The sequence below is a fragment of the Asanoa iriomotensis genome, from assembly GCF_016862515.1.
GTDB classification, from domain to species: Bacteria; Actinomycetota; Actinomycetes; order Mycobacteriales; family Micromonosporaceae; genus Asanoa; species Asanoa iriomotensis.
Map to the genome: position 1 here is coordinate 1 of NZ_BONC01000019.1, position 114,667 is coordinate 114,667.

The window sequence follows — 114,667 nt, forward strand, 5'->3', positions numbered from 1 at the left end:
CGCCAACGTGGACAACGGGACCCGCCCCTTCCCCTGGGTCCCCGCAGCTTGGCCGGGGTCCGGGGCAGAGCCCCCGAGACACGACCACCGAGCTGCCCCATCCCAGAGCCGCCCAGACGATCTTCGCCAGCAACGGACCGCGTGTGCCCGCCGATCGACACAGCGGGCCGAGCGCCCCCAAGCGCTCGACCCGCCTGTCTGCCGTTTCCGGTGTGCCCGCCGGCAACGGAAGCCGTTCGGTTACCGGTTGTTGTTGTTCCGGTTGTTGTTGCTGTTGCCGCTGTTGCCGCTGTTCCCGCTCCGGTTGCTCTTCCGGTTCTGGGCCCGGTCGCCACCGCTGCGCGCGGCGTTCTGGGCCTGGTCACCACCGTTGCGGGACGCGTTCTGCGCGCGGTCGCCGCCGTTGCGGGCGGCGTTCTGGGCCCGGTTCGCCTTGTCGGCGACCCGCCCGTCGGTCTTGGTGTCGATCGCGTCGCCGGCCTGTTCGATGCGCCGGTCGCGCTCGTCCTGGTCGTTGGCCGCGTCGGCGGCGTCGCCGAACCTGTCGCTGATAGCCATTACGAGCTCCCTCCGGGGAACGGCCGCCCCACGCGACCGCCCACACCCAACGAAGGTAGACGGGAGCCTCAGTTTTTGCGGCAATTGCCGGGTTTAGCGCTTGGATCAGCCGCCCATGTGTTAACGGTGTCCCCGTCCAGCGCTCGACGCAGCCCGGCCGCGTCCGACGCGGTGGCGCTGATCAAGGCGGCCGGGGCGTTCGCGAGCGGCATGGTCGCCCCGGTCGATGTCGCGGTCGGCCGCGTGGGTGCGTGCGGTCCCACGACGAGCAGGGTGCCGACGGCGCGGGCCCCACCGACGGTGGCCGGGCCAGCGTCGGCGCTCGGGCCGATGGCCAGGTCGTGGCGGAGGATCGTGCGCCCGCCGCAGCGCACGGTCGTGGCAGCGCGCAGGTCCCCCGACGGCTCGTCGTGGCGTCCGGCGATCAGCTCCTCGCGCCAGAGCAGCTCGGCGCCGTCGCACAGGTCCACGATGGACCGTGTCGTGTGGTCGCAGCCGGTTACGGCGACCGTGGGCTCGGGGAGCCAGGCGAGCGTGCCGTGCACGGTGGCCGTGATCGTGAGGGTGCTGTGCCTGGGCGGGTGGCTGGGTTGCGCCAGCGACGCGGCGACGGTCCTGACGACGAGGTGGGCGTCCGGGCCCACCTCGACGTGGATGCGGAGTTCGTCGCCGCCGAGCGGGCCGGCCGCGCCGCCGACAAGGTGGACCTCGGCGTGGCCGGCGTGGCGGTGGCCGGTGCGGCGGGGGAGCAGGGGCGGCTCCCCGTACACGGTGGAGAGACGGGTGCCGCCGCGTCCGTCCGCCTCGGCGACGACGCGGGCCTCAGCCCGCACCGGCGCCGTGGGGTTCGGCGTTCGCCGAATGCGTGTGCGGTGGCGCCGACTCCGCGTGGTCGGCGGCGGCCGGATCCACGCCGTGTGCGACGCGGTCGCGGACCCAGGCCGTGACCGGCTCCGCACCGGGGTCGCCGACCAGGGTGAGGAAGACGGTCGGCAGGTTCCCTCGGCGGGCGGCGGCGTCGCGGGCCATCACGCCGAGGTCGGCGCCGACCAGCGGCGCCAGGTCGGTCTTGTTGACGACCAGCAGATCCGCGGTGGTCACCCCGGGCCCACCCTTGCGCGGCACCTTGTCGCCGCCTGCGACGTCGACCACGAAGATCTGGTGGTCGACCAGCCCCTTGCTGAACGTAGCCGTGAGGTTGTCGCCGCCGCTCTCCACCAGGATCAGGTCGAGCTCGCCGAGGTCCTCCTCGAGCTCCTCGACGGCGTCGAGGTTGGCGCTGATGTCGTCGCGGATGGCGGTGTGCGGGCAGCAGCCCGTTTCCACGGCCCGGATCCGGTCGTCCGGCAGCACACCCGCCCGACGCAGGAAGTCCGCGTCCTCGGTGGTGTAGATGTCGTTGGTCACGACCGCGACCCGCAGCTCACCGGCCAACGCCCGACAGAGCGCGGCGACCAGGGCGGTCTTACCGGACCCGACGGGCCCGCCGATGCCGATCCGCACCGCGCGCGCGGGATGCTCAGGACGCAAAGAGACGCACCTCCCAGGTGGCGTGCTGCTCGGCGCCGATGTCGAGCAGGATGGCGGAGCCGGCGGGCAGGTCGTCCACCGGAAGGTCGGCGCGGTCGGCCGCACGTGCGGCCAGCCGGTCACACTCGGGCGCCAACTCGGCGACGAGCGCGTGCACGGCATAAGGATCCAGACCCAGCAGGCGTACGGCGGCCGAGGCGGAGCCGGTGATTCCACCGTAGACAGCGACCAGCGCCGCTTCACGCGGACGGAGCCCGGCCGCCGCGGCGGCGATCCCGACGGCGACCGGGTGATGCGGCTGTTTGCCGGCCGTAGTCGAGGGCGTGGTGGGCCAGATCCGGGCAGCCGCCCGGAGGAGCGCGCGTCCTTGCGCCCGCGACGCGGCCCGCAGCGCCGGCGATGCTGTGCGGGCATCGATCCCGTCGTCCAACTCACGAACGCGGTCCGAGTCGACGCCAGCGAACGCCCGTGGGCCGCCGGGCTCGTCCCCTCGGCGGTCCGGACTGCCGCCTAGAGCGTCTTGGAGTTGGGGCCCGGTCAGGGCACGGCAGGTCGCTGCGGCGAAGGCCGCGGCCACCTCGCCGGCGGTCGCCGTGCGGCCGACCAGGAACGACCGCAGCGTGGCCAGGTCGTGGACCCGGCCCGCGGCGACCGCGGCCTCGACCCCGCCCGAGTGCGCGTGGGCGCCGGCCGGCAGCCGGCCGTCGGCCAGCACCAGGAGCGTCGACAGCGACATCAGAACAGGAAGTAGCGCTGGGCCATCGGCAGCTCGACGGCCGGCTCGGGTGGGACGATCTCGCCGTCGATACGGACCGTGAACGTGTCCGGGTCGACCTCGATCCGTGGCAGCGCGTCGTTGAGTGGCAGGTCCGCTTTCGTCAGTGCGCGCGTGTCCGCGACCGGCAGCATCCGGCGGCCCAGCGGCAGGCGGTCGTCCAGCATTGCGTCGATCGCGGCCGGGGCGACGAAGGCGACGCTCGTGCGGGCCGGCACGACTCCGTACGCGCCGAACATCGGTCTTGGCAGCACCGGCTGTGGCGTCGGGATCGAGGCGTTCGCGTCGCCCATCTGCGCCCAGGCGATCATGCCGCCCTTGACGACCAGGTGCGGGCGCACGCCGAAGAAGGCCGGATCCCACAGCACCAGGTCGGCGAGCTTGCCGGGCTCGACCGAGCCGACCTCGCCGGCGATGCCGTGGGTCACCGCGGGGGCGATCGTGTACTTGGCGACGTAGCGGCGCGCCCGGAGATTGTCGGACAGGCCGCCGCGGCGCTCCTTCATCACGTGGGCGGTCTGCCACGTGCGCAGCACGACCTCGCCGGCCCGGCCCATCGCCTGCGAGTCGGAGCCGATGATCGAGATCGCGCCCATGTCGTGCAGGACGTCCTCCGCCGCCATCGTGCTCGGCCGGATGCGGCTCTCGGCGAACGCCAGGTCCTCGGGCACCGTCGGGTTGAGATGGTGGCAGACCATCAGCATGTCGAGGTGCTCGTCGAGCGTGTTCCGCGTGTACGGCCGCGTCGGGTTGGTCGAGCTGGGCAGCACGTTGGGCTGCCCGGCGACCGTGATGATGTCGGGCGCGTGGCCGCCGCCGGCACCTTCCGTGTGGTACGCGTGGATCGACCGCCCGCCGATCGCGCGCAGCGTGTCCTCGACGTACCCGGCCTCATTGAGGGTGTCGGTGTGGATCGCGACCTGCACCCCGCTGGCGTCCGCGACCCGCAGGCAGGCGTCGATCGCGGCGGGCGTCGTGCCCCAATCCTCGTGCAGCTTGAACCCGCCCGCGCCGCCGCGCAGCTGCTCCCACATCGCCTCCTGGCTCGTGGTGTTGCCCTTGCCGAGCAGCAGCACGTTGACCGGCCACGGGTCGACGGCCTCGAGCATCCGCGCGAGGTGCCAGGCGTTGGGCGTCACGGTGGTGGCCTTCGTGCCCTCGGCCGGGCCGGTGCCGCCACCGATCACCGTGGTCACGCCGCTCCCGAGCGCGGTCGACAGGATCTGCGGGCAGATGAGGTGTACGTGGCTGTCGATCGCGCCGGCCGTCAGGATCTTCCCGTTGCCCGCGATCACCTCGGTGCAGGGACCGATGACCAGATCAGGGTGTACGCCGTCCATCGTGTCCGGATTGCCGGCCTTGCCCAGCGCGACGATCCGCCCGTCCCGAATGCCGACGTCGGCCTTGACCACACCCCAGTGGTCGAGCACCACGGCCCCGGTGATCACCGTGTCGACGGTGCCGTTGCCCCGGCTGACCGCCGACTGGCCCATCGACTCGCGGATCACCTTGCCACCGCCGAAGACCGCTTCGTCACCGTACGAGCAGCGGTCCTCCTCGACCTCGATGAACAGGTTGGTGTCGGCGAGCCGGATGCGGTCGCCGGCGGTGGGCCCGTAGAGCGCGGCGTAGCGGCGGCGGTCGACCTGGCTCATGGGCGTTCCCCGTCGAGCGGGCCGGCGGCCTCGCCGCGCAGGCCGTGCACCACCCGGTTGCCGCCGATCGGCACGAGGTCGACGGAGCGGTCGATGCCGGGCTCGAAACGCACCGCGGTGCCGGCCGGGACCGCGAGGCGATGCCCCCAGGCGGCCTGGCGGTCGAAGTCGAGCGCCGGGTTGGCCTCGGCGAAGTGGTAGTGGGAGCCGACCTGGATCGGGCGGTCGCCGGTGTTGCGCACGGTGAGCATCAGCACCGGCTTGCCCGCGTTGATCTCGATCGGGTCCGCGCCGTGGATGATCTCTCCGGGGATCATGCGCGGCGCCGTCACGAGATCGGGTCGTGGACGGTGACGAGCTTCGTGCCGTCCGGGAAGGTGGCCTCGACCTGCACCTCGGCGAGCATCTCGGGGACGCCGTCCATCACGTCGGCACGGCCGAGGACCGCGCGCCCTTCGGACATGAGCTCGGCGACGGTACGCCCGTCGCGCGCGCCCTCCAGCAGGAACGCCGTGATGACGGCGGTGGCCTCCGGATAGTTGAGCCGCAGCCCGCGCTCCCGCCGCTTCCGCGCCACGTCGGCGGCGACGTGGATGAGCAGGCGTTCCTGCTCGTGCTGGCTGAGGAACAAGGCTCACCTCCAGGTCCGCAATGGGGCACGATCATGCCACCAGAACGTTACGCACCGATTACGCGCCTCGCGGGTAGGGCGCGCGGCGGTGGCCGTAGGCTTCCCGAAATGGACCGTCACCATCCGATCTGCCGCACGTGCGGTGTTCAGCGGGCCCGCGATGCCGACCGCACCGTGTGCCCGATCTGCGCCGACGAGCGGCAGTACGTCGGGTGGGGCGGCCAACGCTGGGTGTCCATCACGGAGTTGCGCGCGGAGGGCCACCGCGGCGCGGTCCGGGAGGAGGCGCCGGGCCTGTGGGGCGTCGGCGTGGAGCCGAGCGTCGGCATTGGACAGCGCGCCCTGATCGTCCCGGGCCCTGGCGGCAACGTGCTGTTCGACTGTGTGCCCTATGTGGACGATGCGGTCGTGGCGGCCGTCGAGGCGGTCGGCGGGCTGGCGGCGATCGCCCTTTCCCATCCGCACTTCTACGGCTCGATGGTGGAGTGGAGCCGGGCGTTCGGGGACATCCCGGTGTACGTCCACGCGTCCGACGCGGAATGGGTTCCGCGGGCGGGGAACATCGTGCTGTGGGAGGGCGAGCAGCGGGAGATCCTGCCCGCGCGGACGCTGGTGAACGCGGGCATCCACTTTCCCGGCGGCACCGTGCTGCACTGGCCGGGGCTCGACGGCGCGGGCGCGCTGTGCACCGGCGACATCTTCACGGTCGTGATGGACCGGCGATGGGTGAGCTTCATGTACAGCTACCCGAACCTGATCCCGGAGCACCCCGACACGATCGTCCGCGCGGTGTCCCTTGTGGATTCGCTGCCTTACGACACCGTGTACGGCGGCTGGTGGGGGCGGGTCGTGTCGGGCGGTGCCAAGGAGCGGGTCCGCCGCTCGGCGGACCGCTATCTCGCACACATCGGCCGGCGGACCTGACGCAGCGCGAGGTCTAGCGGTTGCGGCGGCGTTTGGGGGCGCGGCGCCACCAGGTGACGAAGAACGCCGTGCCCGCCGCGATGCCGACCACCGCGCTGATCAGGAGTGACCCGGAACCGCCGGCGCCGGCGGCGGTGCTGGCGATGAAGATGACCAGCAGCACCGCCATCGCGATGCTGAACGACGCCACGACCGCGGCCGGGGTGGGCATCCGCGAGCGGACGCGGCGGGCGGCCACCCGCTCGGGCTTGGGGTCATCGGTCGGGGTCAAGGCGGCGATCCAGTTCCTCGTCGGACATCTTCTCGTCGGCGCCGTCGAGGCCGCGCTTTATCTCGTTGGCGCCCGTGTTGGCGAGCTTGTCGGCCGGGCCCATCCAGGTGCGGAAGTCGGTCGCCGACTCGCGCAGTGCCCGGCCGCCGCCGACCCAGCCGCGCACGAACTGGCCCCGCGCGTTGCGGAGCTGGAACGACGCCTGGACCCGCTTCATGATCCGCGGGTGCATCTTGGTCAGCACCTGGCGGAGGCGGTTGAGGATCTGGGCGACCCGCTGGATGAAGGTCACGCCGCGGGTGGTGACGATCGCGCCCTGCGCCGTCGTGGCCGCGCCGGCCGCCGCGGTCGACGCGCCGGCGGTGGGCACGGCGGCGGCCATTGCGGTGGCCCAGGTGATGATCAGCCATTCGACGAACGTGGCGATCAGGCCGATCACGAACGCCTGGGCGACGTCCATCAGCAGCTTGGCGGTGTTGAGGATGAACACGAGCTGCTGCACGTCACCCTGGATGCCGGCGACGCCGCCGGCGAACTCCTCCATGCGGGCCCGGGCGGCGTCGGCCGCGACGCCGTGCCAGCCGACCAGGCCCTCGCGGGTGGCTTCGAGGATCTCCTTGGCCAGCGGCTCGAGCGCGTTGCCGACGCGCTCCCACTTGGCGATCTCGCCTTCCATCCGCTCCGGGTTGCCGGTCACCAGGCCGAGCAGGTCCTCCAGCGGCTGGACGACGTCGATGAGGAAGGTCAGCCCGGCGGAGAGCAGCGCGTTGAGCGGGTCGACCGCGTACATCGCGACGTTGATGCCGAGGTCGGCCACGCTGCCGCCGATGTTGAACAGCTCGCCCCAGTCGCTGTCGCCGCTGAGCATCTTCGCCGTGCCGGACACCGCCTGCGGCAGGCCCGCGACGCCGGCGAAGTCCTTGACCGGGTCGAGCCGCAGCACGTCGTAGCCGCCGACGCTGACCGACCCGGCACCGCCGTAGCCGTCCCAGTCGCCGGTGACGTCGACGCCGCCGTCCTTGGTGCCGTAGTCGGTGACGTCGTTGGTGACGTCGCTGTCCTTGAGCCGTTCGTCGGTCATGGCGCTGCGCCGCCCAGCAGCTCGCGGATGGACTGCAGCGCCTTGTCGATCTCCTGCTCGGTGTCGCGGTAGGCCTGCGCCGTGCAGTCGAGCGCGTCGACCCGGTCGGCCAGCGCCTCGCCCATCATCGACAGGTGCTCGTAGGTGTCGTCGGCGTACTGCCAGTACCAGGCCGCGAACGGCGCGCCGATCAGGCCCCAGATGTACCACTCCGGGTTGGCGTCCTCGGCCAGCGTGAGGATGTCGGCCGCCCGCTCGCGGATCTCGGCGAGCCGGGCACGGCACGTCATGATCTCGTCGACGTCGGTGCGGAAGCCTTCTCCCACGGCTCAGCTCCTGGACTCGTCGGGCGTTTGGTACGCCTCGATCAGCGAACGCACGTCCAGCCGCGGACCGGTCAGCCGCTGCACCCGGTCGGCCATCAGCATGGCGGCCTGCGCGGTCGCGGTCATCACCGCGGAGTGCACGAGGCCGGCGAGCGTGGCCGGGTCGTGCCGGAACTGGTCGGTGCCGATGTGGACGGCCATCAGCTCGCCGCCGGCCCGCACCTGGGCCGCGATGCCACCGTCGGCGGTGCGCGCGGTCGCGCTCAGCTCGGCCAGTTCGGCGCGCAGCTGTGCGTACCCCCGTAGCTGTTGTTGCGATTCTTCGCTGAGCCGGCGCAGCAGCTCGCCGGTGCGGCGGCCCTCGGCGTCGACCGCGCCGTCGTCGGGCAGGTCGTCCAGGTTGGGCGGGTCGGGCGCCGGCACCTCGGGCAGCGCGCCACCGAGCAGGCCGGGTAGCTCCGTGCGGCCGCGACCGATCGTGTCGACGGCCTCGGTCATCGTGCCGGTCGCCTCGGCGGTCGCTTGGCGGGCCGTGTCGACGACGAGCGTGCCGAGCCGCTCCGGGCTGTAGCGGTAGGCCGCCCGCCCGAAACCCAGCCCGACGATGGCGTTGCCGGGCCCGGCGGTGACCTCGACCGCACCGTCCGGTGTGGACACGGTGGCGGTTGCGGCGAGGACGGCCTGGCGAAGCGCGTCGACGGTCTGGTTGAGCTCCGCCTGTGGCATGGGCTTGGGTATCGCGGTTTTGCGTATCGCGTCGAAGGCGCTCATCAGACCCCCAATTCCGAGCGCGCCGGTCGGGCGGACAAGACCCTACACCGATCTCGATGCTTGTTCACGTTCCGTGCGCCCGTTGTGCGGCCTCTCTTTCCGCGAACGCCCGCAGGTCGTGCCGCTGGATCGCGGCGGCCATCAGCTCGGGGAAGACGTCGGGCGTGCACGCGAACGCGGGCACACCGAGCGCGGCCAGCGCGGCGGCGTTCTCGTGGTCGTAGCTCGGCGCGCCGTCGTCGGACAGCGCGAGCAGCACGACCACCTGCACGCCGGCGCCGACCAGATCCGCGACCCGGTGCAGCATCTCCTCGCGCACGCCGCCCTCGTAGAGGTCGCTGACCAGCACGAAGATGGTTTCGCGGGGCCGGGTGACGAGCCGCTGGCTGTAGGCGATGGCGCGGTTGATGTCGGTGCCGCCGCCGAGCTGGGTGCCGAAGAGCACCTCGACCGGGTCGCTGAGGTGGTCGGTCAGGTCCACGACGGAGGTGTCGAACACGACCAGTGAGGTGCGCAGGGTGCGCAGCGACGCCAGGACCGAGGCGAACACTCCGGAGTAGACGACCGACGACGCCATCGATCCGGACTGGTCGACACAGAGGATCACGTCCCGTTGTACGGCGTTGCCGCGTCGCCCGTACCCGATCAGGCGCTCCGGCACGATGGTGCGGTAGGCGGGTTGGTAGTGGCGCAGGTTGGCGCGGATGGTGCGGTTCCAGTCGATGTCGCCGTGTCGCGGGCGTTCGATCCTGGTGGCCCGGTTGAGCGCGCCGGTGACCGCGGCGCGCGCCTTTTGCGCGACCCGTTTCTCCAGGTCGTCGACCACCCGGCGGACGACTTGGCGGGCCAGGTCGCGGGTCTTGTCGGGCATCACGGAGTTGAGCGAGAGCAGGGTGCCGACCAGGTGCACGTCGGGTTCGACGGCGGAGAGCATCTCGGGCTCGAGGAGGAGGCGGGTGAGGTTGAGGCGCTCGATCGCGTCGGTCTGCATGACGCGGACGACGCTCTGTGGGAAGTACTCGCGGATGTCGCCGAGCCAGCGCGCCACCCGCGGTGCGGACGCGCCCAGGCCGCCGCTGCGGCGTTTGCCCTCGGCTTCGCCCTGGCCCTCGCCGTCCGGGGCACGGTCGTAGAGCGCGGCCATCGCGGCGTCCATGGCGGCGTCGCGGCCGGCGGGTTGACCGAGCGACTCGTCGGCGGGTTCACCGAGGGCGAGCCGCCAGCGGCGACGGCGTTCGTCGTCAGTGGTCATTCGATCCTCCGTCCGAGGAGGGCGCTCAGCGTGGGGAGGGCGAGCCGCGCGGTCTCGTGGTCGAGAACGGCCGTGGTCGTGCGGGTGGCGCCGCCGCCCGCGATGCGTTCGCCGATGCCGCGGCGTTCGCCGGTCGCGAAGGTGCCGAAGGTGCGGCGGAGCAGGGGGAGCACCTCGGTGAAGGCATCCGGCGGGATGGCGGCGAGCCAGTTGTCGACGAGTTGTAGCAGCGCCTCGTCGTGCATCAGCAACAGCCCGCCGCCGGCCAGGAAGCCCTCGACCCAGGCGGCGCCGGTCGCGGCGGGAACTCCCGCGGTCAGTGCGCGGCTGAGCCTGCGGCTCGCGTCGCCGGTGGACAGTCGGCCGGCGTCGTGGAGCAGCCGGGTCAGTCGACCCGCGAGCAGGCCGTGCAGGTCGTCGCGGGTGGTCAGCGCGACGAGGGTGTCGAGCCACCGCGTGCCTTCGGTCTCGTCGCCGAGCAGGGCGACCGCTCCGTGCACCGCGTCGATGTGGTCGCGCAGGTCGGCCGCGGCCTCGTCGGACAGCGCCGAGGCGGCTGGTGGCAATGCCGCGTAGATCCGGGCCAGCAGCCCACGCACCACCGCGGCCACGGCGGCGACGTCGGAGCGGCGGACGTCGCCGTAGCGGACCGTGCGCGCCAGGGCTGGGATCGCGGCCATCAGGTGCGTGACGTCGGCGTCCTCGGCGGCCCGGGCGTCGAGCGCGCGCAGCACCGCGGGCCGCGCCCCTGGGAGGTCGGCGAGCAGGCACGTCTCCAGCAACGCGGTGACCTCGGCCAGCGTCGTCGCCTTGGCCGCCGCGGTGCTGACCTGCGCGGTCGCCGCGCCGACCACGGTCGTGCCGTAGCCGCTCGCCTCCACCAGCCGGATCGAGAACTCCGGCTGCCAGCGCAGGGACCACTCCTCGCGGAACGTACCGGTGCTGCCTCGGCGTTCGGCCGGCTCACCCCACGGCACCTCCAGGCAGCGCAGTTGGTGCAGGAGGTGGCTGCGGGCGAGGTCGGTGTCCTTGCGGAGGTCGAGGTCGAGGTCACGGTCCAGCGCGGAGGGCTTGAGGCGCGCGGCGCGCTGGCGGGCCTCGAGGTCGCGGGCTAGTGGCACGGTCGGCACGCCGTCGGGCACCTCGCCGAGCCGCTCACCGACGACGAGCCGCCGGCCGATCAGCTGCAGGCGCAGGTCGTCGCCCTCACAGAGCACGGCACCCGCGGCATCGGTGACCTCGGCCAGGCCGGCGAGCGGACGCCCCCGCATCGCGGCGAGCGCCTCGGCCAGCCGGGTCGCCTCGATCACGTGCGCCGAGGAGGTGTCCACGCCCTCGGCACGCAGGACGCCGGCCGCACCGACGAGCCAGCGCGGCACCACCTCGTCCGTGGTGGTGAACAGGTGGTGGTACCAGCCGGGCGAGTCGACCCCCGCCCCGTAGCCCTGCCACGACGCCAGCCGCCCATAGGTCCACGGCACCCACGTGAACCGCACCTTGCCGCGTCGCTTGACCCCCTTGAGCAGCGCGGCATCGTGGGCGGCGGTGACCTTGGCGCTGAGTGCCGGCACGTGCCACGCACCACACACGACGGCGATCTCCTTGTGGTTGCGGCGCTCCTGGCGCAGAACGGTCCGCATGTGCGCCTCGCGCACCAGGTCGTAGGGATCCTCGAGCGCACCGGCCCGGACCTCGGTCATCGCCTCCTCGATCGCCTCGAAGGCAGGCGCCTGCCGGTGCTCGACGACGTCTTCCCACCAGCGCTCGGGGTCGTCATAGCCGGCCGCGGCCGCCAACTCACCGATCGGATCGACGGGCCGCAACTCCGGCGCGGGCGGCCCCGGCATGGGCCCGTCATCGTCCCCGGACTCACCGAACCCAGGCGCCTCGACACCTGGCGCGTCCGTTGTAGACCCGCTCGCGGGCGGCTCATCAGGGTCCGGGTCGATGCCGCCCGTGCCGGGTCGGCTGGTTTCAGGTCCGGGTGCGCTTTCGGGCTGGCCGGCCTCATCTGGGGCCGGTCCGCTGGCGCCTGGTCTTGTTCTGTCAGCGCCGCCAGGGCCGTCGGTTCCGTCAGTGCCGCCGGAGCGGTCTGCGGCGTCCGGGTCCGGGCTCTCGGGTTCAGCCTGGCGTTTGCGGCTTGTGGCGCGGTAGGCGAAGGGTAGGTCGAAGAAGCGGACCGGGACGCCGTTGGCGACCGCCCAGCGGATCGCCTGCCATTCCGGTGAGAAGACCGCGAACGGCCAGAACGCGGCGCGGCGGGGGTTGTCGGCGGCGTAGCCGAGGAGGGCTACCGGCGGCTGGAGGCGGTCGTCGGCCACCCACTCGATCAGCTCGTCCGCCTCCGGTGGGCCCTCGACGAGCAGGATGTCCGGGCGTTGCTCCTCGAGGGCGCGGAGCACCGCACGGGCGGATCCTGGCCCGTGGTGGCGGATGCCGTAGTAGCGCTCAGGCATCGCGGGCGGCTCGGTAGAAGTCGGCCCAGGCGGGGCGTTCGCGGACGACGGTCTCCAGGTATTCGCGCCACACCACGCGGTCGGAGACCGGGTCCTTGACGACCGCGCCGAGGATGCCGGAGGCGACGTCGCCGGCGCGCAGCACGCCGTCGCCGAAGTGCGCGGCCAGGGCCATGCCGTTGGTGACGACCGAGATGGCTTCGGCGGTCGACATCGTGCCCGTGGGCGACTTGAGCTTGGTGCGGCCGTCCTCGGTCTGGCCGTCGCGTAGCTCGCGGAACACGGTCACCACCCGCCGGATCTCGTCGAGCGCCGTGGTCGTCTCCGGCAGGTCCAGCGAACGACCCAACTGCGCGACCCGGCGCGTGACGATGTCGATCTCCTCGTCGACCGTGGCCGGCACCGGCAGGACCACCGTGTTGAACCGCCGCCGCAGCGCGCTCGACAGCTCGTTGACGCCGCGGTCCCGGTCGTTGGCGGTCGCGATCACGTTGAAGCCGCGCTGGGCCTGGACCTCGGTGTTCAGCTCGGGGACCGGCAGCGTCTTCTCGGACAGGATCGTGATCAGCGCGTCCTGCACGTCGGAGGGCACGCGGGTGAGCTCCTCGACGCGGGCGATCGTGCCGTGCTCCATCGCGCGCAGGACCGGGCTCGGCACCAGCGCGGCCGCCGACGGACCCTCGGAGAGTAGGCGCGCGTAGTTCCACCCGTATCGAATAGCCTCCTCGGGCGTGCCGGCCGTGCCCTGGACGAGCAACGTCGAGTCACCCGAGATCGCCGCAGCGAGGTGCTCGGACACCCAGGTCTTGGCCGTGCCGGGCACGCCGAGCAGGAGCAGCGCCCGGTCGGTGGCCAGGGTGGCGACGGCGACCTCCATGAGGCGGCGGGAGCCGACGTACTTCGGCGTGATCTTGCCGCCGTCGCCCAGCAGGTAGGTGACCACGGCCTGCGGGGACAACCGCCAGCCGGGCGGGCGCGGCAGCTCGTCCTCGGCGGCCAGCGCGGCCAGCTCCTCGGCGTAGAACTGTTCCGCGTGCGGGCGCAAGGCGGTCATGGGAACTCCTCGATCATGTCGTGGCGGAAGCCGAGCACGGCGGCGAGCTGTGCGAGGTAGCGGGCGGAACGGCGGCCCTCCGGCAAGCCCTCGAGCGAGCGGATGAGCGACTCGACGCGCCCGACGAACGACGTCGGCATGGCCGGCATCGCCAGCCGGCACAGCTCGGAGAGCTGCCAGGCGTTGTCGGGCGCGAGCACCGCCATCGCCCGGAGCGCGGCCGAGGCGAGCTCGTCGGACCAGTCGTCGGCGCAGAAGTGCAGCAACCGGATGCCGGCGCCGGTTTCCCGCCGCAGGGCCGCGGCGACCCGGCGCCCGCGCTCGGCGCCCGGCAGGACCTCCAGCAGCGGCCAGGTCAGTCGATCGCCGAGCCCGTCGCCGTTGGCCTCGGCCGGCGTGGCGTCGGCCAGGTCGAGCAGCACGGCCGCCCAGACCGAGTCACGCTGCGCGGCCGTGGCCCGGGCCAGCCCGCGCAGCAGGACCGGTTGCCAACCGTCGGCGACCGGCAGGGCCACCACGCCGGCCGGGTCGCGACCGGTCAATGTGGTCCAGAACGAGAGTGGCGTCGCCGAGACGACCTCTTCGAGCAACCAGGCGCCGAGCCCCACACCGCGCGGTGGCGACGGGTCGACGTCGTCGCGGAGCATCGCGGCGTCGATGCTCGCCGGCGGTGCGACCGCCAGGGCACCGTCGGCGAAATGGACGCTCGCGGCGGCGCGGGCCGCCATCCGTTCACCCAGTGCCGAGTGCGGCAGCTTGCGGAGCAGCTCCGCCGCGACCTGCCGGATCTCGCGGCGCCGGTCGTCGAGCGCGTGCTCGATCAACGCCTCGTCCCGCGCGTCGAGGCCGGTCTCCAGTGCGCCGAGCAACAGCACACGGTCGTGCGGCGACTCGCCGTCGAACGTCTCGGCGAGCAGGTCGAGCGCCCGCGCGGGATCGGCGGCCCGCAGCGCGACCAGGTAGGCCAACCGCTCGCCGGGCGTGCCGGTCAGCCAGTCCTGCGGATCGGCCGTGTCCGCCTCACCGCCCACGTCGCGGAAGTAGCGCCACTCGCTCTGCCGCTGGGCCAGCCACTGGCCGCGACGCCCGGCCACCACGCCCAGCGCCGGCCGGACCGCCGTGTCGCGCCGGCCGAGGTCGAGCAGCGTCGGCAGCGTCTCGGGCGGCACCAGTAGCTGGCGCTTGCCCGCCTCGACCAGCCACTGGCCGAGAACCGCCCGCTGCGCGGGCCCACCCCAACCGGTCGCACCCTCGGTCAGGAGGATGTCGAGCCGCTCGGCGGCGGGCGGCGGCACGAGCGGCCGCACCTCGTCGGGCGCCGGCGCGATCGTCGCCCGACCGGCCAGCGGCGTCTCCCCGGCCCGCCGATAGGTGAGCGCCACCGCCACGGCCTCCAGCAAAGCCCGAGCCGAACCACCGGACCCGACCCACTGCCCACTGTGGTCACTCTCGACGACCGGAGCGGCGCGATGGAGGTTGCCGGGGACGGCGATCGACAGGCGGTGGCCGTCACCGATGTCGAGACGGTCGGCCGACCAGGGGCGCCGGGCCGTGCCGACCAACGCCGCCGACAGCAGATCAGGGGGCAGCTCGGGCGGCCCGCCCGGCGCGACGCGGGGCTCGCCCGGCAGCGCCGGCACATGGCGGCCGTCGGGCCAGGCGGCGAGTGGCCGAAACCCGTTGTGGCCGTATTCGCCCGCGACCACGACCGGGCGGGCGCCCGCGGCCGCGAGCAGCCAGAACGGTCGATCGTCGTCGGGGTGCAGCGGCAGCGCGTCGCCGGCCGGGTCGACCAGGCGGCCGTCGTCGGTCGGGGTGACGTCGGCGAGCAGCATCGGGGTCGACTCACGCCATGGCTCGGCGGCGACCGTGCGGGCGTGCTCCGCCACCGCCGCGCGGACCGGGACCGCGCCGGAAGGGGCGGCACAGGCCGGCTCCGGCGAGCCGTAGCGGGCCTTGACCAGCGCCCGCCGCGGGAAAGCCGCGGGATAGAAGCAGTGGCCGGCGTCGACCACCGTGCCGGGCTCGAGGTCGGCGGGCAGCGTCTGCCCGACCGGCGCGAACGCCAGGACCAGCGCGAACCGGCCGGTCTGCTCGCCACGTAGCCAGGTGCGCCGGCTCGTCAACCGGTCGTCGGCCGTGTCGAAGCGGCCCAGCACCTCCCACCGGTCGCGGACCTCGGGCTCGGCCAGCACGTCGTCGGTCGCCACCGGGTAGCCGATCCGGGTGCGGACGGTCGCGGCCAGGCCGGGCGGCAGCTCCGGCAACCGGCCGTGGGCGACGATCAGCAGCCGGAGCAGCGCGAACTCGCTGAGCAGCCGGTCGGCCCAGTTGGCGCCGACGCCGACCACCCAGCCGAGCCGGCGGACCGCCCCCGCGATGCCCGGCGCCTGGGCGTCGACCAGCCGGGCGGCCATCGTCTGGAACGGCCGGTAGCCCGCCTGCTCGGTCGCCGCCAGACCCTGCTCGACCTGGTCGGCCAGCCAGCGGTCGAGCTCGACCAGACCCGTCTCGACCCGCCCGGCCCGCTGCTGGGCACGCCGCGCGGCGGCCTCCGGGTCGGCGAGGCCCTCGCCGGCCGCTCGGGGAGAGCGGGCCGCACGCTGGGCCCGGGCCGCCCGCTCGGCCTGCCACTCCGTCGCCCAGTCGGGTGGCGCGTCGCCGTCGGGAACGCCGCCGTTGGCCCAGCGGAGCATCAGCCCGACGGCGTGCTTGCAGGGGATCTTGCGGCTTGGGCAGCTGCACCGGTAGGCGGGACCGGTCAGATCGACACATACCTGATAAGGACGCGCACCGGAACCCCGGCACAAGCCCCAGAGCATGTCGTCGAAGCGGCCCTGGCCAGCCCAGTGGGCGGCGGTGATCAGGCCGCGGCCGCTCTTGGCCGCGCCCTGGTCGGGCGCGAGCGAGAGCACCTTGTCGGGAGACCAGCGTTCGACGGACACGCGCAAACCTTAGAACTCATGTACGACGAATTTTGGTGGCCTGTGGATAACCCCAAGACACCAAACCTTATCCACAGGCTGGGGGTGCGGACTTCCGCCGCCAGCCAGCCCTGCGAGAATCGACCGCGCAACGCCGTACCCCATCGTCGAGGAGAACGACAGCCGTGATCCGTACCCATGATGCCGGAAGCCTGCGTGCCACGGACGCCGGCAGCGCGGTGACCCTGGCCGGCTGGGTGGCCCGCCGCCGTGATCATGGTGGGGTCATCTTCGTCGACCTCCGCGACGGGTCAGGCGTGGTGCAGGTGGTCTTCCGTGAGGAAGACGCGCACCACCTCCGCAACGAGTTCTGCGTCCGCGTCGACGGCGAGGTCGCCCGGCGGCCGGCCGGCAACGAGAACCCCGAGCTGCCGACCGGCGAGGTCGAGGTCAACGCGACCGTGCTCGAGGTGCTCTCCGAGGCCGCGCCGCTGCCGCTGCCGGTCGACGACAACATCGACGCGGGTGACGACATCCGGCTCCGCCACCGCTACCTCGACCTGCGCCGCAGCGGGCCGGCCAACGCGCTCAAGCTGCGCAGCCGGGCCAACCAGATCGCCCGCCGCGTGCTGCACGACCGCGACTTCAACGAGATCGAGACGCCGACCCTGACCCGGTCGACGCCCGAGGGCGCCCGCGACTTCCTGGTCCCGGTGCGGTTGCAACCCGGCAGCTGGTACGCGCTGCCGCAGTCGCCCCAGCTCTTCAAGCAGCTGCTGATGGTGGCCGGGATGGAGCGCTACTACCAGATCGCGCGCTGCTACCGCGACGAGGACTTCCGCGCCGACCGGCAGCCCGAGTTCACCCAGCTCGACATCGAGATGTCGTTCATCACCCAGGACGACGTGATCGACCTCGGCGAGGCGATCGTCGGCGCGCTCTGGGAGGAGCTGGCCGGTCACCGCATCGACCGGCCGATCCCGCGGATCACCTGGCACGACGCGATGGCGCGCTACGGCTCCGACAAGCCCGACCTGCGCTACGGGGTCGAGCTGACCGAGCTGACCGACTACCTGCGCGGCACCGAGTTCCGGGTGTTCGCCGGCGCGATCGACGCCGGCGGCTACGTCGGCGCGGTGGTCATGCCGGGCGGCGCCGCGCAGAGCCGCAAGGAGCTCGACGGCTGGCAGGACTGGGCCAAGGCCCGCGGCGCCCGCGGCCTGGCCTACGTGGTGCTCGACGCGGAGACCGGCGAGGCCCGCGGCCCGGTCGCCAAGAACCTGAACGCCGGACACCTCGAGGGGCTCGGCGACGCCGTCGGTGCCAAGCCCGGTGACGCCATCTTCTTCGCGGCGGCCGCCGAGCGGCGCGAGGCGCAGGAGCTGCTGGGCGCCGCCCGCGTCGAGATCGCCAAGCGGGCCGGCCTGGCCGACCCCGACGCCTGGGCGTTCTGCTGGGTGACCGACGCGCCGATGTTCGAAAAGGACGACGAGGGCGGCTGGACGGCGGTCCACCACCCGTTCACATCGCCCAACGCGGAGTGGATGGACACCTTCGAGGAGGCGCCGGACCGCGCGCTGGCCTACGCCTACGACATCGTCTGCAACGGCAACGAGATCGGCGGCGGCTCCGTCCGTATCCACCGGGCCAGCGTGCAGCGCCGGGTGTTCACCCTGCTCGGCATCTCCGACGAGGAGGCGGCCGACAAGTTCGGCTTCCTGCTAGAGGCTTTCAAATACGGCCCGCCCCCGCACGGCGGCATCGCGTTCGGCTGGGACCGGGTCTGCATGCTGCTCGCCGGCGCCGACTCGATCCGCGAGGTCATCGCCTTCCCGAAGACGCGGGGCGGCTACGACCCGCTGACGACCGCACCGACGCCGATCACGGCGCAGCAGCGGCTCGAGGCCGGCATCGACGCCAAGCCGAAGGCGGCCCAGGCGGCGCACGCCGGCACCGCCGGTGTCGCGGTGCACGTCGAACACACGCCGTGAGCCGGCGGGTGGCCGGGTGACGGTGCTGGTCGTCGGCGGCAGCGGCTACCTCGGCGGTGAGGTGTGCCGGCTGGCCGTCGCGGCGGGCTCCGCGGTGATGGCGACCCATCAGCGGGCGCCCGGCGATGTGCCGGGCGTGCGCTGGGAGCCGCTCGACGTGCGGGACCGGGGCGCGGTGGGCCGGCTGGTCGAGGCCCTGCGGCCGCGAACGGTGGTCAACACCGTCGGGGTGTACGCCGATTGGGCGGTCACCGCGACCGGTGCCGGGCACGTGGCGGCGGCCGCCGCCCGGGTCGGCGCGCGGCTGGTGCACGTCTCCAGCGACGCTGTCCACGGTGGACGCACGGAGCCCTACCGGGAGGAGGACGAACCGACCCCGGTCTACGCGTACGGCGCGTCGAAGGCCGCCGCTGAGACGGCGGTGCGGGTGGTCGCGCCGGAGGCGGCGCTGGTGCGGTGCTCGGTGATCATCGGGCCGGACGCGCGGGCGAGGCAGGTGGCGTTCTGTCTCGACGCGCTGGCGCCGGGATCCGAGCTGCGGCTCTTCACCGACGAGGTCCGCACGCCGGTCGGCGTCGGCGACCTGGCCGCGGCGGTGCTGGAGCTGGCGGCGGGGGACTACGCGGGCGTGCTCAACGTCTCCGGTCCGGAGCCGCTGACCCGGCTTCAGCTCGGGCAGTTGGTCGCTCGTGCCCACGGTCGCGACCCGGCGGCCCTGCACGGGGCGACGCTCGCCGAGTTGGGTCTGCACCGCCCGGCCACGGTGGTCCTCGACACGACCCGCGCCCGCGACGTCCTGAAGACCCGCCTTCGCCCGCCGTCCGAGATCCTGACCGACGCACCGCGCTGAGCGCCGGGATCGCCTCGTCAGCTGACGAGCTGATCCGCGGAGTCATCGCCCCGCGAGCCGCCCGCATGCGGTCCGTCGGCCAGCAAGCCAACGGACGAAACGGGCCTCGGACAACCGCGAGCCGCCCGTATGGGGCGGGACCTCGGCGGCCGGCGGATGCATCCGGACCATCACCACCACACCTCGACAGCGAGTGAGCTGCAGGAGGCGGAGAAGCGCCGCTTCGTCGACGTGCCGGTCGCGACTGCGGCTGCACGCCTCGTCGAGACCCGGTGGGACGAAACCGGCCGACGTGCCCGGCCTCGAGCGAGACGCCCGCGTGCGGACCGGCTAGGCGAGGCCGACCGTGGTCCGGGGGATCGAGGACGTGTAGCCCAGCGACTCGTAGATCCGGTTCGCCACCGCGTTGTCGCTCATCACGCCCAGGGCGGCGGTCCCGTGCTCCGCGACGAGATGCCGGGTCAGCGCCGCAGTCAGCGCCGTGCCCAGCCCGCGGCCGCGGGCGTCCGGGTGCACCGCGATGCCGGCCAGGAACCCGACCCCGCCGCGGCTGCGGTCGGCCGCGCACGCGACGACCTGATCGCCGTCGCGGATCGCCCACCACGCGCGGATGCGCGGGTCGCCGGGGCGGGTCGTGGTCGCCGGGAAAGCTATGTCGAGCAACGACGAGATCCCGGCGTCGTCGTCGGTCGGGGCCGCGCGCTCCTCGCCGTCGCGGTGCGGCGGTGGCGACGTCGTCCAGCGGAAGTCCCATTCGTCGCGGACCCGGGTCGCTACCGGTGGCTCACCGGCCAAGCGGGGTAGGTGCCACCAGCGCGCCGCGTCCGGCCGCGCCTCGCCCGCGAGCCGGGCCGCCGTCGCGGCGGCGACCGCGCCGTCGCCGAGTGCGCACACCGTCGAGCCGCCGCGCGTGATCCAGACCACAGTGGACCCGTCACGGAAACCGGTGCCGGTGGGTTCGACGGTCAGGCGGGCGTACGGGTGGGCTCCCGTCGCCACCAGCACCGCGTCCCGGCCGGCGAGGGGTTCAACCAAGCCCGCAACGTACGCGATCGATCGTCGAGATTGCCCGCTGACCCAATTGGGTATTGAGCCCGCCACCTCGCTCGAACCCCTCGGGCGGAGCCCAAATCAGGAGGATAGAGATGCTCGCCATCGCCGCGGCCATCGTCTTCGGCTTTGCCCTGTTGCTCGACCTGTTCGACACCGACCTGGGCGCGCCGGACCTGTTCAACTGGAACACGCTCGTGCTGATCGGCCTCACCCTGCTCGCTCTCTACCTCGCGGGCATCGGCAGCGGCCCGCGCAACGGCACCGGCAGTGGCCGGCGCTTCTACGGCCGCCGCCCGGGCCGCGGCTGACGCCAGCCTGCGGCCAGGTCGTGTCTCGTGGGATCAGCGCGCCGGGCCGGACGCCGTCTGGACCTCGCCGGCGCACCACGCTGACCCACCAGACCCGACCTGACGCCGCGGGCCATGGGCGCCGGCCCAGGTCCAGGTGATCTCGCGAAGAACCCCGCGCCGCTCGTACCGGTGCAGGGTTCTTCGCATTTCCGGCACCTGTCACCCGGCCGGTAGTGTCTTCCTGATGGAGCCCGACGCCCTGTTCTCGGTCGCCGACGGCGGCGGGGTGCGCACCGCACCCGCGCACACCGCCGGCACTGACGGCTTCGCGACGCCGGGTGCCGACGCGCCGCTGCCGGTGCGGATGCGGCCCCGGACGATCGACGAACTGGTCGGGCAGGGACACCTGCTCGCGCCCGGTGCGCCGCTGCGACAACTGGTCAGCGGGTCGACGCCCCTCTCGGTGATCCTGTGGGGGCCGCCCGGCAGCGGGAAGACGACGATCGCGCACCTCGTCGCCCAGGCGAGTGACCGCAAGTTCGTGGCGATGTCGGCCCTCAACGCGGGCGTCAAGGACGTCCGTGCCGTGATCGACACCGCGCGGCGGCAACGGCGGGCGGGCGGGCCGCCGACCGTGCTGTTCATCGACGAGGTGCACCGCTTCTCCAAGACCCAGCAGGACTCGCTGCTCGCGGCCGTCGAGGACCGCACGGTGACGCTGCTGGCGGCGACGACCGAGAACCCGTACTTCTCGGTGATTTCGCCGCTTTTGTCCCGTTGTGTGTTGTTGACCCTTCAGCCGCTCGACGAGGCGGCGGTGCGCGGTCTCGTGCGGCGCGCAGTCACCGACGAGCGCGGCCTCGGCGGCGAGGTCACTCTCACCCAAGAAGCAGAAGATCATCTGGTACGCCTCGCGTCAGGCGACGTCCGCAAGGCCCTGACCGCGCTGGAGGCGGCCGCCGGCTCGGCGCTGGCCCGCGGCGCCACCGAGATCGACCTGGCGACCGCGGAGCAGGCGGTCGACGTCGCGGCGGTGCGGTACGACCGGGACGGCGACGAGCACTACGACGTGGTCAGCGCGTTCATCAAGAGCATGCGGGGCTCCGATGTGGACGCCGCACTGCACTACCTGGCGCGGATGCTGGTGGCCGGCGAGGACGCCCGGTTCATCGCCCGGCGCATCGTGATCTTCGCCAGCGAGGACGTCGGCATGGCCGACCCGACCGCGCTGGTGGTGGCGACGGCGGCGGCGCACGCGGTGGAGTACGTCGGGCTGCCCGAGGTCCAGCTCAACCTGGCCCAGGCCGTGATCCACATGGCTACGGCGCCCAAGTCCAACAGCGCGACGACGGCGATCGGCGCGGCGTTGGCCGATGTGCGGGCCGGCAAGGGCGGCGCGGTGCCGCGGCCGTTGCGGGACGCGCACTACCAGGGCGCGCGGGGGCTCGGGCACGGCAAGGGCTACCAATATCCCCACGACGACCCACGCGGCGTGCTCACCCAGCAGTACCCGCCGGACGGTCTGGTCGGCGTCGACTACTACCAGCCGGGCGACCACGGCGACGAGCGCGCGGTGGCGATGCGGCTGCCGACGATCCGGCGAATCGTCCGCGGCGAGCGCAACCGGCGAGCCACGACCCCGGACGAGGGTGTGGGGTCACGGCCGGGCGGCGCCGGCGGTCCTGCCGAGCGGCCGAGCGGCGGTCCCGGGGGCAGCGGTCCCGCGCCGCGGTCGGGCGGTTCTGCGGACAGCGATGGTCCCTCGGCGCGGTCCGTCAACGGTGCTGATAACGGTCTTGCGGCGCGGCCCACGGGTGGCGACGGTCCTGCGGCGCCGGTCAACGGTCTCGGGACGCGGCCTGTGGACGACGACGGTCCCGCGGCGCGGCCAGCGGGTCAGGACGGTCCGGCGGCGGGCGACGGTTCCGCGGTGGGCGACGATGGTTCCGCAACGCGGCCGGTAGCTGGCGGCCGTGCGGATGGTGCGGAAACGGTCGCCCCGCCGGAGGCGCGATCTGGCGATAGCGGGGTCGCGGAGGAGCGGTCGGTGGGTGACGCTGTTTCGGCGGAGCGCGGCGGCCGGCGGTCGGCCGGGGCGCGGCGTGACGACGAAGGCGAGGTTGGGTGAACCGGGGTTGCGGGCTGTGTCGCGATCTCGATCCCTGCACCAGCGCGCTGCCCGAACGGCGAGGCATCCGGCGGTGCGGTGACGCTACGAGCAGTGAGGTGAACGCGTGAGCGACGATCGGCGCGATCCGCCGGCGCGAGGCCGGCGATGGGGCCGGGGTCGCGACGACGGCGACGAGGTCGATGCGACCCGCGGTGAGGACCTCGGCTGGTTGGCCGACCTGCGCACAGCCAAGGAAGAACGCGCGGACATCGGTCCGGGCGGCGATGGCGCGGCGCCACCGCCTCCACCGCCAGCGGCTCCCGGGCCCGACGGGCCGGCGTTCGGTGGCGGTCCGGCCGCGGCCGCCGGCAACCAGCCGCCGGGGCGTGGTGCCGCACCAGGCGGGCCGGCACGATTCGGCGGCGAAGGATCCCGGCGCGGCGAGCCCGCCGGTGAGCCTCCACAACATGGACAGTTCGGTGGCGACGGTGCCGAGCCCGGCGCACCGGGACGGCCCGGGCGGGGACGTCCGGCCGACGGCGGGCGCGGCCCGGGCGGTGCACCCGGCGAGCCGCCGGCCCGCTTCGGTGGTCCGCCGGCGGGCGGGCCGCCCGTCACCCCCGGCGGCGTGCCCGCGAACGGACCACGCGGTGCGGCCGGACCTGTGCCACCCGGCGGCCCGCGTGGCGGTGCCGTGCCAGAGCCACCCGGCGGAGCCCGCGGTGGCGCCGCGGTGCCACCCGGTGGCCCGCGTGGCGGTGCCGCGCCAGAGCCACCCGCCGGAGCCCGCGGTGGCGCCGCGGTGCCACCCGGTGGCCCGCGCGGCGGTGCCGCGCCCGGCGACCCCGCCGGGCGACCACAGCGAGGTGGACCGGCCGGGCGGCCCCAGGACGCGACGGGCCAGTTCGGTCCGGCCGGCCCGGGCATGCCGCCCGGCGATCCGGCTGGGCGGCCGCCACGGCGCGGCGGCCCGGCAGACCGGGCCGAGGATGCGACCGGGCAGTTCGGCGCGGGCCGTCCGGGCATGCCGCCTGGCGACCCGGCCGGGCGACCACGGCGGGGTGGCCCGGCCGAGCGGCCCGAGGACGGGACGGGGCAGTTCGGTCCGGCCGGCCCGGGCATGCCGCCCGGCGATCCGGCTGGACGACCGCGGCGTGGCGGACCGGCTGACCGGGCCGAGGGCGCGACGGGACAGTTCGGTTCAGGCCCGGCTGTGCCGTCCGGCGATCCGGCGGGACGCCCGCCACGGCGGGGTGGCCCGGCAGGTCGGGCCCCGGATGCGACAGGGCAGTTCGGTGCGGGCCAGCCGGGTATGCCGCCTGGTGACCAGGCTGGGCGCTCACGGCGGGGTGCTCCGGGCGATCGGGCCGACGAGGGGACCGGGCAGTTCGCTGCGGGTCGTCGTCCCGCTGCGCCAGGTGGTCAGGAGACCACCGGGCAGTGGGCCACGCGCGACCAGCGTCCCGAAGCTACTGGCGGGCTGCCCGCCGCTCCTGTTTCCGGCCCGCGTGGCCGGGGAGGGTCGGCGCGCAGCCGGTTCTCGGCGCCGCCGGACCAACAGCCGACCAACGTGCCGCAGTCCGGCAACGCGCCGCAGGTGCCGTCCGCCGCGCCGGGTGAGCCCGGCCCGGGCTGGCGCGGTGGGCGCGGCCCGGGCGGGCCCGGTGGTGCGCCCGCTGCCGAACCACCGCAGAGCCGGCGTGACGCAGAGCCCGCCACCGGTGCGGTGACGCCGCCGAACGGCGGTGGCCGCCGACGGGCGCCCGAGCCTGATGCGGAGCCCGCGGGCACGCAGACGTCCGAGTGGGCACGCCGTGAGCAGGGCCGCCCACCCGTCGCCGGTGCGCCGACCTCGGGCGCCGGGCCGGCTCGCAACCGGTTCGCGGGCGGCGCCGGCACGCCGGCACCCGCGCAGCGGGAGGACACGTCGGGCTGGAGCACGACCGGAGCCGTGCCGCCCGTCCGCGGTGGCGGACCGACGGCGACCGGCGGGATGCCGCCCGTGATCGCGCCACCGGTGGTGCCCGGGCGCGATGCCGGGCCGCCACGCCAGGGTCGCCGGGCCGCACCCGAGGCGCCGGCGAACGGCCCCGAGAGCTTCGGCGACCGTCCGGGTCGCGGCAGTGCCGCGGCGCCGGGGCAGCCCGCCGAGGGCGCAGCCGGCCGACCGGGCCGCGGAGGCGTGCCGGGTCAGGAAGTCCCGCCGCGCGACGGTGCGCCCGGGCGTCCGGACGCGTTCGGCGGCCGCGGCCGACCCAATGGCGTCGCGGAGGGCGGCGCCGCCATTCCCGCGCAGGCTGAGGGCTACGGCGGGCGTCGCCGTGCCGGTGGCCCGGACGAGCCGGGCGATGGCGCTGCAGGCCAGATATCGGACGGTCGTGGACGGCGGGGCGCCCGCGGCGGTTTCCCGGCCACCGACGAGGCTGCGGCTATGCCTGGCCGGCCGGATGGCGGCCGTAGGCGGCCCGGTGGTCCAGATCCAGATCTGCCGCCCGGCGAGGGCCCTCCGGGGTCGGGCCAGGCGTTGGCCGGCCGGCCCGGTGGTCCGGCCGGTCGTGGTGTTCCAGGCGCTATGCCAGATGGTCGCGGGCCTGGCGGCCGGAGCGGACCTGACGGCCTTGGCGGACCTGGCGGCGGACCGGGCGGGCGCGGCGGCCCCGACGGACCTGGCGGCGGCGGACCGGGCGGGCGCGGCGGCCCCGACGGACCTGGCGGCGGCGCACCCGGCCGGCGCGGCGGACCCGGCGGCCCTGGCGGTAGCGGCGGGCCCGGCGACACCGGTGGCATTGGCGGACGGGGCAGTCGCGGCATACCCGACCAGGACGCGCCCGGCGACGGCACGGGCACCACGCGAGCGGCGGGCGCGCGTAGTCGCTTCCGCGGCGACGCGGCGGACGCGGACCTCGCGGGCCGCCGAGCCGCAGGCGGACCGGACACCGGCACTGCTCCGGGCGGGCGCCACGGCACCGCCGACGAGGTGACGGGGGCGGCGTCAGGTGGCGTGCCACGCCAAGGCGGAGGCGCGGACCGACCAGGTCGACACGGCGGTTCTGCCGGCGACCCGCTCAACAGCACCGGCGACGTGACGGGCAGCGGGCGCCGGAGACGGGCCTCGGACAGCGACACCGGTGGGCTCGGCGCCAGGGGTCGGTTCAGCGACGGCGACCGCGCCGGACGGGCGCCCGACGCGCCAGGCGGCAGGCGAGCCGCACCGGACGACCCGCAGGGCCCCGTCTCAGGACCACCGGACGCCACGGCCGGACCTTCGCGCTTGCGCGTACCCGGCGGTCTCGAACGACCCACCGCGGACGGACCCGCACCGGCCGGACCCGGCAGCCCGAATGGGCCAAGCACTCCGAGCGGCCGCGGCGGACCGGCCGGCAGCGCGGCGGTGCGCCCGCCGCGCGGACCCGACCAGCCCGGCCCCGGCGGTCCGGGCGGACCACCCGGACGCGGCGCGCGCCCACCCGGCCGCGGCGGCCCGGACGCGACCGGCACCGTCCGCCCGCCGGCCGCACCGCCGGCCGGCCCGGCCGGCATGCCCACCGGACCAGGAGCGGGACCAGGCCCTCAGCCACCAGCCGCACGCGGCGCGAGCCGCCCAGGCGGCCGCGCACCGGACGCCGCCACCGGCACCGCCCGCCCCCCGACGGGCCCCAACCAGCCGGGCCCCGGCGGCCTCGGCACACAAGGGGGCCCCGGACCGGGACCATCGGGACCGCCCGGGCAAGCCCCGGGCACCCGCGGCCGCGCCGGCGTGCCAGGACCAGGCGACCTGCCGGGCCCGGACGCGCCGCCCGCCAGCGGCACCGTCGTCATGCCCCCGGTCAGGGCAGCCGCGACCCCGGCCGCAGGCGTAGCCCGCCCGCCGGCCGCACCCCCGGACCAGCCGGGCCCGGTCGACGGCACAGGACCGGTCCGGCGCTCGGCCTCGGTCCCGGTCAACCCCGAGGCCAGCCAACCCATCGCCGGGGCGCCAGCCGCGCCGAATGCCGACACCGCGACGAAGCGGGGCATGGTCACCCCGGCCCAACTCCGCGAACAGATGCGTGAGCCGAGAAACGTCCGCCTGGGCGTGCTCGTACTCGGCATCCTGCTCGTTCTCGTCGCTCTTCCGATCTACTCCTGGTCCAAGGCCGAGTCGCGCGACCCCGTCTTCGTCTCGCTCGACAGCCTCGGCGTGCCCGACTGGGCCAACACCGAACCCCAGGACCAGACCGACGGCAACCGCTGGTGTCTCGAGGAGTGCCGCTTCCGGGAGCGCACCACCCACTCGAGCCAGGGGCCGGAGGAAACCGCTAAGGCGTACCACGATGCCTTGGTCGCGGATGGCTGGCAGAGTTGGAAGCCGGCCAAGTGCCCCGAGAGCAAGGTCGACGGCAGCTACACCTGCTGGACGCGGGACGAGCTGACCATGGATCTCTGGGTACGCGCCCCGGCCTGCGGCAACGTGCCCATCGGCGTCGAACCGGCGCCCGGCGCCACCGCGGCTCCGCCGGCCCTGGATCCGGAGGACTGCAAGGGTTCCGACGTGTCCATCAAGGTCCGCAACGCGATCGCCGACGAGCGCACCGGACCACAGCCCGCGACCGACCCGGGACAGGTCGGCGAGACACCTTTCGGGTTGCCGCCGACGGCCGCACCGTCCTGAGCCGAGCAGCGTTACGGACGGTAGGGTCTGCACGTTGGCGCACGGGGTACGTCGTGGAGGAGGTTCGGGTGGACGGTGGAGAAGTCGCGTGGCTCGTCGTGGCGGGCGCGTTCCTGATGCTGGTGCTGGTGCTCGCTGTGCCGATCCTGCGACTCCGTAAGACGATCGACGCGGCCACCAACGCGATCAACGATCTCAACGACCGCACAGCGCCGATCCTGGCCAACGCGAACACCACGATCGAGGGCGTCAACGTGGCGCTGAGCCAGGTGCACACCTCCCTCGACGGCGTCAACATCCAGCTCGCCAAGATCGACACGATGACCGGCCACGCCCAGAACGTGACCGCCAACGTCGCCAACCTCGCCACTGTGGTCTCGGCAGCCGCGGCCAACCCGCTGGTCAAGGTCGCCGCTTTCGGGTACGGCGTGCGCAAGGCCACCGCCGCCCGCCGCAACGCGGAGGAGGAGCGAGAGGTGCGCACCACCCTCAAGCAGCAGCGCCGCGCCGCGAAGCGGGCCACCACCCGCTGACCCGACCCGCGCGCGGCGAGGAAGGATAGGACCCATGAAGCGGTTGCTCTGGCTCGGCGTCGGCCTCGCGGTGGGCGCCCTGGTCGTGCGCAAGCTGACCCAGAAGGCCAACGAGTTCACCCCGGCCGGCATCGCCGGTTCGGTGAGCCAGTCCGCCGGCGGCCTCGTCGAGTCGGTCCGCGCCTTCGTCGACGACGTACGCGTCAACATGGCGGAGCGCGAACAGCAGATCCACGAGGCGTTCGCCAACGGCGAGACCTTCCACGACGAGTTCGAGGACCTGCGGGGTGACGACCTCGAGGTCGAGTTCGACGAGCCGATCAACGGCCCACGACAGCGCCACAACTCCTAAGCCACCACAAACCGGGGAAGGCACCTGATGAAGACGGCGGAGATCAAGCGGCGGTTCCTCGCGCACTTCGAGGCCAACGGCCATGCCGTGGTCCCGAGCGCCCCGCTGCCCGCCATCGACGACCCGAACCTGCTGTTCATCAACGCCGGCATGGTGCAGTTCGTGCCCTACTTCCTGGGCCAGCGCACCCCGCCGTGGGAGCGGGCGACGAGCGTCCAGAAGTGCATCCGCACGCCGGACATCGACGAGGTCGGCAAGACCAGCCGGCACGGCACGTTCTTCCAGATGAACGGCAACTTCTCGTTCGGCGACTACTTCAAGGCCGGCGCGATCCCGCTGGCCTGGGAGCTGGCCACCAAGCCGGTCGGTGAGGGCGGGTTCGGGCTCGACCCGGAGCGCATCTGGGCCACGGTCTACCTCGACGACGACGAGGCGATCGAGATCTGGAAGCAGACCGGCATCCCGGCCGAGCGGCTGGTCCGCCGGGGCAAGAAGGACAACTACTGGTCGATGGGCATCCCGGGCCCGGCCGGCCCGTGCTCGGAGCTCTACTACGACCGCGGTCCCGCCTACGGCCCCGACGGCGGCCCCGAGGTCGACGAGGACCGCTTCCTCGAGTTCTGGAATCTCGTGTTCATGCAGCACGAGATCACGAACGTGAAGAGCAAGGAGGTCTTCGACGTCGTCGGGGAGCTCCCGGCCAAGAACATCGACACCGGCATGGGCCTCGAGCGGATCGCGTCCCTGCTGCAGGGCGTCGACAACCTCTACGAGATCGACGAGGTCAAGCCGATCCTCGACCGGGCGGCCGAGCTGACCGGCAAGCGCTACGGCGCCGGCACCAGCCACGTCGCGGCCGAGTCGCACCCCGACGACGTGCGGCTGCGGGTGATCGCCGACCACGTGCGCACCTCGCTGATGCTGATCGGCGACGGCGTGACCCCGTCCAACGAGGGCCGCGGCTACGTGCTCCGGCGGATCATGCGCCGGGCGATCCGGTCGATGCGGCTGCTCGGCTGGCAGGAGCGCTCGCTGCCGGAGCTGCTGCCGATCGCCCGGGACTGCATGGCGCCCTCCTACCCGGAGCTGGCCGAGGACTTCGGCCGGATCGCCGACTACGCGTACGCGGAGGAGGAGGCGTTTCTGTCGACGCTGCGCGCCGGCACGACGATCCTGGACACGGCGGTCACGGAGACCAAGGAGGCCGGTGGCACGACGCTCTCCGGCGACAAGGCCTTCCAGCTCCACGACACGTACGGTTTCCCGATCGACCTGACTCTGGAGATCGCAGCCGAGCAGGGGCTGCAGGTCGACGCCGACGGCTTCCGCCGGCTGATGGCCGAGCAGCGCTCCCGCGCCAAGGCCGACGCCCAGGCGCGCAAGACCGGCCACGTCGACCTGTCCGCGTACCGCGCGGTGCTCGACGCGGGCGGCCCGGTCGAGTTCACCGGGTACGCCGAGGTCAACCGCGAGTCGCGGGTCCGCGCCCTGCTCGACGGGGGCGGCGGCGCGCTGGAGGTGGCCGGCGAGGGCGACACCATCGAGCTGGTCCTCGACGCGACCCCGTTCTACGCCGAGGGCGGTGGCCAGCAGCCCGACCTGGGTCTGATCACGGTCGGCGGCGGCCAGGTCGAGGTGTTCGACGTGCAGTCGCCCGTGCCAGGGCTGATCGTGCACCGCGCCAAGGTCGTCCGTGGCGAGCTGCGGGCCGGCGAGGCCGGCTTCGCGGAGATCGACGTCGCGCGGCGCAAGGCGATCTCGCGCTCGCACACCGCGACCCACCTGGTGCACCAGACGATGCGCAACTTCCTGGGCGAGTCGGCGACCCAGGCGGGCTCGCTCAACGCACCGGGCCGGCTGCGGTTCGACTTCAACACCCCGGCGGCCGTCCCGCCGAGCGTGCTCAACGACGTCGAGCAGCAGATCAACGAGGTGCTGCTCGGCGACCTCGAGGTGCACGCCTTCATCACCTCGCAGGCCGAAGCCCGCCGGCTCGGCGCCATGGCGCTGTTCGGCGAGAAGTACGGCGACGAGGTGCGGGTCGTCGAGGTCGGCGACTACGCCCGCGAGCTGTGCGGCGGCACCCACGTGGCCCGGTCCGGGCAGCTCGGCCTGGTCAAGATCCTGTCGGAGGCGTCGATCGGTTCCGGCGTACGCCGGGTCGAGGCGCTGGTCGGCATCGACGCGTTCCAGCACCTCGCCCGCGAGCACCTGCTGGTGGCCCGGCTCGCCGAGCTCTACCGGGTGCCGGGCGAGCAGGTCGCCGAGCGCGTCGCGCAGACGATCAGCCAGCTCCGCGACGCGGAGAAGGAGCTCGAGAAGCTCCGCGGCCAGCTCGTCCTGGGCGGCGCTGCGGCGCTGGCGGCCGGTGCGGTCGACATCCGCGGCGTCGCGTTCGTGGGCACCGAGGCGCCCGAGGGTGCCGGCGGCAACGATGTGCGTACCCTCGCGCAAGAGATCCGCGGCAAGATCGACCAGGCGCGGCCCGCGGTCGTCGCGGTGGCGGCGCGGTCGGGCGGCAAGGCTTCTCTGGTCGTGGCGACCAACGGTGCCGCCAAGTCGCGGGGCCTGTCGGCGGCAGATCTGGTCAAGGGCGCGCTCTCCGGGCGCGGCGGCGGCAACGCCGACCTGGCCCAGGGTGGCGGCGTGCCGGCTTCAGAGGCCGTTAACCTCCTGGCCGCCGTCGAGAAAGCTATTGACGGAGCGTGACGCGCTGAGCGCTTTTCGCCGGGGTGTACGACTCGGTGTCGATGTGGGTAACGTGCGTGTCGGGGTCGCCCAAAGCGACCCCGACGGCATTCTCGCCACGCCGCTGGTGACGTTGCGTCGTGACATGGATGCCGGAGAAGACGCTATTCCTGCAGATATCGCCGAACTTGCGCGACTTGTCGAGGAGCACGCGATCATCGAGGTGGTGGTCGGTCTGCCCGTCACGCTGGGTGGCAAGGACGGACCTGCGGCGACCGGTGCCAGGGCTTATGCTCACCGCCTGGCGACGGTCATCGATCCGGTCCCCGTGCGGCTGGCGGACGAGCGGCTGTCGACGGTCGTGGCGACCCGTAGGCTGGCCGAGCGTGGCGTGCGGGGAAAGCGGCAACGTGCGGTGGTCGACCAGGCGGCCGCGGTGGAGATACTGCAGGGCTGGCTGGACGCGCAGCGGAGGCGAACGTGACGATCGACGATCTTGACCTCGCGTTCGAGGACAGGGCCGACAAAGGCCGACATCGACGCGGCTACCGCAAGGCGGCGGCGAGCGGCAAGAAACCGAAGCGCAAGGGCAACGGCGGCAAGACCGCCATAGCGTTCTTCATGGCGCTGATCCTGCTGGGTGGCCTCGGCGCCGGAGCCTGGTACGGCTTCGACCGGATCCAGGGCTACTTCACCACCCCGGACTACGACGGCGCGGGCACCGCCGAGAAGGTCAACGTCGAGGTCAAGCAGGCACAGACCGCGACCGACATCGCGAACACCCTGGTCCAGGTCGATGTCGTGAAGAGCGCGAAGGCCTTCGTCGACGCGGCCGACGCGGACGTCCGCAGCAAGAACATCCAGCCCGGCGTCTACGGCCTCAACAAGCAGATGAGTGCCAAGTCCGCGCTCGCCATCCTCGTCGACCCGAAAAACAAGATCGTCAACGGCGTGACGATCCCCGAGGGCCTGACCATGCTCTCCACCTTCAAACGCCTGTCCGAGCAGACCAAGATTCCCGTCAAGGACTTCCAGGCCGCGGCGAAGAACGTCGACAGCTTCGACATCCCGCCTTACTGGTTCGAACGACGCGACGGCAAGAAGGTGACGAAGTCGCTCGAGGGCTTCCTCTTCCCGGACACGTACGAGATGCCGCCGAAGCCCACGGCCAAGCAGGTCCTCGACCTCATGGTCAACCGCTTCCTGACCGTGACCGGCGACCTCAAGTTCGCGGACGGCGTCCAGAAGAACCGCGGCGGGATCTCGCCCTACGAGGCCCTGATCGTCGCGTCCCTGGCCCAGGCCGAGGCAGGCAACAAGGACGACCTGGGCAAGATCGCGCGGGTCGCCTACAACCGGGTGTACGTCAAGGACATGCCGCTGCAGTTCGACGTCACGCTGAACTACGGCCTCGAGGTCGCCGGCAAGCGGACCAAGGCGTCCAAGGACATGACGCAGTCGGACTACGCGGACGAGACCAACAAATACAACACCCACCTCTTCAAGGGCCTGACACCGACGCCGATCGACAACCCGGGCAAGCAGGCGCTCGAGGGCGCGATGGACCCGCCGGCCGGCGGCTGGTTGTTCTTCGTGGCGATCGACGCACAGGGCCACTCGGCCTTCGCGGAGACGGACGCACAACACGAGGCCAACAAGGTCAAGGCACGCGAGGCCGGGATCATCAATTGACGCGTGCGGCAGTCCTGGGCAGGCCCATCGCCCACTCGTTGTCCCCGGTGATCCACAACGCGGGCTACGCGGCCCTGGGCCTGACAGACTGGTCGTACACCGCGATCGAATGCGACGAGGCCGGCCTGTCGGCCTTCGTCGCGGGCCTGGGCCCGGAGTGGGCGGGCCTGTCGCTGACGATGCCGCTGAAAGAGGTGGCGCTGTCGGTCGCGACGTCGGTGGCTCCGGTGGCAGCGACGGTCGGCGCGGCCAACACCCTCGTCCGCCGCCCGGACGGCTGGCACGCCACGAACACCGACGTCGAGGGCATGATCGCCCTGTTGTCTGGCGCGGGCGTGACCGCGGGCGCCCGCTTCACGGTCCTGGGCGCGGGCGGCACGGCCCGCGCGGCCGTGGCCGCCGCCGCACACCTGGCCGCAGACTCGCTGACGGTCGTCGCCCGCCGCCAGTTGGCGATAGAGGAACTGGCGGCCGCGGCCGCGGACTTCAACCTCCCACTGCGACCCACCCTGTGGCCGGACGCCTTGACCACCCTCGACGCCGACGTAGTCATCTCGACGGTCCCGAAGGGCATCGCGGACCCACTGGCGATCAACGCCGGCTGGCACCCGACGACGATCGTCTTCGACGCCCTCTACGACCCGTGGCCAACACCGCTAGCCGAGTCTGCTGCGCGCGCCGGCTGCCGCATCCTCTCGGGCCTGGATCTCCTGCTGGCCCAGGCCTTGGGCCAGTTCCGCCTCTTCACGGGCGCCGAACCCCCGGTCGAAGCCATGCGCGACGCCTTGTCCGCGGCCCGTTCCTGAAGATTCGGGCTCGGGTCCGCCTGGGTCCGGACCGGTGCTCCGCCAGACGCCCGCTTCGCGATGTGTTCCGGTCGATGCCACGACCGGTTACCCACCTTGGTCAGGGTCTGGCAGTCGCTTGCTCGCGCTTTAGGGCAGGAGCGGCCAGCGCTTCGGCGGTGATCGTGTGCAGTAGGTCAAGTCCGCGCCGGGGTGCTCGATGATCGAGTGCACTCGGTCGGTAGAGCTGCCGGTGTGTCGCGCAGACCGGCCGCACGTGATCATCGGCATGGGCCGGACACAAACTGATCAGGCGCACACGATCACGGCCAGCGGGTCGGGCTTGGTCGTGCCGGACGGCTGGCCGCCCGCACCGCGCGGCTGCGTGTAGGAGGCGCCGGCCCCGCGGAGTCCGGGTTTTGGGACCGGGTGCCCGGATGCTGGTGGTCGCCGGCCCGCGTGTCAGACTTGGGCCGTGTTGCGCTGGTTGACCGCAGGGGAATCGCATGGGCCGGCGTTGGTGGCGGTGCTCGAAGGGGTGCCGGCCGGCGTCGAGGTGACCAGTGCCGAGATTGGGCGGCAGCTCGGTCGGCGGCGGCTCGGGTATGGGCGTGGTGCGCGCATGTCCTTTGAGCAGGACGTTGTCGAGATTCTTGGTGGTGTGCGGCACGGCGTGACCCTGGGTAGCCCCGTTGCGGTCAAGGTGGGCAACTCCGAGTGGCCCAAATGGGAGACCGTCATGGCGGCCGATCCCGTTGATCCTGAGCTGTTGGCCAAGCAGGCCCGCAACGCCCCGTTGACCCGGCCGCGGCCGGGGCATGCCGACCTCGCGGGCATGCAGAAGTACGGCTACACCGACGCCCGGCCGATTCTCGAGCGGGCCAGTGCGCGGGAGACCGCGGCGCGGGTCGCCGTCGGCACTGTGGCGCGGGAGCTGGTGCGGCAGGCGCTCGGCATCGAGATCGTGTCGCATGTCGTCGAGCTCGGGAGCGTCGCCGCCAAACCCGGGCTTCATCCGCGGCCCGAGGATGCCGAGCGGATCGATGCCGATCCTCTCCGGTGTCTTGATCCTGACGCCAGTGCGCGGATGGTGGCCGAGGTCGACGCCGCCAAGAAGGACGCGGACACGTTGGGTGGCATCGTCGAGGTGCTCGCCTACGGCGTGCCGCCGGGGCTCGGCAGCCACGTCCAGTGGGACCGCAAGCTCGACGCCCGGCTGGCCACCGCGTTGATGTCGATCCAGGCCATCAAGGGTGTGGAGATCGGCGACGCCTGGAACCAGGCGCGGTCGCGTGGCTCCAGCGCGCACGACGAGATCATCCCGACCGCCAACGGGGTCAAGCGGGTCACCGACCGGGCCGGCGGCCTGGAGGGTGGGATCACGACCGGCGAGCCTTTGCGGGTACGCGCCGCGATGAAGCCGATCTCCTCGCTCAACCGGGCACTGTCCACGGTGGACGTGGCGACCGGCGAGCCCGCCACCGCCATCAACCAGCGGTCCGATGTGGCCGCGGTGCCGGCCGCCGCGATCGTGGCCGAGTCCATGGTCGCGTTGGTGCTCGCCGAAGCCGCCACCGAGAAGTTCGGCGGCGACTCCGTGGTGGAGATCCGCCGCAACCTCGCCGGCTACCTCGACAACCTGGTGATCCGGTGACCGGGCAGCCGCGGGCCATCCTGGTCGGCGCGCCCGGCGCCGGCAAGACCAGCACCGGGCAGGCGTTGGCCGCGCGGCTCGGCGTGCCCTTCCGCGACACCGACGCCGACATCGAGGCGACCGCCGGCAAGCCGATCCCCGAGATCTTCGTCGACGAGGGCGAGCAGCACTTCCGCGCCCTCGAACGTGCCGCCGTGGCGGCCGCGGTCGGTGACTTCGACGGTGTGCTCGCCCTCGGCGGTGGCGCGATCATGGCCGAGGAGAACCGCGCCGCGCTCGCCGGGCACCAGGTCGTGCATCTGGTGGTGAGCCTCGGCGAGGCGGTCAAGCGGGTCGGGCTCCACTCGGGGCGCCCGCTGCTGGAGATCAACCCGCGGGCGACCTTGAAGTTCCTCCTCGACCAGCGGATCCCGCTCTACGAGTCGGTCGCGACGCTCACGGTCGAGACCGACGGGCGCTCGCCGGACGAGGTGGCCGAGGAGATCGCCGCGCTGCTCAAGCCCTGAGCAGCTCGGCCAGCCCTGCCGGCTCCGACAGCATCGGCCAGTGGCCCGTGGGCAGCGACCGGATCACCATGTCGTCGTCGACCGCCGCGAAGAACGGGTGGCCGGCGGCGCGCATCGCCGCGATCTGCTCCAGCGAGAACGTGCAGGCGATCATCGAGGCCGGCGGTGTGAGGGTGCCCCCGCGGCGCAGCGGTTGGGCGACCGACCCGAACGGGTGAGTCGTCGCCCGCTTCCTCAGCAGCGCCAGATCCTCCTCGTCGAGGCCCGCCAGCAGCACCGGATCCGACGCCTGGTCCCAGGGGCGCGACGGCACCGGATCGGTCGACTCCGGCGGTGGGCCCATGTCGAGCTGGCGGGTGCCGTCGGGGAGCGGACCACTGTCCACATAGATCACGCGTGACACCGGGATGCGCGCGGCGGCCGCCGTCACCGGCAATCCGGCGTAGCTGTGTCCAACCAGGACGACGTTGTCGTGTCCGCGCGCCGCGGCGATGATGTCGGCGACGTGCTGCTCCAGGTCGGCGTCGCCCTCGCCGACCCGCTCGCCCACGCCGGCCAGCGTCACGGTGACGGCCTTGTCGCCGGCGGCGCGAAGCCGCTCGGCCACGCCGTCCCACACCCAACCGCCGAGCCACATGCCCGGCACCAGAACGAAGGTCTCTGTCATGGCTGGAGCGTAAAGTGGCATCCGGACACTATCGGTCCGGATAAGGAGAGTGACGGGTGTCACATCCGGCTTCCCGGGTGCTGGGCATGCTCGAGCTCCTGCAGACCCACCACCACCTGACCGGCGCCGACCTCGGCGCCCGGCTCGGCGTCGACGAGCGGACGGTCCGCCGCTATGCCACGACACTCGCGGACCTCGGGATCCCGGTGGCCGCCGCCCGGGGTCGCTACGGCGGCTACCGGCTGAGCCCCGGCTACAAGCTGCCGCCGCTGATGCTCACCGACGACGAGGCCGCCGCGGTCGTGCTGGGGCTGATCGCGGCCGAGCACCTCGGGCTGACCACCGAGGCCCCGGCGACCGGGCCGACGCTCGCGAAGATCCGTCGGGTCCTGCCGACGAACCTGGCCGAGCGCCTGGCGGGCGTACAAGAGAGCCTTGGTTTCACGATCGATCGGAGTGCGACCGCGGCGCGGCCGGCGACCACGACGCTGCTGGCGCTCGGCGCCGCCGCCCGGGCCACCCGGCGGGTGACCATCACCTACCGGTCCTGGCAGGGTGCCGTCTCGTTGCGCGAGGTCGACCCTTATGGACTGGTCTTCCACGCCGGACGGTGGTACCTGACCGGGTTCGACCACAAGCGCGCCGAGATCCGCACCTTCCGGCTCGACCGGATCGCCGCTGTCGACACCGGCGAGGAGACGTTCGTCGTGCCGGAGGGGTTCGACGCGGTCGGGCACGTCACCCGTTCGTTGGCCGGGGTGCCCTACACGTGGGAGGTCGAGGTGCTGTTCGAGGCCGAGGTCGGCCAGGTGCGTCGCCGGGTGCCCGCGACTGTCGCGGAAATCACCGAGACCGGTGACGGCGTCCTGATGCGTACGCGGGCGCAAAGCCTGCCTGGAGTGGCACAGATGTTGGCCGGATTCGGGTGGCCGTTCACGATCGTGTCCCCCGTGGAGCTGCGGGAGGCGGTGCGGGAGCACGCGGAGCGACTGATCCAGCACGCGGCGCGGTGAATCTCCACAGAGGACTACCTTGGCGGGCTTGGGATCGAGCAAACGGGCGATCGGCCGCTGCTAGGGCGGGTGTTAAAATCTTTTGAGATTGGCGTAAACCGGGTGTGTCCGACAAATCGGGCAATTCTCTGAGGATCGAGGCGCATGGGCAACCAGCGGTCCATCACTGTCAACGGTGACCTGGGAAGTGGCAAGAGCACCGTCTCGGTAGGGCTTTCGGAGCGCCTGCACCTGCGCCGGATCAGCGTCGGCGATCTCTACCGTGAGATGGCCCGCGAGCGGGGGATGACCGCCCTGCAGCTCAACCTGCACGCGGAGCTCGACGACGTGATCGACGGGACCGTCGACTCGATGCAGCGCGAGATCGCCGAATCGGGTCAGCGGGTCATCATGGACAGCCGCCTGGCCTGGTTCTTCTTCACCGAGGGCTTCAAGATTCACCTGATCACCGACCCGACCGTGGCGGCCCGCCGGGTGCTCGGGCGGCCGGCCAACGAGGTCGAGAACTACGCCACGCTGGAAGAGGCCAAGGACCAGCTGCGCAGCCGCAGCGAGAGCGAGCGCCAGCGGTTCCTCACCCGGTACCACGCCGACAAGCACGCGCTGCGCAACTACGACCTGGTGCTGGACACCACCCGGGCCCGGCCCGAGGAGGTCGTCGAGATGGCGGTCGCCGCGGTCGAGGGCCGACTGGGCGCCGAGATCCTCGCCGGCAGCCCGCCGCTGCTGCTGCTCGACCCCGCGCGCATCTACCCGACGGGTGACATCGGCGCGCTGCGCGGGATGTCCGACGACGACGCCGCCGGGCTCGCGGGGCCGGACGCTCTCGAGCCGATCTCCATCGGGTACGCGGACTCGCGGTTCTTCGTCGTCGACGGTCACCGCCGGCTGAGCGCGGCGCTGCGGGCGGGGTTCCGGCTGGTCGCGGGCACGCTGCTGGCACAGGACAACGACCCGGTGGTCGGCGGGCTGACGGCCCGCGAGTTCTTCGCCTCGACGGTGACGATGAGCAAGGTGTACGACTGGCAGGAAGCGCACGGCACCGAGCTGGAGATGCCGGCACACGCCCTGGGCGACCCGGCGCCGGCGCACAACTGATTCCTGTCGTACGCGACATCTAAGGTGCTTGGCATGACTGAGCGTGCCGACCTGCTGGCCTCCCTGCAGCGTCACCGTGGGTTCTTGCTGTTCACCGTGCGCGGGCTGAGCGACGAACAGGCGCGCCTGACCCCGACCGCGAGCGCGCTGTGCCTGGGCGGGCTGCTACGCCACGTCGCCACGACCGAGCGCAGCTGGTGCGCGTTCGCGGCCGGCGGCGCCGAGGGCATGTCGCAGGTCGAGGTCGACTGGGCGACCGGTTTCGCCATGCCCGCGGGCGCGACGCTGGCCGACATGATCGCCGACTTCGAGGCGGCCGGGGCCGACACAGACGCGCTGGTGGAGAAGCTCGACCTCGACGCGGCACACGAGCTACCCAAGGCGCCCTGGTTCGAGCCGGGCGCCTCCTGGTCGGTCCGCCGCGTGTTCCTGCACCTGATCGCCGAGATCTCCCAGCACGCGGGCCACGCCGACATCATCCGCGAGACCATCGACGGCCAGAAGACCATGGGCTGAGTGGAGCGCGAGGTCTTCGCGGCGCGGTTCGCGGCTGCCGCCGAGCGGGCCCGTGCGGTGGCTCGACCAATGGTCATCGAGGAGCTGCCTGAGCCGTTGACCTTCCGTCTGCGGCTCAACCAGTCCTATGACGTCGGTCCGCCACGGGTCGGCGAGGTGCGCTTTCCGGAGGACGGCTCTCCCGATCGTGCGGCGGCGCTGCACCGGTGTGACGCCGACACGGTCGTCGCCGAGCTGTGGCGGGCCGGCCGGGTGCCGGAGTGGGTCAACCTGGCCGTCGTCAGCGAAGACGGCGGGTCGACGGTGGTGGAGGTGCTGTCCTGCGGTCGGTTCAGGCCGGACGACGCCGTGCTGCACGTGCTCAGTCCGGTGTTGCCGCCGGAGCGTGACGGCCGGCCGTTCAGCATCCATCAACGCTTCGAGTGCTGGGACCAGGCCGACGTCGACCAGTTGGCCGACGTCGGCGATCAGGTGTGGTCGCTCGACGTCGTGGGCGGCTCGCTGCCAGGCCTGCCCGACCTGCCCAACCTCGAGATCCTCGCGCACCATGCGGGCGTGCGTTCCCTGGCCGGCTTCGGCCGGTTCCCACGGTTGCGCCTCCTGCGGCTCGCTGCGGCGGACGAGTTCGTCGTGGACGCCACGGGCGGTCCGGTGCCCGCGCTCACCAACCTCCGGATCACCAATCTGCCTGACCGGCCATGGGGCCACGAGTCCCTGGCCGACCTCGCACCGACGCTGGCCGAGCTGGACCTGCACGGCGTTGCGACGCTCTGGCTGGGGCCGTTCGCGCCGTCGATCCGCAGGATCACCCTGGCCGCCGCCACCGTTGCCGGGCCGGTCGCCTTTAAGCCCGGTCTCGACAGCCTGGCCATCCATCTCGACGGGGCGACCGACGCCGAGCTCGCCGCGCTCCTCGCCGGCGTGGTGCGGCCCGACTCGCTGAGTCTGCGCGGCACACGCCTGTGCGACGAGACCCTGGCCGCCGCCGCGCGCTGCGAGCCGCGCCGCCTCGACCTGGTCGGCACGGGCGTCGACGCGGCGACGCTGGAGCGATTCAGGGCTGTGCACCCCGGACTCGTCGCCTATCCACGGTCGGCGGGCGAGCGGACGACGACCGGCGCCGGCTACGACGCGTATATGCTCGGCGCCGATGACTGAGATCACCCGCATTCCGGTCGGTGGTGAGCAGGCCTACGACGTGGTCGTCGGGCGCGGGCTCACCGACCAGATCGCCGCGCTGTTGCCAGGCGCCGATCGGGTCGCCGTGCTCGCCTCCGCGCCGCTGACGGCGCGCGCCGACGACGTCTCGGCCGCGTTGGCCGCTGACGGGCGCGTCGTGACGCGCATCGAGCTTCCGGACGCGGAAAGCGGCAAGACGATCGAGACCGCCGCCGCGTGCTGGGACCGGCTCGGTGCGGCCGGGTTCACCCGATCCGACGCGGTGGTGGCGGTGGGCGGCGGTGCCGCGACCGACCTCGGTGGATACGTCGCCGCGGCGTGGCTGCGCGGCGTGCGCTGGGTGCCGGTGCCGACATCGCTGCTCGGCATGGTCGACGCGGCGGTCGGCGGCAAGACCGGCATCAACACCGCGGCGGGCAAGAACCTGGTCGGCGCATTCCACCCGCCGGCGGGGGTGCTCTGCGATCTGGACACGCTCGACTCGCTGCCGCCCGCGGACCTGACCGCCGGCCTGGCCGAGGTGGTCAAGTGCGGCTTCATCGCGGAGCCGGCGATCCTCGACCTGATCGAGCGGGATCCGCGTCTGGCCGCGGACCCGGCGGGCCCTGCGGTGCGTACTCTCATCGAGCTCGCGATCCGGGTGAAGGCCGACGTGGTCGGCGGCGACCTCAAGGAGTCGGGCCGGCGCGAGATCCTGAACTACGGGCACACCCTGGCGCACGCGATCGAGAAGGTCGAGCACTACACCTGGCGGCACGGCGACGCGGTCGCGGTCGGGCTGGTCTACGCGGCCGAGCTCAGCCACCGCGCCGGCCGCCTGGACGCCGCCACCACGGCCCGGCACCGCACGATCCTGACGGAGCTGGGCCTGCCGACGACCTACGCCGCCGAGGCGTGGCCGGACCTGCTGGCCACGATGCGCGTCGACAAGAAGGCCCGCGGCTCGCGCCTGCGCTTCATCGTCCTGGACTCCCTGGCCGAGACGGACGTCCTCGACGGCCCGACCGACGACCTGCTCGCGGACGCCTTCACCGCCGTCGCTGCCTGATCAGGGAGCGGGACCGCAATCGCGCGCCTTGGTCGTGCGGGGCGAAAGGACCTGGGTGGCGATGGTCCGAGTAAGAGCGCGGGCTTCCTCATCGCCGCTTCGGTGTTTGCTGGTGCTGTTTCGAGCCCGTCGCGTGCTGTTCATGGCCCTGTCCAGCCGAGGCCGCGTCGGGAGTGGACCGCGCGCCAGCACGGGCTTTGGCGCTCACGCTGGGTTGTTGGACTCCAGCACGAGACGGGCCACCGTGCGGCAGGTCGCGAAGTAGGCGTGGTCCGGCTCCTGCGTCAGCAGCGGGAGCACGCGGTCCAGGTCGTCGAGGCAGCTGGCGAGGATCTGCCAGCGTTTGGTGTCCAGCGCGCCGCCGTTCGCCAGCCAGGTGTGGACGCATCCGGCGACGTTCGCGTCGAGCAGGATCATGCTGACGCCGGCCACGTCCGCGGGGCGCATTTCACGCGGATACGGCATCGCGCGATATCGCGCGTAAAGGTGTCGCACTTCGTCCACGCGGTCGAGGTCGGCGGTCACCTACACGATTATCGGGCCGCCAACTCCGCGGTCGGTGCCCTGGCCGGCGCGAGCGGTTCGGCCGACTCCGGCACGCGGATCCGGAGGAGGCCAGTAAGGGCCAGATCGATCCATACGTCCGCCCTTCGTCATACTGCGCTCGTGCGCGGCAGGACGGGCGCGTTCACCTTCACGATTATCGGGCGACCAAGTCCGCGGTCGGCGGTTGGGACGGCGCGAGCGGTTGGGTGGGCTCGGCCGGCTCCGGCGCGCTGATCGGGAGCAAGGCCAGTAGGGCCAGGGCGATCCAGACATACAGGTTGCTGCCCAGGACCGCCGCGAGGGATGGGCCGCCGTCTGCCCACAGCCAGACCGCGCTCGTGCACAGCAGGACGTAGGCCGCGATCACCCACAGGCGCGCGCGGCCCGTGCGCCACGCCAGGTAGAGGGCCGGCAGGAGCCAGACCAGGTGGTGGACCCAGGTCACCGGGCTGATCAGGCAGGTGGTCACCCCGGTCAGGGCGAAGCCCGTGACGTGGTCGCCAGCTGACGCCGCGCGGCGGGCTCGGAAGATCCACAATGCACAGATGGCCAGGACCGCCAGGGCCCAGCACCAACCGGGCAGGCCCGCGCGGGCGATGACGCCGCGTAGGGACTGGTTCGAGACGTAGGCCAGGTCGCCCACCCGGCCCGTGTTCCACAGGGCCTCGGTCCAGAAGGTGCGGGACGCGGTGGGGGAGATGGCGGCGGCCAGGAGGGTGGCGGCCGCGACCGTCGTCACTGACAAGAGAAGAGCCTGCCAGCGGCGGGCCAGGGCCAGGTAGACGACGAACAGGCCCGGCGTCAGCTTGACCGCCGTCGCCACGCCGATGCCCACGCCCGCGCGGGGGCCGCGGCGCAGGTCCCACCAGACCAGCGCCAGCAGCACCAGGTTGACCTGGCCGAAGCTGACCGTGTCGCGGACGGGGGCCAGGAAGACGCACAGCAGCGCCACCAGCAGCCACGGGCGCAGGCCCGGGCCGATCAGCCAGCGGATCACCAGGCCGCCGGCGATCACGTTGACCACGATGCTCACCGCGATCACCGTGTGCCACGGAAGCGGGGCCAGCGGCGTCATCAGCACCGCCGCGAACGGGGGATAGGTGAACCCGTACACCGTGCCCGGCCGCAGGTAGCTGTATAGCTCGCCACCGGAGAGCCAGTGCTGCACCGCTCCGTAGTAGACGCCCACGTCGAAGAAGCCGCGGCGGCCCGGCACGACGATGACCCACAGCACCGCGAGCACGGCCAGGACCCACAGAGTCCGGCGGGACGCGGTCATCGGGCCAGCCCCGGCGCCAGGTCGTCGTCCGGCTGCGTCGCGAAGGCGGTCATCACCAGCAGCGCCACCGCCAGGCAACCGCCGATCACCGCGAAGCCCAGCGTGCCCGGGTTCGGTGCGAAACCGTCCGGCAGCACCACCATGGCCAGCACCGCGGACGCTGCCGCGGCGACGCGGGCCGCGCGGCCGAACGGGGCCGCGGCCGCCAGCGGCACGACCGCCCAGAGCAGGTACCACGGGCGGACCGCCGGGCCGAACACCACGACACCGCCGAGCACCAGGCCCACGCCCTGCACCGGGCCGACCGTGCGGCGCCGGTGCCAGACCAGCAGGGCCGCCGCCACCGCCGCGCACATGCCGGCCAGGCGCCAGCCCGTCAGCGGCGCGGTGCCCAGGGACGCGTCCAGCGCCGCCAGCAGCGACTCCGTCGCCCGGCCGAGGGCGCTGGTCAGCGACCAACTGTCCGCCGTGACCGGCGTACGCAGCGCGCCCACCCAGCCGAATCCGGTGCCGGCGAGCCAGGTCACGCCGACGGCCGTGCCCACCGCCACCAGAGCGGTGGCACCGATGGCCCGCCACTGTGGGACGCCCCGCCCGGCCCAGATCAGCGCCACCGCGGCCAGCCCGACCGCGACCGGCACCTTGATCAAGGCGGCGAACGTGATCGCCACCGCGCCGAGGGCGGGTCGACCGGAGAACGCCGCCAACAGGCCGGCGGCCAGCAGGCCGAGCAGCAGCGCGTCGTTGTGCGCCCCGCCGATCAGATGGAGCAGCACCAGCGGGTTGAGCACCGCGAGCCACACCGCCGCCGACGGCGCGACACCGCACCGGCGGGCCAGCGGCGGCAGGCAGACCGCGAGCAGCACGACCCCGCCAAGCGCGACCAGCCGCATCAGCAGCACGCCGAGCGTCACGTGCCCGCCGACCAGCGCGGCCACTACCGTGGCCAGCAACAGGAAGCCCGGACCGTACGGCGTCGCCGTGTGCTGCCAGATCGCCGGCACCTCGGCGCCGAACGGTCCACCGAGGTCCGCCGGCCCGGAGCGGTAGACGTCGAGGCCCGCGCCGACCATCGCGCCCTGTGACAGGTAGCTGTAGACGTCGCGGCTGAACACCGGCGGCGCGACCAGCAGCGGCGCGGCCCACATCAGCATCGTCGCCAGCAGTTCCTCGACCCGCGGCGGCCGCTGGCGCACCAGCTTGCCCAGGCGCCACCAGGCGACCACCAGCAGCACGAGCCCGAAGTAGGCGACCGTCACGCCCAGGTTGAACAGGTCGACCGGGAGGTCCGGCCGCGACAGTGGTCCCGACGACGGCCCGGCGCCGGCACCCAACCCGCCGAGGGCGACGCACATCGTGCCGGCCACACCCCAGGCACGGCACCGCCCCAGTTGGCCGGCGCCGTGGCTGGCGAGAACCGGCGCGGACACCCGAAGAAGATGGCATCCGTTGATGGCCGGTAGACTCGCATAGTCTGTCCGCTGAGTGAAGATCAAGGCAGGAAATGGCCACCACCAACGACCTGAAGAACGGCCTGGTCCTCAACCTCGACGGCGAGCTCTGGTCCGTCGTTGAGTTCCAGCACGTCAAGCCCGGTAAGGGTGGAGCGTTCGTGCGCACCACGCTCAAGAACGTGCTGTCCGGGAAGGTCGTCGACAAGACCTTCAACGCGGGGACCAAGGTCGATACCGCGACCGTCGACAAGCGCACGATGCAATACCTCTACGCCGATGGCGAAGATTTCGTCTTCATGGATCTCGACACCTACGACCAGATCCACGTCAGTGGCGGCACGGTCGGCGAGGCGTCGAACTACCTCCTCCCCGAGGCCGAGGCGATCGTCGCGACCCACGAGGGCGTCCCGCTCTACGTCGAGCTGCCGACCAGCGTCGTGCTCGAGGTCACCTACACCGAGCCGGGCCTGCAGGGCGACCGCTCGACCGGCGGCAACAAGCCGGCCACCGTCGAGACCGGCGCGACCGTCCAGGTCCCGCTGTTCATCACCACCGGTGAGAAGATCAAGGTCGACACCCGCGACGGCCGTTACCTCGGCCGCGCCTGATGGCGGAGGGCCCCAAGACCTCGATGCCCGCGCGCCGCAAGGCGCGTAAAAGGGCCCTCGACGTGCTGTTCGAAGCCGATCTGCGGGACCGGCCGCCGACCGACGTCCTCACGGACTACGTCGCGCGGCTGGAACGCCCGTTGCCCGGCCACCTCGACTACGCCACCGGCCTGGTCAACGGCGTTGCCGCGCACCTCGACCGGATCGACGAGCTGATCGCCAGCTACGCCGAGGGCTGGACGATCGACCGCATGCCCGTGGTCGACCGCAACCTGGCCCGGATCGCGGTCTACGAGCTGCTCTACGTCGACGAGATCGACGACGCCGTGGCGATAACGGAGGCGGTCGAGCTGGCCCGGCAGATGTCGACCGACGACAGCCCGCGGTTCCTCAACGGCCTGATCGGCCGGATCGCCGAGTACGCGCCGCGCTGACGGCCGAAAACGAAAACAACGACTAAAGCCAACAAGGGCCCCTTCCCACCGCGAAAGCGGCGGACAGGGGCCCTTGTGGTGACCCAGTTGTCAGCTGGCGAAGAACGCCCGCGGGTCCGCGACGAGGACGCCGTGCTCGTTCAGCCGCTCGATCAGACCCGACGGTGACGAGTCGTAGACGATCGCCAGCGCGCGAAGGTCGTCCGCGCGGATGGAGAGCACCCGGCCGTTGTAGTCGCCGCGCTGCTGCTGGATGGCGCGCGCGTAACGGGCTACGTAGGCGAGCTCCTCCGAGGCCTCGTCGTAGAGACGCTCGAGGTCGAGCACGATCTTGTTGGTGGGCTCGTGACGGACACCACTGCCGTCGGGCAGCAGTTCCGAGACCGGAACCCGGTAGAAGTCGGCGAGCTCGGCAAGGCGGGAGACCGTGACGGCCCGGTCGCCGCGCTCGTAGGAGCCGACGACGACCGCCTTCCAACGGCCGTTCGACTTCTCCTCCACACCTTGCAGAGACAGGCCCTGCTGTTGGCGGATGGAGCGCAGACGCGCGCCCAACGACTTGGCGTACTCAGAAGCCATTGACGACTCTCCCAGTGCTGGTACCCGGGGTTCTCCCCAGCGATCGCTACGGAGCGTGACGGTACGGGGAATGAGAGAACTGGTCAAGTGCTCATTACCCATCACTTGGGAGGACTGTCTTCTCTTGTCCGAATTTTCCTGCACCATGCATCAACGACTCGCCACGTTGTTACGCACGGCACGCTGCGCATACCCACGCTGTCCCCGCTGGTAACGTGATCGACGGTTCGCCGAAGACATCCTTTAACGACCCGTCCCGTGAGGCGGGGAAGGAGGTCCGCCGTGGCCTATCCACAGGCCGCTTCATCCTCGACGACGTCCGGTTCGCCACCGTCTGTGAAGGTCATCCTCACTGAGACTGATCTGCAGCGGGTCGTCGACCGCATCGCGCACCAGATCCTCGAGAAGACCGACGGCGCCGAGGGCACCGTCCTGCTCGGCATCCCGACGCGCGGGGTCCCGCTCGCCCATCGACTGGCCGCCCGGATCGCCGCTTTCGAAGACGTCAACGTACCCGTCGGTGTGCTCGATGTCACTCTTTACCGCGACGACCTCCGCCTCAAGGCCACCCGGGCGCTGGGCCCGACCGACCTGCCGCCGGGCGGCATCGACGGCCGGCGGGTCATCCTCGTCGACGACGTCCTGTTCTCCGGCCGCACGGTCCGTGCCGCCCTCGACGCCCTCTCCGACCTCGGCCGGCCCAGCTCGGTGCAGCTCGCCGTGATCGTCGACCGCGGCCACCGGGAGTTGCCGATCCGCGCCGACTACGTCGGCAAGAACATCCCGACCGCGCGCACGGAGATCGTGAAGGTCACGCTCGCCGAGATCGACGGCAACGACGAGGTGCGCCTGATCGGCGAGGAGGCCAAATGATCAAGCACCTGCTCTCCGCGGCCGACCTCGACGCGCAGCACGCCACGCTGGTCCTCGACACCGCCGCCGAACTGGCCAACCTGTCCAGCCGCGAGGTCAAGAAGCTGCCGACGCTGCGCGGCCGCACGGTGGTCAACCTCTTCTACGAGGACTCCACGCGTACGCGCATCTCGTTCGAGGCGGCCGCGAAGCGGCTCTCCGCCGACGTCATCAACTTCTCGGCCAAGGGCTCCAGCGTCTCCAAGGGCGAGAGCCTCAAGGACACCGCGCTGACCCTGCAGGCGATGGGCGCCGACGCCGTCGTCGTGCGCCACCCGGCCTCCGGCGCGCCGCACCGGCTGGCCCAGTGGGTCGACGGCTCCGTGGTCAACGCCGGCGACGGCACCCACGAGCACCCGACCCAGGCGCTGCTCGACGCGTACACGATGCGCTCGCGGTTGGGTCGGCTCGCCGGCCTGCACGTCGCGATCGTCGGCGACGTGCTGCACAGCCGGGTCGCCCGCTCCAACGTCCTGCTGCTGACCACGCTCGGTGCCAAGGTCACCGTGGTCGGCCCGCCGACGCTGATCCCGGTCGACGTCGGCCCGGCGCTCTCGCCGGACCTGCGGGTCTCCTACGACCTCGACGCGGTGCTGCCCGACGTCGACGTGGTGATGATGCTGCGGGTCCAGCGCGAACGGATGAACGACTCCTACTTCCCGTCGACCAGGGAATACGCGCGCCGCTACGGGCTCGACGCGGCCCGGATGCGGCGGCTGCCCGAGCACGCGATCGTCATGCACCCCGGCCCGATGGTTCGCGGCATGGAGATCACTCCGGAGGTGGCCGACTCGGCCCGCTCCACGATCGTCGAACAGGTCGCCAACGGCGTCTCCGTCCGGATGGCCGTCCTCTACCTGCTCCTGGGGGGCAAATGAGCAGCACGTTCCTGGTCAAGGGGGTCAGCGTCCTGGGCGCCGAGCCGACCGACCTGCTGATCCGTGACGGCGTCGTCGCGGAGGTCGGCGGCGACGCCCGCGGCGCCCAGGTGGTCGACGCCGCCGGCCTGGTCGCGCTGCCCGGCCTGGTCGACCTGCACACCCACCTGCGCGAGCCCGGCCGCGAGGACGCCGAGACCGTCGAGTCCGGCTCGCGGGCCGCGGCGCTGGGCGGATACACCGCTGTCTGCGCGATGGCCAACACCTCGCCGGTCGCCGACACGGCGGGCGTGGTCGAGCAGGTCTGGCGGCTCGGCCGCGAGGCGGGCCTGGTCGACGTGCAGCCGATCGGCGCGGTGACCGTCGGTCTCGCCGGCCAGCACCTGGCCGAGTTGGGCGCGATGGCCACCTCCGCGGCGAAGGTTCGGATCTTCTCCGACGACGGGCACTGCGTGTCCGACGCGCGGCTGATGCGGCGGGCGCTGGAATACGTGAAGGCGTTCGACGGCGTGATCGCCCAGCACGCCGAGGAGCCCCGGCTGACCGAGGGCGCCCAGATGCACGAGGGCGAGGTCTCCGCGCGGCTCGGGCTGACCGGCTGGCCGGCGGTGGCCGAGGAGGCGATCATCGCCCGTGACGCCCTGCTCGCCGGGCACGTCGGCGCCCGCCTGCACGTCTGTCACGTGAGCACGGCCGGTTCGGTCGACGTGATCCGGCAGGCCAAGGCCGCGGGTGTACGCGTGACCGCCGAGGTGACGCCCCACCACCTGCTGCTGACCGACGAGCGGGCCACCTCGTACGACCCGGTGTTCAAGGTGAACCCGCCGCTGCGCACCAAGACCGACGTGGCGGCACTGCGGTCGGCGCTGGCCGAGGGCCTGATCGACATCGTGGCCACCGACCACGCACCGCACGCGGTGGAGGACAAGGAATGCGAGTGGGCGTACGCGCGCCCCGGCATGATCGGCCTCGAGACCGCGCTGTCGATCGTGCTCGACGTGCTCGGCCCCGACTGGGAGCTGATCGCGGAGCGGATGTCGCGCACACCGGCCCGGATCGCCGGGCTGACCGAGCACGGCCGCACGCCGGCGCCCGGTGAGCCGGCGACGTTCACGCTGTTCGACCCCGCCGCCCGCTGGGAGGTCGACCCGACCGGGTCGGCGTCCCGCTCGCGCAACACCCCGTACGCGGGGATGACCCTGCCCGGCCGAATCGTCGCGACGTTCCTGCGCGGCGAGCCGACGGTGCTGGACGGAAAGGCAGTCAAATGAGGCGCCCCGCGCTGCTCGTCCTGGAGGACGGGCGGACGTTCCACGGCGAGTCCTACGGCAGCGTGGGCGAGACGTTCGGCGAGGCGGTGTTCACCACCGCGATGACCGGCTACCAGGAGACGCTGACCGACCCGTCGTACCACCGGCAGGTCGTCGTGCAGACCGCACCGCACATCGGCAACACCGGCGTCAACGACGAGGACGACGAGTCGGCCCGGATCTGGGTCGCCGGTTACGTCGTGCGCGACCCGGCCCGGCTCGCCTCCAACTGGCGGCGCACCGGCGACCTGGAGGACCGGCTGGCCGCCGAGGGCGTGGTCGGCATCTCGGGCGTCGACACCCGGGCGCTGACCCGGCACCTACGCGACCGGGGAGCGATGCGCGTCGGCGTCTCCAGCGTCACCGACGACCCGGCGGTGCTCCTGCGCAAGGTGCGCGAGGCGCCCGAGATGGTGGGCGCGGACCTGTCGGCCCAGGTGACCACGGCTGCGCCGTACACCGTGAACGCGGTTGGCACCCATGAGTTCACCGTCGCGGCGGTCGACCTCGGCATCAAGCGCAACGTCGCCCGGCGCCTGGCCGCACGCGGCGTGACCACCCACGTGATGCCGGCCGGCTCGACCATCGACGACCTGCTCGCCACCGGCGCCGACGCGATCTTCTTCTCGCCGGGCCCGGGCGACCCGGCCACCGCGGACGGTCCGGTGGAGTTGGCCCGCGAGGTGATGCGCCGGCGGATCCCGCTGTTCGGCATCTGCTTCGGCTCGCAGATCCTCGGGCGGGCGCTCGGCTTCGGCACCTACAAGCTGGGCTTCGGGCACCGGGGCAGCAACCAGCCGGTGCTCGACCGGGCCACCGGCAAGGTCGAGGTGACGTCGCACAACCACGGGTTCGCGGTCGACGCGCCCCTGGAAGGCAGTGTCTCGACCGACTTCGGCGACGTCGCGGTGTCGCACGTCTGCCTCAACGACAACGTTGTCGAGGGTCTGCGGGCGCACGACGTCCCGGCTTTCACAGTCCAGTACCACCCGGAAGCGGCAGCCGGTCCGCACGACGCGGACTATCTGTTCGACCGCTTCCGGGAGCTCATCGCGGGGGAGAGGGTCAGTGCCTAAGCGGAGCGACCTTTCGCACGTGCTCGTCATCGGCTCCGGGCCGATCGTGATCGGGCAGGCGTGCGAGTTCGACTATTCGGGCACGCAAGCGTGCCGCGTGCTGCGGGCCGAGGGCCTGCGGGTGAGCCTGGTCAACTCGAACCCGGCGACCATCATGACGGACCCGGAGTTCGCCGACGCCACCTACGTCGAGCCGATCACGCAGGAGTTCCTCGAGCTGGTCATCGCCAAGGAGCGGCCGGACGCGATCCTGCCGACGCTGGGCGGCCAGACCGCGCTCAACGCCGCGGTGGCGCTGCACGAGGCGGGCATCCTCGACAAGTACGGCGTCGAGCTGATCGGCGCCGACATCGAGGCGATCCAGCGCGGCGAGGACCGGCAGAAGTTCAAGGAGATCGTGGCCAAGGCCGGTGCGGAGACGCCGCGCTCGCGGGTCTGCGACTCGATGGACTCGGTCCGTTCCGCCGTCGACGAGCTCGGCCTGCCGGTCGTCGTGCGGCCGTCGTTCACGATGGGCGGCCTCGGATCCGGCATGGCGCACACGTTCGACGACCTCGAGCGGATCGCCGGCGCGGGCCTGACCGAGTCGCCGGTGCACGAGGTGCTGATCGAGGAGAGCGTGCTCGGCTGGAAGGAGTACGAGCTCGAGCTGATGCGCGACAAGCACGACAACGTCGTGGTCGTCTGCTCGATCGAGAACCTCGACCCGATGGGCGTGCACACCGGCGACAGCGTCACGGTCGCGCCGGCGATGACCCTGACCGACCGCGAGTACCAGACGCTGCGCGACGTCGGCATCGCGGTGCTCCGCGAGGTCGGCGTCGACACCGGCGGCTGCAACATCCAGTTCGCGGTCAACCCGCGCGACGGCCGGCTCGTGGTCATCGAGATGAACCCCCGGGTGTCCCGGTCGTCGGCGCTGGCCTCCAAGGCCACGGGCTTCCCGATCGCGAAGATCGCCGCCAAGCTGGCCATCGGCTACACGCTCGACGAGATCCCCAACGACATCACGCTGGAGACGCCGGCCGCGTTCGAGCCCGCGCTCGACTACGTGGTCGTCAAGATCCCGCGGTTCGCGTTCGAGAAGTTCCCGGGCGCCGACCCGGAGCTGACCACCACGATGAAGTCGGTCGGCGAGGCGATGAGCCTGGGCCGCAACTTCACCGAGGCGCTCAACAAGGCGATGCGGTCGATGGAGACCGGCGCGGCGGGCTTCTGGACCACGCCCGATCCGGTCGATGCCACGTTGGCGTCCACTCTGGACGATTTGGGTACGCCGCACGACGGGCGGCTCTACACGGTCGAGCGGGCGCTGCGGCTCGGTGCCACGGTGGCCGACGTCGCGGCGGCGTCCGGTGGGATCGACCCCTGGTTCCTCGACCAGATCGCCGCGCTGGTCGACCTGCGCGCCGAGATCGTCGCGGCGCCGGTGCTCGACCTGCCGCTGCTGCGCCGGGCCAAGCGTGCGGGCCTGTCCGACCGGCAGCTCGCCGCCCTGCGGCCGGAGTTCGCCGGCGAGGACGGCGTGCGGCGGCTGCGGCACCGGCTCGGGCTGCGGCCGGTCTACAAGACGGTCGACACGTGTGCGGCCGAGTTCGCCGCGCGCACGCCGTACCACTACTCCTCGTACGACGAGGAGACCGAGGTGGCGCCGTCCGACCGGCCCAAGGTGCTGATCCTGGGCTCGGGGCCGAACCGGATCGGGCAGGGCATCGAGTTCGACTACTCGTGCGTGCACGCGGTGATGGCGCTGCGGGGCGCGGGGTACGAGACCGTGATGGTCAACTGCAACCCCGAGACCGTGTCCACGGACTACGACACCGCGGACCGGCTCTACTTCGAGCCGTTGACGTTCGAGGACGTGCTCGAGGTGTTCCACGCCGAGTCCGAGTCCGGTCGGGCGGCCGGCGGGCCCGGGGTGGTGGGCGTGGTCGTGCAGCTCGGTGGGCAGACGCCGCTCGGGCTCGCCCAGCGGCTCAAGGACGCCGGCGTGCCGATCGTCGGCACGACCCCGGAGTCGATCAACCTGGCCGAGGACCGGGGCGCGTTCGGCGCGGTGCTGGGCAAGGCCGGGCTGCGCGCGCCGGCACACGGCACCGCCACGTCGTACGACGAGGCCAAGGCGATCGCCGACGAGATCGGCTATCCGGTGCTGGTGCGGCCCTCGTACGTCCTCGGTGGTCGCGGCATGGAGATCGTGTACGACGACCCGACGCTGTCCGCCTACATCGCCCGGGCCACCGAGATCTCGCCGGCCCACCCGGTGCTGGTCGACCGTTTCCTCGACGACGCGATCGAGATCGACGTGGACGCGCTGTGCGACACGGACGGCGAGGTCTACCTGGGCGGCGTGATGGAGCACATCGAGGAGGCCGGCATCCACTCCGGCGACTCGGCGTGCGCGCTGCCGCCGATCACCCTGGCCGCCTCGCACATGGCCGAGGTGCGCCGCTACACCACCGAGATCGCCCGCGGCGTCGGCGTGCGGGGCCTGCTCAACGTGCAGTACGCGCTCAAGGACGACGTGCTCTACGTGCTGGAGGCCAACCCCCGCGCGTCGCGGACCGTGCCGTTCGTGTCCAAGGCGACCGCGGTGCCGTTGGCCAAGGCGGCCGCCCGGATCATGCTCGGCGCCACGATCGCGGAACTGCGCGTCGAGGGCCTGCTGCCGCCGACCGGCGACGGCGGCGACCTGCCGGCGGACGGTCCGACCGCGGTCAAGGAGGCGGTGCTGCCGTTCAAGCGGTTCCGCACGCCGGCCGGGCGGGGCGTCGACTCGCTGCTGGGTCCGGAGATGAAGTCGACCGGCGAGGTGATGGGCATCGACCCCGCTTTCGGCAACGCGTACGCGAAGTCGCAGGCGGCGGCCTATGGTTCGTTGCCCACGTCCGGTCGGATCTTCGTCTCGGTGGCCAACCGGGACAAGCGCAGCATGATCTTCCCGATCAAGCGGCTGGCCGACCTGGGCTTCCAGATCGTGGCGACGGTCGGCACCGGCGAGGTGCTGCGCCGGCACGGCATCGCCTGCGAGATCATCCGCAAGCACTGGGAAGAGGCGGGTTCCGAGCCGGACGCCATCTCGCTGATCCGCAACGGTGAGATCGCGCTGATCGTCAACACGCCGCAGGGCTCGGGCGCGTCGGCGCGGTCGGACGGCTACGAGATCCGCAGCGCGGCGGTCACCGCCGACATCCCGTGCATCACCACGGTGCCGGGTGCGGCTGCCGCGGTGATGGGGATCGAGGCCCTGATCCGCGGCGAGATGACGGTCCGGCCGCTGCAGGACCTGCACGCGGCCCTGCGCGGAGGCGGGCGTGCTGTTTGAGCGGGTCGTCCGCCCGGCCCTGTTCCGTATCGGTTCGGGCGACGCCGAGACCGCGCACGAGTGGACGCTGACGCGGCTGGCGGGCCTCCCGCCGGCCGCGTGGCGGCTGCTGGCTTCGCGGTATACGGTGCGCAACCCGCGCACGGTCTTCGGGCTGGAGTTCCCGAACCCGGTCGGGCTCGCGGCGGGCGTCGACAAGAACGGCGTCGCGCTGGCGGCCTGGCCGGCCCTGGGCTTCGGCTTCGTCGAGGTGGGCACGGTGACGGCGCACGCACAGCCGGGCAACCCGAAACCGCGCCTGTTCCGCCTGCGCGACAGCGAAGCGATCGTCAACCGCATGGGCTTCAACAACGAGGGCGCCGCGGCGCTCGCGCGGCGATTGGAACGGTCCGTTGTTACTCGGAAAGCGTTAACAACGGACCGTTCCTTTCCCTTGGGCATCTCGTTGGGGAAGTCCAAGGTGACGCCGCTCGAGGAGGCGGTCGAGGACTACCTGGCGTCCTACACGTTGCTGCGGGACCACGGGGACTACTTCGCCGTCAACGTGTCCTCGCCCAACACGCCTGGGTTGCGGAGTCTGCAGGATCGCGACTCGATCGACGCGTTGTTGAGTGCGTTGGTGGGGGAGAAGCCCATCCTCGTGAAGATCGCGCCCGACCTGACCGAGGCCGCGATCGCCGAACTGCTGGAGGTCTGTCTCGCCCGCGGTGCCGCCGGGGTGATCGCCACCAACACCACCCTCGCCCGAGACGGTCTCGCGGGCGCCGATCGGGTCGCGGGGGAGGAGGCCGGCGGGCTGTCCGGTGCGCCGCTGACCGGGCGGGCGCGCGATGTCGTGCGGTTCGTGCACGACGAGACCGGCGGGCGGCTGCCCGTGATCGGGGTCGGCGGGCTCATGTCGCCCGACGATGCCGCACGGATGTTCGATGCCGGCGCCAGTCTGGTGCAGGTCTACACCGGGTTCATCTATCACGGGCCCGCGCTGGTCCGGCGGATCGCGTCTTTGAAGAAAGGACAATCGTGACTAAAGCCTTTGGAGCGCGCCTGTACGAGGCGCTCGGCACGCGTGGTCCGCTGTGCGTGGGGATCGATCCTCATCCAAGTCTGCTGACCGCCTGGGGGCTGGCCGACGACGCCACCGGGCTGGCTGAGTTCTGCGAGATCGTTATCGAAGCGCTCGGCGACCGGGTCGCGGTGGTCAAACCGCAGTCCGCGTTTTTCGAGCGACACGGCTCCCGAGGGGTCGCCGTGCTTGAGTCGGCTATCCGACAGTTGCGCGATGCCGGCGCCCTGGTGTTGCTCGACGTGAAGCGTGGCGACATCGGGTCGACGGTCGCCGCGTACGCGACCGCATATCTCGATCCGGCGAGCCCGCTGCGTGCTGACGCGATCACGGCGAGCCCCTTCCTCGGCGTCGGATCGCTGCGCCCGATGTTCGACGCGGCGACCGCTCACGACGGCGGCGTCTTCGTCCTCGCGCTCACCTCGAACCCCGAGGGAGCCGCCGTGCAGCGCGCCGTCGGTCCCGGCGGCAGGACCGTCGCGCAGACCGTGATCGACGAGATTTCCCAGCTCAACGATGGTGTGGAGCCGCTCGGCAGCTTCGGCTTGGTGGTCGGCGCGACGATCGGCGATACCGGCCACGATCTCTCCCGGGTCAACGGCCCGATCCTCGCCCCGGGGTTGGGCGCGCAGGGTGGGAACGCTTCCGACCTGCGTACCGTCTTCGGTAATGATCTTGATTGGGTGGTTCCGTCCTACTCGCGGGAGATCCTGGCTCGGGGGCCCTCGGTGTCCGATTTGCGCACTGCGGCGGCCGACGTCCTGGCCCAGTGCCGGGCCGTTCTGGGCCCCCGAACGAGGTGACCCGCGGGATCAAGATTTCGTGATCAAGGCGCGCCGACGTTGCCGAAAACCAATCGGGCCGCTAGTTTTCCCCGCGCTGGGAACCACATGCCCCTTTGGTTCACGGCCACCCCACGTTTCACGACCGCGGCGGAAATTCCCGATCGCGGTAGGACCTGAGGAGAACTGGTGCCGCTCCCGTCACTGAGCCCCGAACAGCGCGCGGCAGCGCTGGAAAAGGCAGCGGAGATCCGCAAAGCCCGTGCTGCGCTGAAGGAGCAGCTGAAGCAGGGCAAGACCACCCTCGCCGCCGTGCTCGACCGGGCCGAGTCTGACGACGTCGTCGGCAAGCTCAAGGTTTCGGCCGTCCTGCAGGCGATGCCGGGCATCGGCAAGATCCGGGCGACCCAGATCATGGAGAAGCTCAAGATCGCCGACAGCCGCCGGCTGCGCGGTCTGGGCGACCAGCAGCGCAAGGCGCTCCTTGGAGAGTTCGCCGGCAACTGACCCGCCACGCGGGTAGAACGAAGCTGTGACCATGCATGACGAGGCGCGCCCGGCGGCTCGGCTCACGGTCCTGACCGGTCCTTCCGAGGCCGGGCGGGCAGCCGTGATCCGGCTGGTCCGGGCGCGTTCGCCGTGGGTGCGGATGCCCGTCATGGTCACCACCCGCCGGCGGCGCGACCCCGAGGTCGACGGCACGCACTACACGTTCGTCGACGAGGCCGCGTTCGACCGGCTGGTCGAGGAGCAGGGTTTGATCGAGTCCGCGGCGATCGGGCAGCACCGGTACGGCACGCCCCGCCGTCCCGTGGAGGCCTGGCTCGCCGCGGGCGAGCCGGTCCTGCTCTCCATCGACCCCCGCGGCGCCGAACTGGTCAGCCAGACCGTCCCGGATGTCCGGATGGTGCTCCTGCTCGCCCCGGACGACCGGGTCGCGGCCGGGGTGGGCATCGCCGCGGCGATCATCAACCACGCCGCCGAGCGCGCGGCTGATGAGCTGGTAGGATTGCTCGGTTCGCCATTCCTGACCCCGGCCCGACCGCCGCGCGGCGGTTGAGAACGCAGAGGTTTGTTTTCCGTGGGATCCATCGCCAACCCTGAAGGCATCACCAACCCGCCGATCGACGAGCTGCTCGAGAAGACCACGTCGAAGTACGCCCTGGTCATCTTCGCGGCCAAGCGCGCCCGCCAGGTCAACGCCTACTACAGCCAGCTCGGCGAAGGCCTCCTGGAATACGTCGGCCCGCTGGTGGAGACCACGCCGCAGGAGAAGCCGCTCTCGATCGCGATGCGCGAGATCAACGCCGGCCTGCTCACGGCCGAGCCGACCGACAACCCCTGAGGTCATGACGGCCCGGGTCGTGCTCGGCGTCGGTGGCGGGATCGCCGCCTACAAGGCCGCCGAGCTGCTCCGCCTGTTCACCGAGTCGGGGCACCGGGTGAGGGTCATCCCGACCGCGTCCGCACTGCGCTTCGTCGGCGCACCGACCTGGGCCGCGCTGTCCCGTGAGCCGGTCGCCGACGACGTGTGGGCCGACGCGCACGAGGTGCCACACGTGCGCCTCGGCAAGGAGGCCGACCTGGTCGTGGTGGCACCGGCCACCGCCGACCTGATCGCCAAGGCCGCACACGGCCTGGCCGACGACCTGCTCACCAACACGCTGCTCACCGCTCGCTGCCCGGTCGTGCTGGCGCCGGCGATGCACACCGAGATGTGGGAGCACCCCGCCACGCAGGCCAACGTGGCGCTGCTGCGCTCCCGCGGCGTGCTGGTCATCGAGCCCGCGAGCGGCCGGCTGACGGGCTCCGACACCGGCAAGGGCCGGCTGCCGGACCCGACCGAGATCTTCGCGTACGCCCGCCGGGCGCTGCGTCGCGGCGCCGCGGCCGACCTGGCCGGCCGGCACGTCGTGGTGACCGCAGGCGGCACCCGCGAGCCGCTCGACCCGGTGCGCTTCCTCGGCAACCGCTCGTCCGGCAAACAGGGCTACGCGTTCGCCCGCACCGCCGCCGCCCGCGGCGCACGGGTCACTCTGGTCAGCGCCAACCCCACCCTCCCCGCGCCGGCCGGCGTCGACGTCGTCGTGGTCGGCACCACCGAGGAGCTGCGCAAGGCGACCGTCGAGGCGGCCGCCGGCGCCGACGCCGTGGTGATGGCCGCGGCACCCGCCGACTTCCGCCCGGCGTCCTACGCCGCGGAAAAGATCAAGAAGGTGCCGGGCGCCGAGCCCGCCCCGATCGCCCTGGCGCTCAACCCCGACATCGCCGCCGAGCTGGGCGGACGCAAGCCCGCCAGCCAGGTGCTGGTCGTCTTCGCGGCCGAGACCGTGGGGAGCGACGAAGCGCTGGCAAACGCGCGGAAAAAACTTGCTGTCAAGAAAGCCGACCTGATCGTGGTCAACCAGGTGGGCGCCGATAAGGTCTTCGGGTCTGACGCCAACGCCGCGACGGTGTTGGGGGCCGACGGCACGGAAACGGATTTTCCGCAGCAACCTAAGGAAGACCTGGCCGACGCCGTCTGGGATCTGGTAACAAAACGCTTGAGCACGTCTTGACCGAGGGCGGAGCCGCTGGAGGCAAAATGGCGGCACGGCGCACCCTGGGCCGGACCCGAGATTTGTGAGGAGCACCGTGGCACGTCGCCTGTTCACGTCCGAGTCGGTTACGGAGGGCCACCCGGACAAGATCGCTGACCAGATCAGCGATGGGATCCTCGACGCGCTCCTGTCGCAGGACCCGCGCAGCCGGGTCGCGGTTGAGACCCTGATCACGACCGGCCAGGTCCATGTCGCGGGCGAGGTGACGACCCAGGCCTACGCGGACATCCCGACCATCGTCCGCGAGACCATCCTGGGCATCGGCTACGACTCGTCCAAGAAGGGCTTCGACGGCGCGTCCTGCGGCGTCAGCATCTCGATCGGCTCGCAGTCGCCCGACATCGCGCAGGGCGTCGACACCGCGATCGAGCTCCGCGACGGCGAGAGCGCGGGCGACGCGCTCGACCGCCAGGGCGCCGGCGACCAGGGCATGATGTTCGGTTTCGCCTGCTCCGAGACGCCCGAGCTGATGCCGCTGCCGATCGCGCTGGCCCACCGGCTGGCCCGTCGCCTGTCCGCGGTGCGCAAGGACGGCACGGTGCCCTACCTGCGGCCCGACGGCAAGACCCAGGTGACCATCGAGTACGACGGCCTGCGCCCCATCCGCCTCGACACCGTCGTGGTCTCCTCGCAGCACGCCGCCGACATCTCGCTCGAGTCGCTGCTCACCCCGGACGTGCGCGAGCACGTGATCGGGCCCGAGCTGGAGGGCCTCGGCCTCGACACCGAGGGCTACCGCCTGCTGGTCAACCCGACCGGCCGCTTCGAGATCGGCGGCCCGATGGGCGACGCCGGCCTGACCGGCCGCAAGATCATCGTCGACACCTACGGCGGCTACGCCCGCCACGGCGGCGGCGCGTTCTCCGGCAAGGACCCGTCGAAGGTCGACCGTTCGGCCGCGTACGCGATGCGCTGGGTGGCCAAGAACGTCGTCGCCGCCGGCCTGGCCGAGCGCTGCGAGGCCCAGGTCGCCTACGCGATCGGCAAGGCGCACCCGGTGAGCCTGTTCGTCGAGACCTTCGGCACCGAGAACATCCCGGTCGACCGCATCGAGAAGGCCATCGGCGAGGTCTTCGACCTGCGCCCGGCCGCGATCATCCGCGACCTCGACCTGCTCCGCCCGATCTACCAGCAGACCGCCGCCTACGGCCACTTCGGCCGCGAGCTGCCGGACCTGACCTGGGAGAACACCGAGCGCGCGGCCGACCTGAAGAACGCCGCCGGCCTCTGAGCCGCATCTCTTGAGAAAGCGGGCCCGCTTCGTCGGCGGGCCCGCTTTCGTTTCGCGTGACGATGCGACCGGAAGCTTGTCGATGATCGGTCGTGAGCTGGTGCCCTATGCGCCATCGACGGGCGGGCGCCCCGGCGGGTGATCCCGCAGAGGTGGCTGCCGGGGCTTCACGCCCTTTCCTCTCTTGATCATGTGTTCCGTATCGGGTGTCGCATTTGCGGGGTCACGATCGAGTGCAATGGATCGGTGGCAGCCAGGGCGTGTCGCACGGGTCCGCCGCACCTGATCATGAGCCGATGGCTCTGACAGCTTGACCTGCCGCACTTGATCATGGCGACCACGGCTTCTTCCGGTGGACGGGGTCCCGACCTGTGCCGGGTCTGAGTCGAACGCCGCAGGGCGCAGATCAGGGAACGGCCCGCCCGGCGCGGCGGTGTAAGGATGGTGCGGTGGCGACCCGGAGCAACCGTGCGGAGCGGCAGCCCGCACCCGAGCTGCCGGTCGCGCGCGTCTGTGTCGACGTGCCGCTGCCCCACCTCGACCGGCCGTTCGACTACCTGGTGCCGGCGGAGCTGCACGAGACCGCCCAGCCGGGCACCCGGGTCAAGGTGCGGTTCGCCGGCCAGCTCGTCGACGGTTGGCTGCTCGAGCGCGCGGCGGAGTCGGCGGTGGCCAAGCTCGCCTACCTGGAACGGCTGGTCTCGCCCGAGCGCGTGCTGACCCCGGAGATCGCCGGTCTGGCGCGGGCGGTCGCCGACCGCTACGCCGGCGGCCTCGCCGACGTGCTCCGGCTCGCCGTGCCACCGCGCCACGCCCGCGCGGAGGGCGCGGCGATCCTTCCGCAGGACGACACGCCAACTGTCGACGCGCGGCCGCCGGGGTGGGCGGACTATCAGGCCGGGGAAGGGTTTCTTCGGGCGCTCGCCGAGCGCAAGGGCCCCCGCGCCGTCTGGTCGGCGCTGCCCGGTGAGGACTGGCCGGCCCGGATCGCCGAGGCCGCCGCCGCCACTCTCGCCGCGGGCCAGGGCGTGGTCGCGGTCGTGCCGGACGCGCGGGACCTCGACCGTCTCGATGCCGCGCTTACCGAGGTCCTCGGCAAGGACCGGCACGTCACCCTGGCCGCCGGGCTCGGGCCGGCCAAGCGCTACCGCGCCTTTCTTGCCGCCAGCCGGGGCCTCGTCAAGGTGGTCGCCGGCACCCGGGCCGCCGCCTTCGCACCCGTGGCCGACCTCGGCCTCGTGGTGATCTGGGACGACGGCGACGACCTGCACGCCGAGCCGCGGGCGCCCTATCCGCACGCCCGGGAGGTGCTGCTCACCCGCGCGCAGCGGGCCGGAGCCGCCACCCTGGTCGCCGGCTACGCCCGCACCGCGGAGGCGCAGCTCCTGCTGGAGACCGGCTGGGCGCGCGAGGTGGCCGCCGACCGGGCGACCACGCGGCGGCGTACCCCCGCCATCACCCCCACCGGAGACGACCCGCAGCTCGCCCGCGATCCCGGCGCCGCCACGGCGCGGCTGCCCAGCCTGGCCTGGGACGCCGCCCGCGCGGCCCTCAAGGCCGACGCGCCGGTGCTGGTCCAGGTGCCCCGCCGCGGCTACCTCCCGTCGGTCTCGTGCGTCACCTGCCGCGCACCGGCCCGCTGCGTCACCTGCCAGGGGCCGCTCGCGCTCCGCTCGTCGCACGCCGTGCCCGCCTGCCGGTGGTGCGGCCGCGTCGCCGGCGACCACGTCTGCCCGCACTGCGGCGGCCGCGGCCTGCGGGCCTCGGTCACCGGCGCCCGCCGCACCGCCGAGGAGCTCGGCCGCGCGTTCCCGGAGATCCCGATCCGCACGTCCGGGCGCGACGAGGTGCTCACCGAGGTGCCGGCCGCGGCCGCGGTGGTGGTGGCCACGCCGGGCGCCGAACCCGTGGCCGAGGGCGGCTACGGCGCGGTGCTGCTGCTCGACACCTGGGCCCTGCTCACCCGGGCCGACCTGCGCGCCGGTGAGGAGGCCCTGCGGCGCTGGATGACGGCAGCCGCCCTGGCCAAACCCGGCGGCGCGGGGGGCCGCGTCGTGGTCGTCGCCGACGGCGGCGTTCCGGTCATCCAGGCGTTGCTGCGCTGGGATCCCGGTTGGTACGCCTCCCGCGAGCTGGCCGAGCGCCGCGAGCTGCGGTTCCCACCGGCGGCAAGGATGACCAGCCTGACCGGCCCGGCACCCGCCGTGGCCGATCTGCTGCGGGCCGTGCACCTGCCGCCGGACGCCGAACTGCTGGGTCCGGTGCCGGCCGACCAGGACCAGGAGCGGTATCTCGTGCGCGCCCCGCGGGGCCGGGCGGCCGAGGTCGCCGCTGCCCTGCACGCCGCGTCCGGGGTCCGCAGCGCCCGCAAGGCGCCCGACGCCGTGCGGGTCCAGGTCGATGCGACAGACCTCTTCTGACGCCACACAGGCACCGCTGACCAGCACCGTAGACTTGTCGGGATTGCGCCCGCGTGCCCCGCGCGGGCGAACCGAACGAGGAGTTCCACGTGACCGTCCAGCCCATCCGTCTGTTCGGCGACCCGGTGCTACGTACACCCGCGGACCCGGTCGTCGACTTCGACGCTGAGCTGCGCAAACTGGTCGCCGACCTGGTGGAGACGATGCAGGAGCAGTCGGGGGCGGGGCTCGCCGCACCACAGCTCGGCGTCGGTCTGCGGGTGTTCGCCTTCGACGTCGACGACGTGGTCGGTCACATCGTCAACCCGCAGGTCAGCTTCCCCGACGACGAGGAGCAGGACGGTCCCGAGGGTTGCCTGTCGATCCCGGGGATCTACGTCGACACGAAGCGCCGGATGAACGCCGTCGCCACGGGCTTCAACCAGTTCGGCGACCCGATCAAGCTGGTCGGCACGGGGCTGATGGCGCGCTGCGTGCAGCACGAGACCGACCACCTCGACGGGGTGCTCTTCCTCGATCGGCTCGACGCGGGCGCCCGCAAGGAAGCGATGAAGGAGATCCGACAGGCCGAGTGGTACGACGCCGGCGCGCCGCCGGTCGTCAAGACCAGCCCGCACGGCGGTGCGGCGTTCGGCCTGGGCGGGGTGCGCTGATGCGCCTGGTCTTCGCCGGCACTCCGGCGGTCGCGCTGCCCGCGCTGGACGCGATCGCGGCCTCCTCGCACGAACTGCTCGCCGTGGTCACCCGCCCCGACGCGCCCGCCGGCCGGGGCCGCCACCTGGTGCGCTCGCCCGCCGGCGCCTGGGCCGACGAGCACGGCGTCGAGGTGCTCACGCCGGCCAAGCCCCGCGAGCCGGAGTTCCAGGACCGGCTGCGCGCGCTCGCGCCCGACTGCGTGCCGGTGGTCGCCTACGGCGCCCTGGTGCCGCCGCCCGCGCTGGAGATCCCGCGGCACGGCTGGGTCAACCTGCACTTCTCGCTGCTGCCGGCCTGGCGTGGCGCCGCACCCGTGCAGCACGCGGTGCTGCACGGTGACGAGATCACCGGGGCGAGCGTGTTCGAGTTGGAGGCGGGCCTGGACACGGGCCCGGTGTACGGCACGCTGACCGACGAGATCCGGCCCACCGACACGTCCGGCGACCTGCTGGAGCGGCTCGCCGGGTCCGGCGCCGGCCTGCTGGTCGCGGTGCTCGACGCGATCGAGGCCGGCACCGCGCGGGCCGAGCCGCAGCCGGTCGACGGGGTGAGCCTCGCGCCGAAGCTGACCGTCGAGGACGCGATGGTGCGCTGGGACGAGCCGGCGTTCGCCGTCGACCGCCGGATCCGGGCCTGCACTCCCGCGCCCGGCGCGTGGACCACGTTCCGGGACGATCGGGTCAAGCTGGGCCCGGTCAGGCCCGTCGCCAATGCGCCCGCCCTGAAGCCCGGCGACCTGCTGGCCGACCGCACCGGCGTGTACGTCGGCACCGCCACGACGCCGGTCGCGCTCGGCGAGGTGCGGGCCGCGGGCAAGCGGGCCATGCCAGCCGCGGACTGGGCCCGCGGGGTCCGGGTCGAGTCGAGCGAGCGGTTCGCGTGACCGCCCACGCCCGCGGCGGGCAGCAGAGCCGCCGCCCGGCCGGACGCCGGCCGGCCGTCGACCCCGCGCGCTTCGCCGCCTACGAGGCGGTGGCGGCCGTGCACCGCGATGACGCGTACGCCAACCTGGTCCTGCCGTCGATCCTGCGGGAGCGGGACGTGCGCGGCCGCGACGCGGCGTTCGCCACGGAGCTGACCTACGGCGCCCTGCGCTCGCTCGGCACGCTCGACGCGGTGCTGGCGGTCGCGGCCGGCCGCGAGGTCGAGCGGATCGACCCGCCGGCCCGCGACGCGCTGCGATTGGGCGCCTACCAGATCCTCTACATGCGGGTCCCGGCGCACGCGGCCGTGTCGTCCACCGTCGACCTGGTGCGCGTGGTCGCGCCCGGCGCCACCGGCTTCGCCAACGCCGTGCTCCGCGAGATCACCACCCGCGACCTGGACACGTGGGTCGGGGAGCTGGCGCCGGACTACGAGACCGACCCGGTCGGCAACCTGGCACTCGCCTACAGCCATCCACAGTGGATCGTGCGGGCGTTCCAGGAGGCCCTTGGCGGTGATCTGGACGAGACCGCGCGGCTGCTGATCGAGGACAACCAGGCACCGGGCGTGCACCTGTGCGCCCGCCCGGGCCGCGTCGACGCGGTCGAGCTGGCCGACGAGGTGGGCGGCGCGCCGGGCGCGTTCTCGCCGTACACCGTCTACCTGCCCGGCGGCGCACCCGGCGACCTGGCCGCGATCCGCGACGGCCGCGCGCACGTGCAGGACGAGGGCTCCCAGCTCGTCGCGGCCGCGCTGGTCGAGGCCCCGGTCGAGGGTTCGGACGCGCGCTGGCTGGACCTGTGCGCAGGCCCCGGCGGCAAGGCGGGCCTGCTGGCCGCGATCGCCGCACAGCGCGGCGCCCACCTGACCGCGGTCGAGGTGACCGCGCACCGCGCGGACCTGGTCTCGCAGGCGGTGCGGGGCTTCCCGGCGACGGTGCTGCACACCGACGGCCGGACCGTCGGCCGCGACGCCGACCTGCCCGAGCAGGGGTTCGACCGGGTGCTGGTGGACGCGCCGTGCACGGGCCTGGGCGCTCTGCGCCGGCGACCCGAGGCGCGGTGGCGCCGCCAGCCGAGCGACCTGCCGCCGCTGACCCGGCTGCAGCGGGAGCTGCTCACGGCGGCGCTGCGCGCGGTGCGGCCGGGCGGGGTGGTCGGCTATGTGACGTGCTCGCCGCACACGGTCGAGACCCACGTGTCGGTCACCGAGGGCACCCGCCGCGCCGACATCGCGGTCGACTTCGTCGACGCCCGCCCGCTGCTCCCGGCCGGCATGCCGGGGCTGGGCACGGGCCCGACGGTGCAGCTCTGGCCGCACCGGCACGGCACCGACGCGATGTTCCTCGCGGTGCTCCGCCGCACTAGTTGACGGGCAGGAGGGACGTGCCGCCGTTCTTGATCGAGCGGGTGTAGGTGCGGCCGCTGTCCCAGGAGAAGCACTTCACGCCGCGGTTGCCCATGTCCCACTCCGCGGCGGTGGGGTAGTAGTAGATCGTGCCCGTGCGGAACGCCAGGTTGCCGTCCTTGGGCAGCTTGGCGTACGTGGCGACGGCGTTGAGGCACGCCTTGTGGATCGTCTCGCCGTCGTCGACGAAGGCCTTGTAGGCCTTGTCCGGCGCGTCGTAGATGCCCACGAACTCGCTGCGGTGCGACTTGGTGCAGGCGATGGCGGTCATCTCCTGCACCACCTCCTTGGAGATCTTGGGTGTGAAGCAGCCGTACTGCAGCGACGACGGTTTGGCCAGCGCGCTCTTCAGCGTGGCCGACCGGTAGGTGACGCTGCCGTCGTCGAGCGACCCGGTCTCACCGACGTCGCACCGGTACCACCGTGAGCCGCCCTGCCAGGCCTCCTCGCCGGGCAGCACCAGGCTCAGGGACAGCCGGGCCGTGCGCCAGTCGCCGCCCAGGTAGGTGCGGGCCTTCGCACCGCAGTCGGCGAACGCCGTCTTGTATTCCTTCTGGCCCGGTGCCGGCGGCTTGGCACCCGCGCCCGCGCCCGTGAACTCTCCGACGTGGACCGTCTCGACCATGTGGGGCGCGCCGCAGTCGACCGGCGAGTATGCCGCCAGATAGCCGGACTCGACCGCGTTGGGGTGGCAGACCTCCGCGTCGGGGACGAACGGCTTGGGCTCGCTCATCGGGCGCCAGTCGTCGGAGAGATCGCCGTCGACGCCTGCCGGGTTGCCGCCGCAGGCCGCGAGCGCGAGGGTTGCCACCAGGCCCGCCAGGCCCACCGTCCACCGCCGTCGCATCCGCGCATCCCTCCCCAGGGCCGGGTTGAGGGCAACCCTACGGGGAACGGCGCCGGGTTCGTACACTGGCCCGGTGACCCGACCGTCGCCCATCGTCGCCCCCAGCATTCTCGCTGCTGACTTCGCCCATCTCGCCGACGAGGTGCGGCTGGTCGAGGACGACGCGGACTGGTTGCACATCGACGTCATGGACAACCACTTCGTGCCCAACCTGACGATCGGGCTGCCGGTGGTGCAGAGCCTGCGACCCGTGTCGCAGCTTCCGTTCGACGTGCACCTGATGATCGACGAGCCGCGCCGCTGGGCACCCGCCTACGCCGACGCCGGCGCCTACAACGTCACCTTCCACGTCGAGGCCAGCGACAACCCCGTTGCCCTGGCCAAGGACCTGCGGGCCGCCGGCGCCAAGGCCGGCCTGGCGATCGACCGGGACACCCCGATCGAGCCCTACCTCGACCTGCTGCCCAGCTTCGACACCCTGCTGGTGATGACCATCAAGGCCGGCTTCGGCGGGCAGCGCTTCGTGCCCGAGCTGCTGGAGAAGGTCCGCAAGGTGCGCGCCGCCCGGGAGAGCGGCCACCTGGAGCTGCGCATCGAGGTCGACGGCGGCATCGCCGCCGACACGATCGAACAGGCGGCCGAGGCGGGCGCGGACGCGTTCGTCGCCGGCACCGCGGTCTACGGCGCCGACGACCCGGCCGCCGCGATCCGCCACCTCCGCTCCCTCGCCGCGAGCGTGGCCGGTCACCGATGAGCGAGGCGGGCATGGCATGAGCGAGCGCGACGAGGTCGCCCTGGAGACCGCCAACAAGCTCGGGCTCATCCTGATCGTCGACGACGACGAGGACATCGCCCGGTTCGTCGGCATCAGCCTCAAGCTGCACGGTTTCGACGTCATGCACGCCTGCGACGGGCAGGAGGCGCTGGAGCTGATCGAGCGCGCCCGCCCCGACCTCTGCGTGGTCGACCTGATGATGCCCCGCATCGACGGTGTCGAGCTGACCAGGCGGCTGCGCGCCGACCCGATGACCGCCGCCCTGCCGATCATCATGTTGACCGCCAAGGGCCTGACCGTCGACAAGGTCTTCGGCCTGACCGCCGGCGCCGACGACTACATGGTCAAGCCGTTCGACACCTCGGAGCTGGTCGCCCGGGTCGAGTCGACGCTGCGCCGCAACCGGGAGTACCGGGAGGTCTCGCCGCTGACCGGCCTGCCCGGCAACACCCGGATCGGCCGGGAGATCACCGACCGGGTGCGCAGCGGCGCCGACTACGCGGTCGCCTACATCGACATCGACCGGTTCAAGAGCGTCAACGACGTGTACGGCTTCGGCCGCGGCGACGAGTTCATCGGCGCCCTCGCGCGCAGCCTGCACCGGGCGGTCATCGCGGCCGGCCTGCCGCCCGCGTTCCTCGGCCACATCGGCGGCGACGACTTCGTGATCGTCTGCGCGCCGTCGCAGGTCCGCCCGCTGTCCGAGCAGGCCGTCCTCGACTTCGAGAAGACCACGGACGGGCTCTACGACGAGCGCGACGGTGCCCGCGGCTACGTCGAGGTGCGCGACCGGCGCAACAACACCCAGCGGGCGGCGCTGGTCACCCTGTCGATCGGGGTGGCGCTGTCCAGCGGCGACCGGCGGTTCACCGACCCCCGCGAGATCATCGCGCTGGCCAACGAGATGAAGACCGTGGCGAAGAGCCAACCCGGCTCGTACGTGGCCGTCGACCGCCGCCTCGCCCCAGGCTGACCCGCAAGGAACGGTCCGTTATTAACGCTATAGCGTTAATAACGGACCGTTCCTTGCGCTATGTCCGCGCGCGGGGCCGCGTGTGAGGTAGGTCGCCTGTCGATCGCCGTTCCGAGGATTGCGTGTAAGACTTAAGCCAACCCACCACGCGCTGGCGGGACTCGGTGAAATTCCGAACCGGCGGTGATCCGGGGGCCTGGCCCCTGGTAAGCCCGCGACCCGATCGAGAGCGAAACCCTCGAGCGGTGGACCTGGTGAGAACCCAGGGCCGACGGTTGGGCAGCCACGACGGCCGCCCAGACAGTCCGGATGGGAGACAGCGCGAGGGCGGATGGCCGCGCCGTTCCCAGGCGCCGCCGTCGGGCGGCTTCCGCTATGCGGAAACGTCGTCCCGAGCCGCGCCTTGCCATGACTCCGCACCGCCCGCGCCGCGTGACCACGGCGAACGGGAAGGAAACGGGCATGGCGAGCGGCGGCGTCTCGATCGACGAGGCGATGCGACGCGCTATTGAGCTCGGCGCGCGGGGCCTCGGCACGACCAGCCCCAACCCGGTGGTCGGCTGCGTGCTGCTTGACCCCGCCGGCGTGGTGGTCGGCGAGGGCTTCCACGCGTACGCCGGCGGGCCGCACGCCGAGATCGTCGCGCTGGCACAGGCCGGCGAGCGGGCCCGCGGCGGCACCGCGGTCGTCACCCTCGAACCCTGCAACCACACCGGCCGCACCGGCCCCTGCACCCGCGCGCTGATCAACGCGGGCGTGGCCAAGGTGGTCGTCGGCGTGGCCGACCCGGACCCGGTCGCCCGGGGCGGCGCCGAGACACTGCGGTCCGCGGGCGTCGAGGTCGTCATGGGCGTCCGCGAGCCCGAGGCCGAGGCCGGCAACGTCGCCTGGCTGACCAGCGTGCGCCGGGGCTGGCCGTACGTCACCTGGAAGTACGCCGCCACCCTCGACGGCCGGTCCGCCGCCGCCGACGGCACCAGCATGTGGATCACCTCCGAGGCCGCCCGGATGGACGTGCACGCGCTGCGCTGCGCCAGCGACGCCGTCATGGTCGGCATCGGCACCGTGCTCGCCGACGACCCCCGGCTCACCGCGCGCAACCTGCGCGACGGCTCCCTAGCCATCCGCCAGCCGCTGCGCGTCGTAGTCGACAGCGCCGGGCGGACCCCCGCCGGCGCCAAGGTCCGCGACAGCGCCGCACCGACCTGGATCGCCACCGCCGAGGCCGTCGGCGCCGGCCCCGACGGCGAGGTCGACCTGCAGGCGCTGCTCGCCGCGCTGGCCGTCCGGGGCGTCCGCTCGGTGCTGCTGGAAGGCGGCCCGCGCCTGGCGGGCGCGTTCCTCGCCGCCGGCCTGATCGACAAGGTGGTCGGCTACTTCGCGCCCAAGCTGCTCGGCGCCGGCCCCGCCGCGCTCGCCGAGGCGGGCGTGTCGACCATCGCCGAGGTCATCGACCTCGACCTCACCGACGTCACGCGGGTCGGCCCTGACCTGCGGTTCACCGCTGTGCCACGCAAGAAGGAGGGCTGACCCGCATGTTCACCGGCATCATCGAGGAGCTCGGCGAGATGGTTGGCTGGACGCCGACCGGCGAAGACTCCGGCCTGATCGCGATCCGCGGCAAGACCGTGGTCGACGACCTCAAGCACGGCGACTCGATCTCGGTCAACGGCGTCTGCCTGACCGCGGTCGAGATCTCCGCCGACGGGTTCACGGCCGACGTGATGGGCGAGACGCTGCGCCGCTCGTCGCTCAGCGAGCTGCACCCGGGCGACCCGGTCAACCTCGAGCGCGCCGCCCGACTCGACAGCCGGCTCGGCGGCCACCTCGTGCAGGGGCACGTCGACGGCGTCGCCCGGATCGTCGGCCGCGAGCCGGCCGAGCAGTGGACCACGGTCACGTTCGAACTGCCGAGCGCGATCCGGCGGTACGTGGTGGAGAAGGGCTCGATCACCGTCGACGGCGTCTCGCTGACGGTGATGGAGGCGGGTGACGACACGTTCTCCGTCGGGCTGATCCCGACGACGCTGTCGCTCACCACGCTGGGGCACAAGCAGATCGGCGACCTGGTCAACCTCGAGGTCGACGTGATCGCCAAGTATGTCGAACGGCTGCTGGGGGAGAGGTCATGACGCTGTCCACTGTGGAAGAGGCCGTCGCCGCCATCGCGGCGGGCAAGCCGGTCGTGGTCGTCGACGACGAGGACCGCGAGAACGAGGGCGACCTCATCTTCGCCGCCGAGCTGGCGACTCCGGAGCTGCTCGCGTTCACGGTCCGCTACACCTCGGGCTACATCTGCGCGCCGCTCACCGAGGAGGACGCCGACCGGCTCGACCTGCCGCCGATGTACCACACCAACCAGGACCGGCGCGGCACCGCGTACACCGTGACCGTCGACGCCCGCGAGGGGGTCTCGACCGGCATCTCGGCCGCGGACCGCGCCCACACGATCCGGCTGCTGGCGTCGCCCGACACGACCGCGGTCGACCTGTCCCGTCCCGGCCACGTGGTGCCGCTGCGGGCCAAGGCCGGCGGCGTGCTGCGCCGCCCGGGCCACACCGAGGCCGCCATCGACCTCGCGGTGCTGGCCGGCCTGCGCCCGGCCGGTGTGCTCTGCGAGCTGGTCAACGACGACGGCACGATGATGCGCCTGCCCGACCTGGAGAAGTTCGCGGCCGAGCACGACCTGCCGCTGATCTCGATCGCCGACCTGATCGCCTACCGCCGGCACCACGAGAAGCAGGTCGAGCGGGTCGTCGAGACGCGCATCCCGACCGAGCACGGCGTGTTCACCGCGTTCGGCTATCGCTCCACCCACGACTCGGCGGAGCACGTGGCGATGGTCTACGGCGACCTGAGCGACGGCGCGGACGTGCTGGTCCGGGTGCACTCCGAGTGCCTGACCGGCGACGTGTTCGGCTCGCTGCGCTGCGACTGCGGCCCCCAGCTGAACGCGGCACTGGCCCGGGTGGCGCAGGAGGGCCGCGGCGTCGTGCTCTACATGCGGGGTCACGAGGGCCGGGGCATCGGGCTGCTGCACAAGCTGCAGGCCTACCAGTTGCAGGACATGGGCCGGGACACGGTCGACGCCAACCTCGACCTGGGCCTGCCCGCCGACGCCCGCGACTACGGCACCGGCGCGCAGATCCTCTACGACCTGGGCGTGCGCTCGATGCGCCTGCTCACCAACAACCCGGCCAAGCGGGCGGGCCTGGAGGGCTACGGGCTCACGATCGTGGGCCGCGAGAGCCTGCCGGTGCGCCCGCACCCGGAAAATGTCCGCTACCTGCGGACCAAGCGCGACCGGATGGGGCACCTGATCGAGGCGCTCGACGACGTCGACATCGCGGAGGGATTCTGATGGCCGGTTTTGGCGAACCCGAGGTGGCCGCCGTCGACGCGACGGGCCTGACGGTCGGCATCGTCGCCGCCCGCTGGCACGCCGACCTGACCGACCACATGGTCGACCGCGCGGTGGCGGCGGCCAAGGCGTCGGCGGTCGCGGACGTCGCGGTCGCCCGGGTCGCGGGCTCGGTGGAGATCCCGGTGGTCGCGCAGGCGCTGGCGAAGAAGTACGACGTGGTGGTCGCCCTGGGAGTGGTGATCCGGGGCGCCACGGCGCACTTCGACTACGTCTGCAAGTCGGTGACCGAGGGCCTGACCCGGGTCGCGCTGGACGCGGGCAAGCCGGTCGCGCACGGCGTGCTCACGGTCAACAACCTGGAGCAGGCGCAGGACCGCGCGGGCCTGCCTGGCTCGGCCGAGGACAAGGGCTGGGCGGCCACGATCGCCGCGCTCGACGCGGCCCTGGCCATCCGGGCCGTCTAAAGGTCCAGCACCACTTCGCCCTGGGGTCGGGAGCAGCAGATCAGCGCGTTGCCCGGCCCCGGCGGCTCCAGCGGCTCCGGGTCGTAGGCGAGGTCGCCGGAGAGCAGACCCGTCTCGCAGGTGTGGCAGACGCCGGTGCGGCACGACCAGCGGGTCGGCACGTCGCACGCCTCGGCCAACTCCAGCAGCGAACGGCCGTCGTCGGACATCGGGACGGTCAGGCCGCTGCGGGCGAACGTGACCGCCGGGCCGGTGCCGGGCGGACCGGGCGGTGGGTGCGGCTCGCGACGGGTCTCGCCGGTCACGCCCGGGTTGATCGCCGAGCGGGAGGCGAACAGCTCCTCGCGTACCCGATCGGGTTTCATGCCCGAATCGACCAGGGCGGCCCGCATGTCGGCCATGAAGGACTCCGGACCGCAGACGTACGCGTCGGCCGTCATCGGCATCGCAAGCGAGTCCAGTGCCGTGGCGGTCAGCCGCTGGTCGACCGCGTAGAACACGTGCTCGTGCGCGTTGGGCAGGCCGGACAGCAGGTCCCGGGCCTCGACGGCGAACGGGTGGTGCCGCGCGTCGTGCGCCGCGTGTACCCACCAGATCTCCCGCTCGTCGCGGTCGGCGGCCAGCCGGTGCAGCATGGCCAGCACGGGCGTGACGCCGATGCCGGCCGAGATCAGCAGCACCGGATCGGCGCCGGTGGCGAGCAGGAACTCGCCGCGCGCCGCACCGACGTCGAGCAGCGTGCCGGGTCGCAGGGTGCCCTCCTGGAGCAGGCCGCTGACCGCGCCGTGCTCCTCGCGTTTAACGCTGATCCGGTACGCGGCCGGGTCGGACAGCGAGTAGGAGCGCACCGGCGCCGGGGTGCCGGCGTCGGGGAACCGCAACGTCAGGTACTGGCCGGCCGCCGGCACGGGCAGCGGCTTGTCGTCGGCCGCCGCCAGGTAGATCGAGGTGACCGACGCCGTCTCCGGCACGACCCGCGTGACCCGCAGCGAGCGGAAGCCCGTCCACGGTGGCTTCTGGCCGGTCGGGATCGGCGCGAGACCGCCGCCGCCGTCGAGCACGTCGTGGAACGACGCGACCCAGCCGGGGCTGAGCGCGGGGATGTCCAGTGCGTCGCGGATCCGGTCGTGGTCGGGGTTCGGCAGGTAGAGCAGGGCGTCGATCTCGGCGACGGTGATCCGGTGCGGGCCGATCCGGGTCCGCGTGATCTCGTCGCCGGCGCCCACCTCGCCCTCGGTGATCACGCGCAGGTAGAAGCCCGGGCGGTGGTGCCCGACGAGCAGTGCCGGCAGTCGCGGCTGGCCGAGCCGCATGCCGACCCGGAAGCAGGTGACCCGGGGCTGGGTGACCTCGAACTCGGCGTCGCCGATGCGGTAGCGGTCGCCGATGTGCACCTCGTCGTCAGCGAGCCCGTCGACCGTGAAGTTCTCGCCGAACGCGCCGTAGCCGCCGAGGTCCTGGTCGAAGACCTTCGACCAGTGCGTGTACGAGTCGGTCTGGTAGACCAGCACCGCCCGCTGCTCCCCACCGTGCCCGGCGAGGTCGCCCTGCCCGTCCCCGTCGATGTTGAGCCGGCGCACCATCCGGCGCCCCTCCACGGGCGCCTTCCATACTCCGGTGTGGACGGTCCGGCCCTGCCAATGCACGTCCTTGGGCAGGCCCACGTTGACCGACAACAGGGTCGCCATGGCCGCTCCTCCTATCGCCAACGTAGATCGGTGGCAGCGGGCCGACAACGGGCGTCACCGCCGCCGGGCCGCTCGGTCGGGGTCGAGTCGAGTCCCACATGTCACACCAGCCGCTGTCCGCCGTCGGGGCTCAGGAGCACCGCGCTCCTGGCTAACGCATAGTTTGACGCTAGAAGCATTAGACGGGTGCGGCAAGCGGTTCGAAGAGAAACTCGCGGGCGTCTCACCTAATGGATACGCTGGAGAAGTGAGCATCAGTCTGGCCGACGTCCAGCGGGCCGGCTTCCCGATGGGCGGCGAGCCGGTGGTGGCGCTCGACCTGGTCGACACCGAGACGCTCGTGACCGACCCGCCGCAGGACCTGATCGCCGACCGGTCCGCGGCCGCGGCCTGGTGGCGCTTGCAGGCGTCGCGCCTGCCGGCGGGCCCGACGCCCGGGCTGGCCGCCACCCACGCCCTGCGCGCGGCGCTGCGCGACCTGTTCGACGCGCGGCTGACCGGCCGCCGCCCGCACGCCGGCTCGCTGGACCAGGTCAACGCCGTGGCCGCCGTGGTGCCGACCAGCCTGCGCCTGGTGGGCGCCGGCGACGGCTACCGCGAGGAGGTTCGCTGGCACACGGACCGCGGCGGCAACGCGGCGCTGGCGGCGACGGCCCGGGGCGCGATGGAGCTGCTCGCCGACCCGACCCGGCTGGCCCGCCTGCGCCGCTGCGCCAACCCCGCGTGCTCGATGCTGTTCCTCGCCGAGACCACCCGCCGCCAGTGGTGCACCCCCAACATCTGCGGCAACCGCGCGCGGGTCGCCCGCCACTACCGCCGCACGCGGGAGGGCTAGCCCGCCAGCTCGGGCGGGAGCGGCAGGTGGTGCAGGACCACCAGGCCGGCCACGGCGCGGGTCAGCGCGACGTAGAGCCGGGCCAGGCCGCGCGGTTCGGCGGCCACGATGTCGGCCGGTTCGAGGACGATCACGTGGTCGTACTCGAGGCCCTTGACCAGGCTGGCCGGGACCACCGTGACGCCGGGCAGGTCGAGCCGGGCGGCCGTGTCGTCGGCGGCGACGACCGCTAGGGTCGCCTCCGGCGGCATGTCGGCGACCGCCGCGCGCACCGCGGCGGCCACGTCCTCGACCCGGCGCACGACCAGCGAACCGCCGGGCTGGTACGAGCGCGTCGGTGCGATCCCCGGTGCCAGCACCCGCGCCGCGTAGTCGGCGATCGTCTGCGGCACCCGGTAGCCGGTGCGCAGGTCCAGCTCCCGGACCTCGCGCTTGCCGAGCCGCGCGACCAGCTCCGGCCACGCGCCGGCCGCGAGCGGGTGCGTCGCCTGCCCGAGGTCGCCGACGATGGTCATCGACGCGTACGCGGCCCGGCGGGCGACCATCCGGCACTCCATCGGGGACAGGTCCTGCGCCTCGTCGACGATCACGTGCAGGTACTCCTCGGGCACGGGCGTGTCGTCGACCTCCTCGACCGGCAGCGGCTCGGCCAGCTCGGGCACGTAGCCCTCCTCGCCGTGCGGGTCGTACCCGTCGGTCCAGCCGACCACCTGGTGGCCCTCGCGCAGGATGATCGCCTCGGCCCAGCGCTGCGCGAGCCCGGTGGCGTCGTTGTCGATGGTGGCACCGGCGACCGCGATCGGGGTGAGCAGGCCGGGTGCGTAGAGCTCCCAGCCGTCGCGCAGCCCGCAGCTCAGCACGAACGTGTCGACGAGCCGGGGGCCGCCGCCGAGCTCGCGGAGCTGCCACTCGGGCTTGGGCGCCCGTGGCGCGGGCGGCGGTGGGCCGAGCAGGCCGGCCAGCTCGTCGAGCAACGGCACGTCGTCGACGGACCAGTCGCGGCCGTTCGCATAGGACGCGGCGAGCGCCGGGGCGCCGCGGGTCGGGTCGGCCAGCCAGGCCAGCACCGCCGCCGGGGTCAGCGCCGGCCACCAGGCGTGCAGGAACCGGCGGAACTCGGGCCGGTCGCCGACCTCGTCGCCGAACAGCTCCCGATCCAGTTGGCCGGCGTCCAACTTGGACCACAGCGCGTCGACGAGCGCCGCCGTGGCGGCCGGCCGGGCGGCGTTGGGCAGCGTGCCGTCGGCCGTGCAGCGGGCCCGGACGACGCGGCGGGCCGCCGACAGGTCGTCGGCGTCGAGGGTGAGCACCTGGCCCGCGTACACCAGGCGCAGTCGTTGTGGTGCCGTCGGCGGCGTCTGCCAGATCAGCTCGGCCAGCACCGCGAGCATGCCCTCGCCGCCCTTGACGGCCGCCAGCTCCGCGGGGTCCCGCCGGGTCGCGGTCACGCCGTCGACCAGCTCGCCGATCGCGCGCAGGTGCACGCTGTCCTCGCCGAGCGAGGGCAGCACCCGGCCGATGTAGTCGGTGAACACCGTCGACGGGCCGATCACCAGGATGCGGCCGCCGGTGAACCGGCCTCGGTCGGCGTAGAGCAGGTAGGCGGCGCGGTGCAGGGCGACCTGGGTCTTGCCGGTGCCGGGGCCGCCGGTGATCAGGGTGACGCCGCGGGCGGGCGCCCGGATCGCCTCGTCCTGCTCGCGCTGGATCGTGGTGACGATGTCGCGCATGTGCGGGCCGCGGGACCGGCGCAGCGACGCGAGCAGCGCGCCCTCGCCGAGGACCCGCAGGTCACCGGCGGCGTCCGGGGACAGCACGTCGTCGTCGAGGCCGACGACCCGCGCGCCGCGGCAGAAGATGACCCGGCGGCGCACGACGTCGAGCGGGTCGCCGGTGGTCGCCCGGTAGAACGGCGCGGCGGCCGGCGCCCGCCAGTCGACGAGCAGCGGCTCGATCCCGTCGCGTACGCCCAACCGTCCGATGTGGTAGGTCTCGCCGTCGGTGAAGTCCAGCCGGCCGAAGACGAGACCCTCTTCCTCGGAGTTCAGTTCCCGCATGCGGGCGGCGGCCCGGTGGACGATCGCGTCGCGCTCGACCAGCCCGGTGGCCGAGTTGCCGGCCGCCCGCCCGTGTCCCTCGCCCTCGAGCGACTTCGCCTGGCCGCGCAACACGTCCAGGCGCGCGTACACCCGGTCGACGACCTGTTGTTCTGCTGCGATCTCCCGTTCCTCGGCGGTGGTCTCCTGCGTCCTGGCTGCGGGCACGATGCTCCCCGGTATCGCTCGCTGAAGTGGACGGGGAAACCATATGGGCAGGTCAGGAGCTGAAAATCAGCACTGGGGCCGATTTGAGGGGCTTGCGCCGCCGATACAATTAAAAGGGCAGGGTCAGTAGCAGACCACGTAGACGAGAGCCGGGATTGGCAAGCTCGCCGTGCTGCTGAAGACCGCGCGCCAACCCGTCACCGGGCCGCCGGTCGCCGGATCGGGCCGGCTGAACAGGGCGTTGAGTTCGGTGGAGCCGAACGCGTAGCCGCCGCCCGTGGCGACCATCCCCTCGGGGCAGCTCACGACGACCGCCGTGCCGGACGATTCCGCGGGGACGTCGACCGCCTTCTCGACCGACTGGCCCGGGCCGGACAGGCCCGCCGGGCCCTGGGGGCCGCGCGGGCCGCGGACGTTCCAGACGACGGGGTGCTCGAAGGGCCCGCACGGGCCGCCGCGCGTGATCCGCAGGTCGCCGGTCTGCTTGTTGGCGCAGGCCCGGATGACGTTGCCGTGCTCCGGCTCCTCGGCCTGCGCGAGACTGCCGAAGGCGAGCAACGCGGCGGTGGCCAGGCCACCCGCGGCGAGCCCGCGGCGCAACCCGTGATGCGCGAGTGATTTCATGCACGCATAGTAAGCATTCACATACTATGTGTTAGGTCGTAACGCCAGTTGTTGTTGGCGACGCCGCGGTCATGGTCGCGAGCGTGGCTCGCCGCCGCGCGGGTCGGCACCTCGGTTTCCGCGCCGCCGGAGGTTGGGACCCGACCTCGGCCGGGTAGGGCGCAAGAGATGGGGGACTCGGATCCGATCACCGCGCGTCGGCGTGCGCCGGTCGACAGCCGGCCCGCGGTCACCGTGCTCGCGGGTTTCAGCCCCGCGGCCACGACCGCGGTCGCGCGCCTGCTCCAGCGCGCCGACCCGCGACTGGTGTCGGTCAGCCACGACCTCGGCCAGGTGCGGGACGGCGTGATCCGGCGCGTGGTCCGGACCTCGGCCGAAGTGCTCGAGGACGAGGTGGAGACGCTCCTGCACGGGTGCGTGTCCTGCACGCTGCGCGAGGACGTGCTGCCGACGCTGGTGCGGTTGAGCCGGACCCGGCCGGAGTCCGACATCGTGCTGCTGCTCCCGCGGGTGGTCGAGCCCGAGGCGGTCGCCGGGGCGTGCGCGCACTGCGAGGTCGGCGGCCGGCCGGTCACCGACGCCGTCCGGTTCGACTCGTACGTCACGGTCGTCGACGCCGCGTCCCTGCTCACGAACCTGACCAGCGCGGACGACCTGCGCGACCGCGACCTGCACGCGGCCGAGGAGGACGACCGGGCCGTGGCGGACGTGATCACCCGCCAGATCGAGTTCGCCGACACGGTCGTGCTGTGGGGCGGCCCGGAGGTGGAGGGCTTCGACCTGGCGCGCGCGGGCGTGCTGCTGGAGCGGCTCGCACCGTGGGCGACCCAGGTGGCGGTCGACGCGGGCCGGCAGATCGACTCCATGTCGCTGGCCGCCCGCCTGCGCCACACCGGGCGGCACAACCCGCGGGTGCCGGGCATGAACGGCCGGGCGCTGGAGGGGTACGCGATCGCGGTGCACAGCCCGGAGCCCGACTGCGGCGTGGTCTCGGTGCTGTTCGAGGCGCGCCGCCCGTTCCACCCGGCCCGCCTGCACGGTGCGCTGGGGACGCTGGCGGCCGAGACGCTGCGGGGGCGAGGCCAGCTCTGGCTGGCCAGCCAACCCGACACGGTGATCGCCTACGAGTCGGCCGGCGGCGGGGTCGGCATGGGCAGCCTCGGCCGCTGGCTCGCCGCGCAGCCGGCGTACCGCTGGGCCGAAGCGACGCCCGACCGCCGCGCCGCCGCGGACCTGGGCTGGGACGCGTTCTTCGGCGACCGGCGCACGGTCCTGGCGTTCGTGGGCCTGGACTTCGCGGGCGACGCGCTGACCGAGCGCCTGGCGGGCTGCCTGTTGACGAACCAGGAGCTGGCCACGGACTGGACCGGCCTGCAGGACCCGTTCGCGGGCTGCTTCCCACTCACGGAGGACTGAGATGAAACGCGACATCCACCCGAAGTACCGCCAGGTCGTCTACCGCGACCGCTCGGCCGACTTCGCCTTCCTGACCCGCTCGACGGCGGACAGCTCGCAGACGATCGAGTGGACGGACGGCAACACGTACCCGGTGGTCGACGTCGAGATCTCCTCGGCGAGCCACCCGTTCTGGACGGGCCGCCAGCGCCTCCTCGACAGCGAGGGCCGCGTGGAGAAGTTCCGCCGGAAGTACGCGCGCAAGCAGTCCTGACGAACCGCTAGCATCCTCGGGTGCGGCGCGCGTTGGTCACCCTGGTGTTGGGTCTGGTCGCCCTGACGGCCGGTGCCTGCGGATCCGGCAGCGCCCCGCCACCACCGCCGCCGCCCACGACCAGCTCAGCGGGGTCGGCGCACACCGCGACCCTGGCCGTCTGTGCCGAGGCCGTCAAGGTCAGCAAGGCGGGCGGTGCCGCCTTCGCCGACACGCTCGACGAGCTGTGGGTGCTCGGGCACGCGGACCTCGACCAGAAGATCATCGACAGCCGGTCGGCCGCGCGGGAGCAGGCGCTGCGGGCGGCGATGGACAGTTGGGCGAAGACGCTGTCGGCGCTCGCTGACCAGGACGTCATTCCCCAGGTCAAGGCCGTGCTGCTGGACGGCGCCCGGACGGTCGAGCGGTTCAACGACCCCGCCAACCAGACCTCGGACGGCGAGGCCCGCACCACGCTGCTGCGCCTCGCTGGCAAGATCGAGGCCGCCTGCGCCGCCTGATTCTCAGGAGCGCAGGAAGTCGAGCAGGGCGGACAGGGTCGGCTGGGGGTCGACGAGCCTGGACGCGTGACCGCCGGGCACCTCGACCAGGCGGGCGCCCGGGATCGCGTCCGCCAGCTCGTGCGAGTGGACCGGGGCCACGAAGCGGTCGTCGGTCGCGGACACGACCAGGGTCGGCACGTCCAGCGCGCCGAGGTCCGCGCTGACGTCGAGGCGCAGGCCGAGCTCGATCTGGGCCGTCGTGCCGGGCGCGGGGTCGGTCGTGAGGGCCGCCATCAACTGCCCCAACTGCTCCTGGGGCAGGTGGGCGAGGTACGCGTCGGAGAACGAGAGCGAGATCAGCAGCTTCGCGAGGTCGGGGTCGGATCGCTCGAACAGCCCGGCCCAGAGCTCCAGGTTGAGCCGCAGCAGCAGGCGTGCCCGGGCGAAGCCCACGACCGTCGCCAGGCGGGTGACCCGTTCCGGGTGCCGGGCCGCGGTGCGGATCGCGATCGCTGCGCCGAGCGACGAGCCGGCGACCGCGAAGGTCGACAACCCGGCGTCGCCGGCGGCCTCGGCGACCTGGTCGGCGAGCCGGTCGAGGTCGAGGGGTCCGGTGGGCAGCGGGCTCGTGCCGGACCCGGGCAGGTCCAGCAGGACGAGCGTGTGCCGGGCCGCGAGCTCGTCCACCAGGGGACCCCAACTGCGCCGGGCGGTGCTGCTGGTGCCGTGGAGCAGGACGAGGCCCGGGCCACTGCCGACCACCTCATACGACAAGACCATGCCTGGAACGTACGAGCCGCCACCCCGGCCGCGGGCCGAAACGGGGAGCTAACCCCGCAAGAGAGCGCCGACCTCGGCGGCCAAGTCGGTCGTCGCTTCGATCTCCGCCTTGCGGATCGAGACGCTCTCGATGTTGAAGCCGTACGGCATGCCCAGGTGCTCGCAGAAGTCGGCGAGGTCGCGGGCCATCGCCATCGTCTGCCGGTAGGACTCGGCGAGCGGGTCGGCGGCGTGCCGCACCGAGTTCTGGAACCAGCGCGGCACGTCGACGCCGAGCCACCGCAGGAACTCCAGCGTCTTGAGCGACCCGCACAGCGACAGCGTGAAGACCACCGTGCGCGGCGCCACGCCCCGGGCCGCGCACGCGTAGAAGTAGTCCGACACCAGGTTCTTGGTCTCGTTGACGTCGTAGACGACCTGCGAGACGAAGAAGCCGCAGCCCCGCTCCTGCTTGGCCAGCATGCGCAGGTGCTCGTCGGTCCGCTCGCTGATCACCACACCGCCCAGCGGCAGGTCGGGACGCACCGCCTGGCGCAGGGCCTGGGCTTCGCGCAGGTCCGTGCGGGCCGGCTTGTCGCCGGACGACGCGCCGACGAAGACGCTCAGCACCCGCTCGGGGTCGCAGCCGCGCAGCCAGTCGCTCAACTCCCGCGACCCGTACTTGCCGACGCAGCGGTAGATCACCACCGGGCGGTCCCAGTCGCCGAGGTGCTCCGCGTGGTAGACGGCCGGGTCGAGGGTCGGCAGGTAGGGGAACGGACGCTCGGCCGGGTTGCGGTCGGACTCGTCGTCGATGTCGTAGAGGATCAACCCGTCGAGGTCGAGCGGCGCGAGCCGGTCCAGCGTGACCGCCGCGATCTCCTTGACCCGCTCGACCGGTGCGCTGCGGCGCGGCGGCGTGATGGCGAACAGCAGCACGCCGGGCTGGGCCTCGGCCAGCAACCGGGCCAGCGGCGGCCGGGTCACGCGGGCGCCAGCCGGCGCAGGAACTGCTGCGTGCGCGCTTCCACCGGGTTGTCCAGCACCTGTTCCGGCGGGCCCTGCTCCAGGATCCGGCCGGCGTCGAGGAAGCAGACCCGGTCGGCGACGTGCCGGGCGAAGGTCATCTCGTGCGTGGCGAGCACCATCGTCATGCCGTCGCGCTTGAGGTCGCGGATCAGGTCGAGCACCTCGCCGACCAGTTCCGGGTCGAGCGCCGACGTCACCTCGTCGAGCAGCAGCAGCCGCGGCGAGTTGACCAGGGCCCGGACGATCGCCACCCGCTGCTGCTGGCCGCCGGAGAGCCGGTCCGGATAGGCGTCCGCCTTCTCCTCCAGGCCGATCCGCTTCAGCAGCGAGAGCGCCTGCTGCCGGGCGTCGGAGCGGGAGCGCTTGTGCACCCGCACCGGCGCCAGCGTGATGTTGTCCAGGACCGACAGGTGCGGGAACAGGTTGTACGCCTGGAACACGATGCCGATCTTCCGGCGTACCAGATCGGGGTTGATCCGCGGATCCGTGATGTGCTCGCCGTCCAGGTGGATCATCCCGTCGTCGAGATCCTCCAGCAGGTTGACGCAGCGCAGCAGCGTGGATTTGCCCGAACCCGACGCCCCGATCAGCGCCACCACCTCGTGCTCGGCGACCGTCAGGTCGAGCCCGTCGAGCACGACGGTCGACCCGAAGACCTTGCGGACGCCAGTGCAGGCGAGCACGGCGCTCACCTTCCGGCCTGCCGGCGGGCGGCCCGCACCGTCACCCAGTCGGTGACCGCGATCAGCGGGATGGCGAGCAGCACGAACAGGACCCCCGCGACGATGTACGGCGTGTAGTTGAAGTGCTCGGCGGTCGAGATCTGCGCGGCGCGCACCGCGTCGATGGGTCCCGCCAACGACACCAGGCCCACATCCTTCTGCAGCGCGACCGTGTCGTTGAGCAGGGGCGGCGCGACGCGCCGGACGGCCTGTGGCAGCACCACGTGCCGCATCGCCTGCCGGTAGGTCAGCCCGAGCGACCGGGCGGCCGCGATCTGGCTCGGGTGCACCGACTCGATGCCGGCACGGAACACCTCGGCGATGTAGCCGGAGTAGGTGAGCACCAGCGCCGCGCCGCCGAGCACGAGCACCGACGGCATGCCCTGCAGCCGCAGCCCCGGCACGCCGAGGGTGAGCACGTAGATCACGATGATCAGGGGCAGGCCACGGAAGGTGTACGTGTAGCTGACCGCGAGCGCCCGCACCGGGAAGAAGACCGGGCCGCGCAGGGTACGCAGCAGCGCGATCACCAGGCCGAGCCCGAGCGAGCCGATGGCGCAGAACACCAGCAGCCGGATGTTGAGCCAGAGCCCGCGCAGCACGTCGGGCAGCGCATCGGCCGCGATCGACGGGTCGAGGAACGACTGCCGGACGCGGTCCCAGCCGGGCGCGCCGGTGATCGCGACCACCAGCAGCGCGCCGACCACGGCCGTGGACAGGGCCGCGACCAGGATCGACCGGACCGTCTGGCGGCGGCGCCAGGCGATCCGGTCGAGCTGGGCTTGGGTCGGGCCGTCTGCCAGCCCGGTCACGAGAGTTCGGGAGCGCCCGCCGTGTCGGCGAGCCACTTCTGTTCCAGCCGTTGGAGCGATCCGTCGTTGCGCAGCTTGTCGACCGCCTCGCTGACGCACTTGGTCAGCGGGGAGCCCTTGTCGAGCAGCAGGCCGAACGTCTCGGGGGTGCCCACCTGCGGCAGCTGCCCCACGATCTTGCCGTCGGTCAGCTCGGCGCCGGTGATGTAGAACGCCGTCGGCAGGTCGACGACCAGGCCGTCGATCTGGCCGTTCTCCAGCGCCTTCTTGGCGTCGTCGTTGGTGTTGTAGACCTGCGGCTGGGTGGTCGGCTTGATCAGCTCGTTGACCGCCTGGTAGCTGGTCGTGCCGACCTGGGCGCCGAGCTTGGCGCCCTGCAGCTCGGCGATGGTCTTCGCGTTGGCGATCTTCGAGGACTTCAGCGAGATCACGGTCTGGCGGACCAGGTAGTACGGCGACGAGAAGTCGACCGCCTGCTGCCGCTCGGGCGTGACCGAGAACTGGTTGACGTCGAAGTCGAAGTTCTTCGGGCCGGGGGCGATCGCGTTGTTGAACGTCACCCGGGTCCACGTGACGTCGGACTGCGCGTAGCCGAGCTGCTCGGCGACGGCGTAGGCGACGGCCGACTCGAAACCCTCGCCGGACTCGGGCTTGTTGCCGACCACCCACGGCTCGTAGGCCGGGTCGTCGGTCGCGATCGTCAGCTTGCCGGCGGTCTCGGTCTGCAACGAGTCCTTGGTGCACGACGCGGCTGCTGACCCGACCGGAGCGGGCGTCTCCTCGGGCGCGCAGGCCGCGAGGGTGGTTATCAGAGCGGCCGCAGCGACGACCGCGAGAGGGGTGGCTCGCCTGGACATGTGGGACAGCTTAGAGAAAGGTTGGTGTACGTCCATCGAGTTCCCTATCACACTGGTCGGGAATTTGGACATTCGACCCATGGCGTGTGTTCCGGACCGGCGGTAAACCGGATGGGCCTGTGGTGCGTCATCGTGGCGTGCCAGCCGAGCTGACGATGCCACGTCCCGGGAGGGTCATGGCGGACCGAGCGCAGATCGAGTGGGACGCCGACGCGGCGGTCACCCATCTCTTCGGCGCGCACTACCGCCCGATGGTCCGGCTGGCCAGCCTGCTGCTGCACGAGCGGGGCGCGGCCGAGGAGATCGTCCAGGACGCGTACGTCCGGCTGCACGCCAACTGGCACAAGCTCCGCGACCCCGACAAGGCGCTGGCCTACCTGCGGGTGGCGGTGGTCAACGGCTGCCGGTCGGCGTTGCGGCACCGTCGCGTGGTCGACGCCCATCTCGCGGCCAGCGGGCCGCCGCCGGCCGCCCCGAGTGCCGAGGCCGGCGCGCTCGACCTGCTCACCCAGGCCGCGGTCGTGGCCGCGATCCGCCGGCTGCCGGCCCGCCAGCGGGAGGCGATCGTGCTGCGCTATTACGCCGACCTGTCCGAGGCGGAGATCGCCGAGGCGATGGGTGTCAGCCGCGGAGCGGTCAAGAGCCATGCCGCGCGGGCGGTCGCCGCCCTGCGCCCGATCCTGGAGCGCATGTCATGACCCCGGAGGAGACGATCCGGCGGGCGCTGGAGGCCGAGGCGTCCACGGTGGAGGTCTCGCCGGACGCGCTGGCCGTGATCCGGTCACGGACCCGGCGGTCGCGTACCCGTGGCGCCGTCCGGGTCTGGCTCGGCGGCGGCCTGGCCGTGGCCGCGGCCGCCGTCGCGGTGTTCGTGTTGATCGAGCCCGTCGGACGCGAAGCCCTGCCGCCGGTGGCCCCTCCTTCGGCGTCTGCCCCGTCGTCGAGCGCGCCGGCTGGGCCGCTGCTCGCGGTCTACTACGTCGGTCCGGGCCGCGACCGCCTTGTCCGGGAGTTCCACCGGACCACGCCGGCCTCCGCCGCGGTCGCGGACCAGGCCCGGGCCGCGCTGGACCTGATGTTCGGCGGCGCGCCGGCCGATCCCGACTACGCCAGCGCCTGGCCGGCCGGTGTCGCGGTGCGCGGCGTGTCCGTCACGGGTGACGTGGCGACCGTCGACCTGGGCGGCGCGACCCCGCCCGACGCGATCGCGGCACAGCAACTGGTCTGGACGGTGACCGCCATCGAGGGCCTCCACGGTGTGCGCGTCGGCACCGGCCCGCTGCTGCGCCGGGCGCCCGCGGTCGACACCCTCGCACCCGTCTGGTTGATCAACCCGCAGCACGGCGAGGTGGTGCACAGCCTGGAGATCCACGTCGCCGGTTTCGCCGCGACGGCGGTGCTGGAGATCCGCCCGCTCGACGGCGCCGGCGCGCCGGTGCGGCGCGAGCTGGCCCTCTCCGGCGGCAGCCCCGCGCAGCGTGAGGCGCAACTCACAATCACGCCGGCGCCGGGCAGCTATGTGCTGACGGTGACCGTGAACGGCGGCTCCGACGACCACGTGGTGCGGGTCGAATAGCACCGGGCGGGTTCGGCGCCGGGCCCGCAGCCTGGTTGGATGGCTGCGTGAAGACGTTCGAGGAGCTCTTCGCCGAGCTGCAGGCGAAGGCCGAGGCCGGCACGCCGGGCTCGGGCACCGTCGCCGCGCTCGAGCGCGGGGTGCACGCGATCGGCAAGAAGGTCGTCGAGGAGGCGGCCGAGGCGTGGATGGCCGCCGAGCACGAGGGCCCGGAGCGGGCCGCCGAGGAGATCTCGCAGCTGCTCTACCAGGCGCAGGTGCTGATGCTGGCCAGCGGTCTGAAGCTGGAGGACGTGTACCGACATCTGTGAGCCCCGCTCCGGATCCGGCACACCTCTTTCCTGACAGGAGTCCTCCTTCCATGCTGCGCATCGCAGTTCCTAACAAAGGCACCCTTTCCCGACCGGCCAGCCAGATGCTCCGCGAGGCGGGCTACCGCCAGCGCACCGACGAGCGCGACCTGGTCTGCCGCGACGAGACCAACGACGTCGAGTTCTTCTACCTGCGGCCCCGCGACATCGCGACGTACGTCGGCTCCGGCGACCTCGACCTCGGCATCACCGGCCGGGACCTGCTGGTCGACGCCGGCAGCCCGGCCGACGAACTGCTCGACCTGGACTTCGCGGGTGCCAGCTTCCGGTTCGCCGCCCACCCGGCGACGATCACGACGGTCGCCGAGATCGAGGGGCGCCGGGTGGCCACTTCGTTCCCGGGCGTGGTCGGCCGCTACCTGACCGAGCAGGGCATCACTGCGTCCGTCATCCGCCTGGACGGCGCGGTGGAGAACGCGGTCCGCCTCGGCGTGGCCGACGTGGTCGCCGACGTGGTGCAGACCGGCGCGACGCTGCGCCAGGCCGGGCTCGCGGTGATCGGGGACCCGATCCTGACCTCGTCGGCGCTGCTGATCGGCCGGGACTCGGTCACGTCGGCGCCGGTCGCCCAGCTCATCCGCCGCCTCCAGGGCGTGCTGGTGGCCCGGCGCTACGTGATGCTCGCCTACGACGTACGCGCGGATCTGCTGGATCGGGCGACCACCCTGACGCCGGGCATCGAGTCCCCGACGGTCTCCCCACTGCACCGCGAGGGCTGGGTGGCGGTACAGGCGATGGTGCTGCGGTCGGACGTCCACAAGATCATGGATGAGCTGTACGACCTGGGCGCCCGCGCGATCCTGGTCACCGACATCCACAACTGCCGGCTCTGAGGCATATGGCAGACTCGGTTGCCGTGGTGACGTTTCGCCCGCAACGGGCCCGCAAGGCGGCGATCGCCGCGGCCGCCGCGATCGTGATCGTCTTCACCATCGTCAGCTTCGGCCTGACCGGCTCGACGGGCGAGGGCAAAGCGGTCTTCCAGCGCGGCGACCAGACCGCGATGATCGGCCTGGGCCTCGCCTTCGCGGCGGGCTTCCTGCTCTTCCTGCGCCCGCGCGTCGACGCCGACGAGCACGGCATCCGGATCCGCAACGTGATCGGCTCGTACGACCTCCCCTGGGACGTCGTGCGAGCGATCCGCTTCGAGCGCGGTGTCTCGTTCGCCGGCGTGGAACTGCACGACGACGAACTGGTCACGATCGTCGCGCTACAGATCGTGGACAAGGAGTACGCCCTCGAAGGCGTCCGCGCCCTCCGCGAGCTCCTGGCCGCCTCGACCAGAGCGCCGGGTGACGCAGCCGAGTCTGCAGACGCGGCCGCGCCGGCCTAAGTTCTCCGGGCCGGCCCCGGCCATGATCGTGTGAACCTCACCGGATCAGGACAGCCCCACCTGCCTGATCAGGTGTGCGGGATCAGGTGGTCCGGCGGCGTGGCGCGCAGACCCACCGCACCGGATCATTCGACCCGCACCATCCCTGGCTGACCACGCACACATGATCAACCCTGGACAACCCGAAGCGGGACAGCCCAAGGCGTAGAGGGTCGACCGGCCTTAAATGATCATCTAGGGTCACGCGCTCGATCGCCGTCCGCTTGCGGCGGTGTTCGCCGGCGCGGGGGTGGTGGTGCCGCGTGGCGGTGCGCGAGGGTGGTGACCAGGCGGTCGTGTGCGGCGACGAAGGCCGGGTCGTGCAGGTAGCTGCCGTGGCCGCCGACCTGTGGTTCCAGGTCGCGGAGTGACTGGTCCGGCGGGTCCGGGGCGAGCTCGTCCACCGCGCCCAGGGGCGTGTCGGCCGTGTCCGGGCGGCAGACCGCGCCGCCGATCGGGTCCGTCGTGCGGTAGAGGTTGGTCCAGCGCGTGCCGTCCGCGTCCGTCAACGCCGTCGCCAGCTTCACCGACACCTCGCGGTCGAAGAAGGCCGCGAAGAACGGCTCGATCAGGCGGGTGACCGGGCACGCCGAGGTCAGCAGCGCGATGTGCGGCAGGGAGCCCGCCGGCAGGTTGCGGACCGCCATCGCGGCCAGCACGCTGCCGTGGCTGTGGCCGGCCAGGACGACGGGTACGCCCTGGTCCGTCAGCGTCGTCACCCGCCGCACGATGTCCGCGACCGCGCGCGGGCCGTGCGCCGGCGCGGCGAACGGGTGTGCGGCCCGTGGCCAGAACGTCGCCATCGCGTAGACCGCGCTGACCAGGCGCCGGCCCGGCGTCGTGTTGCCCGCCCGAGCGACGGTGAGCACGAGGAGCAGCGCGGCCAGGCCGATCGACCAGGCGCCCAGGTTGGTCAGCGTGCTCTGGTTGGGCAGCAGCGCGGCCGGCCCGCGGCCCAGCGCGCTGTAGACCACGCCGACCACCGACAGCGCCGCGATCGGCACGAACACGATCATGGCGAGCGCCGGCATCGACTCCAGCAGTTGGCCGCGGGCGTGCGCGTGGTCGAGCACCTCGGCGGCGTCGGGCCGCCGGCGGCGCAGGTCGCGGTCGCGCTCGTCGGTCATCCGCCGCCCGGTGCCGAGCAGCACGTTCCACCGCACGATCCCGAACGCGACCGCGAGCACGACCGCGCCCATCCCCACGGTGAAGACCAGACCGGCCCATTCATAGGGGTACGGCGGTGCCGGCAACCAGGCCCGCCCGGCGTCCGAGGTCTCGAGCTGCCCGATCGACAGCGCGGCGAAGTAGAGCAGGCTCGCCGTCTCGGCGACCGCCAGCATCGTGGCGACCGCGGCCATGACCGGCGCGACGAACCCGCGCCAGGCCAGCCGGCGCGCCGTGCGCCGGGCGATCCAGCACAGCGGCAACGTGGCGAGGGCGAGCGCGACCAGCAGCGCCACCTGGACGGCCGAGAGGGTGGCGACCCCGGCCGCGAAGCCGGGCAGCGCACCCTCCGACGGCGCCGACGACCGGCGCGGCCCGACCGCGTAGAGCAGACCGGCGGCCGTGACGATCACCGCGCACCAGGCGCTGAGCCGCACGGCCCGGCTGACCAGCGGCGCGAGCGCGTGCGCCCGCCGGCGGAACGCCGCCACGCCGCGCTCGACCCGGTCGGTGCCCCGATCGTGCAGCCGCGCCCCGGCCGCCAGCCGCTGCCGCAATGCCAGGGCGACCGGGCCGTTGCGCACCGCGCGCACCTCCGCGATGGCGACCGGCAGCGGCACCAGCGAGCCGACGACGCCGACCAGCAGCGCGACGGCCAGCAACCCGAGCAGCAGGGCGCCGGCCACCCACCAGGCCCGATCGGCGGCCCGGTCGACGCGCGCGATGGGATAGACCAGCAGCGCGTCGACCATCGCCATCCCGACGATCAGGTGCACGGCCCGCAGCCGCCGCACCCAGTCGCGGCCCCGCCAGAAGCGCGCGGCGGTCAGCTCGTCGGGCGGCAGGTCGATCTCGGCGCGGCGCTCGTACCGCCGCCAGGTCCGCAGGCTCGCCGCCCAGAGCACGCCGAGGACCAGCAGCGGCGCGAGGGCCCCGACGGCGAGCCGGTCGTACGTACTCAGCCGCAGCTCGCCGACCAGGTTGAACGGCTTGGGCCACGAGTCGGCGCAGCCGGTGCCGGAGCTGAGGCACTGCCAGGCGATCAGGTCCATGGTGACGCCTGCGACGCCGAGCGTGAGCGTCGCGGTCAGCGTCAGGGCGAGCGCCCGGCAGAGGTTGCCGACGGTGGAGTCGGCCAGCCACGTCATGACGCCGCGCGGCCGGGTCGGGCGGGCCCAGTAGGCCACGTTGATCAGCGTGAACGGCAGCAGCAGCATCCACAGTGCCCGGGCGGTCACGGTGCTGCGCAGCCCCCAGAGGTACGCCTCCGGCGTGTTGGTCTCGGGCCGCTCGACCCGCCAGCGCCAGAACTCGCCCCGGGCGGCGACGTCGTCGACCTGCTCCACGGGGCGCGCGCCGAGTACCAACTCGGCCTCGGGGAAGTCGACGCCCGGAACCCGCAGGGAAACCACACGCATCATCGACCTCCGTCCCTACACGGTATAGCCCGGTAGCTCGGAGCGATGGGCGTGCGGACGGTCTATGGCTGGACGTCTGCCCACCGGGTCGCGCTGGAGCGCCCCGTCGGCGCAACGTCCGGAAAGGACCGGTCGCCGAAGAGGACGCGCGCGGCGGCGGCCCGCCCGGCGCGCCCGCGCAGCGACGCGACGGCCGCCTCGGCGACCAGGGGTGAGCGGATGCCGGCGAACGCCCGCCGCAGCAACAGCCGACCGCGGAACCGGGAACGCAACGCGCCACCGTCGTACCGGCGCAGCACGCGCTCGTCGCCCGTCCGCAGGAACTCGACGACGACCCCGGCGGCCAGATCGGACATCCGCAGGCAGGGGTCGAGCCCACCGGCGGTCAACGGCGAGACCGCACCCGCGGCGTCGCCGACCAGCAGCCCGCGCGGACACGCCAGCCGCCGCAGCACGCCGCCGACCGGGATGGGCCCACCGCGCCGCTCGACCGGCCCGGCGACGGCCGCGACCCCGGGCGCGTCGGCGGCGAACCGGTCGAGCAGATGCCGGACACCGACCCGCATGGCCGCCGGATAGCCCGCGACCCCGACGTGGGCGTGCCGCCCGTCGTCGATGACCCAACCCAGATACCCGGGCGCGACCCGGGGATCGAGCACGCAGTGGAACGCCGGCGGCCCGCCACCGGGCGCGATCGGATGAACCAGCTCCGCGCCGACGAGCAGCCGTCGGTTGACGTCGAGCCCGAGCTCCCGAGCCACCCGGGACCGCGCCCCGTCGGCCCCGACGACGAACCGCACCGCCAAGGGCTCGGCGCCGGCGAACCGGGCGAGCCCCGCGTCGAGGCCGGCGAACCGCACGCCGAGGCGGACCGTCGCACCCGCGGCCTCCGCCGACCGCCGCGCGTGGGCATAGACGCCGGCCATGTCGGCGACCCGGTACTCGTCGCGGTCGCTGACGAGTCGCACCGGCGACCGGCGCGACGGGGGATAGAGCAGCACATCCCGGACACCGGGCCCGAGCAGGTGGTCCGGCACGTCGAAGTCGTCGAGCGTGCGCCGCACGAAGATCCCGGTGGTCCGGATGCCGGTCGACAGCGACGCCCGCCGGTCGACCACCAGCACGGCCAGCCCGCGCTCCGCGACCCGCCGCGCGGTGTGCAACCCCGCCAGCCCCGCACCCACCACCAGCACGTCGACGCTCTCCACAGCAGCGACCGTAGGATCGGGACAGCGCTCCGTGTCGGCCCTGCACACGATCCGCCACAGAGCTTCACAACTTCCACTCCGGTGGGCAGAGGTGTGCCCGTTTCGCGGGTTCGCGTCCGGGCTGGTAGTCTTGTTGCCGTCGACCATGCCGCTTGCGTGCGCAAACACGAGAGCGGCGGTGAAGCGGAGCGCCTGCTCCCACCCGCGCCTCGGAAACTGCGAGAGAGCCGGGTTCCGGTCGCCGGAAGGTGAGCCCACGTGGGCTCCCGTCCGGAGAGTGCACGCGTTCGCGCGCGTGCCGACCGGTCGAGCGGGCCCTGGCATGCGCCGGGGCCTTCTGCTTCTCCTCGGTTGGCACCGACAACGGCTGCGACCGCAGCCAGACAGGCAACAGAGGAGGCCTCATCAGCGTCGAACCACGCGTCAACGAGCAGATCCGGGCACGAGAGGTCCGACTGGTCGGTCCTGAAGGCGAGCAGGTGGGCATCGTCCCGCTCGAGCGTGCACTTCAGCTGGCGGCGGATGTAGACCTGGACCTGGTCGAGGTTGCGCCGATGGCGCGCCCGCCGGTGTGCAAGCTCATGGACTTCGGCAAGTTCAAGTACGAGAGCGCACTGAAGGCTCGCGAAGCACGGCGTAACCAGCAACAGACGGTCATCAAGGAAATGAAGCTCCGTCCGAAGATCGACCCGCACGACTACGAGACCAAGAAGGGTCACGTGGTGCGGTTCCTCAAGGCCGGAGACAAGGTCAAAGTGACGATCATGTTCCGTGGTCGCGAGCAGAGCCGTCCGGAGCTGGGCTACCGCCTGCTGCGCCGGCTCGAGTCGGAGATCTCGGAGCTGGGATATGTCGAAGCCGCTCCTAAGCAGGACGGCCGCAACATGATCATGGTGTTGGCCCCGCACCGGGCCACCAAGGCCGCAGCTGTGGCCGCGAACACCAAGGCGACCCCGACGCGCGAGCCGCGTCCGGAGGACGTCGAGGCGTCACCGGCCACCACGGTCGGGCCCGCCGGAAATTCCGGCGAGTGACAGGGGAGAAGACGTAACAAGATGCCGAAGATGAAGAGCCACACCGGCACGGGCAAGCGCGTCCGCGTCACCGGCGGCGGCAAGATCGTGCACGAGCCCGCCGGCAAGCGGCACAAGCTCGAGGGCAAGTCCTCGACCCGTACCCGTCGGCTGTCCGGCACCGAAGAAGTTTCGAAGGCCGACACCAAGCGCATCAAGAAGCTGCTCGGGCGCTGACGCGCGCCACCGACCGAAGGAGAACACTCGATGGCACGCGTCAAGCGGGCAGCCAACGCCCAGAAGAAGCGCCGCACATTGCTCGAGACCGCGAGTGGCTACCGCGGCCAGCGCTCCCGCCTGTACCGCAAGGCCAAGGAGCAGGTGCTGCACTCGATGCAGTACGCCTACCGCGACCGCCGCGACCGCAAGGGTGACTTCCGCCAGCTGTGGATCACCCGGATCAACGCCGCGGCCCGCGCGAACGGCATGACCTACAACCGGCTGATCCAGGGCCTCAAGCTGTCCGGGATCGAGGTCGACCGCAAGATCCTGGCCGACCTGGCCGTGCACGACGAGGCCGCCTTCGCGGCGATCGTCGAGGTCGCCAAGGCCGCCGTCGCGGCCGAGGGCACCGGCGCGAGCAAGGCCGCCTGAGCGGCTTGTCGCACGAACAGCGACCCGGGGTAGCTCCGTTCACCGAACGGACGCCCCGGGTCATTGCTGCCCGCCGCCTGCACCGCCGCCGCGACCGCGACGAAACCAGCCTGTTCCTGGCCGAGGGCCCGCAGGCGGTCCGCGAGGCCATCGCCGCGCAGGCGGTCAAGGAACTGTTCGCGACAGCCGACGCCGAACAACGGCATCCAGAGCTGACCCGGGACGCCACCCTCGTCACCGACGGCGCGATCGCCGCGCTGGCCGAGACCGTCGCGCCACAAGGGCTGGTCGCGGTCTGCCACCAACAGGGTGTACGGCTGCCCGACGCACTCGCCAAGAAGCCACGGCTCGTCGCCGTGCTGGCCGAGATCCGCGACCCCGGCAACGCCGGGACGATCCTGCGCACCGCCGACGCGGCCGGCGCCGGAGCCGTGGTCTTCGCCGGTGACGCCGTCGACCCGTACAACGGGAAATGTGTCCGGGCCAGCGCGGGCAGCGTCTTCCACACGGACCTGGTCCGCGACGGCGACGCCCTCGCCGCTGTCCAACAGCTCAAAGAAAATGGCCTGACCGTGCTCGCCGCCACCGGCTACGGCGACACCGACCTCGACGACCTCGCCGACACCGGCGGCCTCGCCCGACCCACCGCCTGGCTGTTCGGCTCCGAGGCGCACGGCCTTCCGGACGCGTTGCTGGCCGCCGCCGACCGGCGGGTGCGGGTGCCGCTGCACGGCCGCGCGGAGAGCCTCAACCTGGCCGCGGCGGCCGCCGTCTGCCTCTACGCGAGCGCCCGAGCCCTGCGCCGCCCGGAAGCAGCCCGACCGTAGACTTGCGAGGTTGTCCCGCCGAGGGAGAGTCATGACGTACCGCAACGACCCGTACGACCCGAAGCAGGTCGCCTACCTCGACCCCGCCGCGCTCGATGCCGCGGTCGCCGAGGCCGACAAGGCGTTCGCCGGCGCGGCCGACCCGGACGCCCTGACCCAGCTGCGCCACCTGCACCTGGGCGACAAGGCGCCGGTGTCGCTGGCCCGGCGCGAGATCGGCGCCCTGCCGCCCGCCGCCAAGTCCGACGCCGGCAAGCGGGTCAACGAAGCCCGGCGGCAGATCCAGGACCTGTTCGACGCCCGGTCGGCGGCGCTCGCCGCCGAGCAGGAGCAGCGGGTCCTCGCCGAGGAGCGGGTCGACGTCACGCTGCCCTGGGACCGCCGCCCGCGCGGCGCCCGGCACCCGCTGAGCACGCTGATGGAACGCATCGGCGACCTGTTCGTCGGCATGGGCTACGAGATCGCCGAGGGTCCCGAGGCCGAGCTGGAGTGGACCAACTTCGACGCGCTCAACATCCCGCCGGACCATCCGGCGCGCGGTTTGATGGACACGTTCCACATCGCTCCCGAGGGCAGCGGCCTGGTGCTGCGGACCCACACGAGCCCCGTGCAGGCGCGGGCGATGCTGACCCGCACGCCGCCGATCTACGTGATCGCGCCCGGCCGGGTCTACCGCACCGACGAGCTCGACGCCACCCACACGCCGGTCTTCCACCAGGTGGAGGGTCTGGTCGTCGACCGCGGCATCACGATGGCCCACCTGCGCGGCACGCTCGACCACTTCGCCCGGGCGATGTTCGGTCCGGACGCGCGCACCCGGTTCCGGCCGCACTACTTTCCGTTCACCGAGCCGTCCGCGGAGTTCGACATCTGGTTCCCGCAGCACCGCGACGGTCCACAGTGGGTCGAGTGGGGCGGCTGCGGCATGGTCAACCCGCGGGTGCTGCGCGCCTGCGGCATCGACCCCGAGGAGTTCAGCGGTTTCGCGTTCGGGATGGGCATCGAGCGCTCGCTGATGTTCCGCCACGGGATCAGCGACATGCGCGACATGGTCGAGGGTGACGTGCGCTTCACGCGCGCTTTCGGGATGGAGCTGTAGATGCGGGTCGGACTGTCCTGGCTGCGCGAGCACGTCGACCTGCCGGCCGACCTCTCCGCGGAGGCACTCGAAGCGGCGCTGGTCGGCCTCGGCATCGAGGTCGACTCCATCGTGGACCTCCGGGCGACCGTGAACGGTCCGCTGGTCGTCGGTCGCGTGCTGACCGTCGAGGAGCTGACCGGCTTCAAGAAGCCGATCCGGTTCTGCACGGTCGACGTCGGTGACGCCAACGGCACGGGAGCGCCGCAGGAGATCGTCTGCGGCGCCAGCAACTTCGCGCCCGGCGACCTGGTCGTGGTGATCCTGCCCGGTGGCGTGCTGCCCGGGGGTTTTGAGATCGGCGCGCGCAAGACCTACGGCCACATGTCGGCCGGCATGATCACCTCGGCGCGCGAGCTGGGGCTCGGCGAGGACCACGCCGGCATCATCGTGCTGCCGCCGGACACCGCGGAGCGGCCCGGGCAGGACGCGCGGCCCGTGGTCGGGCTCGACGACGTCGTGGTCGAGGTCGAGATCACTCCCGACCGGGGGTACGCGATGTCGGTGCGCGGCATCGCCCGCGAACTGGGGCTGGCACTCGGTGTGCCGTTCCACGACCCGGCCCTGGCCGGCGCTCCGGGCGCCACCGAGGAGCCGGCGTACCCGGTCGACGTGCGCGACCCGGTCGGCTGCGACCGGTTCGCCGCCCGCGCGGTCCGCGGCGTCGACCCGACGGCCGTGACGCCCGCGTTCATCGTCCGCCGGCTCACCCAGGCCGGCATCCGCACGATCTCGCTGCCGGTCGACATCACCAACTACCTGATGCTCGAGTTCGGCCAGCCGATGCACGCGTTCGACCTCGATCGCCTGCGCGGCCCGCTGGTGGTGCGCCGGGCGGCGCCGGGCGAGAAGCTGACCACCCTCGACGGCGTGGCCCGCACGCTCGACGCCGAGGACATGGTGATCTGCGACGACACCGGGCCGATCTCGCTGGCCGCGGTGATGGGCGGCGAGACCAGCGAGGTGCACCCGGGCACCACCGACGTGCTCTTCGAGGCGGCGCACTGGGACCCGGTGATGGTCGGCCGCACCGCCCGCCGGCACAAGCTGTTCAGCGAGGCGGCCAAGCGTTGGGAGCGCGGCGTCGACCCGGCGCTGCCGCTGGTCGCGCTGCGCCGGGCGGTCGAGTTGATGACCGCGCACGGCGGTGGCACCGTCGGCGACGAGATCCTCGACTTCGACGCGGTCCGCCCGCGCGGCCCGGTCGAGATGGCCGTGGACCTGCCCACCCGGCGGGTCGGCGTGGCCTACGAGCCGGCCCGCGTGGTCGGCCTGCTCGAAGCGGTGGGCTGCACGGTCACCGTCAACGGCGAGCGGATCAGCGCCGTGCCGCCGACCTGGCGGCCCGACCTGACCGACCCGGCCGACCTGGTCGAAGAGGTGGTCCGGCTCGACGGCTACGACAAGGTGCCGGGGCGACTGCCGCTGGCGCCGGCCGGTCGCGGCCTGACCGACGCGCAGCGCCGGCGCCGCTCGGTGGCCCGCGCGCTCGCCGAGACCGGGCACGTCGAGGTGCTCTCGTACCCGTTCGTCGGCACGCCCGCCCTCGACGCGCTCGGCGTCCCCGACGACGACCCGCGGCGCGACCTCGTCAAGCTGGCCAACCCGCTCTCCGACGAAGAGCCTTTCCTGCGTACCACCCTGCTGCCCCCGCTGCTGGCCACGCTGCGCCGCAACGTCGGCCGAGGCGCTCGCGACCTGGCGCTCTACGAGGTCGGCGTGGTGTTCCGCGGGCGGGGCGCCGGTGCGCCGCCGGTGATGGGCGTCGACGACCGGCCGTCCGTGTCGGTCTTCGCGGCCGCGGACGCGGTGGTGCCCGAGCAGCCGTGGCACGTCGCGGTCGTGCTGGCCGGCGAGCAGGAGTCCGCCGGCTGGTGGGGCGGTGGCCGCCCGGCGAGCTGGGCCGACGCGGTGGAGGCGGCCCGCACCGTGCTGGACACGGCGGGCATCCCGGACGAGCGGGTGACCGTGCGGTCCGCGGCCGTGGCGCCCTGGCACCCCGGCCGGTGCGCGGAGATCGCGGTCGACGGCGTCGTGGTCGGCTGGGCCGGCGAGCTGCACCCGGGTGTGGTGGCCGCGCTGGACCTGCCGAAGCGCACGGCCGCCGCCGAGCTCGACCTGGACGCGTTGCCGGCCGCGCCGGTGACCCCGGCGCCGCGGGTGTCCGGCTTCCCGCCGGCCCTGATCGACGTCGCGCTGGTGGTCGGCACGGGCGTGCCCGCCGCCGAGGTGCAGGCCGCGATCGTGGCGGGAGCGGGCGACCTGCTCGAGTCGGTGCGGCTCTTCGACGTGTACGCGTCGGAGCAGCTCGGCGAGGGGCGCAAGTCGCTGGCCTACAAGCTGACGTTCCGGGCGCCCGACCGCACGCTGACCGTCGAGGAGGCGGTCGCGGCGCGGGACGCGGCGGTGGCTGAGGCCGCCAACCGTTTCGGGGCGACACTCCGGGGCGCATAAGCCTGAAATCCGGCAAAATGGCCGGATGGCCCTGCCAGGCGAGACCATGGTCGTGGTGCGGCCGCGACCCGTGGACGACCCGCCGCCGCGTCGGTGGCGGGTCCTGCTGGGGCCGGTGGCGCTGGTCCTGCTGACCTTGGTCGTCCACGACGTGCCGACGGCGGTGCGGCTGCCGTACTGGCTCGACGAGGCGTGGGTGGCCGCGTCGACCCGGTTCCCGATCGGCGACCTGCCGGTGACGACCAGTTCGACGCCGATCGGGTGGAGCGCGCTGCTGCGGCTCGTGCCCGACCCCGACTGGCTGCGGCTGCTGCCGTTGGGATTTCTCGTGCTCTCGGTGGTGGCCGCGTACGCACTGGCCGCCGCGTTGCCCTGGCCCTCGGGCGCGCACCGGGTGGTCGCCGGGTTCCTGGCGGGAGCTTTGGTCGCGTTGCTTCCGGCGCAGCAGGTGCGGCACGACCTCAAGCAGTACACGGCCGATGCGGCCCTCGCTCTGGTCCTGCTGGCGTTGGCCGGATTCGTCGAGGCCACGTACTCCCGTCGCCGTCTGGTCCTGCTCGTCGCGGCCGGGACCGTCGGTGTGCTGCTCAGCCACACGGCCACGCTGGTGGGCGGCTGTGTGGTCGGCGGGCTCGTCCTCGCGGCGCTGGCCCGCCGGCAGTGGCGGCGCGCGGTCGAGGCTGCGGTCGCGGGGCTGGCATTGCTGGCTGTGTTCGTCGCCGTCTACTTCGGACTGGCCCGGGGCGGCGACAGCGCCACGATGGTGCGCTATTGGAAGGGCTTCTTCCCGACGGTCGGGGAGCTGCCCGGCTACCTGGACTACCGGCTGCACGCCCTGCAGCCCTATGTGGGCGTGGACATCGGGTTGCTGCTCGTGCTGGCGCTGGTCGGCGTGGTCACGGTCGGCCTGTTGGGGCGGCCCGCGGCGGCGGTCGCGGCCGGGCTGCTGGCGCCCGCGGCGGTGGCGGCCGGGGTGGCCCGGATGTACCCGCTGCTCGACGTGCGCACCTCGCACTTCCTGCTGGTCTGGCTGATGGCGTTCGCGGCGATCGGCGTCGCCGGCCTCGCTACGTTCCTCGCCCGGCGGCGCGCGGTGGTGGCTGGCGCGCTGGCCGTCGTGCTCCTCGGCGGCTACGCGTACCGGGCCGCGGAGTGGTTCCGCTTCGACGGCGCGGACGCGGCGCTCGGCGTGCGCGTCCCGGCGACCTCGGAGAACACCCGCCGGCCGGTCGCCTATGTGTGGGCGCATCGCCGGCCCGGCGACGTCGTCCTGGTCAGCGGGGCGGCGTCGTACGGCTTCGCGTTCTACTGGCCGGCCCAGCCCGGCTACCGGCGGGACCGGGGGAGCGCGGTGGGCTGGCAACCGACGTACCCGGATCCCCGGATCGTGCTGTCGACCGGGCGCACCGCGGCCGCGATCCACACCGGGGTCGTGACGGCGACCGGGCTGGCCGGCGAGGGCGCGGCGGTCTGGGTGGTCCGCTCGCACCTGAGCAAGGTCGAGAAGGCGGCGTGGACGGCGGAGCTGACGAAGCTGACCGCGGAGACCACGCCGACCGGCGTCGAGTCGGCGCTGCGGGTCGTGGCCTGGTAGCCCAGGCGGCGTTAGACCGGTGTGGCTTCCCTGCGCCCGGACGCGCTGACCCGCGACGTCGACCGTCCGGCACCGCCGCGGCACACCTGGCCCGACCGGGTCGCGCTGGCCGCGGTCGTGCTCTTCGCACTCGTCGGCATCGGCACCCCACTGCTGGGGCTGACCACGTTCGCGCAGACGGACCTGCTGGTCTCGAAGAACCCCTACAGCAGCGCCGGCCTGGCCACCGGACACGTCGAGAACAAGATCGCCAACGACATCGTCGCGTCGGGGCTGCCCAACACGCAGCTGTTCGCGGACGAGCTCAAACAGGGCCGACTGACGGCGTGGAACCCGTACGTGGGCGGCGGCGGCGCACTCGGCGCGGTGCCCAACTGGGCGACGCTGTCGCCACTGACGCTGCCGTGGTACGTGCTGCCGGCCGAGCTTGCGCCCGCTTACGTGAAGCTGCTGGAGATCCTGGTTGCCGCCGGCGGCACGTACCTCTTCCTCCGCCGGCTCAATCTCGGCCGGGCGTCGGCCCTGCTGGGCGGCCTCGCGTTCACGGCGAGCGGCTTCATGATCAGTTGGACGAACTGGCCGCAGACCCGGGTCGCCGCGTTCATCCCGCTGGTCTTCTGGGCCGCCGAACGCCTGGCCACGGACCGCCGCGTCCGCGACGGCGCCCTCCTCGCGGCGGCGCTGGCCGCGATGCTGTTCGGCGGCTTCCCGGCGCTGACGGGCTACACGATCCTCACGGCCGGCGGCTACCTGGTGGTCCGCGCGACCGCCCGTGGCCGCCCGGTGGCCCCGATCCTGGCCGGCGCCGCCGCGCTGGTCGGCGCGGTCGCGATCACCGCGATCCAACTCGTCCCGTTCCTGACCGCGATGTCACACGCGAAGCTGACCAACCGCGCCCAGACCGGCGCGGACCACCTCGACCCGGCCGGCCTGGTCACGTCGTGGGCGCCGTGGTCGCTGGGCCACGCCAACGAGTTCGCCCTGTTGGGCGACGACAACGTGGTCGAGGCGTTCGCCTACGTCGGCGCGGCCGCCCTGGTGCTGTTCCTGCTCGCGGTAGCGCTGCCGGGCCCGGCCCGCGCATTCCTGCCACGCGGCGTCTGGAGCTACCTGGTGTCAGCGACCGCCGCCTGGCTGGTGCTGTTGTACGCCGGCGGCCCGCCGCTGACCGCGCTGCAGAAGCTGCCGGCACTGTTCGCCGACAACTTCGTCGGCCGGGCCCGCGGCGTCCTCGGCTTCCTGATCGCGACCCTGGTCGCGATCGGCTTCGAGGTTGCCCTGCGCGGCTGGACCGCGCCGCATGGCCGGTCCCGCCGGTGGGCAGTGGGCGTAAGCGCGGCGGGTCTGCTCGCACTCGGCCTGACGACGTTCGCCGGCTGGCGGGCGGTCACCGCTCCGGACAGCACGGCGAGCCCACGCCAGTTCGCGCTCCAATGCCTGGCCGGACTGACGATCGCCGCCCTCGCCGCCTTCACCGTCTTCCTGATATCACCGCCGCGCGGCCGGGCCGCGCCGGGCCGATGGGCACTGACCGTCGGAGTGCTTACGCTGACCATGTTGGCTGGCTGGTTTGTGGTCAGCGGTTCGGGCGGCATGGTCGGTTCGCGCCGGTTCGCGATTCAGTGCGTGGCCGTTTTGGTGATCGGTGGTCTGGCCGCGGTCGCTGTTTTCGTGATGTCGCGGCGGCGGGAGCTGGTCGCTGCTGTGCTGCCTCTGCTGGTGTTGGGTCAGGCGTTGGTCACTGTCTACGGCTACTGGCCGCGGGTCGATCGCGATAGCTGGTATGCGCAGACCGACGTGCACCGCTACCTGGCCGCCAACCTTGGGCACGAGCGGTTCGCGGCCGCGGACGGTGGGATGTATGCCGGCGCCGACAGTGCGGCCAAGTTGCGCTCCCTGACCGGGGAGACCTTCTTCGAGCAGCGGTTCGCGCAGACCGTGCAAGGGTTGCCCGGCGAGCTGTTCGGCTCCACCTTGTTGCGCCTGCCGCCGACGCCCGAGCTCGTGCGCAGCCCGGTGCTCGACCGGCTCGCCGTGCGCTACTTCGTCACCGCGCCGTGGGACAAGCCGTTCGGGCCCGAGGCCGTCGCCAAAGGTGACGGGTCGACGGTCACGGTGGAGCCCGGCCGGTCGTGGAGCGTGCCGCTGCGGGTTCGCGGGCCGATCCGGGGCATCGGGCTCATCCCGCCGACGGGGATCAGGGCCGCCACCCGAATCGAGGTCAGCGTCCGCGACGCGCGTGGCGGCGCCGAGCTGGCCAAGGGCAGCAGGGTGGGTCCCAAGGGCGGGAAGGGCACTCCGGCGTACGTGGTGGTGGACGGCGAGAACATCCCGGCGGGTACGCGGCTCACCGCGCTGATCACCGTCAGCGGAGCGCCGCTCGTGGCCGCCGGCGACGGCGGGCGGCCGGCGGTGTCGACCGTGCTCGCGGCCGACGACGGGCTGGCGGTCGCGTACACCGGCAGCTCCGTCGTCTGGGATCGGACCACCGCGCTGCCCCGGTTCCGGTGGGCGAGCGCGGTCCACGCTGATTCCGACGCCGAGTCCCGAGTGTCCGTCCTGGCAACCGGCGCGCTGCCCCCGGACGAGGTGGTGCTCGACGGCGCACCGCCCGTGGCACCCACAGGCGAGCCGGCCACGATCACCGTGACCGGGGACGGCACCGACGACCTGGCGGCCCGGGTCGACGCCCGCGGCGCCGGCTACCTGGTGGTGGCCGACGCGCTCCAGCACGGGTGGGTCGCGACCGTCGACGGTCAGCCGGCCGCGTTGCTGCCGGCCGACAACGGGCTGGTGGCGGTCGCGGTGCCGGAAGGAACCCATACCGTGCGCCTCGCATACCGGATGCCGATGCACAATGCGGGCGCCTGGGTCTCCGGAGCCGCGACCATCGCGCTGGCCGGCCTCCTCATCCGGCGCCGTCGCCCGAACGCGTGATTGGTCATACACCCGACTGCATGATCTTGCGGTGGCCGAGCGCATGCTGATAGCGTTCTTCGCATAGACATGCGGAGGTGCACATGGGCATCCGGGTCGCGGTGGCCGGGGCGAGCGGGTACGCGGGCGGCGAGCTCGTCCGCCTGATCGCCGGGCACCCCGAGCTCGACCTCGTCGCCGCCACCGCGCACAGCCAGGCCGGCGCCGCTTTGTCGGCCGTACACCCGCAGCTCGCCGGCCTCGACCTCACGCTGTCCGCCACCGACCCCGCGGCGCTGGCCGACGCGGACCTGGTGTTCCTGGCCCTGCCGCACGGCGAGTCGGCGGCCATCGCCGCCCAACTGCCCGGGTCGGTCAAGGTCGTCGACCTCGGCGCCGACCACCGCCTGACCGACGCCGCGGCGTGGGAGAGCTACTACGGCGGGCCGCACGCCGGCGCCTGGACCTACGGGCTGCCCGAGCTACCCGGCCAGCGCGCCGCCATCGCCGAGGCCGGGCGGGTCGCCAACACCGGCTGCTACGCCGCGACGATCACCCTGGCGCTCGCGCCGCTGATCGCGGCCGGCGTCGTCGAGGCCGACGACGTGGTCGTGGTGGCCGCGTCCGGCACCAGCGGGGCCGGCCGCGCGGCCAAGCCGCACCTGCTGGCCACCGAGGTGATGGGCGACCTGTCCACCTACAAGACCGGCGCGCACCAGCACGTGCCCGAGATCAAGCAGGCCAGCGGCGCGCGCTCGCTGTCGCTGACCCCCTTGCTGGCGCCGATGCCGCGCGGCATCCTGGCCTCCGTCACCGCCCGGCCGACCGGCACGGCCGATGCGGCTGACGTGCTCGCCGCGGCGTACGCCGGTGAACCGTTCGTGAAGGTCCTCCCCGCCGGCACGTTCCCGCGCACCGCGGCCACCCTCGGCTCCAACGCCTGCCACCTGCAGGCCACCGTCGACCGCGACTCGGGCCGGGTGATCGTGGTCAGCGCGCTCGACAACCTCGGCAAGGGCGCCGCCGGCCAGGCCGTGCAGTGCGCCAACCTCATGCTCGGCCTGCCGGAGACCACCGGCCTGTCCGCGTTCGGAGTCATGCCATGAGCGTCACGACGCCCCGGGGTTTTCGTGCTTCCGGTGTGACCGCCGGGCTCAAGCCCAGTGGCAACCCCGACGTCGCGCTCGTCGTCAACGACGGTCCCTCGACCGCCGTGGCCGGCGTGTTCACCGCCAACCGCATCAAAGCCGCGCCGGTGCTCTGGAGCGAGCAGGTCATCCGCGGGGGATTGGTGCGCGCGGTCGTGCTCAACTCCGGCGGCGCCAACGCCTGCACCGGCACGCTCGGCTTCCAGGACACCCACGCCACGGCCGAGCACGTCGCCGAGGCGCTCGGCACGGGTGCGGGTGACGTCGCGGTCTGCTCCACCGGGCTGATCGGCGAGCGGCTGCCGATGGACAAGCTGCTGCCGGGCGTGACCGCGGCGGTCGACGCGCTGGACCGCGACGGTGGGGACGCCGCCGCGCGCGCCATCATGACGACCGACACCAAGCCCAAGTCCACAGTGGTCAACCGGGACGGCTGGACCGTCGGCGGCATGGCCAAGGGCGCCGGCATGCTCGCACCGGGAATGGCCACCATGCTCTGCGTGCTGACCACCGACGCGGTCGCCGACGCCCGGACGCTCGACGTGGCGCTGCGGGCGGCGACGCGGGTCACCTTCGACCGGGTCGACTCCGACGGCTGCATGTCCACCAACGACACGGTGCTGCTGCTGGCCAGCGGCGCCTCCGGGGTCTCGCCGTCGACCGCCGAGCTGTCCGCCGCGGTCGCCGAGGCGTGCCAGGACCTGTGCGTGCAGCTCGTCGACGACGCCGAGGGCGCGACCAAGAAGGTCGCGATCCAGGTGACCGGCGCGGCCTCCGAGGACGACGCGGTCGAGGTCGGCCGCAGCGTGGCCCGCAACAACCTGGTCAAGACCGCGCTGTTCGGCAACGACCCGAACTGGGGCCGGATCCTGGCGGCCGTCGGCACCACGGCGGCGGAGTTCGAGTCGGACCAGCTCGACGTGGCGGTCAACGGGGTCTGGGTCTGCCGCGCCGGCGCCGCCGCCGAGGACCGCTCCAAGGTGGACCTGTCCGGCCGCGACGTGACCGTGCACGTCGAGCTGCACGCCGGCGCCGACAAGGCCACCATCTGGACCAACGACCTGTCGCACGGCTACGTCCACGAGAACTCGGCGTACTCGACATGACCGCCTCCCTCTCCCGCGACCTGAGCGTCGCGCAGAGCAAGGCGGCCACGCTGATCGAGGCGTTGCCGTGGCTGGCCCGGTTCAACGGCGCGACCGTCGTGGTCAAGTACGGCGGCAACGCGATGGTCGACCCCGAGCTGCAGCGCGCGTTCGCGGCCGACATGGTCTTCCTGCGGTACGCCGGCCTGAAGCCGGTCGTCGTGCACGGCGGCGGCCCGCAGATCTCCGCGATGCTCAAGCGCCTCGGCATCGTCACCGAGTTCCGCGGCGGCCTGCGGGTCACCACGCCCGAGGCGATGGACGTCGTGCGGATGGTGCTGGTCGGCCAGGTCGGCCGCGAGCTGGTCGGGCTGATCAACGAGCACGGCCCGTTCGCCGTCGGGCTCTCCGGCGAGGACGCCCGGCTGTTCACCGCTGTGCGCCGGCCCGCGTTCGTCGACGGGCAGCCCGTCGACGTCGGCCAGGTCGGCGACGTGGCCAGCGTGCACACCTCGGCCGTCGACGACCTGATCGCCGCCGGCCGGATCCCGGTCATCTCGACGGTCGCGCCGGACGCCGACGGCGTGCTGCACAACCTCAACGCCGACACCGCCGCGGCCGCCCTGGCCGTCGCGCTGGAGGCCCGCAAGCTGGTCGTGCTCACCGACGTGCCCGGCCTCTACGCCGACTGGCCCGACACGGCCAGCCTCGTCTCCCAGATCACCGCCACCGACCTCGAACGCCTGCTCCCGAGCCTCGCCGCGGGCATGGTGCCGAAGATGGAGGCGTGCCTGCGCGCGGTGCGCGGCGGTGTGCCCGCCGCGCACGTGGTCGACGGCCGCGTCGCCCACTCCACTTTGCTCGAAGTGTTCACGTCGGAGGGTTTCGGAACCATGGTGGTGAACGCGTCATGACGCTCGTCGACCGCTGGCAGCGGTCCATGATGGACAACTACGGCACGCCGCCGCTGGCCCTGGTGCGCGGCAACGGGGCGGTCCTCACCGACGAGGCCGGCAAGTCCTATGTCGACATGCTGGGCGGCATCGCGGTCAACGCGCTCGGCCACGCCCACCCGGCCGTCGTCGAGGCCGTCACCCGCCAGGTCGGCACGCTCGGCCACGTCTCCAACCTCTATGTCGCCGAGCCGCCGGTCGCGCTGGCCGAGCTGCTGCTCGCGCTGGCCGGCCGCCCCGGCCGGGTGTTCTTCGCCAACTCGGGCGCCGAGGCCAACGAGGCCGCGTTCAAGCTCTCCCGGTTGACCGGCCGTGACCACGTGGTCGCCACCCACGGCGGCTTCCACGGCCGCACGATGGGCGCGCTCGCGCTGACCGGGCAGCCCGCCAAGGTCGACCCGTTCCGCCCGCTGCCCGGCGAGGTCACCCACGTGCCCTTCGGCGACGCCGCCGCGCTGGCCGCCGCCGTCACGAGCGACACCGCGATGGTCATCCTGGAGCCGATCCAGGGCGAGAACGGCGTGGTCGTCCCGCCGCCCGGCTACCTCGCCGCCGCCCGCGAGATCACCGCCAAGCACGGCGCGCTGCTGGTGCTCGACGAGGTGCAGACCGGCATCGGCCGCACCGGGCACTGGTTCGCGCACCAGGCCGACGGCGTCGAGCCCGACGTCATCACGCTGGCCAAGGGCCTCGGCGGCGGGCTGCCGATCGGCGCGTGCGTCGCGTTCGGCCAGGCCGGCGAGCTGCTCGCGCCGGGCCTGCACGGCACGACGTTCGGCGGCAACCCCGTGAGCTGCGCCGCCGCCCTCGCCGTGATCGGCACGATCGCCAACGAGGGCCTGCTCGACTCCGTCAAGCGGGTCGGCGAACGGCTGCGCCGCGGCATCGAAGGCATCGGCCACCCCCTGGTCGGCGAGGTGCGCGGCGCCGGCCTGCTGCTCGGCATCGTGCTCACCGAGCCGGTCTCGGGCGACCTCGCCGGCCGCCTGCGGGACGCGGGCTTCCTGGTCAACCCCGTGCAGCCCGGCGTGATCCGGCTGGCGCCACCCCTGATCCTGACCGCCGACCAAGCCGACGCATTCGTGGCGGCCCTAGCCAAGGTGCTCACACCAGCGAGCGAAGCGAGCGCGGCCAACTCAGTCCCTGGGGGTTCATCCCGGGCCGAGCAAAGCGAGGCACGGGAATGAAACCCCGGCATTTCCTGCGTGACGACGACCTGACGCCGGCCGAGCAGTCCGCCGTGCTGGACCTGGCCGCCGCCATGAAGGCCGACCGCTTCAAGTACCGGACGCTGGAGGGGCCGCGCTCGGTGGCCGTGCTGTTCGACAAGCAGAGCCTGCGCACCCGGGTGTCGTTCGCGGCCGGGATCGCCGAGCTGGGCGGCAACCCGATCGTGGTCGACAGCGGCGGCACCCACTCCGGGCGCGGCGAGACCGCGGCCGACACCGGCCGGGTGCTGTCCCGCTACGTCTCCGCGATCGTCGTGCGGACGTTCGCCGACAGCCACCTCGCCGAGATCGCGTCCGGCTCGACGGTGCCCGTGGTCAACGCGCTCACCGACGGCTTCCACCCCTGCCAGCTCCTCGCCGACCTGCTGACAGTGCGCGAGCGCTGCGGCGGGACGCAGGGCCGGGTGCTGACCTACGTGGGCGACGCCGGCAACAACATGGCGCACTCCTACCTCCTGGCCGGTGCCACCGCCGGCATGCACGTGCGGATCTCCGGTCCGGAGGCGCACGCGCCCGACCCGGCGATCCTGGAGAAGGCGACCCAGATCGCGGCGGCCACCGGCGGTTCGGTGCGGACCATAAGCGACCCGTACGTCGCGGTCCGGGGCGCCGACGTGATCGCCACCGACACCTGGACCTCGATGGGCCAGGAGGCCGACGGGTACGACCGGGTCACGCCGTTCCTGCCGTACCGGATAGACGCCGGGCTGGTCGCCGAGGCCGCGACCCACGCGGTCGTGCTGCACTGCCTGCCCGCACACCGCGGCCACGAGATCACCGACGACGTGCTCGACGGCAAGCAGAGCGCGGTGCTGGACCAGGCCGAGAACCGGCTGCACGCCCAGAAGGCACTGCTCGCCTTCCTGGTCGGTGAGTCGGAATGACAGCGCCGGTCACCCGTGCTGCTCGGCACGCCAGGATCGTCGAGCTGATCCGGGCCAAGGAGATCCGGTCGCAGACCGAGCTGGCCGAGCTGCTCGCCGGCGACGGCCTCGTCGTCACGCAGGCGACCCTCTCCCGGGATCTCGAGGAGCTGCGCGCGGTCAAGGTGCGCGGCGCCGACGGTCCCGCGGTCTACGTGATCCCGGAGGACGGCCACCGGCCGCTGCGCGACGCCGAGGCCGCCTCGGCCAAGCTGATCCGGCTGCTCCGCGAGCTGCTCACCGGTGTCGACGCGAGCGGCAACATCGCCGTGCTGCGCACCCCGCCGGGCGCCGCGCAGTTCCTGGCCAGCGCGCTGGACCGCACCGGGCTGCCCGAGGTCGTCGGCACGATCGCCGGCGACGACACCATCCTCGTCGTGTCCCGCGACGCCATGGGCGGCGCCGCCCTGGCCGACAAGCTTTCCGGCTGGGCCGGAGAAACACTCGAAGGGAGCAACTGATGACCGAGCGCGTCGTCCTCGCATATTCCGGAGGCCTCGACACCTCCGTCGCCATTCCTTACCTCGCCGAGAAGACCGGTGCCGAGGTGATCGCGGTCGCGGTCGACGTCGGCCAGGGCGGCGAGGACATGGCCGTCATCCGCCAGCGGGCGATCGACTGCGGCGCGGTCGAGTCCGAGGTGGTCGACGCCCGCGACGAGTTCGCGGCCGACTACTGCCTGCCGGCGATCCGCGCCAACGCGCTCTACATGGACCGCTACCCGCTGGTCTCCGCGCTGTCCCGGCCGCTGATCGTCAAGCACCTCGTCGCCGCGGCGCGCAAGCACGGCGGCACGATCGTCTCGCACGGCTGCACCGGCAAGGGCAACGACCAGGTGCGGTTCGAGGTCGGCCTGGGCGCGCTCGCGCCTGACCTCAAGGTGGTCGCACCGGCCCGCGACTTCGCCTGGACCAGGGACAAGGCCATCGCGTACGCGGAGGAGAAGGGCCTGCCGATCGACGTGACGGCCAAGTCGCCGTACTCGATCGACCAGAACCTGTGGGGTCGCGCCGTCGAGACGGGCTTCCTGGAGGACATCTGGAACGGCCCGATCGAGGACGTGTACTCGTACACCGCGAACCCGGCCGAGCCGCGCGACGCCGACGAGGTCGTGATCACGTTCGACGGCGGCGTCCCGGTCGCGATCGACGGCGAGACCGTGACGCCGTTCCAGGCCGTCGCCGAGCTCAACCGGCGTGCCGGTGCACAGGGCGTCGGCCGGCTCGACATGGTCGAGGACCGGCTGGTCGGGATCAAGAGCCGCGAGGTGTACGAGGCTCCGGGCGCGATCGCGTTGATCACCGCTCACCAGGAGCTGGAGGCCGTCACCGTCGAGCGCGACGTGGCCCGGTTCAAGAAGAGCGTCGACCAGCGCTGGGCCGAGCTCGCCTACGACGGGCTGTGGTTCTCGCCGCTCAAGCACTCGCTGGACGCGTTCATCGCCGACACCCAGAAGCACGTCAACGGCGAGGTGCGGCTGACCCTGCACGGCGGCCGCGCGGTCGTCACCGGTCGCCGCTCCGAGTCCTCGCTGTACGACTTCGGCCTGGCCACCTACGACACCGGCGACACGTTCGACCAGTCGCTGGCCAAGGGCTTCGTGCAGCTCTGGGGCCTGCCGTCGCGGATGGCAGCCGCCCGGGATGCCCGGTTGGGCGGCCCGTCGGCGTGACCGACAGAATGGTGGCCGTGACCGATCAGTCTGTTTCGCGCACGAGCCTGTGGGGCGGCCGGTTCGCCGGCGGCCCCGCGGAGGCCCTCGCCCGCCTGTCGGTGAGCGTCCAGTTCGACTGGCGGCTCGCCCCCTACGACCTGGCGGCGTCCCGGGCGCACGCCCGCGTGCTCGCGCACGCCGGGCTGCTCGACGCGGAGGAGCTGGGCCAGATGCTGGCCGCGCTCGACGACCTGGAGGCCGCCTGCGCCTCCGGGTCGTTCCGGCCGACCGTCGACGACGAGGACGTGCACACCGCTCTCGAGCGCGGGCTGCTGGAGCGGCTCGGCACGCTCGGCGGCAAGCTGCGTGCCGGCCGGTCCCGCAACGACCAGGTCGCCACCGACCTGCGGCTGTATCTCCGCGATCACGCCCGCGGAGTGGCGGCTCGGCTTGTCGAGCTGGCGGACGCCCTGGTTTCGCAGGCCGCGCAGCATGTCGAGACGCCCGCGCCCGGCATGACGCACGTGCAGCACGCCCAGCCGGTCACCTTCGGCCACTGGCTGCTCGCGCACGTGCAGCCGCTGCTGCGCGACCTCGACCGGCTGCGCGACTGGGACAAGCGCACCGCGATCTCGCCGCTGGGCTCGGGCGCGCTGGCCGGCTCGTCGCTGCCGCTCGACCCGGTGGTGGTGGCCAAGGAGCTGGGCTTCACGACGTCCGCGGCCAACTCGATGGACGCCGTCGCCGACCGCGACTTCGCCGCGGAGTTCCTGTTCGTGACGGCGCTGGCCGGCGTGCACCTGTCCCGGCTCGGCGAGGAGGTCGTGCTCTGGACCTCGCAGGAGTTCGGCTGGGTGGAGCTCGACGACGCGTTCGCCACCGGCTCGTCGATCATGCCGCAGAAGAAGAACGCGGACATCGCCGAGCTGGCCCGGGGCAAGTCCGGCCGGCTGGTCGGCGGCCTGGTCGCGGTGCTGACGATGCTCAAGGGCCTGCCGCTGACCTACGACCGGGACATGCAGGAGGACAAGGAGCCGGTCTTCGACGCGGTCGACACGCTGGAGCTGCTGCTGCCGGCGCTGGCCGGGATGATCTCCACGATGACCGTGCGGGCCGACCGGCTGGCGGCCGCGGCGCCCGTAGGCTTCACGCTGGCCACCGAGGTCGCGGACTGGCTGGTCCGGCGCGGCGTGCCGTTCCGTGACGCGCACGAGGTGACCGGCAAGCTGGTGTCGCTCTGCGAGTCGCGCGACTGCGCGCTGGACGACCTGTCCGACGACGACCTGCGCGAGGTCAGCGCCCTGCTGACCCCGGAGGTGCGCACGGTGCTCTCGGTCGAGTCGGCGCTCGCGTCGCGGACGACGCCGGGCTCGACGGGCCCGGGCCCGGTGGCCGACCAGTTGGCGTCGGTGCAGGACAAGCTGGAGGGTTGGCGGGAGTGGGCCGCGCAGCGCGTCGTCCCGCGCTGAGGTCGGTGCTGGCCGGCCCGGTCGAGCTGGCGGCGCGGTCGCTGCTCGGCTGCACGCTGACGGCCGGCGGCGTGACGGTGCGGCTGACCGAGGTGGAGGCGTACGCGGGGACGGGTGAAGATCCGGCCTCGCACGCCCACCGCGGCCGCACGGAGCGCAACGCGATCATGTTCGGGCCGGCAGGTTTCTCCTACGTCTACTTCACCTACGGCATGCACTGGTGCATGAACGTGGTCTGCGGCACGCCCGGCGTGGCCTCGGCCGTGCTGCTGCGTGCGGGCGAGGTGGTGTCCGGTTTGGACGCGGCCCGCGCGCGGCGCTCCGCCGTCCGTCGCGATGTCGACCTGGCTCGCGGGCCCGCCCGGCTGTGTTCGGCGCTGGGCATCGACCGCTCGGCCTACGGTCTGGACCTGCTGTCCGCGTCTAGCCCGGTGCGGCTGTCGTGGGGTCCGTCGTCTCCTCCGGACACCGCGATCGCGGCCGGTCCCCGGGTCGGCGTGACAGGTGCGCACGACCTGGAGTGGCGGTTCTGGATCAGCGGCGACCCCACGGTCAGCGCCTACCGCAGGCACGTACCCAAGACACGCATTTAAGAAGGTCTTGCTTTCGCGACCGCTTCCATTGAAGATTTCCTTCAGTACGCACCACCTGACGGCGAAAATCTTCATGGAGGTACGCACGCATGGCACGCAGACTCGGCGCGGCACTGGGTGTCGCGGCGTTGACCCTTTCCCTGTTGGCCGTGGTGGCGCCCGCGCCGGCCGCGGCCTCGGCCTCCGCCACCTGTGTGACGAACCCGGCGGCGCCCAAGCGGCAGTTCCGGGCGATGTGGATCTCGTCGGTGGTCAACATCGACTGGCCGACCAAGGCGTCGCAGACCGCGCCCGACGTCGTCGCGGCGCAGAAGGCTGAATATCTGGGCTGGCTCGACCTGGCCGAGCGGCTCAACCACACCGCGGTGATCGTGCAGATCCGGCCGACCGCCGACGCGTTCTGGCCCTCGCCCCACGAGCCCTGGTCGGAGTTCCTCACCGGCGTGCGCGGGCAGGACCCGGGCTGGGACCCGCTGGCCTTCGTGATCTCCGAGGCGCACAAGCGCAACCTCGAGTTCCACGCCTGGATGAACCCGTACCGCGTCTCCATGCCGGACGGCGCCGGCGTCGACATCAACAAGCTCGCGCCCGGCCACCCGGTGCGGCAGCACCCGGACTGGGTCGTGCCGTACCCGATCAACGCGGCCGGCGCGCGGCTCTACTACAACCCGGGCATTCCCGAGGTGCGGGCGTTCGTGCAGACGGCGATGCTCGACGCGATCGAGCGGTACGACGTCGACGGCGTGCACTTCGACGACTATTTCTACCCGTACCCGGCGGCCAACCAGGACTTCGCGGATGACGCGACGTTCGCGGCGTACAACCGTGGTTTCACGAACAAGGCCGACTGGCGCCGCGACAACATCAACCTGCTGGTCCAGGAGTTCGGCACCGCGGTGAAGCAGGCGAAGCCGTGGGTGAAGTTCGGGATCAGCCCGTTCGGCATCTGGCGCAACAAGACCGCGGACCCGCTCGGCTCCGACACGGCCGGATCGCAGTCGTACGACATCATCTCCGCCGACACCCGCAAGTGGGTGAAGGAGGAGTGGATCGACTACATCGTGCCGCAGATCTACTGGAGCATCGGTTTCACGGTCGCCGACTACGCCAAGCTGATCCCGTGGTGGTCCGATGTGGTCAGTGGCACCAAGGTGCAGCTCTACATCGGCGAGGCCGACTACAAGATCGCGGCGAACGCCGACACCAACTGGAACGACCCGCGGGAGATGACCGACCATCTGGCGTTCGCCCGCGACTACAACGTCTCGGGCCACGTGCACTTCAGCGCGGTCCAGGTGCGGTCCAACAAGCTGGGCGCGACCGACATCTACGCGGCCGAGCACTATGCCCACCCGGCTCTGGTGCCGGCGATGACCCACCTGCCGCACAAGCCGCTGATGTTCCCGATCGTCACGTCCGCAACGCGGGACGACGCTGGTGCGGTGACGCTGCGCTGGCAGCAGCCGGCCGACGGAATCGGCCCGTTCGGCAAGGCCACGTCGTACGCGATCTACCGGTTCGACGGTGTTCGTGCACCGAGCGCCTGCGATTTGGCCGACGCGACCCACCTCGTCGACACGGTGCGCGGAACGTCCTTCGTGGACAGCACGGCGCAGCCGGGTCAGCGCTACACCTACGTGGTGACGGCGCTTGACCGGTTGTGGAACGAGAGCCCGATGGGCCCGCCGCGCATAGTGCGCTGACGGTCGCAAGGAACGGTCCGTTGCTAACGCGTTAGCAACGGACCGTTCCTTGCTCTGGGTCAGGGGCGGTAGTGACCGTCGTGGTCGAAGCTGCCGATCATCTCGGTCATCCACGGTGACTGCTCGACCTGGTCGGGCCCGATCACCCGCATCGAGGCGAGCACGGTGAGCAGCATGCCCTTGGCGATGAAGTCGCTCGCCTCGGCGGCCGTCACGCCGGTGAGCTCGCGGACGAGATAGAAGATGTCCCCGTAACACCGCCGGGCCGTGCGGCCGATCTCGTCGTCGGCGTTGGCCGCGGCGAACCCGTGCAGCAACACCGGCAGCAGGTAGCGCTCCTCCAACAGCCGATCGAACCCGTTGGCCAGGTCGTGGAGCTGCGCGCCCTCGGTGGGGGCGGCGTCGCGGAAAGCCTGTTGGATTCGGCCGCTGACGTGCTCGATCACCGTGATGAACAGTGCCTGCTTGGAGCCGAAGAGCCTGATCACGTACGGCTGGGAGACGCCGGCCAGGCGGGCGATGTCGTCGGTGGCGGTGCCCGCGTAGCCGCCCTTGGCGAACGCGGCTATCGCCGCCTCGACGAGTTGCTCGCTGCGCTCGGCGGCGGTGAGCCGGGTGCGTGTCACGCTGCTCCCTTCTGCTGTTGACATGTTATCAGTCGATTACTACCTTCGTAGTTATCAGTCGATAGCAACAAGGGGGCTTTGTCATGACCACAACCGCCACACCGGTGGCAGCGGCGCTTGGGGCGGCGCCCGCCCGGTCCCGGTCGCTGGCCGCGGTATTGATCGCGGTCGGTGTGCCGATGTTCATGGTCACGCTGGACAACCTGGTCGTGACCACCGCGCTGCCGGTGATCCGCCAGTCGTTGGGTGCTTCGCTCACCGACCTGTCCTGGTTCGTCAACGCGTACACGCTGCCGTTCGCAGCCTTGCTCCTGACCGCCGCGGCGATCGGCGACCGGATCGGCCGGCGGCGGCTGTTCGTGGCCGGCATCGCGCTGTTCACCCTCGCGTCGGCGGCCTGTGCGCTGGCGACCGAGCCGTGGATGCTCACCGCCGCCCGTGCCGTGCAGGGCGTCGGCGGTGCGATGGTGATGCCGTTGTCGCTGACGCTGTTGGCGGCGGCCGTACCCGAGAGGATGCGCAACGCGGCGATCGGCATCTGGGGCGGGATCAGCGGCCTCGGCGTGGCGGTCGGCCCGGTGGTCGGCGGCGCGGTCGCCGAGGGCCTCGACTGGACCTGGATCTTCTGGCTCAACGTGCCGATCGGCGTGCTGGCGATCGTGCTGGTCCGGGCGGTGCTGACCGAGTCGCACGGTGGCCGCGGCAAGCTCGACCCGCTGGGCCTGGTGCTGGTCTCGACGGGCATGTTCGGCCTGATCTGGGGCGTGGTGCACGGCTCGGACGACGGCTGGACGTCGCTGTCCGTGCTGGGCACGCTGATCGGCGGCGCGGTGCTGCTGGCCGCGTTCGTCGGCTGGGAGCGGCGCTCGCCGGCGCCGATGCTCCCGCCGCAGTTGTTCCGCTCGCGCGCCTTCTCGGCCGTCAACGTGGTGGCGTTCCTGTTCTCCGCCGGTGTCTTCGGCTCGGTCTTCCTGCTGGCCCAGTTCTTCCAGGTCGTCCAGGGTCTGGGCCCGTTCGGCTCCGGGGTGCGCACGCTGCCGTGGACCGCGGCGCCGATGGTGGTCGCGCCGCTCGCGGGTCTGCTGGTCGGCCGGGTGGGCAGTCGGGTGCTCATCGTGTCGGGCCAGGTGCTGCTCGCGGCGGGCCTGCTCTGGCTCGCGCTGTCGTCCGCCGTCGACGTCGGGTTCGGCTCGCTCGTGCCGGCCTTCGTGCTCGCCGGCATCGGGATGGGTTTGACCTTCGCGCCGTTGAGCACGGTGGCGCTGGCCAGCGTCTCCGAGTCCGAGCAGGGCGTCGCGTCCGGGACGATGAACATGGTCCGCGAGTTCGGCGTCGCGGTGGGTGTCGCAGCGCTGGCGTCGGTCTTCGCGTCGCAGGGCAGCTACGGCACGCCTTCGTCCTATGTCGATGGTCTGGTGCCGGCCGTGCTGGTCGGTGCGGCGGTGGTCGGCGTCGCGGCTCTGGTCGGGTTGCTGCTGCCGGGTCGCCGGCACTATTTGACGGCACCTAATAGCGGTCACTAGTATGTCTCGCATGACACCTGTCGAGGGCGTGACCTCCGTCGAGAGCGATCGGCACACGCAACTGCTTCGCGGCGCCCTCGACATGTGCATGCTGGCGTTGCTGGCCAAGGAGCCGGCGCACGGTTACGAGCTGGTCCGCCGCCTCGACGAGGCGGGCCTGGACGCCGGCGGCTACGGCACGGTCTATCCGCTGCTGACCCGGATGCGCCGGCTGGGCCTGGTCGTCGACGAGCTCCAGGACAGCCCGAGCGGCCCACGCCGCAAGGTCTACGCGGTCACGCCGGCGGGCCACCAGCGCCTGGCGGCGTGGCGCCAACAGTGGCAACGGTTCGTCACCACCGTCAACACGACCCTCGCCGGAGGCGACCATGCATGAGTCAATCGACCGGTCGGTGACGGCCGCGGCCCGCGAATGGCGCCGGCTCCACATCCGCCCGGCCGACGTCGCCCGCTTGAGCGACGACCTCCGCGACGACCTGACGGCGGCCGCCGCCGAGGGCATCGACCCGGCGGACCTGATCGGCCGGGACACGAGGTCTTTCGCCCGGCGGCTGGCGGACGAGGCCCGGGTGGACCGGATCCCCTACGAGTTCGACCGCCTGCTGCTGACGTCGCTGGTGGGCGCGCTGCCGGGCCTGGCCTTCGCCTACGGGGTCCTCTACGGCTACATCCCGATCCCGGCCCGCCCACCTGCCGACGAACCGAACATCGGCGCGGTGGTCGCGGTGTATGCGGCGCTGGCCTGCCTGGTCCTCCTCTCGTCACTGCTCACGGTCTGGTTCCGCCTGCGCCACCTGCCGTCGATGGGCCGCACGGTGTTGGCGATGGCGCTGCTGCTCCCGCTGGCCGGCGCGGTGGCGACACCGATCACGATGGCCTTCGCGGCAACGGTCAACTACAGCACCGCCCTCCCGGTCGTAGCGATCGAATGCACCCTGTTCGGCGGCGCCCTAGCGGGCGCGATCGTGCTCGCCCGCCGCTGGTCCCTACGCGATCGGAGCGCCCCCACGGCGGCGGGCATGCGTCCGGCGTAGCGTCGCGCGCAGGGAGGTGGCGTGCCTAGGGTTGGGCGGCATGACCGCGATGCGGGTGGGGCGGCGGAGCTCTTGGCGGCCAAGGCCGCCTTGCGTGATGAGGTCTGGGCGGCGTTGCGGGCGGGTGGTGCGGCGCGGTTTCCGGGGGCCGAGGGGCGCATCCCGAACTTCGTAGGCGCCGAGGCCGCGGCCGAGCGGTTGCGGGGGATGGGTGAGTGGCGGCGGGCCGGAACCGTCAAGGCCAACCCCGACAGCGCGCAACTGCCCGTGCGTCAGCGGGCGCTCGAGGACGGCAAGGTCGTCTACATGGCGGTGCCGCGGTTGGCCGAGGACGATCCGTTCTTTCTGCTCGATCCCGATCACCTTGCTGAACCGCCGCGGCGGGCGGCTTCGATCCGCGGTGCGACGGGGTCCGCGCGCCGGGTGGCGGTGGCGGAGTTGGCTCCG

The 114,667-nt window shown here is 72.6% G+C and carries 109 protein-coding genes and 1 riboswitch (1 of these 110 cut by a window edge); of the genes, 76 read left to right on the top strand and 33 right to left on the bottom strand.

The genetic code is table 11. The features are described 5' to 3' along the window. Positions 1-240 precede the first annotated feature (240 nt). The 7 genes from Air01nite_RS15335 to Air01nite_RS15365 form a co-directional block, all read right to left on the bottom strand. A complete protein-coding gene (locus Air01nite_RS15335) occupies positions 241-558 on the bottom strand; it encodes a hypothetical protein (protein WP_203702992.1) in 318 nt (105 codons plus the stop codon). 68 nt (positions 559-626) lie between these two features. Then, the gene (locus Air01nite_RS15340) at positions 627-1,391 is read right to left on the bottom strand and encodes an urease accessory protein UreD (protein ID WP_203702994.1); all 765 of its coding nucleotides are present in this window, start codon (positions 1,389-1,391) and stop codon (positions 627-629) included. Then, positions 1,381-2,088, bottom strand: coding sequence for an urease accessory protein UreG (gene ureG / locus Air01nite_RS15345; RefSeq protein WP_203702996.1), 708 nt, complete (start codon positions 2,086-2,088; stop codon positions 1,381-1,383). Before ureG ends, Air01nite_RS15340 begins: the two co-directional genes overlap by 11 nt. Continuing rightward, positions 2,078-2,824 (bottom strand): urease accessory protein UreF, encoded by a 747-nt coding sequence (locus tag Air01nite_RS15350; protein ID WP_203702998.1) that lies wholly within the window; start codon positions 2,822-2,824, stop codon positions 2,078-2,080. Before Air01nite_RS15350 ends, ureG begins: the two co-directional genes overlap by 11 nt. Further along, positions 2,824-4,518 carry an urease subunit alpha gene (locus tag Air01nite_RS15355; protein ID WP_203703000.1) on the bottom strand — a complete coding sequence of 565 codons (1,695 nt, stop codon included), beginning with the start codon at positions 4,516-4,518 and terminating at the stop codon, positions 2,824-2,826. Before Air01nite_RS15355 ends, Air01nite_RS15350 begins: the two co-directional genes overlap by 1 nt. Next, complete coding sequence (locus tag Air01nite_RS15360; protein WP_203703002.1) at positions 4,515-4,835, bottom strand: urease subunit beta; 321 nt, start codon at positions 4,833-4,835, stop codon at positions 4,515-4,517. The genes Air01nite_RS15355 and Air01nite_RS15360 overlap by 4 nt, the downstream gene beginning before the upstream one ends. 11 nt (positions 4,836-4,846) lie before the next feature. Continuing rightward, entirely contained in the window at positions 4,847-5,149 is a 303-nt protein-coding gene (locus tag Air01nite_RS15365; protein WP_203703004.1) for an urease subunit gamma, read from the bottom strand. 108 nt (positions 5,150-5,257) lie between these two features. Between Air01nite_RS15365 and Air01nite_RS15370 the strand changes: the two genes are divergently transcribed. Beyond that, a complete protein-coding gene (locus tag Air01nite_RS15370; RefSeq protein ID WP_203703006.1) occupies positions 5,258-6,073 on the top strand; it encodes an MBL fold metallo-hydrolase in 816 nt (271 codons plus the stop codon). A 13-nt stretch (positions 6,074-6,086) separates the two neighbouring features. On the opposite strand, the gene Air01nite_RS15375 is transcribed toward Air01nite_RS15370, so the two are convergent. The 8 genes from Air01nite_RS15375 to Air01nite_RS15415 form a co-directional block, all read right to left on the bottom strand. Next, positions 6,087-6,344, bottom strand: a complete 258-nt coding sequence (locus Air01nite_RS15375; protein ID WP_203703008.1) for a hypothetical protein — start codon at positions 6,342-6,344, stop codon at positions 6,087-6,089. Continuing rightward, complete coding sequence (locus Air01nite_RS15380) at positions 6,328-7,425, bottom strand: hypothetical protein (protein WP_203703010.1); 1,098 nt, start codon at positions 7,423-7,425, stop codon at positions 6,328-6,330. The genes Air01nite_RS15375 and Air01nite_RS15380 overlap by 17 nt, the downstream gene beginning before the upstream one ends. After that, positions 7,422-7,751 carry a hypothetical protein gene (locus Air01nite_RS15385; RefSeq protein WP_203703012.1) on the bottom strand — a complete coding sequence of 110 codons (330 nt, stop codon included), beginning with the start codon at positions 7,749-7,751 and terminating at the stop codon, positions 7,422-7,424. The genes Air01nite_RS15380 and Air01nite_RS15385 overlap by 4 nt, the downstream gene beginning before the upstream one ends. Before the next feature lie 3 nt (positions 7,752-7,754). After that, entirely contained in the window at positions 7,755-8,477 is a 723-nt protein-coding gene (locus Air01nite_RS15390) for a YbaB/EbfC family nucleoid-associated protein (RefSeq protein WP_203703014.1), read from the bottom strand. Between the two features lie 109 nt (positions 8,478-8,586). Then, positions 8,587-9,774, bottom strand: a complete 1,188-nt coding sequence (locus Air01nite_RS15395) for a VWA domain-containing protein (protein WP_203703016.1) — start codon at positions 9,772-9,774, stop codon at positions 8,587-8,589. Further along, positions 9,771-12,230: a DUF5682 family protein gene (locus Air01nite_RS15400; protein WP_239090730.1), complete on the bottom strand. Its 2,460-nt coding sequence runs from the start codon at positions 12,228-12,230 to the stop codon at positions 9,771-9,773. Before Air01nite_RS15400 ends, Air01nite_RS15395 begins: the two co-directional genes overlap by 4 nt. After that, the gene (locus Air01nite_RS15410) at positions 12,223-13,284 is read right to left on the bottom strand and encodes an ATP-binding protein (RefSeq protein WP_203703018.1); all 1,062 of its coding nucleotides are present in this window, start codon (positions 13,282-13,284) and stop codon (positions 12,223-12,225) included. Before Air01nite_RS15410 ends, Air01nite_RS15400 begins: the two co-directional genes overlap by 8 nt. Beyond that, positions 13,281-16,229 carry an SWIM zinc finger family protein gene (locus Air01nite_RS15415; RefSeq protein WP_203703019.1) on the bottom strand — a complete coding sequence of 983 codons (2,949 nt, stop codon included), beginning with the start codon at positions 16,227-16,229 and terminating at the stop codon, positions 13,281-13,283. The genes Air01nite_RS15410 and Air01nite_RS15415 overlap by 4 nt, the downstream gene beginning before the upstream one ends. A 164-nt stretch (positions 16,230-16,393) precedes the next feature. On the opposite strand from Air01nite_RS15415, the gene aspS reads away from it, so the two are divergent. Both aspS and Air01nite_RS15425 read left to right on the top strand, forming a co-directional pair. Then, the gene (gene aspS / locus Air01nite_RS15420) at positions 16,394-18,199 is read left to right on the top strand and encodes an aspartate--tRNA ligase (protein ID WP_203703021.1); all 1,806 of its coding nucleotides are present in this window, start codon (positions 16,394-16,396) and stop codon (positions 18,197-18,199) included. A gap of 16 nt (positions 18,200-18,215) precedes the next feature. Further along, a complete protein-coding gene (locus Air01nite_RS15425; protein ID WP_203703023.1) occupies positions 18,216-19,049 on the top strand; it encodes an SDR family oxidoreductase in 834 nt (277 codons plus the stop codon). A 330-nt stretch (positions 19,050-19,379) separates the two neighbouring features. On the opposite strand, the gene Air01nite_RS15430 is transcribed toward Air01nite_RS15425, so the two are convergent. Continuing rightward, entirely contained in the window at positions 19,380-20,084 is a 705-nt protein-coding gene (locus Air01nite_RS15430) for a GNAT family N-acetyltransferase (RefSeq protein WP_203703024.1), read from the bottom strand. A 110-nt stretch (positions 20,085-20,194) separates the two neighbouring features. On the opposite strand from Air01nite_RS15430, the gene Air01nite_RS15435 reads away from it, so the two are divergent. The 13 genes from Air01nite_RS15435 to Air01nite_RS15495 all read left to right on the top strand — a co-directional run bounded on the left by Air01nite_RS15435 (position 20,195) and on the right by Air01nite_RS15495 (position 35,363). After that, positions 20,195-20,410, top strand: coding sequence for a hypothetical protein (locus tag Air01nite_RS15435; protein ID WP_203703025.1), 216 nt, complete (start codon positions 20,195-20,197; stop codon positions 20,408-20,410). 226 nt (positions 20,411-20,636) lie between these two features. Then, positions 20,637-22,520, top strand: coding sequence for a replication-associated recombination protein A (locus Air01nite_RS15440; protein WP_203703026.1), 1,884 nt, complete (start codon positions 20,637-20,639; stop codon positions 22,518-22,520). Positions 22,521-22,969: 449 nt separating this feature from the next. Continuing rightward, positions 22,970-24,232, top strand: coding sequence for a hypothetical protein (locus Air01nite_RS15445; RefSeq protein ID WP_203703027.1), 1,263 nt, complete (start codon positions 22,970-22,972; stop codon positions 24,230-24,232). Between the two features lie 618 nt (positions 24,233-24,850). Continuing rightward, positions 24,851-25,483 carry a hypothetical protein gene (locus tag Air01nite_RS41585; protein ID WP_203703028.1) on the top strand — a complete coding sequence of 211 codons (633 nt, stop codon included), beginning with the start codon at positions 24,851-24,853 and terminating at the stop codon, positions 25,481-25,483. A 776-nt stretch (positions 25,484-26,259) separates the two neighbouring features. Next, positions 26,260-27,153: a hypothetical protein gene (locus Air01nite_RS15455; protein ID WP_239090739.1), complete on the top strand. Its 894-nt coding sequence runs from the start codon at positions 26,260-26,262 to the stop codon at positions 27,151-27,153. A gap of 68 nt (positions 27,154-27,221) precedes the next feature. Further along, the gene (locus Air01nite_RS15460) at positions 27,222-27,686 is read left to right on the top strand and encodes a DUF948 domain-containing protein (RefSeq protein ID WP_203703029.1); all 465 of its coding nucleotides are present in this window, start codon (positions 27,222-27,224) and stop codon (positions 27,684-27,686) included. A gap of 34 nt (positions 27,687-27,720) precedes the next feature. Beyond that, positions 27,721-28,038, top strand: coding sequence for a hypothetical protein (locus Air01nite_RS15465; protein ID WP_203703030.1), 318 nt, complete (start codon positions 27,721-27,723; stop codon positions 28,036-28,038). A 27-nt stretch (positions 28,039-28,065) separates the two neighbouring features. After that, positions 28,066-30,747, top strand: a complete 2,682-nt coding sequence (gene alaS / locus Air01nite_RS15470) for an alanine--tRNA ligase (protein WP_203703032.1) — start codon at positions 28,066-28,068, stop codon at positions 30,745-30,747. Between the two features lie 4 nt (positions 30,748-30,751). Then, the gene (gene ruvX, locus Air01nite_RS15475; protein ID WP_203703125.1) at positions 30,752-31,210 is read left to right on the top strand and encodes a Holliday junction resolvase RuvX; all 459 of its coding nucleotides are present in this window, start codon (positions 30,752-30,754) and stop codon (positions 31,208-31,210) included. Next, a complete protein-coding gene (gene mltG, locus Air01nite_RS15480) occupies positions 31,207-32,418 on the top strand; it encodes an endolytic transglycosylase MltG (protein ID WP_239090731.1) in 1,212 nt (403 codons plus the stop codon). The genes ruvX and mltG overlap by 4 nt, the downstream gene beginning before the upstream one ends. Then, positions 32,415-33,224 (top strand): shikimate dehydrogenase, encoded by an 810-nt coding sequence (locus Air01nite_RS15485; RefSeq protein ID WP_203703034.1) that lies wholly within the window; start codon positions 32,415-32,417, stop codon positions 33,222-33,224. The genes mltG and Air01nite_RS15485 overlap by 4 nt, the downstream gene beginning before the upstream one ends. 454 nt (positions 33,225-33,678) lie before the next feature. After that, positions 33,679-34,857 (top strand): chorismate synthase, encoded by a 1,179-nt coding sequence (gene aroC, locus Air01nite_RS15490; RefSeq protein ID WP_203703035.1) that lies wholly within the window; start codon positions 33,679-33,681, stop codon positions 34,855-34,857. Further along, positions 34,854-35,363, top strand: coding sequence for a shikimate kinase (locus Air01nite_RS15495; protein WP_203703037.1), 510 nt, complete (start codon positions 34,854-34,856; stop codon positions 35,361-35,363). Before aroC ends, Air01nite_RS15495 begins: the two co-directional genes overlap by 4 nt. On the opposite strand, the gene Air01nite_RS15500 is transcribed toward Air01nite_RS15495, so the two are convergent. Further along, on the bottom strand, positions 35,353-36,030 hold the full coding sequence (locus tag Air01nite_RS15500; RefSeq protein ID WP_203703039.1) for an alpha/beta fold hydrolase: 678 nt from the start codon (positions 36,028-36,030) through the stop codon (positions 35,353-35,355). The two genes, Air01nite_RS15495 and Air01nite_RS15500, sit on opposite strands and share 11 nt — an antisense overlap. Before the next feature lie 56 nt (positions 36,031-36,086). Here Air01nite_RS15500 and Air01nite_RS15505 point away from each other — a divergent pair, with 56 nt between their 5' ends. From Air01nite_RS15505 to aroB, 5 genes are all read left to right on the top strand, one after another. Beyond that, on the top strand, positions 36,087-37,043 hold the full coding sequence (locus Air01nite_RS15505; protein WP_203703040.1) for a helix-turn-helix transcriptional regulator: 957 nt from the start codon (positions 36,087-36,089) through the stop codon (positions 37,041-37,043). Between the two features lie 144 nt (positions 37,044-37,187). Beyond that, positions 37,188-38,141, top strand: coding sequence for an AAA family ATPase (locus Air01nite_RS15510; protein ID WP_203703042.1), 954 nt, complete (start codon positions 37,188-37,190; stop codon positions 38,139-38,141). 33 nt (positions 38,142-38,174) lie between these two features. Next, positions 38,175-38,657 carry a DinB family protein gene (locus Air01nite_RS15515; protein ID WP_203703043.1) on the top strand — a complete coding sequence of 161 codons (483 nt, stop codon included), beginning with the start codon at positions 38,175-38,177 and terminating at the stop codon, positions 38,655-38,657. Then, positions 38,658-39,815 (top strand): hypothetical protein, encoded by a 1,158-nt coding sequence (locus Air01nite_RS15520; RefSeq protein WP_203703044.1) that lies wholly within the window; start codon positions 38,658-38,660, stop codon positions 39,813-39,815. Beyond that, positions 39,808-40,884: a 3-dehydroquinate synthase gene (gene aroB / locus Air01nite_RS15525; RefSeq protein WP_203703046.1), complete on the top strand. Its 1,077-nt coding sequence runs from the start codon at positions 39,808-39,810 to the stop codon at positions 40,882-40,884. The genes Air01nite_RS15520 and aroB overlap by 8 nt, the downstream gene beginning before the upstream one ends. A gap of 204 nt (positions 40,885-41,088) precedes the next feature. On the opposite strand, the gene Air01nite_RS15530 is transcribed toward aroB, so the two are convergent. From Air01nite_RS15530 to mptB, 3 genes are all read right to left on the bottom strand, one after another. Next, positions 41,089-41,409, bottom strand: a complete 321-nt coding sequence (locus Air01nite_RS15530; RefSeq protein WP_203703047.1) for a hypothetical protein — start codon at positions 41,407-41,409, stop codon at positions 41,089-41,091. 175 nt (positions 41,410-41,584) lie between these two features. Further along, entirely contained in the window at positions 41,585-42,709 is a 1,125-nt protein-coding gene (locus Air01nite_RS15535; RefSeq protein WP_239090732.1) for a glycosyltransferase 87 family protein, read from the bottom strand. Next, complete coding sequence (gene mptB, locus Air01nite_RS15540; protein WP_239090733.1) at positions 42,706-44,139, bottom strand: polyprenol phosphomannose-dependent alpha 1,6 mannosyltransferase MptB; 1,434 nt, start codon at positions 44,137-44,139, stop codon at positions 42,706-42,708. The genes Air01nite_RS15535 and mptB overlap by 4 nt, the downstream gene beginning before the upstream one ends. A gap of 74 nt (positions 44,140-44,213) precedes the next feature. Here mptB and efp point away from each other — a divergent pair, with 74 nt between their 5' ends. Both efp and nusB read left to right on the top strand, forming a co-directional pair. Beyond that, entirely contained in the window at positions 44,214-44,771 is a 558-nt protein-coding gene (efp, locus tag Air01nite_RS15545; protein ID WP_203703048.1) for an elongation factor P, read from the top strand. A 23-nt stretch (positions 44,772-44,794) separates the two neighbouring features. Further along, a complete protein-coding gene (nusB, locus tag Air01nite_RS15550; RefSeq protein WP_203703128.1) occupies positions 44,795-45,205 on the top strand; it encodes a transcription antitermination factor NusB in 411 nt (136 codons plus the stop codon). 90 nt (positions 45,206-45,295) lie between these two features. On the opposite strand, the gene bldD is transcribed toward nusB, so the two are convergent. Next, on the bottom strand, positions 45,296-45,784 hold the full coding sequence (gene bldD, locus Air01nite_RS15555) for a transcriptional regulator BldD (protein ID WP_203703049.1): 489 nt from the start codon (positions 45,782-45,784) through the stop codon (positions 45,296-45,298). A 282-nt stretch (positions 45,785-46,066) separates the two neighbouring features. Here bldD and pyrR point away from each other — a divergent pair, with 282 nt between their 5' ends. The 16 genes from pyrR (at position 46,067) to Air01nite_RS15635 (ending at position 64,372) form a co-directional block, all read left to right on the top strand. Further along, positions 46,067-46,657 (top strand): bifunctional pyr operon transcriptional regulator/uracil phosphoribosyltransferase PyrR, encoded by a 591-nt coding sequence (gene pyrR, locus Air01nite_RS15560; protein WP_203703050.1) that lies wholly within the window; start codon positions 46,067-46,069, stop codon positions 46,655-46,657. Further along, positions 46,654-47,574 (top strand): aspartate carbamoyltransferase catalytic subunit, encoded by a 921-nt coding sequence (locus tag Air01nite_RS15565; RefSeq protein WP_203703051.1) that lies wholly within the window; start codon positions 46,654-46,656, stop codon positions 47,572-47,574. The genes pyrR and Air01nite_RS15565 overlap by 4 nt, the downstream gene beginning before the upstream one ends. Continuing rightward, a complete protein-coding gene (locus tag Air01nite_RS15570) occupies positions 47,571-48,845 on the top strand; it encodes a dihydroorotase (protein WP_203703052.1) in 1,275 nt (424 codons plus the stop codon). The genes Air01nite_RS15565 and Air01nite_RS15570 overlap by 4 nt, the downstream gene beginning before the upstream one ends. Further along, positions 48,842-49,960 carry a glutamine-hydrolyzing carbamoyl-phosphate synthase small subunit gene (gene carA, locus Air01nite_RS15575; protein WP_203703053.1) on the top strand — a complete coding sequence of 373 codons (1,119 nt, stop codon included), beginning with the start codon at positions 48,842-48,844 and terminating at the stop codon, positions 49,958-49,960. The genes Air01nite_RS15570 and carA overlap by 4 nt, the downstream gene beginning before the upstream one ends. Continuing rightward, positions 49,953-53,285, top strand: a complete 3,333-nt coding sequence (carB, locus tag Air01nite_RS15580) for a carbamoyl-phosphate synthase large subunit (RefSeq protein ID WP_203703054.1) — start codon at positions 49,953-49,955, stop codon at positions 53,283-53,285. Before carA ends, carB begins: the two co-directional genes overlap by 8 nt. Then, positions 53,275-54,309, top strand: coding sequence for a quinone-dependent dihydroorotate dehydrogenase (locus tag Air01nite_RS15585; protein ID WP_203703055.1), 1,035 nt, complete (start codon positions 53,275-53,277; stop codon positions 54,307-54,309). The genes carB and Air01nite_RS15585 overlap by 11 nt, the downstream gene beginning before the upstream one ends. Then, a complete protein-coding gene (pyrF, locus tag Air01nite_RS15590; protein WP_203703057.1) occupies positions 54,306-55,151 on the top strand; it encodes an orotidine-5'-phosphate decarboxylase in 846 nt (281 codons plus the stop codon). The genes Air01nite_RS15585 and pyrF overlap by 4 nt, the downstream gene beginning before the upstream one ends. A gap of 168 nt (positions 55,152-55,319) precedes the next feature. Continuing rightward, the gene (mihF, locus tag Air01nite_RS15595) at positions 55,320-55,637 is read left to right on the top strand and encodes an integration host factor, actinobacterial type (protein ID WP_203703059.1); all 318 of its coding nucleotides are present in this window, start codon (positions 55,320-55,322) and stop codon (positions 55,635-55,637) included. 31 nt (positions 55,638-55,668) lie between these two features. Beyond that, positions 55,669-56,190 (top strand): guanylate kinase, encoded by a 522-nt coding sequence (locus Air01nite_RS15600; RefSeq protein WP_203703061.1) that lies wholly within the window; start codon positions 55,669-55,671, stop codon positions 56,188-56,190. A 21-nt stretch (positions 56,191-56,211) separates the two neighbouring features. Next, the gene (gene rpoZ / locus Air01nite_RS15605; protein ID WP_203703063.1) at positions 56,212-56,475 is read left to right on the top strand and encodes a DNA-directed RNA polymerase subunit omega; all 264 of its coding nucleotides are present in this window, start codon (positions 56,212-56,214) and stop codon (positions 56,473-56,475) included. A 4-nt stretch (positions 56,476-56,479) separates the two neighbouring features. Further along, positions 56,480-57,688: a bifunctional phosphopantothenoylcysteine decarboxylase/phosphopantothenate--cysteine ligase CoaBC gene (gene coaBC, locus Air01nite_RS15610; protein ID WP_203703065.1), complete on the top strand. Its 1,209-nt coding sequence runs from the start codon at positions 56,480-56,482 to the stop codon at positions 57,686-57,688. A gap of 76 nt (positions 57,689-57,764) precedes the next feature. Next, positions 57,765-58,961: a methionine adenosyltransferase gene (metK, locus tag Air01nite_RS15615; protein ID WP_203703066.1), complete on the top strand. Its 1,197-nt coding sequence runs from the start codon at positions 57,765-57,767 to the stop codon at positions 58,959-58,961. Between the two features lie 494 nt (positions 58,962-59,455). Then, positions 59,456-61,381 carry a primosomal protein N' gene (locus Air01nite_RS15620; protein WP_203703129.1) on the top strand — a complete coding sequence of 642 codons (1,926 nt, stop codon included), beginning with the start codon at positions 59,456-59,458 and terminating at the stop codon, positions 61,379-61,381. A gap of 89 nt (positions 61,382-61,470) precedes the next feature. Beyond that, positions 61,471-62,034 carry a peptide deformylase gene (gene def / locus Air01nite_RS15625; protein WP_203703067.1) on the top strand — a complete coding sequence of 188 codons (564 nt, stop codon included), beginning with the start codon at positions 61,471-61,473 and terminating at the stop codon, positions 62,032-62,034. Beyond that, entirely contained in the window at positions 62,034-62,960 is a 927-nt protein-coding gene (gene fmt / locus Air01nite_RS15630) for a methionyl-tRNA formyltransferase (RefSeq protein ID WP_203703068.1), read from the top strand. Before def ends, fmt begins: the two co-directional genes overlap by 1 nt. Then, entirely contained in the window at positions 62,915-64,372 is a 1,458-nt protein-coding gene (locus Air01nite_RS15635; protein WP_203703131.1) for an RsmB/NOP family class I SAM-dependent RNA methyltransferase, read from the top strand. The genes fmt and Air01nite_RS15635 overlap by 46 nt, the downstream gene beginning before the upstream one ends. Here the strand turns inward: Air01nite_RS15635 and Air01nite_RS15640 are convergent. Next, positions 64,365-65,255, bottom strand: coding sequence for a septum formation family protein (locus tag Air01nite_RS15640; RefSeq protein ID WP_203703069.1), 891 nt, complete (start codon positions 65,253-65,255; stop codon positions 64,365-64,367). The genes Air01nite_RS15635 and Air01nite_RS15640 overlap by 8 nt on opposite strands. A gap of 73 nt (positions 65,256-65,328) precedes the next feature. Here Air01nite_RS15640 and rpe point away from each other — a divergent pair, with 73 nt between their 5' ends. The 6 genes from rpe (at position 65,329) to ribH (ending at position 70,831) form a co-directional block, all read left to right on the top strand. Then, on the top strand, positions 65,329-66,009 hold the full coding sequence (rpe, locus tag Air01nite_RS15645; RefSeq protein WP_203703070.1) for a ribulose-phosphate 3-epimerase: 681 nt from the start codon (positions 65,329-65,331) through the stop codon (positions 66,007-66,009). Between the two features lie 16 nt (positions 66,010-66,025). Continuing rightward, complete coding sequence (locus tag Air01nite_RS15650; protein ID WP_203703071.1) at positions 66,026-67,003, top strand: GGDEF domain-containing response regulator; 978 nt, start codon at positions 66,026-66,028, stop codon at positions 67,001-67,003. Positions 67,004-67,149: 146 nt separating this feature from the next. Then, positions 67,150-67,328, top strand: a riboswitch (FMN riboswitch). 137 nt (positions 67,329-67,465) lie between these two features. Beyond that, a complete protein-coding gene (ribD, locus tag Air01nite_RS15655; RefSeq protein WP_203703072.1) occupies positions 67,466-68,533 on the top strand; it encodes a bifunctional diaminohydroxyphosphoribosylaminopyrimidine deaminase/5-amino-6-(5-phosphoribosylamino)uracil reductase RibD in 1,068 nt (355 codons plus the stop codon). A gap of 5 nt (positions 68,534-68,538) precedes the next feature. Further along, positions 68,539-69,135, top strand: coding sequence for a riboflavin synthase (locus tag Air01nite_RS15660; RefSeq protein WP_203703074.1), 597 nt, complete (start codon positions 68,539-68,541; stop codon positions 69,133-69,135). Beyond that, positions 69,132-70,364 (top strand): bifunctional 3,4-dihydroxy-2-butanone-4-phosphate synthase/GTP cyclohydrolase II, encoded by a 1,233-nt coding sequence (locus tag Air01nite_RS15665; RefSeq protein WP_203703075.1) that lies wholly within the window; start codon positions 69,132-69,134, stop codon positions 70,362-70,364. Before Air01nite_RS15660 ends, Air01nite_RS15665 begins: the two co-directional genes overlap by 4 nt. Continuing rightward, positions 70,364-70,831: a 6,7-dimethyl-8-ribityllumazine synthase gene (gene ribH / locus Air01nite_RS15670; RefSeq protein WP_203703077.1), complete on the top strand. Its 468-nt coding sequence runs from the start codon at positions 70,364-70,366 to the stop codon at positions 70,829-70,831. Before Air01nite_RS15665 ends, ribH begins: the two co-directional genes overlap by 1 nt. On the opposite strand, the gene Air01nite_RS15675 is transcribed toward ribH, so the two are convergent. Continuing rightward, on the bottom strand, positions 70,828-72,519 hold the full coding sequence (locus Air01nite_RS15675; RefSeq protein WP_203703078.1) for an MOSC and FAD-binding oxidoreductase domain-containing protein: 1,692 nt from the start codon (positions 72,517-72,519) through the stop codon (positions 70,828-70,830). The two genes, ribH and Air01nite_RS15675, sit on opposite strands and share 4 nt — an antisense overlap. A 247-nt stretch (positions 72,520-72,766) precedes the next feature. On the opposite strand from Air01nite_RS15675, the gene Air01nite_RS15680 reads away from it, so the two are divergent. Next, positions 72,767-73,354, top strand: coding sequence for a CGNR zinc finger domain-containing protein (locus Air01nite_RS15680; protein ID WP_203703079.1), 588 nt, complete (start codon positions 72,767-72,769; stop codon positions 73,352-73,354). Here the strand turns inward: Air01nite_RS15680 and Air01nite_RS15685 are convergent. Both Air01nite_RS15685 and Air01nite_RS15690 read right to left on the bottom strand, forming a co-directional pair. Next, positions 73,351-75,618, bottom strand: coding sequence for a HelD family protein (locus Air01nite_RS15685; RefSeq protein WP_203703080.1), 2,268 nt, complete (start codon positions 75,616-75,618; stop codon positions 73,351-73,353). The genes Air01nite_RS15680 and Air01nite_RS15685 overlap by 4 nt on opposite strands. Positions 75,619-75,741: 123 nt before the next feature. Further along, positions 75,742-76,242, bottom strand: coding sequence for a hypothetical protein (locus Air01nite_RS15690; RefSeq protein ID WP_203703081.1), 501 nt, complete (start codon positions 76,240-76,242; stop codon positions 75,742-75,744). A gap of 168 nt (positions 76,243-76,410) precedes the next feature. On the opposite strand from Air01nite_RS15690, the gene Air01nite_RS15695 reads away from it, so the two are divergent. From Air01nite_RS15695 to Air01nite_RS15705, 3 genes are read left to right on the top strand one after another with little or no spacing between them, the layout of a single operon-like run. After that, positions 76,411-77,658 (top strand): CobW family GTP-binding protein, encoded by a 1,248-nt coding sequence (locus Air01nite_RS15695; RefSeq protein ID WP_203703082.1) that lies wholly within the window; start codon positions 76,411-76,413, stop codon positions 77,656-77,658. Position 77,659: 1 nt separating this feature from the next. Beyond that, positions 77,660-77,911: a type B 50S ribosomal protein L31 gene (locus tag Air01nite_RS15700; protein ID WP_203703084.1), complete on the top strand. Its 252-nt coding sequence runs from the start codon at positions 77,660-77,662 to the stop codon at positions 77,909-77,911. Between the two features lie 20 nt (positions 77,912-77,931). Next, positions 77,932-78,411: a hypothetical protein gene (locus tag Air01nite_RS15705; protein ID WP_203703086.1), complete on the top strand. Its 480-nt coding sequence runs from the start codon at positions 77,932-77,934 to the stop codon at positions 78,409-78,411. 3 nt (positions 78,412-78,414) lie between these two features. Here the strand turns inward: Air01nite_RS15705 and Air01nite_RS15710 are convergent, their stop codons facing one another. Genes Air01nite_RS15710 through Air01nite_RS15730 form a run of 5 tightly spaced genes read right to left on the bottom strand, consistent with a single transcriptional unit; the run spans position 78,415 to position 82,572 of the window. After that, positions 78,415-79,173 carry an alpha/beta fold hydrolase gene (locus tag Air01nite_RS15710; protein WP_203703087.1) on the bottom strand — a complete coding sequence of 253 codons (759 nt, stop codon included), beginning with the start codon at positions 79,171-79,173 and terminating at the stop codon, positions 78,415-78,417. Between the two features lie 48 nt (positions 79,174-79,221). Then, the gene (locus tag Air01nite_RS15715) at positions 79,222-80,139 is read right to left on the bottom strand and encodes a methylenetetrahydrofolate reductase (RefSeq protein WP_203703088.1); all 918 of its coding nucleotides are present in this window, start codon (positions 80,137-80,139) and stop codon (positions 79,222-79,224) included. Continuing rightward, positions 80,136-80,873 carry an amino acid ABC transporter ATP-binding protein gene (locus Air01nite_RS15720; RefSeq protein ID WP_275408203.1) on the bottom strand — a complete coding sequence of 246 codons (738 nt, stop codon included), beginning with the start codon at positions 80,871-80,873 and terminating at the stop codon, positions 80,136-80,138. Before Air01nite_RS15720 ends, Air01nite_RS15715 begins: the two co-directional genes overlap by 4 nt. Then, positions 80,870-81,715 (bottom strand): amino acid ABC transporter permease, encoded by an 846-nt coding sequence (locus tag Air01nite_RS15725; RefSeq protein ID WP_373310421.1) that lies wholly within the window; start codon positions 81,713-81,715, stop codon positions 80,870-80,872. Before Air01nite_RS15725 ends, Air01nite_RS15720 begins: the two co-directional genes overlap by 4 nt. Continuing rightward, complete coding sequence (locus Air01nite_RS15730) at positions 81,712-82,572, bottom strand: ABC transporter substrate-binding protein (RefSeq protein ID WP_203703090.1); 861 nt, start codon at positions 82,570-82,572, stop codon at positions 81,712-81,714. Before Air01nite_RS15730 ends, Air01nite_RS15725 begins: the two co-directional genes overlap by 4 nt. Positions 82,573-82,748: 176 nt before the next feature. On the opposite strand from Air01nite_RS15730, the gene Air01nite_RS15735 reads away from it, so the two are divergent. The 5 genes from Air01nite_RS15735 to Air01nite_RS15755 are packed head-to-tail and all read left to right on the top strand — an operon-like array spanning position 82,749 to position 85,852. Next, the gene (locus tag Air01nite_RS15735; protein WP_203703091.1) at positions 82,749-83,270 is read left to right on the top strand and encodes a SigE family RNA polymerase sigma factor; all 522 of its coding nucleotides are present in this window, start codon (positions 82,749-82,751) and stop codon (positions 83,268-83,270) included. Further along, complete coding sequence (locus Air01nite_RS15740) at positions 83,267-84,148, top strand: GerMN domain-containing protein (RefSeq protein ID WP_203703093.1); 882 nt, start codon at positions 83,267-83,269, stop codon at positions 84,146-84,148. Before Air01nite_RS15735 ends, Air01nite_RS15740 begins: the two co-directional genes overlap by 4 nt. A 47-nt stretch (positions 84,149-84,195) precedes the next feature. Next, positions 84,196-84,459, top strand: a complete 264-nt coding sequence (locus tag Air01nite_RS15745) for a phosphoribosyl-ATP diphosphatase (RefSeq protein WP_116070035.1) — start codon at positions 84,196-84,198, stop codon at positions 84,457-84,459. A gap of 50 nt (positions 84,460-84,509) precedes the next feature. Further along, complete coding sequence (hisG, locus tag Air01nite_RS15750; RefSeq protein WP_203703094.1) at positions 84,510-85,352, top strand: ATP phosphoribosyltransferase; 843 nt, start codon at positions 84,510-84,512, stop codon at positions 85,350-85,352. Between the two features lie 5 nt (positions 85,353-85,357). Next, positions 85,358-85,852, top strand: a complete 495-nt coding sequence (locus Air01nite_RS15755; RefSeq protein ID WP_203703095.1) for a PH domain-containing protein — start codon at positions 85,358-85,360, stop codon at positions 85,850-85,852. 230 nt (positions 85,853-86,082) lie between these two features. On the opposite strand, the gene Air01nite_RS15760 is transcribed toward Air01nite_RS15755, so the two are convergent. Together Air01nite_RS15760 and Air01nite_RS15765 are read right to left on the bottom strand one after the other, a co-directional pair. Next, entirely contained in the window at positions 86,083-88,476 is a 2,394-nt protein-coding gene (locus Air01nite_RS15760) for a hypothetical protein (RefSeq protein WP_203703096.1), read from the bottom strand. Positions 88,477-88,538: 62 nt separating this feature from the next. Beyond that, a complete protein-coding gene (locus Air01nite_RS15765; RefSeq protein ID WP_203703097.1) occupies positions 88,539-89,684 on the bottom strand; it encodes an FAD-dependent oxidoreductase in 1,146 nt (381 codons plus the stop codon). Between the two features lie 404 nt (positions 89,685-90,088). Here Air01nite_RS15765 and infC point away from each other — a divergent pair, with 404 nt between their 5' ends. The 18 genes from infC to Air01nite_RS15855 all read left to right on the top strand — a co-directional run bounded on the left by infC (position 90,089) and on the right by Air01nite_RS15855 (position 111,037). Continuing rightward, on the top strand, positions 90,089-90,718 hold the full coding sequence (gene infC / locus Air01nite_RS15770; RefSeq protein WP_203703135.1) for a translation initiation factor IF-3: 630 nt from the start codon (positions 90,089-90,091) through the stop codon (positions 90,716-90,718). Positions 90,719-90,739: 21 nt separating this feature from the next. Then, positions 90,740-90,934, top strand: coding sequence for a 50S ribosomal protein L35 (rpmI, locus tag Air01nite_RS15775; protein WP_203703098.1), 195 nt, complete (start codon positions 90,740-90,742; stop codon positions 90,932-90,934). Between the two features lie 30 nt (positions 90,935-90,964). Further along, on the top strand, positions 90,965-91,351 hold the full coding sequence (gene rplT / locus Air01nite_RS15780) for a 50S ribosomal protein L20 (protein WP_203703100.1): 387 nt from the start codon (positions 90,965-90,967) through the stop codon (positions 91,349-91,351). Beyond that, on the top strand, positions 91,348-92,178 hold the full coding sequence (locus Air01nite_RS15785) for a TrmH family RNA methyltransferase (protein ID WP_373310423.1): 831 nt from the start codon (positions 91,348-91,350) through the stop codon (positions 92,176-92,178). Before rplT ends, Air01nite_RS15785 begins: the two co-directional genes overlap by 4 nt. A 31-nt stretch (positions 92,179-92,209) precedes the next feature. Further along, positions 92,210-93,277 carry a phenylalanine--tRNA ligase subunit alpha gene (gene pheS, locus Air01nite_RS15790; protein WP_203703101.1) on the top strand — a complete coding sequence of 356 codons (1,068 nt, stop codon included), beginning with the start codon at positions 92,210-92,212 and terminating at the stop codon, positions 93,275-93,277. After that, positions 93,278-95,770, top strand: coding sequence for a phenylalanine--tRNA ligase subunit beta (gene pheT, locus Air01nite_RS15795; RefSeq protein WP_203703103.1), 2,493 nt, complete (start codon positions 93,278-93,280; stop codon positions 95,768-95,770). 25 nt (positions 95,771-95,795) lie between these two features. Beyond that, on the top strand, positions 95,796-97,364 hold the full coding sequence (locus tag Air01nite_RS15800) for a hypothetical protein (RefSeq protein WP_203703104.1): 1,569 nt from the start codon (positions 95,796-95,798) through the stop codon (positions 97,362-97,364). A gap of 21 nt (positions 97,365-97,385) precedes the next feature. Then, positions 97,386-100,301 carry a YfhO family protein gene (locus tag Air01nite_RS15805; RefSeq protein WP_203703105.1) on the top strand — a complete coding sequence of 972 codons (2,916 nt, stop codon included), beginning with the start codon at positions 97,386-97,388 and terminating at the stop codon, positions 100,299-100,301. Positions 100,302-100,384: 83 nt separating this feature from the next. Next, entirely contained in the window at positions 100,385-101,386 is a 1,002-nt protein-coding gene (gene argC, locus Air01nite_RS15810; protein WP_203703106.1) for an N-acetyl-gamma-glutamyl-phosphate reductase, read from the top strand. Continuing rightward, positions 101,383-102,534: a bifunctional glutamate N-acetyltransferase/amino-acid acetyltransferase ArgJ gene (argJ, locus tag Air01nite_RS15815; RefSeq protein ID WP_203703107.1), complete on the top strand. Its 1,152-nt coding sequence runs from the start codon at positions 101,383-101,385 to the stop codon at positions 102,532-102,534. Before argC ends, argJ begins: the two co-directional genes overlap by 4 nt. Continuing rightward, positions 102,531-103,427 (top strand): acetylglutamate kinase, encoded by an 897-nt coding sequence (argB, locus tag Air01nite_RS15820; RefSeq protein ID WP_203703108.1) that lies wholly within the window; start codon positions 102,531-102,533, stop codon positions 103,425-103,427. Before argJ ends, argB begins: the two co-directional genes overlap by 4 nt. Beyond that, positions 103,424-104,653: an acetylornithine transaminase gene (locus Air01nite_RS15825; protein ID WP_203703109.1), complete on the top strand. Its 1,230-nt coding sequence runs from the start codon at positions 103,424-103,426 to the stop codon at positions 104,651-104,653. Before argB ends, Air01nite_RS15825 begins: the two co-directional genes overlap by 4 nt. Continuing rightward, on the top strand, positions 104,650-105,579 hold the full coding sequence (gene argF / locus Air01nite_RS15830) for an ornithine carbamoyltransferase (RefSeq protein ID WP_203703111.1): 930 nt from the start codon (positions 104,650-104,652) through the stop codon (positions 105,577-105,579). Before Air01nite_RS15825 ends, argF begins: the two co-directional genes overlap by 4 nt. Then, positions 105,576-106,079, top strand: coding sequence for an arginine repressor (locus Air01nite_RS15835; RefSeq protein ID WP_203703113.1), 504 nt, complete (start codon positions 105,576-105,578; stop codon positions 106,077-106,079). The genes argF and Air01nite_RS15835 overlap by 4 nt, the downstream gene beginning before the upstream one ends. Further along, complete coding sequence (locus Air01nite_RS15840) at positions 106,079-107,290, top strand: argininosuccinate synthase (protein WP_203703114.1); 1,212 nt, start codon at positions 106,079-106,081, stop codon at positions 107,288-107,290. Before Air01nite_RS15835 ends, Air01nite_RS15840 begins: the two co-directional genes overlap by 1 nt. A 17-nt stretch (positions 107,291-107,307) precedes the next feature. Continuing rightward, a complete protein-coding gene (gene argH, locus Air01nite_RS15845) occupies positions 107,308-108,741 on the top strand; it encodes an argininosuccinate lyase (RefSeq protein WP_239090736.1) in 1,434 nt (477 codons plus the stop codon). Further along, complete coding sequence (locus Air01nite_RS15850) at positions 108,702-109,334, top strand: DNA-3-methyladenine glycosylase (protein WP_203703115.1); 633 nt, start codon at positions 108,702-108,704, stop codon at positions 109,332-109,334. Before argH ends, Air01nite_RS15850 begins: the two co-directional genes overlap by 40 nt. An 89-nt stretch (positions 109,335-109,423) precedes the next feature. Further along, positions 109,424-111,037 carry a glycoside hydrolase family 10-like protein gene (locus tag Air01nite_RS15855; protein WP_203703116.1) on the top strand — a complete coding sequence of 538 codons (1,614 nt, stop codon included), beginning with the start codon at positions 109,424-109,426 and terminating at the stop codon, positions 111,035-111,037. Positions 111,038-111,096: 59 nt separating this feature from the next. Here the strand turns inward: Air01nite_RS15855 and Air01nite_RS15860 are convergent, their stop codons facing one another. Beyond that, positions 111,097-111,663 (bottom strand): TetR/AcrR family transcriptional regulator, encoded by a 567-nt coding sequence (locus Air01nite_RS15860; protein ID WP_203703117.1) that lies wholly within the window; start codon positions 111,661-111,663, stop codon positions 111,097-111,099. A gap of 83 nt (positions 111,664-111,746) precedes the next feature. On the opposite strand from Air01nite_RS15860, the gene Air01nite_RS15865 reads away from it, so the two are divergent. The 4 genes in view from Air01nite_RS15865 to Air01nite_RS15880 are tightly spaced (at most 21 nt apart) and all read left to right on the top strand, a layout consistent with a single transcriptional unit that may run on beyond the window. After that, positions 111,747-113,186 (top strand): MFS transporter, encoded by a 1,440-nt coding sequence (locus Air01nite_RS15865; protein ID WP_203703118.1) that lies wholly within the window; start codon positions 111,747-111,749, stop codon positions 113,184-113,186. A 10-nt stretch (positions 113,187-113,196) separates the two neighbouring features. Further along, positions 113,197-113,562, top strand: a complete 366-nt coding sequence (locus tag Air01nite_RS15870) for a PadR family transcriptional regulator (protein WP_203703119.1) — start codon at positions 113,197-113,199, stop codon at positions 113,560-113,562. Then, positions 113,555-114,220 carry a hypothetical protein gene (locus Air01nite_RS15875; protein ID WP_203703121.1) on the top strand — a complete coding sequence of 222 codons (666 nt, stop codon included), beginning with the start codon at positions 113,555-113,557 and terminating at the stop codon, positions 114,218-114,220. The genes Air01nite_RS15870 and Air01nite_RS15875 overlap by 8 nt, the downstream gene beginning before the upstream one ends. Positions 114,221-114,241: 21 nt before the next feature. Next, positions 114,242-114,667, top strand: the 5' portion of a protein-coding gene (locus tag Air01nite_RS15880; RefSeq protein WP_239090738.1) for a 5-formyltetrahydrofolate cyclo-ligase. 342 nt of this gene lie beyond the right edge of the window; the window shows 426 of its 768 coding nt (coding positions 1-426); the start codon lies at positions 114,242-114,244; its stop codon lies beyond the right edge, outside the window.

Coding starts and splice junctions, on each gene's coding strand:
- Air01nite_RS15840 (WP_203703114.1), top strand. CDS start 106,079: ATGACCGAGCGCGTCGTCCTCGCATATTCCGGAGGCCTCGACACCTCC.
- Air01nite_RS15835 (WP_203703113.1), top strand. CDS start 105,576: ATGACAGCGCCGGTCACCCGTGCTGCTCGGCACGCCAGGATCGTCGAG.
- Air01nite_RS15875 (WP_203703121.1), top strand. CDS start 113,555: ATGCATGAGTCAATCGACCGGTCGGTGACGGCCGCGGCCCGCGAATGG.
- Air01nite_RS41585 (WP_203703028.1), top strand. CDS start 24,851: ATGGCGCTGCAGGCCAGATATCGGACGGTCGTGGACGGCGGGGCGCCC.
- Air01nite_RS15695 (WP_203703082.1), top strand. CDS start 76,411: ATGGGGGACTCGGATCCGATCACCGCGCGTCGGCGTGCGCCGGTCGAC.
- Air01nite_RS15350 (WP_203702998.1), bottom strand. CDS start 2,824: ATGTCGCTGTCGACGCTCCTGGTGCTGGCCGACGGCCGGCTGCCGGCC.
- Air01nite_RS15870 (WP_203703119.1), top strand. CDS start 113,197: ATGACACCTGTCGAGGGCGTGACCTCCGTCGAGAGCGATCGGCACACG.
- Air01nite_RS15445 (WP_203703027.1), top strand. CDS start 22,970: ATGGACAGTTCGGTGGCGACGGTGCCGAGCCCGGCGCACCGGGACGGC.
- Air01nite_RS15855 (WP_203703116.1), top strand. CDS start 109,424: ATGGCACGCAGACTCGGCGCGGCACTGGGTGTCGCGGCGTTGACCCTT.
- Air01nite_RS15735 (WP_203703091.1), top strand. CDS start 82,749: ATGGCGGACCGAGCGCAGATCGAGTGGGACGCCGACGCGGCGGTCACC.
- Air01nite_RS15400 (WP_239090730.1), bottom strand. CDS start 12,230: ATGCCTGAGCGCTACTACGGCATCCGCCACCACGGGCCAGGATCCGCC.
- Air01nite_RS15435 (WP_203703025.1), top strand. CDS start 20,195: ATGCTCGCCATCGCCGCGGCCATCGTCTTCGGCTTTGCCCTGTTGCTC.
- Air01nite_RS15335 (WP_203702992.1), bottom strand. CDS start 558: ATGGCTATCAGCGACAGGTTCGGCGACGCCGCCGACGCGGCCAACGAC.
- Air01nite_RS15755 (WP_203703095.1), top strand. CDS start 85,358: ATGGCAGACTCGGTTGCCGTGGTGACGTTTCGCCCGCAACGGGCCCGC.
- Air01nite_RS15800 (WP_203703104.1), top strand. CDS start 95,796: ATGGCCCTGCCAGGCGAGACCATGGTCGTGGTGCGGCCGCGACCCGTG.
- Air01nite_RS15865 (WP_203703118.1), top strand. CDS start 111,747: ATGACCACAACCGCCACACCGGTGGCAGCGGCGCTTGGGGCGGCGCCC.
- Air01nite_RS15395 (WP_203703016.1), bottom strand. CDS start 9,774: ATGACCACTGACGACGAACGCCGTCGCCGCTGGCGGCTCGCCCTCGGT.
- carA (WP_203703053.1), top strand. CDS start 48,842: ATGAGGCGCCCCGCGCTGCTCGTCCTGGAGGACGGGCGGACGTTCCAC.
- Air01nite_RS15355 (WP_203703000.1), bottom strand. CDS start 4,518: ATGAGCCAGGTCGACCGCCGCCGCTACGCCGCGCTCTACGGGCCCACC.
- Air01nite_RS15535 (WP_239090732.1), bottom strand. CDS start 42,709: ATGACCGCGTCCCGCCGGACTCTGTGGGTCCTGGCCGTGCTCGCGGTG.
- Air01nite_RS15510 (WP_203703042.1), top strand. CDS start 37,188: ATGGGCAACCAGCGGTCCATCACTGTCAACGGTGACCTGGGAAGTGGC.
- Air01nite_RS15640 (WP_203703069.1), bottom strand. CDS start 65,255: ATGCGACGGCGGTGGACGGTGGGCCTGGCGGGCCTGGTGGCAACCCTC.
- Air01nite_RS15570 (WP_203703052.1), top strand. CDS start 47,571: ATGAGCAGCACGTTCCTGGTCAAGGGGGTCAGCGTCCTGGGCGCCGAG.
- Air01nite_RS15370 (WP_203703006.1), top strand. CDS start 5,258: ATGGACCGTCACCATCCGATCTGCCGCACGTGCGGTGTTCAGCGGGCC.
- bldD (WP_203703049.1), bottom strand. CDS start 45,784: ATGGCTTCTGAGTACGCCAAGTCGTTGGGCGCGCGTCTGCGCTCCATC.
- efp (WP_203703048.1), top strand. CDS start 44,214: ATGGCCACCACCAACGACCTGAAGAACGGCCTGGTCCTCAACCTCGAC.
- argC (WP_203703106.1), top strand. CDS start 100,385: ATGGGCATCCGGGTCGCGGTGGCCGGGGCGAGCGGGTACGCGGGCGGC.
- Air01nite_RS15660 (WP_203703074.1), top strand. CDS start 68,539: ATGTTCACCGGCATCATCGAGGAGCTCGGCGAGATGGTTGGCTGGACG.
- Air01nite_RS15360 (WP_203703002.1), bottom strand. CDS start 4,835: ATGATCCCCGGAGAGATCATCCACGGCGCGGACCCGATCGAGATCAAC.
- alaS (WP_203703032.1), top strand. CDS start 28,066: ATGAAGACGGCGGAGATCAAGCGGCGGTTCCTCGCGCACTTCGAGGCC.
- argJ (WP_203703107.1), top strand. CDS start 101,383: ATGAGCGTCACGACGCCCCGGGGTTTTCGTGCTTCCGGTGTGACCGCC.
- Air01nite_RS15465 (WP_203703030.1), top strand. CDS start 27,721: ATGAAGCGGTTGCTCTGGCTCGGCGTCGGCCTCGCGGTGGGCGCCCTG.
- hisG (WP_203703094.1), top strand. CDS start 84,510: ATGCTGCGCATCGCAGTTCCTAACAAAGGCACCCTTTCCCGACCGGCC.
- Air01nite_RS15710 (WP_203703087.1), bottom strand. CDS start 79,173: ATGGTCTTGTCGTATGAGGTGGTCGGCAGTGGCCCGGGCCTCGTCCTG.
- Air01nite_RS15825 (WP_203703109.1), top strand. CDS start 103,424: ATGACGCTCGTCGACCGCTGGCAGCGGTCCATGATGGACAACTACGGC.
- Air01nite_RS15760 (WP_203703096.1), bottom strand. CDS start 88,476: ATGCGTGTGGTTTCCCTGCGGGTTCCGGGCGTCGACTTCCCCGAGGCC.
- pheT (WP_203703103.1), top strand. CDS start 93,278: ATGCGGGTCGGACTGTCCTGGCTGCGCGAGCACGTCGACCTGCCGGCC.
- Air01nite_RS15515 (WP_203703043.1), top strand. CDS start 38,175: ATGACTGAGCGTGCCGACCTGCTGGCCTCCCTGCAGCGTCACCGTGGG.
- Air01nite_RS15500 (WP_203703039.1), bottom strand. CDS start 36,030: ATGACAGAGACCTTCGTTCTGGTGCCGGGCATGTGGCTCGGCGGTTGG.
- Air01nite_RS15565 (WP_203703051.1), top strand. CDS start 46,654: ATGATCAAGCACCTGCTCTCCGCGGCCGACCTCGACGCGCAGCACGCC.
- rpmI (WP_203703098.1), top strand. CDS start 90,740: ATGCCGAAGATGAAGAGCCACACCGGCACGGGCAAGCGCGTCCGCGTC.
- Air01nite_RS15740 (WP_203703093.1), top strand. CDS start 83,267: ATGACCCCGGAGGAGACGATCCGGCGGGCGCTGGAGGCCGAGGCGTCC.
- Air01nite_RS15700 (WP_203703084.1), top strand. CDS start 77,660: ATGAAACGCGACATCCACCCGAAGTACCGCCAGGTCGTCTACCGCGAC.
- Air01nite_RS15380 (WP_203703010.1), bottom strand. CDS start 7,425: ATGACCGACGAACGGCTCAAGGACAGCGACGTCACCAACGACGTCACC.
- Air01nite_RS15730 (WP_203703090.1), bottom strand. CDS start 82,572: ATGTCCAGGCGAGCCACCCCTCTCGCGGTCGTCGCTGCGGCCGCTCTG.
- rplT (WP_203703100.1), top strand. CDS start 90,965: ATGGCACGCGTCAAGCGGGCAGCCAACGCCCAGAAGAAGCGCCGCACA.
- argB (WP_203703108.1), top strand. CDS start 102,531: ATGACCGCCTCCCTCTCCCGCGACCTGAGCGTCGCGCAGAGCAAGGCG.
- ribH (WP_203703077.1), top strand. CDS start 70,364: ATGGCCGGTTTTGGCGAACCCGAGGTGGCCGCCGTCGACGCGACGGGC.
- aroB (WP_203703046.1), top strand. CDS start 39,808: ATGACTGAGATCACCCGCATTCCGGTCGGTGGTGAGCAGGCCTACGAC.
- pheS (WP_203703101.1), top strand. CDS start 92,210: ATGACGTACCGCAACGACCCGTACGACCCGAAGCAGGTCGCCTACCTC.
- Air01nite_RS15675 (WP_203703078.1), bottom strand. CDS start 72,519: ATGGCGACCCTGTTGTCGGTCAACGTGGGCCTGCCCAAGGACGTGCAT.
- Air01nite_RS15440 (WP_203703026.1), top strand. CDS start 20,637: ATGGAGCCCGACGCCCTGTTCTCGGTCGCCGACGGCGGCGGGGTGCGC.
- Air01nite_RS15650 (WP_203703071.1), top strand. CDS start 66,026: ATGAGCGAGCGCGACGAGGTCGCCCTGGAGACCGCCAACAAGCTCGGG.
- ribD (WP_203703072.1), top strand. CDS start 67,466: ATGGCGAGCGGCGGCGTCTCGATCGACGAGGCGATGCGACGCGCTATT.
- coaBC (WP_203703065.1), top strand. CDS start 56,480: ATGACGGCCCGGGTCGTGCTCGGCGTCGGTGGCGGGATCGCCGCCTAC.
- nusB (WP_203703128.1), top strand. CDS start 44,795: ATGCCCGCGCGCCGCAAGGCGCGTAAAAGGGCCCTCGACGTGCTGTTC.
- Air01nite_RS15665 (WP_203703075.1), top strand. CDS start 69,132: ATGACGCTGTCCACTGTGGAAGAGGCCGTCGCCGCCATCGCGGCGGGC.
- Air01nite_RS15410 (WP_203703018.1), bottom strand. CDS start 13,284: ATGACCGCCTTGCGCCCGCACGCGGAACAGTTCTACGCCGAGGAGCTG.
- fmt (WP_203703068.1), top strand. CDS start 62,034: ATGCGCCTGGTCTTCGCCGGCACTCCGGCGGTCGCGCTGCCCGCGCTG.
- Air01nite_RS15390 (WP_203703014.1), bottom strand. CDS start 8,477: ATGCCACAGGCGGAGCTCAACCAGACCGTCGACGCGCTTCGCCAGGCC.
- Air01nite_RS15600 (WP_203703061.1), top strand. CDS start 55,669: ATGCATGACGAGGCGCGCCCGGCGGCTCGGCTCACGGTCCTGACCGGT.
- Air01nite_RS15690 (WP_203703081.1), bottom strand. CDS start 76,242: ATGAAATCACTCGCGCATCACGGGTTGCGCCGCGGGCTCGCCGCGGGT.
- argF (WP_203703111.1), top strand. CDS start 104,650: ATGAAACCCCGGCATTTCCTGCGTGACGACGACCTGACGCCGGCCGAG.